At 39.5% G+C, this 87,012-nt stretch carries 75 protein-coding genes, 4 tRNA genes, 1 other RNA gene and 2 riboswitches; of the genes, 2 read left to right on the top strand and 78 right to left on the bottom strand.

Annotated elements, in window-relative coordinates; genetic code table 11:
* Nucleotides 1–97 precede the first annotated feature (97 nt).
* The 58 genes from csn2 to BUA02_RS04135 form a co-directional block, all read right to left on the bottom strand.
* Nucleotides 98–772 (bottom strand): type II-A CRISPR-associated protein Csn2, encoded by a 675-nt coding sequence (csn2, locus tag BUA02_RS04430; protein ID WP_072701379.1) that lies wholly within the window; start codon nt 770–772, stop codon nt 98–100.
* Nucleotides 769–1,074 (bottom strand): CRISPR-associated endonuclease Cas2, encoded by a 306-nt coding sequence (cas2, locus tag BUA02_RS04425; protein ID WP_072701377.1) that lies wholly within the window; start codon nt 1,072–1,074, stop codon nt 769–771. The genes csn2 and cas2 overlap by 4 nt, the downstream gene beginning before the upstream one ends.
* A gap of 11 nt (nt 1,075–1,085) precedes the next feature.
* Entirely contained in the window at nt 1,086–1,955 is an 870-nt protein-coding gene (gene cas1 / locus BUA02_RS04420; protein ID WP_072701375.1) for a type II CRISPR-associated endonuclease Cas1, read from the bottom strand.
* Complete coding sequence (gene cas9, locus BUA02_RS04415; RefSeq protein WP_072701373.1) at nt 1,952–6,100, bottom strand: type II CRISPR RNA-guided endonuclease Cas9; 4,149 nt, start codon at nt 6,098–6,100, stop codon at nt 1,952–1,954. Before cas9 ends, cas1 begins: the two co-directional genes overlap by 4 nt.
* 260 nt (nt 6,101–6,360) lie before the next feature.
* Entirely contained in the window at nt 6,361–6,648 is a 288-nt protein-coding gene (locus tag BUA02_RS04410; RefSeq protein ID WP_072701372.1) for an acylphosphatase, read from the bottom strand.
* Nucleotides 6,649–6,710: 62 nt separating this feature from the next.
* On the bottom strand, nt 6,711–7,454 hold the full coding sequence (locus BUA02_RS04405) for an aminoglycoside adenylyltransferase domain-containing protein (protein WP_072701370.1): 744 nt from the start codon (nt 7,452–7,454) through the stop codon (nt 6,711–6,713).
* Between the two features lie 444 nt (nt 7,455–7,898).
* Complete coding sequence (locus tag BUA02_RS04400; RefSeq protein ID WP_083572651.1) at nt 7,899–8,231, bottom strand: PBECR3 domain-containing polyvalent protein; 333 nt, start codon at nt 8,229–8,231, stop codon at nt 7,899–7,901.
* A gap of 365 nt (nt 8,232–8,596) precedes the next feature.
* On the bottom strand, nt 8,597–9,901 hold the full coding sequence (gene rlmD, locus BUA02_RS04390; RefSeq protein ID WP_072701364.1) for a 23S rRNA (uracil(1939)-C(5))-methyltransferase RlmD: 1,305 nt from the start codon (nt 9,899–9,901) through the stop codon (nt 8,597–8,599).
* A gap of 61 nt (nt 9,902–9,962) precedes the next feature.
* Nucleotides 9,963–10,361, bottom strand: a complete 399-nt coding sequence (locus tag BUA02_RS04385) for a hypothetical protein (RefSeq protein WP_072701362.1) — start codon at nt 10,359–10,361, stop codon at nt 9,963–9,965.
* Nucleotides 10,362–10,518: 157 nt separating this feature from the next.
* A complete protein-coding gene (locus BUA02_RS04380) occupies nt 10,519–12,663 on the bottom strand; it encodes a glycoside hydrolase family 2 (protein WP_072701360.1) in 2,145 nt (714 codons plus the stop codon).
* Nucleotides 12,664–12,712: 49 nt separating this feature from the next.
* Nucleotides 12,713–14,581 carry a glycoside hydrolase family 35 protein gene (locus tag BUA02_RS04375; RefSeq protein WP_072701358.1) on the bottom strand — a complete coding sequence of 623 codons (1,869 nt, stop codon included), beginning with the start codon at nt 14,579–14,581 and terminating at the stop codon, nt 12,713–12,715.
* 266 nt (nt 14,582–14,847) lie between these two features.
* On the bottom strand, nt 14,848–16,461 hold the full coding sequence (locus tag BUA02_RS04370) for an ABC transporter substrate-binding protein (protein WP_072701356.1): 1,614 nt from the start codon (nt 16,459–16,461) through the stop codon (nt 14,848–14,850).
* Between the two features lie 250 nt (nt 16,462–16,711).
* Nucleotides 16,712–17,635: a carbohydrate ABC transporter permease gene (locus BUA02_RS04365; protein ID WP_083572650.1), complete on the bottom strand. Its 924-nt coding sequence runs from the start codon at nt 17,633–17,635 to the stop codon at nt 16,712–16,714.
* Between the two features lie 21 nt (nt 17,636–17,656).
* Nucleotides 17,657–18,613 carry an ABC transporter permease gene (locus BUA02_RS04360; RefSeq protein ID WP_072701354.1) on the bottom strand — a complete coding sequence of 319 codons (957 nt, stop codon included), beginning with the start codon at nt 18,611–18,613 and terminating at the stop codon, nt 17,657–17,659.
* Between the two features lie 234 nt (nt 18,614–18,847).
* Nucleotides 18,848–19,897, bottom strand: a complete 1,050-nt coding sequence (locus BUA02_RS04355; RefSeq protein WP_072701352.1) for a LacI family DNA-binding transcriptional regulator — start codon at nt 19,895–19,897, stop codon at nt 18,848–18,850.
* Between the two features lie 90 nt (nt 19,898–19,987).
* Entirely contained in the window at nt 19,988–21,253 is a 1,266-nt protein-coding gene (locus BUA02_RS04350; protein WP_072701350.1) for an HD domain-containing phosphohydrolase, read from the bottom strand.
* 3 nt (nt 21,254–21,256) lie between these two features.
* Nucleotides 21,257–22,405, bottom strand: a complete 1,149-nt coding sequence (locus tag BUA02_RS04345; protein WP_072701348.1) for a GGDEF domain-containing protein — start codon at nt 22,403–22,405, stop codon at nt 21,257–21,259.
* Between the two features lie 190 nt (nt 22,406–22,595).
* Nucleotides 22,596–23,621, bottom strand: a complete 1,026-nt coding sequence (locus BUA02_RS04340) for a sugar kinase (protein ID WP_071175588.1) — start codon at nt 23,619–23,621, stop codon at nt 22,596–22,598.
* A 40-nt stretch (nt 23,622–23,661) separates the two neighbouring features.
* On the bottom strand, nt 23,662–24,624 hold the full coding sequence (locus BUA02_RS04335; protein ID WP_072701346.1) for a bifunctional 4-hydroxy-2-oxoglutarate aldolase/2-dehydro-3-deoxy-phosphogluconate aldolase: 963 nt from the start codon (nt 24,622–24,624) through the stop codon (nt 23,662–23,664).
* 24 nt (nt 24,625–24,648) lie between these two features.
* Nucleotides 24,649–25,494 (bottom strand): gluconate 5-dehydrogenase, encoded by an 846-nt coding sequence (locus BUA02_RS04330; protein ID WP_071175586.1) that lies wholly within the window; start codon nt 25,492–25,494, stop codon nt 24,649–24,651.
* Nucleotides 25,495–25,603: 109 nt separating this feature from the next.
* Nucleotides 25,604–26,467, bottom strand: coding sequence for a 5-dehydro-4-deoxy-D-glucuronate isomerase (gene kduI / locus BUA02_RS04325; protein WP_071175585.1), 864 nt, complete (start codon nt 26,465–26,467; stop codon nt 25,604–25,606).
* A 241-nt stretch (nt 26,468–26,708) separates the two neighbouring features.
* Nucleotides 26,709–27,061, bottom strand: an RNA gene (gene rnpB, locus BUA02_RS04320) — RNase P RNA component class A.
* Nucleotides 27,062–27,104: 43 nt separating this feature from the next.
* Nucleotides 27,105–27,641 carry a hypothetical protein gene (locus tag BUA02_RS04315; RefSeq protein WP_072701344.1) on the bottom strand — a complete coding sequence of 179 codons (537 nt, stop codon included), beginning with the start codon at nt 27,639–27,641 and terminating at the stop codon, nt 27,105–27,107.
* On the bottom strand, nt 27,634–28,107 hold the full coding sequence (locus tag BUA02_RS04310) for an RNA polymerase sigma factor (RefSeq protein WP_071175583.1): 474 nt from the start codon (nt 28,105–28,107) through the stop codon (nt 27,634–27,636). Before BUA02_RS04310 ends, BUA02_RS04315 begins: the two co-directional genes overlap by 8 nt.
* Before the next feature lie 60 nt (nt 28,108–28,167).
* Complete coding sequence (locus tag BUA02_RS04305; protein ID WP_072701343.1) at nt 28,168–29,742, bottom strand: vWA domain-containing protein; 1,575 nt, start codon at nt 29,740–29,742, stop codon at nt 28,168–28,170.
* Nucleotides 29,743–29,838: 96 nt separating this feature from the next.
* Complete coding sequence (locus tag BUA02_RS04300) at nt 29,839–30,141, bottom strand: hypothetical protein (protein ID WP_072701341.1); 303 nt, start codon at nt 30,139–30,141, stop codon at nt 29,839–29,841.
* A 122-nt stretch (nt 30,142–30,263) separates the two neighbouring features.
* The gene (locus BUA02_RS04295) at nt 30,264–30,908 is read right to left on the bottom strand and encodes a S1 family peptidase (protein ID WP_072701339.1); all 645 of its coding nucleotides are present in this window, start codon (nt 30,906–30,908) and stop codon (nt 30,264–30,266) included.
* Nucleotides 30,901–31,944 carry an NAD-dependent epimerase/dehydratase family protein gene (locus BUA02_RS04290; RefSeq protein WP_072701337.1) on the bottom strand — a complete coding sequence of 348 codons (1,044 nt, stop codon included), beginning with the start codon at nt 31,942–31,944 and terminating at the stop codon, nt 30,901–30,903. Before BUA02_RS04290 ends, BUA02_RS04295 begins: the two co-directional genes overlap by 8 nt.
* 2 nt (nt 31,945–31,946) lie before the next feature.
* The gene (locus tag BUA02_RS04285) at nt 31,947–33,602 is read right to left on the bottom strand and encodes a nucleoside kinase (RefSeq protein ID WP_072701335.1); all 1,656 of its coding nucleotides are present in this window, start codon (nt 33,600–33,602) and stop codon (nt 31,947–31,949) included.
* 9 nt (nt 33,603–33,611) lie between these two features.
* On the bottom strand, nt 33,612–34,409 hold the full coding sequence (locus BUA02_RS04280) for a class I SAM-dependent methyltransferase (RefSeq protein ID WP_083572649.1): 798 nt from the start codon (nt 34,407–34,409) through the stop codon (nt 33,612–33,614).
* A gap of 1 nt (nt 34,410) precedes the next feature.
* Nucleotides 34,411–35,589 carry an RNA polymerase sigma factor RpoD gene (gene rpoD, locus BUA02_RS04275; protein ID WP_236845985.1) on the bottom strand — a complete coding sequence of 393 codons (1,179 nt, stop codon included), beginning with the start codon at nt 35,587–35,589 and terminating at the stop codon, nt 34,411–34,413.
* A 580-nt stretch (nt 35,590–36,169) separates the two neighbouring features.
* Complete coding sequence (gene dnaG / locus BUA02_RS04270; RefSeq protein ID WP_072701333.1) at nt 36,170–37,948, bottom strand: DNA primase; 1,779 nt, start codon at nt 37,946–37,948, stop codon at nt 36,170–36,172.
* 3 nt (nt 37,949–37,951) lie between these two features.
* Nucleotides 37,952–38,959: a deoxyguanosinetriphosphate triphosphohydrolase gene (locus BUA02_RS04265; protein WP_072701331.1), complete on the bottom strand. Its 1,008-nt coding sequence runs from the start codon at nt 38,957–38,959 to the stop codon at nt 37,952–37,954.
* A gap of 104 nt (nt 38,960–39,063) precedes the next feature.
* Nucleotides 39,064–39,375 carry a hypothetical protein gene (locus BUA02_RS04260; protein ID WP_071175575.1) on the bottom strand — a complete coding sequence of 104 codons (312 nt, stop codon included), beginning with the start codon at nt 39,373–39,375 and terminating at the stop codon, nt 39,064–39,066.
* Between the two features lie 38 nt (nt 39,376–39,413).
* Nucleotides 39,414–40,004 carry a DUF6465 family protein gene (locus BUA02_RS04255; RefSeq protein WP_072701329.1) on the bottom strand — a complete coding sequence of 197 codons (591 nt, stop codon included), beginning with the start codon at nt 40,002–40,004 and terminating at the stop codon, nt 39,414–39,416.
* A 32-nt stretch (nt 40,005–40,036) separates the two neighbouring features.
* On the bottom strand, nt 40,037–40,480 hold the full coding sequence (locus BUA02_RS04250) for a hypothetical protein (RefSeq protein WP_072701326.1): 444 nt from the start codon (nt 40,478–40,480) through the stop codon (nt 40,037–40,039).
* 147 nt (nt 40,481–40,627) lie between these two features.
* Nucleotides 40,628–40,711: transfer RNA gene (locus BUA02_RS04245), tRNA-Leu, on the bottom strand.
* Nucleotides 40,712–40,806: 95 nt separating this feature from the next.
* A complete protein-coding gene (locus BUA02_RS04240; RefSeq protein WP_072701324.1) occupies nt 40,807–42,468 on the bottom strand; it encodes a type 2 periplasmic-binding domain-containing protein in 1,662 nt (553 codons plus the stop codon).
* A gap of 43 nt (nt 42,469–42,511) precedes the next feature.
* On the bottom strand, nt 42,512–43,165 hold the full coding sequence (locus tag BUA02_RS04235) for an HAD family hydrolase (protein WP_071175571.1): 654 nt from the start codon (nt 43,163–43,165) through the stop codon (nt 42,512–42,514).
* Nucleotides 43,166–43,247: 82 nt separating this feature from the next.
* Nucleotides 43,248–43,718 carry an LURP-one-related/scramblase family protein gene (locus BUA02_RS04230; protein ID WP_072701322.1) on the bottom strand — a complete coding sequence of 157 codons (471 nt, stop codon included), beginning with the start codon at nt 43,716–43,718 and terminating at the stop codon, nt 43,248–43,250.
* Nucleotides 43,719–43,776: 58 nt separating this feature from the next.
* Nucleotides 43,777–44,436, bottom strand: a complete 660-nt coding sequence (locus tag BUA02_RS04225; RefSeq protein ID WP_083572648.1) for a flavin reductase family protein — start codon at nt 44,434–44,436, stop codon at nt 43,777–43,779.
* 9 nt (nt 44,437–44,445) lie between these two features.
* Nucleotides 44,446–45,306: a DNA damage-inducible protein D gene (gene dinD / locus BUA02_RS04220; protein ID WP_072701320.1), complete on the bottom strand. Its 861-nt coding sequence runs from the start codon at nt 45,304–45,306 to the stop codon at nt 44,446–44,448.
* A gap of 221 nt (nt 45,307–45,527) precedes the next feature.
* Nucleotides 45,528–45,611, bottom strand: a tRNA-Leu gene (locus BUA02_RS04210).
* Between the two features lie 49 nt (nt 45,612–45,660).
* Nucleotides 45,661–45,743: transfer RNA gene (locus tag BUA02_RS04205), tRNA-Leu, on the bottom strand.
* Between the two features lie 55 nt (nt 45,744–45,798).
* Nucleotides 45,799–46,596 (bottom strand): ABC transporter ATP-binding protein, encoded by a 798-nt coding sequence (locus tag BUA02_RS04200; RefSeq protein WP_072701315.1) that lies wholly within the window; start codon nt 46,594–46,596, stop codon nt 45,799–45,801.
* Nucleotides 46,597–46,601: 5 nt separating this feature from the next.
* Nucleotides 46,602–47,627, bottom strand: coding sequence for a FecCD family ABC transporter permease (locus BUA02_RS04195; protein WP_072701313.1), 1,026 nt, complete (start codon nt 47,625–47,627; stop codon nt 46,602–46,604).
* Nucleotides 47,628–47,641: 14 nt separating this feature from the next.
* Nucleotides 47,642–48,685, bottom strand: coding sequence for an ABC transporter substrate-binding protein (locus BUA02_RS04190; RefSeq protein ID WP_083572646.1), 1,044 nt, complete (start codon nt 48,683–48,685; stop codon nt 47,642–47,644).
* 31 nt (nt 48,686–48,716) lie between these two features.
* Nucleotides 48,717–48,858: riboswitch (cobalamin riboswitch) on the bottom strand.
* Nucleotides 48,859–48,886: 28 nt separating this feature from the next.
* Nucleotides 48,887–49,219 carry a hypothetical protein gene (locus BUA02_RS04185; RefSeq protein WP_071175567.1) on the bottom strand — a complete coding sequence of 111 codons (333 nt, stop codon included), beginning with the start codon at nt 49,217–49,219 and terminating at the stop codon, nt 48,887–48,889.
* Between the two features lie 64 nt (nt 49,220–49,283).
* On the bottom strand, nt 49,284–50,081 hold the full coding sequence (locus BUA02_RS04180) for a hypothetical protein (protein WP_072701311.1): 798 nt from the start codon (nt 50,079–50,081) through the stop codon (nt 49,284–49,286).
* Nucleotides 50,082–50,096: 15 nt separating this feature from the next.
* Nucleotides 50,097–50,870, bottom strand: a complete 774-nt coding sequence (locus BUA02_RS04175) for an adaptor protein MecA (RefSeq protein ID WP_143147378.1) — start codon at nt 50,868–50,870, stop codon at nt 50,097–50,099.
* Between the two features lie 218 nt (nt 50,871–51,088).
* Nucleotides 51,089–51,736, bottom strand: a complete 648-nt coding sequence (locus BUA02_RS04170; RefSeq protein WP_071175564.1) for a sortase — start codon at nt 51,734–51,736, stop codon at nt 51,089–51,091.
* A 65-nt stretch (nt 51,737–51,801) separates the two neighbouring features.
* The gene (locus tag BUA02_RS04165; RefSeq protein WP_072701307.1) at nt 51,802–52,941 is read right to left on the bottom strand and encodes a Cna B-type domain-containing protein; all 1,140 of its coding nucleotides are present in this window, start codon (nt 52,939–52,941) and stop codon (nt 51,802–51,804) included.
* Between the two features lie 10 nt (nt 52,942–52,951).
* The gene (locus BUA02_RS04160) at nt 52,952–53,806 is read right to left on the bottom strand and encodes a class C sortase (protein ID WP_072701305.1); all 855 of its coding nucleotides are present in this window, start codon (nt 53,804–53,806) and stop codon (nt 52,952–52,954) included.
* A gap of 139 nt (nt 53,807–53,945) precedes the next feature.
* The gene (locus BUA02_RS04155; protein WP_072701302.1) at nt 53,946–55,403 is read right to left on the bottom strand and encodes a SpaA isopeptide-forming pilin-related protein; all 1,458 of its coding nucleotides are present in this window, start codon (nt 55,401–55,403) and stop codon (nt 53,946–53,948) included.
* A gap of 75 nt (nt 55,404–55,478) precedes the next feature.
* Nucleotides 55,479–60,368, bottom strand: a complete 4,890-nt coding sequence (locus BUA02_RS04150; RefSeq protein WP_072701300.1) for a Cna B-type domain-containing protein — start codon at nt 60,366–60,368, stop codon at nt 55,479–55,481.
* Between the two features lie 12 nt (nt 60,369–60,380).
* Complete coding sequence (lepB, locus tag BUA02_RS04145; protein ID WP_072701298.1) at nt 60,381–60,962, bottom strand: signal peptidase I; 582 nt, start codon at nt 60,960–60,962, stop codon at nt 60,381–60,383.
* Between the two features lie 7 nt (nt 60,963–60,969).
* Nucleotides 60,970–61,557, bottom strand: coding sequence for a hypothetical protein (locus BUA02_RS04140; protein WP_072701296.1), 588 nt, complete (start codon nt 61,555–61,557; stop codon nt 60,970–60,972).
* 269 nt (nt 61,558–61,826) lie between these two features.
* Nucleotides 61,827–61,916, bottom strand: a riboswitch (cyclic di-GMP riboswitch).
* A 228-nt stretch (nt 61,917–62,144) separates the two neighbouring features.
* A complete protein-coding gene (locus BUA02_RS04135) occupies nt 62,145–63,473 on the bottom strand; it encodes a flagellar hook protein FlgE (RefSeq protein ID WP_083572643.1) in 1,329 nt (442 codons plus the stop codon).
* Nucleotides 63,474–63,711: 238 nt separating this feature from the next.
* On the opposite strand from BUA02_RS04135, the gene epsC reads away from it, so the two are divergent.
* On the top strand, nt 63,712–64,620 hold the full coding sequence (gene epsC / locus BUA02_RS04130; RefSeq protein ID WP_072701292.1) for a serine O-acetyltransferase EpsC: 909 nt from the start codon (nt 63,712–63,714) through the stop codon (nt 64,618–64,620).
* Nucleotides 64,621–64,694: 74 nt separating this feature from the next.
* Here epsC and BUA02_RS04125 read toward each other — a convergent pair whose 3' ends face one another.
* From BUA02_RS04125 to BUA02_RS04100, 6 genes are all read right to left on the bottom strand, one after another.
* A complete protein-coding gene (locus BUA02_RS04125) occupies nt 64,695–65,063 on the bottom strand; it encodes a hypothetical protein (protein ID WP_072701290.1) in 369 nt (122 codons plus the stop codon).
* An 81-nt stretch (nt 65,064–65,144) separates the two neighbouring features.
* Nucleotides 65,145–66,143 carry a tRNA dihydrouridine synthase gene (locus BUA02_RS04120; protein WP_072701288.1) on the bottom strand — a complete coding sequence of 333 codons (999 nt, stop codon included), beginning with the start codon at nt 66,141–66,143 and terminating at the stop codon, nt 65,145–65,147.
* 14 nt (nt 66,144–66,157) lie between these two features.
* Nucleotides 66,158–66,976 (bottom strand): energy-coupling factor transporter transmembrane component T family protein, encoded by an 819-nt coding sequence (locus BUA02_RS04115; RefSeq protein ID WP_330393319.1) that lies wholly within the window; start codon nt 66,974–66,976, stop codon nt 66,158–66,160.
* Between the two features lie 33 nt (nt 66,977–67,009).
* The gene (locus BUA02_RS04110) at nt 67,010–68,716 is read right to left on the bottom strand and encodes an ABC transporter ATP-binding protein (protein ID WP_072701284.1); all 1,707 of its coding nucleotides are present in this window, start codon (nt 68,714–68,716) and stop codon (nt 67,010–67,012) included.
* 4 nt (nt 68,717–68,720) lie between these two features.
* Complete coding sequence (locus tag BUA02_RS04105; RefSeq protein ID WP_072701282.1) at nt 68,721–69,275, bottom strand: ECF-type riboflavin transporter substrate-binding protein; 555 nt, start codon at nt 69,273–69,275, stop codon at nt 68,721–68,723.
* Between the two features lie 46 nt (nt 69,276–69,321).
* On the bottom strand, nt 69,322–70,986 hold the full coding sequence (locus BUA02_RS04100; protein WP_072701280.1) for a putative bifunctional diguanylate cyclase/phosphodiesterase: 1,665 nt from the start codon (nt 70,984–70,986) through the stop codon (nt 69,322–69,324).
* 190 nt (nt 70,987–71,176) lie between these two features.
* Here BUA02_RS04100 and BUA02_RS04095 point away from each other — a divergent pair, with 190 nt between their 5' ends.
* Entirely contained in the window at nt 71,177–71,830 is a 654-nt protein-coding gene (locus BUA02_RS04095; protein ID WP_072701278.1) for a hypothetical protein, read from the top strand.
* A gap of 56 nt (nt 71,831–71,886) precedes the next feature.
* Here BUA02_RS04095 and BUA02_RS04090 read toward each other — a convergent pair whose 3' ends face one another.
* From BUA02_RS04090 to BUA02_RS04025, 14 genes are all read right to left on the bottom strand, one after another.
* Complete coding sequence (locus BUA02_RS04090) at nt 71,887–72,723, bottom strand: CPBP family intramembrane glutamic endopeptidase (protein WP_072701276.1); 837 nt, start codon at nt 72,721–72,723, stop codon at nt 71,887–71,889.
* A 24-nt stretch (nt 72,724–72,747) separates the two neighbouring features.
* On the bottom strand, nt 72,748–73,491 hold the full coding sequence (locus tag BUA02_RS04085) for an ABC transporter permease (protein ID WP_072701274.1): 744 nt from the start codon (nt 73,489–73,491) through the stop codon (nt 72,748–72,750).
* Entirely contained in the window at nt 73,488–74,219 is a 732-nt protein-coding gene (locus BUA02_RS04080) for an ABC transporter permease subunit (RefSeq protein WP_071175546.1), read from the bottom strand. Before BUA02_RS04080 ends, BUA02_RS04085 begins: the two co-directional genes overlap by 4 nt.
* Nucleotides 74,216–75,061 (bottom strand): ABC transporter ATP-binding protein, encoded by an 846-nt coding sequence (locus BUA02_RS04075; RefSeq protein WP_072701272.1) that lies wholly within the window; start codon nt 75,059–75,061, stop codon nt 74,216–74,218. The genes BUA02_RS04080 and BUA02_RS04075 overlap by 4 nt, the downstream gene beginning before the upstream one ends.
* Nucleotides 75,062–75,116: 55 nt before the next feature.
* Nucleotides 75,117–77,249 (bottom strand): M13 family metallopeptidase, encoded by a 2,133-nt coding sequence (locus BUA02_RS04070; RefSeq protein WP_072701270.1) that lies wholly within the window; start codon nt 77,247–77,249, stop codon nt 75,117–75,119.
* 22 nt (nt 77,250–77,271) lie between these two features.
* Nucleotides 77,272–78,354, bottom strand: coding sequence for a DUF6765 family protein (locus tag BUA02_RS04065; protein ID WP_072701268.1), 1,083 nt, complete (start codon nt 78,352–78,354; stop codon nt 77,272–77,274).
* 12 nt (nt 78,355–78,366) lie between these two features.
* Nucleotides 78,367–78,897, bottom strand: a complete 531-nt coding sequence (locus BUA02_RS04060) for a DUF308 domain-containing protein (protein ID WP_071175542.1) — start codon at nt 78,895–78,897, stop codon at nt 78,367–78,369.
* Entirely contained in the window at nt 78,894–79,466 is a 573-nt protein-coding gene (locus BUA02_RS04055) for a hypothetical protein (protein ID WP_072701266.1), read from the bottom strand. Before BUA02_RS04055 ends, BUA02_RS04060 begins: the two co-directional genes overlap by 4 nt.
* Nucleotides 79,463–80,278, bottom strand: coding sequence for a CPBP family intramembrane glutamic endopeptidase (locus tag BUA02_RS04050; RefSeq protein ID WP_072701264.1), 816 nt, complete (start codon nt 80,276–80,278; stop codon nt 79,463–79,465). Before BUA02_RS04050 ends, BUA02_RS04055 begins: the two co-directional genes overlap by 4 nt.
* Nucleotides 80,279–81,234: 956 nt before the next feature.
* Complete coding sequence (locus BUA02_RS04045; protein ID WP_072701262.1) at nt 81,235–82,278, bottom strand: hypothetical protein; 1,044 nt, start codon at nt 82,276–82,278, stop codon at nt 81,235–81,237.
* A 455-nt stretch (nt 82,279–82,733) separates the two neighbouring features.
* A complete protein-coding gene (locus BUA02_RS04040; protein WP_072701260.1) occupies nt 82,734–83,573 on the bottom strand; it encodes a hypothetical protein in 840 nt (279 codons plus the stop codon).
* Nucleotides 83,574–84,035: 462 nt separating this feature from the next.
* A tRNA-Pro gene (locus tag BUA02_RS04035) sits at nt 84,036–84,108 on the bottom strand.
* Nucleotides 84,109–84,213: 105 nt separating this feature from the next.
* Entirely contained in the window at nt 84,214–85,779 is a 1,566-nt protein-coding gene (locus tag BUA02_RS04030; RefSeq protein WP_178297603.1) for a glycosyltransferase family 39 protein, read from the bottom strand.
* A gap of 2 nt (nt 85,780–85,781) precedes the next feature.
* Nucleotides 85,782–86,834 (bottom strand): substrate-binding domain-containing protein, encoded by a 1,053-nt coding sequence (locus BUA02_RS04025; RefSeq protein ID WP_072701256.1) that lies wholly within the window; start codon nt 86,832–86,834, stop codon nt 85,782–85,784.
* Between the last annotated feature and the right edge of the window lie 178 nt (nt 86,835–87,012).

Genomic DNA, 87,012 nt, shown 5'->3' with positions numbered 1-87,012 from the left:
GTTTAGTACCTTTCTTATCTAACAAGGTTCTCAAACCTCAAATTATAATTCTCACCGAACCGTCCCATTAGGTAAATGGTGTTAGATAACGCATTTCTTATGCTTTCCAAAAGCATAACTCTTCATCTAAAATAAATAAATTTGTTTGCTCTGGAATATCTTTTATAGGAGACGAATTAATAAGAACAATATTTATCTTATTATATCTAGCGTCAACTAAAATCTCCGATAATTCTTTTTCACTAACAAATCTATTTATATCAGCAATAAAAATAGTATCTATTTTACACGCTGATTTCAACAACTTCATGTATATATTTATTTTTTCGCAAATATTGTCGCAAGGATAGTCCATCTGAATATTTTCTATCTTAAGTAAATCTTCAATACTTATATGATCTTGAAATGATATAGAATACTGTATATTTTCAGATATCTTTTCAATATACATTTGAATAGCGCCGCTAACATCTAAAAAATCTGAATAAAAATTTTCTCTAATTTCATCTTCTATTTCTTGATAAAGTCTTGCCTTAATCTTTCTACTATTTAAATCAATAGAGAAAGGCTCAATAATTAATTCTGCATATTTTTTGATATCAATGCTTTTCTCTTCATCATATATTGCAGATTCACCTTCACCATAATTAACCAACATATACAAATCTGCTAATATTGCACTAAATGCATTTCTGTTTTCAATTTGTATAATAGTACTTTTGTCTTCTTCTAAATTTATCGATATAGAATACGGATCATATGCGAATCTCATAAAATCACTAACCTCTCATCGGTTGTTAACGTATCAGACTTAAATTCACCTACTATATATTCCGATTTAGCAAATTGTTTTTCAGTGACTGTTAAAACCTGGACCAATCCTTCAGGTGGTCTATTCTTTCTAAGCGATTTTACTACTGAATCGGCAGCCACTGGATTTTGAACTATTTTACTGTAAATTGATTCTTGCAACATAAGAAAACCACTTTTAATTAAAAATTTTCTAAAAGTGGCATATTCTTTTCGTTGTTTTGCTGTTTCTACAGGCAAATCAAACATCACCAGCATTCTCATATATCTATAGCTCATAAGAAATCATAAAATTTAATCAAAGAAACATCTTCATCATTAAGTGCATCAAATATACTTTTACAATATATTTTTACTGCATTTGCTACATATTCTGTTCTGCTTCCTATTTTTACTTCACTATTAAGAATATTAACCAACTCCATTTTTTGTTCGTGCTCAAACGACGATAATTGCATATCATACACCACTTTATCTACCAGTATTCTAAATGGCTCCATTAGATCAGAAGCAAGATTAAATTGGTTAAACATATTATCATGAAACAATCCAAGTTGTGTAATATAACCATTAGAAACAACTTCTCTAGTAAAGGATGAAAGAACTATACTATATCCATAATTAAGCGCCGCATTTATAGGTATATCTGTTGTTCTGGTAAAATCCTTTCCAAAAAGAGCATTAAAATACACCTTTGCTGCATGACCTTCTCGATTAGACTCATCCGCAAATTGTATTTCGGAAATGTAACCATCTAATAGCTCTGACTCATTTTTGTCCAACTCTCTCAAAAAATCTCTCTGCTTTCTGATTTTCTCAGTTACTATCTCCGTCCAAACTGCTTTTTTGTTCTCTTCAGTCCATGCAATTTGTGATCTAATTTTTTCACTGGTATCATGTGAGCCATAATAAGGAATTAGTTCAGACGATGGATTCCTCCTTTCATCGCAAAAAATTACTTTGACTTTCTTTTTAGTTAATTCACACATGAGTGCAGCCGTAAAAGACACCGCTGTAGATTCAATAACAAGGGTGCCAATCTCATTTAAAAATATCTTTGTAGTTTCCATTCCTCTTACTACAAGATATCCCATCTGATAATCTAATTTTGCTCCACTCGATATTACTACTGTTCTCCAGCTCATACCTTTAACAAATCAACTTTTCTTTCATAAAGCCCAAGTGTGGATCTTTCTACCAAAAATACTTTTTCATAGTCGGATATCGCATTCTTTATTCTTAATACACCCGCATGCGCAACTCCCCCAACTTCCTTTAAGTCTATGAGATTAGCAGATTGCACAGCTGAATTAACCCACAAAACAATTTGCATTATCACATTACACTGTTGTTCAATGGATAATTTATCAAATATAGAAATGCCTTCATTTACTACAGTAAAAATACTAGACTTTTTATTCTTATAAATGGTATTCCCCAATTTATCGGTTAACTCCAAATACAATTTCTTATTGTTCTCAGAAGTAATAACCTTACTACCCTCGGCAATTTCATCAAAGTCAGAAATGTTACATGCCTTATCTACCTTTTTTAGATATGCTGTCGCCCATTTAGAAAGATACAATGGAACAAAATCTTTTAGATAGATATAATTACCTGTTGCACCGCCAACAAGGTATGTAAAACCATCCACACTAATTGTCGAATTAAACCTTATTGGATATAACCTTATTGAGAAGTCTTTTATTTCAGTTTTAGAATTATCCTCCTTTACTTTCTCATGCAAATATTCGGCTAATAAAGCACTATCCTTATTGCAGTCTCCCAAATAAATTGGAACACCAACTAGCTGTCTAATTTTCTTGTTTTCTTTAACTGAATATTGCACAAGCGCATAAGCAGTATTAGCGATAGAAGTTATTCCGCCATACTTAGAAACATCTTTTAATCTACTATCAGAAGTTTTGGTTGGATAATACGCGTTAGGGTTACTCTGTGCCTCTTTAGCAGAATAGATAGTTGCCTTATTAGATATTCCGCCATGAACCATATATGCTTTTGCTGTTAATAACACTGATGCCTTAGACATAGTAGCTCTAACTTTTTTAATTGTTCCTGAATCATCACCAACCTGCGGAACCCATGCAACTTCACCATTTCTTTCAACACGATAATTGAAAATCTTGTCCATGTGATAGTGATATGAAGGATCTTTCCACTTCTTGCCAGCTTCTTTTATAAAATTCAAAGGATTAGCTGTAAATTTTACATAATAAGTATTACCCACAACTATATTTAAATACGCGTCGTGAGCATGATGGCAAGAATTCATACATCTTACTTTCGGAATATCATATTTTTGTCTAAAAGAACTAACTACATTAGCCTTTGAAAATACTACCTTTGTACTAGGAAATACTTCCTTTAAAATTTGAGTGATAGCCTTAGTTCCTTGTCTGGTTTCAACAAGTTGTCTAGCAATAAAGTCAGCCTGCTCTTGCTCTGTAAATTCCGTAGTCCTTAATAATCGATCATACTTCTCTTTTGAGATAAACCCCTTTCTGAGAAGCCCTTTCCACATTGGAGCCATTCTAGCCTGTATAGAAGAATCTAATGGATAGTCTCCCCCTTTAATATCATTATTAATTTCTTTTTCAACCAAAACCAAATTATTATCTAAGCTATCATCTTTGATGTAATGTCTAGGGTATATGTGGTCAATATCATATCTACTATTGTTGCTCAAAAGATTTTCAAGATCAATTTCATTTCCTGTATACATGCTCTTACCATTCTGTAAGTAATATAGATACAGTTTCTTCTGCCTAAAATCATGTTCATCATATTTTCCAATGGCATCTAGAAATTCCTTTTGACCTTTATACAAACTTTCTAGCTTTTTCTTTCTAGATTCTGTTCTTTTACCCTTTTCGCTATCCTCTCGAGGCATTTCAACAAATATCTTTTCTGGCTCTTTATGAGTAACTTGATATATTTCTTTAAGTATTTTTATTGTTTGCCATACCATTCTTTTTACAGATGGTGATAAATATAATTCGCTTAAATCATCTTCATTCCATTCAAGCAATTCTTTTTGTTTTTTTAAATTTTTGCTCTCTAGTGCTTCCTTAAAAGAATACGAAGAGCTAAGTAATTCCATCAGGTTGTTATTAGTTTCCCACAGTAGAATAATTATAGATTTATCAGCCTCTGATGATCCTGATTTTCCAGGCATCTCTAAAAATTCCCTTGATAGATTTCCCCATCCTGAGAATTTAAAGCCAGATATACGCTTTATAACATTCGCATCTAAGCTATCTCCATATGCTTCAGTTATCTTTTCTTCTAACACCTTTCTGTCATCACCAAATACTGTCCCCCAGAAAATTATCTTTTCTATCATTTCCCTATTTGAGCCATATATATTCTCTCTTCCAAATATTGGTTCAAACTTATTCATAGACGATAGATAATTTTTAAAATCTCCATCGATTCCGCTTATAATCTCATCCTCAGAGTCATCTTTACTAATTATCCCTTTACCAACAAGATATTTACACAGAGTTTTTCGCGTTACTTTCTTGCCTCTCATGAATAAATCATTGAATATATCTTGCTTTTCTTCTACAGAAATCTTATTTCCGTACACACGTAAATTATTGAGTTCATTAAGTACCGTAAACTTTTCATATAGTAAAGATTGTTTTGGAAGCGCTTTTTGGTCATGTAAATAAGTGCAGTTCCTTAACATTCTAACTATAAATTTCTCTGCTGCTTCATTTACATCTATCTTTTCGTTTATATTCCATGGATAAATTGGGCCATTTGCAATTCTTTTTGCCCACACATTATATCCTGGCTGATCAAGATATTCTTGCCCCAGTGGTCCAACATAATAAGGAATATTGAACATAAACATTTTAAGTATACGTTCTGACGTAGTGAATCCAGATTCATCTTTTTCACAGAGAAAAGGTAAATAAGTAGATGCATTATCCAATATCTGTTTCATTTCTCGTGCATGAACTTGATTAGGAATAACTCCGTTAGAACCTGTAAGTTGCTTAGGCATAAATATTCCTTTTTCAATCCTATCAAGTATATAAGCAACTCTTTGGTCTTTATCCGCTTCTGCTGGAAATTTCTTGATTATATTTTTAATTGTCTTGTATACGTCTTCCTGACTTCTTCCCTTATTGCCATTCCTACGAGTTTTTTCATACTTGGAATTTACGCTACCAATGTACGCACTATAATTCCCTTCTTCCATCTTTCTAAAAAAGTCATCGTACGATTGAATATCATATTCTTTAAAAACCTGTTTAAGTATGATAAGGTCTTTATGATGTGCATCATAGTCCGCTACTCGTGCATCAGAAATATAGGTCTCACCTTTCATGATATTTGCTAGTAGACCAATGTCATATATTTCTTTAGCTGCCGCTACTATTTCAAAGTAATCATCCCCCACTAACTCTATTGCCTCAGTAGCTTCCTCTTCATAATTACTATCAGAAAAAGATAATGAAAAGTTTTTGTTATCCTCTTCAATCAGTTCTCCGAAAATGTTGCGCAATTTTCCTTTCATGCCGCAACATAGCTGCAATATTTCGTATGCTTCTGGATTAGTCTTTTTTGAGAATTCAAATAAGTTTGATAGTTTCTCTAACTTTTCCCTTTTTGATAAATTTTGACTACTCAATATATTTTGCAATTCTTCTGTACTTACTTCGTTAGGAAAAGCAATATCAAAATAACTAGCTACGTCAACTAAGGTCTTGTAAGCCTCTGAAATATTGGCGCCTTTGGAATCTATACTTAAAGAATTATTTAAAAAATTGCCTCTATGCTTAAACATATTCAACAATGCCAAATATACCAATCTAACATCGTGTGGAACGATTGGGTCTTTTTTCAACAATTCTGAACGTAAATGGTATATAGTCGGATATTTTTTAAAATATTCCCTATCTGTAAATTCCTTGTCATTGAATACAGAAAAACTCTGTTTGTTTTCCTCGCTCCTATCTTCATAAAAATATTTACTTTCATCCAATCTGAGCATAAACCCAGAATCAATCTTTTGAATTGCATCAGCGAAGCACATTTTTAGATAATTAATTCTTGCCACTTCTCTTTGGCGTCGCCGACGGCTTACTCTATAAGAACGGCGGTCTGCAGCTGTCTGTGCAGATGGGAACAGCCTAGCCCCCCACATATCTTTTCCTTTTGCTCGCAACAAAGCATAGTTTTCATCAGTAACAGCCCAACCAACTGATTCTGTTCCCATATCAAGTCCAACGTAATACTTTCCAGCATTATTACCCATATAATACCCTCCAAACTAGTTTAATTGACATTAGTATATTTAATGATATAATTTATTTATCTAACAAGGTGAGTGCAAATAAGGCTTAAGCCGACATCGTTTGCCCGCATTGTGCGGCATATATGTTAAGATTCTAAGACTTTGAGATATCTCAAAGTCTTTTTATATTCAAAATTATAATACTTTATATTCAATCTACTGTATTTTATCTATAAATAATCTATTAACTCTTCATCAATTATGTAAATAAATCATTTATGCTAGTCCCCATAAAATCCTCTCTCGTCCTCGATTACCGGAATCGACTTCACATCCATGCGCTCGATGTTAACGTAAGTTCCTTGCTCGATCATTTGGAATACTCTATCAATTTGCTGCTCCGTTCCTTGAATCTCCATGGAAACTGAACCGTCGGGGTTATTACGTACCCAGCCCGTTGCGCCAACAAGGTTGGCAGCGTGAACTGTTCTGTATCTAAAGCCTACGCCTTGAACAAAGCCATATACAGTTATGGCTTTTCGGATTATCTTTTCATCATAGTCTGACATACTATTTTTCCTATATTCATGTTTTCCCTCCAAAAATGAGCCATAGGGACGGGGTTTGTGGCTCATTTTATTTCATTAAGCATATATTCTGCGTAGCTCTTAGCTAGTTCAAAGTCGTATTTTTCTTTGCTATTCTCTGCATACTCACTCAGCGCAGATTTAATCAGTGTATGATACTCTGTGGGAACATTATCCAAAGCCCACTCTCCACCTTCCTTCTTGGAAAGGATCAGTTCTTCTTTCTTATAAGCTAGTACCCTAGCTAGATTGAGCGTGATGTACATGGTGTTATCCACAATATCTTCCCCAGCTTCTGCTATATCATCCCATATTGAAGCCATATAATCAGCCTTTGGAACTTCAGCAAAAACTTCCTCAATTGGAAATCCCCAGAGGCACTTACCTCTTTTAGTTATTATTGTAAAATGTGCCGCAATATCTGTGTCTTCGCCCTTCATCTTCTGAATGTAATCCTCTGGATTATCATTGTACCAGCCAAGATGTGCTACAGAGAAGTGTAGTTCAAATGGCGTTGGATATACAAAAGGTTTGCAAATAGCTTTTGTAACAATGCTCATTTCAATGCCCTTTGCTGGAGCCATCTTATTAAGCTCCACTATCATATCCATAAAACTGCGCTTAGTACCATCAGTCATTGGCTCATTTACTACAACTATCAGGTCTAGGTCGCTTTTTTCTGGATTAAAGCAACCCATAACGGCTGAACCGTGCAGGTAAATACCTGTCAGATTATCTTTTATTATTTCTTGGGATTTTATTATGAATTCTTGTAATAGTCTTTCCATGCTAGTATTCTCCCCATTTTCAACAAAATAAAAAGACATGCACTTCATTACGAAACACATGTCTATATCTTACCATAGTCAAGCCTTTGAGGCACTTCTCAATTGCAGATGGCTAAACATCTATCACAAGTCCATAGAGATATCTAATCTTCTAAACCAAACGGTTCATCCCTTCTAAAATGATAAAGAAAAAGAACGAGCAACCCGCACACTGTAACATGATCCGCGGTAAAAAACCCGTTCCCAAAGAATCTATTATTATTCAGCAGCATCTATCAGGATCTTGACATTATCCGCTGTATAAACACATATCTGTGTTTTATGAAAAACATTTGGATGGGCGGCGTATCCATCATATCAGGTTCCACTAAGGGAGCGCAGGGTGCCTTTCCTGCTCGTCAAATGTTCTTATGCCTGAAGTATATCATCGATATTTTCGTATAGTCAAGTAATTTTAATAAGCCTCCCAGATTCAACATAGGAGTCAAGTTTGCCTTTCTTTATGTCAAACATTGTCGCAACAAAATACTGATTTTTCTTAACATCAAGTTTTATTGTGATAAATATATTCTCCTTATAGCATTTTACCATTTCAAATGATGTTCCATTCAGTCCTATATAATCAGGATTAGTGATTATTTCCGGTAAATCATCTAAATATTTAGCTGCTTGAAAATGATTTTTCTTTATAAGATGAGCAAATAGTCCCTTTGAACGAAAAATAGTAAAAGCTTCATAATCAGTAGCTAGATACTGATTATGCTCTGTATTAAACAAAGCTACTGCAATTATTTTATTGAATGCTTAACCCATGGTCCAGGATTTAATTCTTCAGCTATATCTAGTTCTTTTAATGCTTCGTCAACTGATGGTAGCACTCCTTTTCTCCTTTTTTAATTAACATTTGTTCTATGCATTTTATATATTTACGCTTTCAAGTCAATAGCCGTAAACTCCCCAGGAAGCCTATCGCCTTCCCACGAAGGATGCTCATCAAACTGCTTTAAGCTAAATCCACTTTTTATCATCGAATTTATAATTTCGCTTATCGTATATTTTCTATAGCTACATTTTGGCATTTTCTTTCTTGTTTCTTCATCAAAGAAACGCGCATGAGCTACTAACCCCGTCCCCATGGCTCATCAGGTCGTTTTCGTTAAGAGAACGACCGTCTCAATGCTCCTAGTAAATGGGAACATATCAACCGGAACTGCCTTCTCAACCTTAAATCCTTTCTTGGTCATGATACCAAGGTCTCTTGCAAGAGAGTCTGGGCTACAGGAGATATATACTACCTTCTTTGGTCCAAGAATCCTTAGAGATTCAATGAACTCTGGTGTAGAGCCTGATCTTGGAGGATCCATGAATACGAGATCTACCTTATCTCCTGACTCAGCCATCTGCTGCATGAATCTTGTTGCATCATTCTCATAGAAAGTAATATTCTTTACTTCATTTATCTTGGCGTTGAGCTTGGCATCCTTAACGGCATCCTTGTTGAGCTCAACAGAAATAACCTCTTTTACATGAGGACTTGCGATGATACCGATGGTACCAACACCGCTATAGCAGTCAAGAGCTACTTCATCTCCCTTTAGATCTGCCATCTCAATTGCTGTATTGTAGAGAATCTCAGTCTGTATAGGATTTACCTGATAAAAAGACTTAGGACTGATCTTGAACTTCATGCCACAGCAAATGTCATAGATAAAGCCTGGTCCATACATAGGCTTTTCTCTATCTCCAAGAACCATGCTGGTCTGCTTGTCATTGATATTCTGAACGATCGTTGTGATCTCAGGATGCTCTTTTCTAAGCGCCTTAACAAAATTGTTCTTTGAAGGGAAAATAGGTGAAACTGTAACCAGAACAACCATGATTTCCCCTGTATGCTTGCCTATTCTGATAAGAACATGGCGAAGGAGTCCAAAGCCATTGTCTTCATCATATGTCTTGATCTTAAATGACTTGAGCATTCCACGGATAGAAGCAATAATGGCATCTGCCTTCTGATCTTCCAAAAGACATGAATCTATAGGCACAACTTCATGGGTGCCTTCTCTGTATATACCAGATAAAGGATTACCCTTCTTGTCATGGGTAAATACTGCATGAACTTTACATCTATAGTGCTCTGGCTCTTCCATTCCTACAAATGAAGCAACTCTTGTAAATGGTTCAAGAAGCTCCTGAACATGCGCATGCTTCTGACGAAGCTGCTTGTCATAAGGAGTATCGATCATCTGACAAGCCCCGCACTTCTTAAAGTATGGGCAACGGCTCTTCTTGCTATCAGCATTTGCTTCCTGCTTCTTAGCAAATCTTGAGCTCCCCTTTACTACTGCCTTAGATGCAACCTTAGACGGATACTTTTTTCCACCATTATTTTCTTTTTTAGGTCCTCTTTTTGTATCTTTCTTTGGACCATAATTTCTTTTCTCTGCCATAAATTCCTACCTCAAATAAAACGCAAAAATAGGGGATTTGTCTAAATCCCCTAGTGAAATCTTACTTCTTTTCTTCCTCATAATCATCAGTACTGTTTTCGAACTTAAGTGAAGGCATCTCCATATCTTCACTATCTTTGAACGCTGAATCGCTTCTCTTGCGGATGCGCTCTGTCTTGATCTCTTCACCGTAGTCCTTAAACTTGATACCTTCGATTCCCTGAGCAAGCGCCTTGGCTCTTGCAAGCTCACCCTTGTTGATCTTGAAGGTGCATACGATCTTGCTTCCACTTCTATCGAATAATCTCTGTAAAAAAGATCTGTCCTGCCACTCAATAAAATATGAAATACGATGAGCAAGGAAACGCTCTTCTAATTGCTTTTTGCTCTCAACACTATATACTCTGCAAAAAGGAACCTCGTTATTAAAAACCTGACTATTCTGGATAATTGATGACATAAAAACCTCACAAAACTTTTTTTCCTGCAGAAAGACCTGCTTCAATAATAAATTATAGCGTAGTAATAAAATTCTTTCAATGTGTTAAACTTACCATTCAAAGTTGTAAAAGAAACGCAGATGAAAATAATATCATCTGCGCACTGATTCAACAATATCAAATATTTACCTTTGAGATAATGCTGGATTTTTCGCCGTTTACTTCTCTGACTACAACGTTTATCTTGCCTGTAGCAAGTCTTCTGATGTAGACTACAAGCTCTCCATTGAGTGTCTTACGGTAATTGGCTGTATAAGGTGTAAGATCTGAAAGGTCTCCGTTATCGATTCCTGCAAGTTCTCCAGCACCAGTTACCTGAACCATGATATCCTTGTCTTCCATACCTTCAGGAACTTTTACGATCACCTGGAATAAATATCCGATTTCCTTGTGGTTTTCGATAAATTCATCCTTGAAGTTCATATCAAGGCACATTTCTGGTTTCCAGAGTTCTACCTTAACTTCGTCAGTCTTTTTCTCTTTAATCCTCGTTCCGCCCCAAAGCTCAGCTCTAACATTGAACTCTGGCTTAGGGAAACCAGCTGTTGTGATAAATCCTGAAGATGCACCTCTTACAGGCCATCCAAGGGCCTCGCCCAAATAATCTATTCCAGTCCAAAGGAACTGTCCACAGATATAATCATTGTCTTTTACAGCATTCCAAGCTTCCAGACTGTGACTATTCTCGCTTCCAAGGAATGTCTTCTTAGGGAAGCGCTTGTGGTCCTGCTCATAAAGATGTTCTTTATAGTTGTAACCAACAACATCCAGCTCATCGATAAAGCCAATCTTGGTTGAAAGCTCTGGAAAAGCAGCAGCCACAGTAACTGGTCTTGTGCTGTCTTCATCCTTGACTATATTTGCAAGCTCTTTTACAAGAATGGCAAGTCTCTCCATATTTGGCTTGTTTGGATCGTACTGTCTCTCCTTGGCTGGCTTATTATTGTCGTTATTGCCTGTCATCTCAGTGAACATTGGATGGCAATATGGATCATTTGGATAATCTATCTCGTTACCAACGCTGTAGATGATAACTGAAGGATGATTTCTATCTCTCCTTACCATTGTGCGAAGATCGATCTCATGCCACATTGGGAAGTCTTCGTAATAGCCTTGATGCTTTGGCGGGTAGACATTGTGGCCTGTTGACCATTTATTTTTGGGATTCTCCCACTCATCAAAGGCTTCATCCATCATCATAAAGCCCATCTCATCGCACAGGTCATAGAGTTCTGGCATATGAGGATTGTGACTGCATCTGATGGCATTACAGCCCGACTTTTTGAGAAGCTCTAGTCTCCTTCTCCATACCTCTTTTTTCATGGCAGCACCGAGACATCCGCCGTCGTGGTGTACACACACGCCCTTAAATTTCGTACTCTTCTCATTAAGGAAGAATCCCTTATTTGGGTCAAAAGAAAAAGTGCGGACACCGACTTTTCTGGTGTCAACGAGATAGCTCTTGCCATCAACAGAAAGTCTGGTTTCCAAAGTATAAAGATATGGTGAATCAGGTGACCATAGCTTTGGAGAATTAAGATTGCCCTCTAAAGTTACTGTCTCAGTGCTTCCCTCAAGAGCATTTAATTCTCCCTGCATTACAAGAACATTTTTGCCATTGTTATCAAGGAGAGTACTCTGTGATATGATCTTTGTCTTCTTTTTCTTGCCTGCTCCAGGTATTCCGCAGAAGATCTCATTCTTCACCATAACCTTGGCAACATTCTTTTTCCCCTGCTTCTCAACAGCTTTGCAGGAAAAGAAAATGCCATTATTAACAGGTGCAACCTTCTCGGATACAACAAGTGATACTTTTCTGGTAATACCACTTCCTGTAAACCATCTGGAATCTGCTATATCTGTGTGGATAACCTTGACACTTATCTCAGTAAGCTCATCGCCAAAGCTTGCCTGCTGAGAAATGTCATAGGAAATCTCTGAATAGCCGTAAGGTCTTTTACCCATGTAATAACTGTTGACCCACACCATGCTATTCTTGTAAATTCCATCAAAAACAAGAGTAAGTCTCTTGTCACGGTACTCTTCCGGAATACGTACAAATAGTCTATACCAGGCTATTCCCCCGCGCAGGTATCCCGTACCACTGGAGTATTCCTTAGAAAATGGTGCCGACACTGAAAAGTCATGAGGAATAGTAACATCCTCCCAGCTACTGTCATCATAGCCCTTGTACCATGCATCCTCGCATTCCCCATAGTGGAATTTCCAGTTATTAGTGAGTGTAATTCGTTTTGTATCCATGTTCCCTCATATTTTTTGCTAATATTATATTCACAAGGAATTACTGCTCTCAGCCTATATCGTGTGTATCTTTTAATTCGATAGTGTCACGAACCTTACCATCAGTCTCAAATACGATAATCTCGTTTGTACCCTCTTTGAGAAGTGGTCCAGGTATGTAAAGTCTCTTCTGAGGTCCGATCTCCCAGAATCTACCAAGATTAAAGCCGTTGATGAAGATCACACCCTTGCCCCATCCTTCAAAATCAAGGAAAGTATCACATTTTTCATCTGCTTCAAATGCGAATTTGTAGAAGGCAGGAGTATTCTCTTTGTATTCCTTCGCGAAATCTATTTTATCAGTATTGTCAAGTGGCAGTGTATAGATGTCCCAATCGTTATGAATGTGGCCGTTGATCTGCACACATCTGCCAATGCCCTTTCTCTGAGTCTCCATTCTAGGTCCGAAGTTAACTCTTCCCATATTTTCAACGAGAACATCAAACTTCTCATTAAGTCCAGCAAAAGAGCCTGTAGAAAGGCCTGCTTCACCTATAGCTTCTGCTGCGTTTTCAGGACTTAAGCCCTTCTCCATCATAAACTTGCCTGCGAGATTGCGTGCAGCCTCACTGCATGCAAGATACTTTTCCATAGGAATATTGTGTTCTTCCTCGAGTTCACGATCATAGAGTGTGATAAGTGGATTCTCATCCACAAATACATTTGCTCTATCTGCTGTCTCCCAAAGACGAAGCTTAGCAATTCCTGCTTCTGAATGAAGTCTGCTTCTATAAAGGATATATCCGTAGCTTTGGTCAAGTTCTTCCATGTTTACAGTGTATGGAAGATGTACAGGTGTGCTAAGGTCATCGATTACAGAGAATAAGCTGACTTTGTCTGTGCATGTAAGCTTACCATAGCTCTTTCTCTTGATCTGTGTACTGAACTTAACCTCAGGTATAGGAGCATACTTAGAGATAACCTCTTTGTATTTTAGATACTTTTCTGTGATCTGTCCATCCTCTGTGAGAATACCATCATAATCATAGCTTGTAACATCCGGAGTAAGTTCGTTGTAATAGTTTGAACCATTTGTAAATCCAAAGTTTGTGCCACCCTGGAACATATAAATACTCACGTTTCCAAGCTCAAGCATCTTATCAAGGTCTTCTGTACTCTGTACAAGATTGCCCTTCATATGTCCGCCATTGCCCCAGTGATCAAACCAGCCAACCCAGAATTCAGCGCACATAAGTGGGCCGCCATTTGCGTAATCCTTGATAACGTCAAATCTTTCTTCAGTCTTGGATCCGAAGTTTCCTGTAGGATGTACGTCTCCTACAGAACCACCGCGGAAGCTCTCATGGTATGGACCGTCTGAAGAAATAAGTGGTACTGTAACACCATTTTTCTTCATAAGATCTCTCATGAATTTCATGTATTCATGGTCATTTGCATAGTAGCCATATTCGTTCTCAACCTGCATGAGGATGATGTTTCCACCGTTGTCTACCTGATACTTTGTAAGCTTTGGCATAAGAACGTTGTAATACTCTTCTACTGCATCAAGGAACGGTTTGTAGCTTACACGAAGTCTCATATTTCTATCTTTTAAGAGCCATGCTGGAAGTCCACCAAATTCCCACTCTGCGCAGATATATGGAGAAGGTCTGATGATGATATAAAGTCCAAGCTCTGTAGCTGTCTGAATGAACTTCTCAATATCAAGCATTCCGTCAAATACGAATGTTCCTCTCTTTGGCTCGCAGAGATTCCATGGAATATAAGTTTCTACAGTATTGCAGCCAAGAGCCTTTAATTTCTCAAGTCTGTCTACCCAATATTCAGGTACTGTTCTGAAGTAGTGAAAAGAACCTGAGATTACCTTAAATGGCTTGCCATCTAAATAAAAAGTGTCTTTGATTTCAAATCTGCTCATAATAGATTTCCCCTTTATATATCCTCTTTAACGATTTGTTCTTATTTATTTGCTCCAGCATCCGTTGAAACCCATAGATAAAAACAAAATTTATGTAAACTATTTTGATGTCAAAAGTTTCCTTTTCATTAATAAAGGGAATACTGCTCCAATAGAAACAGTATTCCCTTTTTACCTTTATACTTATCCTTCTAAGGATGTTCTGATCTCGCTATGCTCGCCAGAACTAAGTAGTACACCAGGGTCGAAAGAACCTCGCCAGGTGATTACTTATAAAGTGCATCAAACTGTGCCTGAAGAGCTGCAGTTACATCATCAATACCAGCCTTCTTAAGAGCGTCCTGATATTCAGCAACGATCTCTTCTGCTGTTCCTGTGTACTTACCGAATGCAATCTGCTTCATGTAAGTTGTGTGGATATCATTGATGTTATCAATCTTTGACTGAATGTCATCTACATCAGGAACGAACTGTCCATATGGATAGTCGATCTTGATCTTGTCATACTCTGAATAGAGCTTCTCGATAGCATCCCAGTTAAGAGTTGCATCCTTAACTTCGAGATCATCGTTACGTCCCCACCAGTAGTTAACTGAGATTCCGTCTGTAGCTGAGTTGTATCCGTCTGGAGTCTTTCTCATGCCATCTTCTGTGATCTCGTATGATACGCCTTCAACACCATAGTTGAAAAGTCTGTAGCACTCTGGATCATTTCTGATAAGGTCATAAACCATAAGTGCTCTCTCAGGGTTCTTAGAAGCTGCTGATACAGCCATAGCACCGTGTGTGATTGAAAGAGCTACAAGGTTCTGAGACTCTTCACCAAAGTAGAAGAAGCCTGTCTCTGCCTTAGGATCATCATAGATTGTGTAACCATCTTTGTGTGAGCAAAGATCTGTCCAAGTCTGTGTGTGGTGCTGCTCAGCTGCTACACGACCAATCTTGTAATCTTCTCTGTTATCTGAAGTTGTGTTGTTAAGTACGTCTGTCTTCCAAACGCCGATCTCATCCCACTCCTTCATCATCTTAGCAAACTCAACAAGTGAATCTGTATCTGTTACATAAGGTGAATATACTGTGTAAAGGTCATCCTTTGTACCACCCCACATAGCGCCACTGTTGATACCATCGATAGGTACATAGTTAGAGTGAGATTGGATCCATCCACCAACCATTGTAGCGTACTGTGTTCCGTCTGAATCCCAAGGAATAACGTCTGGATATGTCTCTTTTACATACTTGAAGTATGTTGTAAGATCTTCCCAGCTCTTTACACCATCTGCAAGACCAGCTTCTTTAGCCCAGTCAAGACGATAAGCGAAACCGTGGTTAGTCCACTGTGCATAGTTATCTTCTGGTATAAGGTAGATGTTGCCATTGTATTTACAAAGATCCCAGTGCTCAGGTGATACTGATTCCCATGTCTTAGGAGCATATGTCTTAAGCATATCCTCTGAAAGCTCAAGGAAAGCACCATTCTTTGCATTTGGCCAAGCATCAAGCCAGTCAGAAGCTGTACCAACAAGGTCTACAGTTCCGTCCATACGTGCAAGTGTAAGGTTGTAGTTTGAAAGATAATCTGTCCAGTCGATGTAGTAAACTTCGAGCTCAGCGTTAACCTTCTCTGTAAGGATCTTGTTAAGCTGCTCAAGCATTGCATCTGTCTGGTTTCCTTCTGGAGCACCACCAGTTGTCATGTATGTGATTACTACATGCTCTGATGTGTCGATGTCAGCTGCTGATGCATCTGCTGATGTTGCAGTACCATCTGTTGCAGTCTGATTTGCTGCTGTCTCACTACCAGTGTTAGATGAGCCGCAAGCTGCGATTCCCATTACCATGCTTACGCTAAGTAATGCTGCTAATAACTTTTTCTTCATTTCTTTCCTCCTTTAGTAAGAAAATATCTGAACTCACATTGTGAGTTACATACATTATATTGTTTTTTGTATCCCGTTAAAATATTTGCCCCGTTGATGTATAAGAAAGTTCTGCTCTCGCTTGATAGAACAAGGAAGTTCTGCTCTCGCTTCGCTATATACTTGATAGAACAAGGAAGTTCTGCTCTCGCTTCGCTCGCCAGAACAAACTTCGTTTCTAGGCTCGTAAATACCTCGCCAAGAACTCAGTTTAGCCTTTTACTGCACCAACTGTAATACCACCAATAAAGTATTTCTGAACGAATGGGTAAAGGAATACGATAGGACCTGTAGCCATTACCGCTGTAGCCATCTTAAGTGACTCTGTAGGAACATCTGTAAGTGTGATGTACTGTCCTGCAATTGAGTTCTTAAGAGCCTGTGTTTCATTTACTACCTTGTAAAGCTGGAACTGAAGAGGCTTAACTGCAACTCTTGAGCTAAGGAAAAGTGATGACTGATACCACTCATTCCAGTAACCAAGTGCAAGGAAAAGACCTATTGTAGCAAGTGCAGGCTTAAGCATTGGAAGGATGAGCTTTACAAAAATTGTAAGGTCTCCAGCTCCATCGATCTTACCTGACTCTGTGATCTCATGAGGAATAGCTTTAACGAAGTTCTTCATAAGAATGATAAGCCATGGTGACATAAGAAGTGGGAAAAATACTGCTAAATAGCTGTCATTAAGCTTATATGTCTGTGTCATCAGAAGGTAATATGGTGCAAGACCTGCTGAAAACAGTGATGTAAAGTAAATATAGAAGGAAATTGCATTTCTGAGAGGGAAATCCTTTCTCTGAAGCGCATATCCTGTCATTGCAATAATAAGAAGTCCACATACTGTACCGAAAAGTGTAAGAGTAATTGTAAGACCATATGACTTCCAGATCATTCCTCCTCTTACAACCATCTCATAAGCCTTAAGTGTGAAATCCTTAGGAATGAGCTTAACACCTTCAGCTCTGATAACTGCTTCATTAGTAAAAGATGTACCAACAATAATTAGGAAAGGAAATACGCAGGCAAGTGCGTAAAAGGTGATCAGTACATATCCTACAGTTCTAATAATAATATCTGATGTTCCAAGTTTAACTTTTACACCAGTCATTTCTACTTGTTCATTCTTTTTAGACATTTCTTCTGACCTCCTTCTTTCTTAGAATAATGAATAATCTGGGTCAATCTTCTTAACAATGAAGTTAACAGCCATAACCATTACAAAACCAATGATTGACTGATAAAGTCCTACTGCTGAAGCCGTAGAGAAGTTGAAGTCTGTAACAGTAGCTCTATATACGAATGTCTCAATAATATCTGTTGTTGAATAAAGAAGTGAATTTGTTCCAATAATGTTGTAGAACAGACCAAAGTTACCTTTAACGATTCCACCAAGAGCAAACAAAAGAAGAATTACGATTGTTGGCTTAAGTCCTGGAAGAATGATGTATCTGATCTTCTGGAATGCATTAGCTCCGTCAACCTTGGCAGCCTCAATGATCTCTGCATCAATACCACAGATAGCTGCAAAATAAACAACTGAGTTGTAACCTGTCTGCTGCCATAAGTGAACGATTACAAGAATCACTGGCCAAACAGAAGCATCTGAGTATGGACCCCATTTTTCTCTTCCAAGTGCTGTAAGGATCTCATTTACAAAACCGTAGTCATAGTTCAAAAGGTTATAAACAAGAATTCCTACAAGAACCTGTGAAATGAAATATGGAAGGAACATCATTGTCTGTGATACTTTTTTGAAAAGCTTGCCCTGCATCTCATTAAGAAGAATAGCTACGAAGATAGCAAGGAAGTTACCCAAGATAATAAATGCGATATTATAAAGGATAGTATTCTTAGTAAGCTCAAACAATTTACCAGACTCAGCAAGGAATCTAAAATTGTCAATTCCTACGAACTTACTTCCGAAGATACCGTCACGATAGTTATATTTTACAAATGCTACCCAAATACCCGGCATTGGCATATAACTAAATAAAAAGAAAAATACTACTGCAGGCAAGCACATAAGCTCAAGTACTCTGTATCTCCAGAGTGTTTCCCAAACAGTGCGCTTTTTTACTCCTGTAGTAGAGGGTGTTTTGTTACTTTTACTCATAATTTCCTCCTACTTGCTATCAGTTGTGTACTAATCACAGTCCCCATATTGTGCATTATTACTTTTTGCAACCGATTTCATATTATTATTTAATCACAATTGCCTAGATATAGTCAATTGAATTTTTGAAACCGATTGCAAATTTGTCATTATGCAACAAAACAGGGGAAGTTCTTTATGAAACATCCCCTGTTTTTTGTGAATTATGCCAAAGATTGTATACAATAATCCAGTTCATCCTTTACATGGTCCGCTGCTCTCTCTCAAAACAAGCCTTGGATCTATCTTCTGTATCTTTTCTACCTCTTTTCCTTCAGCTGCTCTGATAGCAGTATCTATGAGCAATTTGCCATATGCAACATAATCATAGTCAACACTTGTAAGCTTTGGAACTGTAAGATCAGCAATATATGTGTTATCGAAACTCACAACCGAAATATCTTCTGGAATATGAAGCTTATGCTCTCTGATACTTCTAAGTGCTCCACTGGCTGCAAAGTCGTTGATAGCAATGATCGCAGTAGGTCTATCATCAAGAGAAAGGATCTTGTTAGTAGCATCATATCCCGTCTCTGGGTCATAGGTACCGTTTACAACGTACTCTCCACGTTCTTCTATGCCATATTTTCTAAGTATCTCCTGATACATCTTATACTTGTTAAAAGTTGAAGCAACTCTCATCTCACCGCCAACAAGTGCTATCTTCTTGTGGCCTAGTCCGATAAGATGCTCCATTACCAGATTCATAGCACGTGACTCATCAATAACCACACTATGAGCTGGTGTCTTATCAAGCTTACCTGTCACGATCACAGGCGTATTATCACAGATGCCTCTTACTTTTTCTGCATAAGAGTCATCTGTTATAAGATCATCAACACTTCCGCCCATCTGTATGATCGCATCAACTCTCTGCTGAAGCAGTACATCAAGCTCATTTTTTTCTCTCTCACTAAATCCAAGAGAGTTAACAAGACCTACGCTATATCCAGCCTTTTCAGCAGCAATCTCGCATGACACAAATAGCGCTGAATAATATGGGTTTCTCACATCTGCTGCAATGATGCCAATGTTCTTGGTTGCAGTATCTGACAAACCTTTAGCCAGCGCGTTAGGCTTAAAGTTGTATTTTTCAATTATTTTTTGGATTTTTTCTTTTTTCTCTTTACGAACAGACGCACTTCCAGTAAGTACTCGAGATACAGTGGACGCAGATACTCCTGCCTCCGCTGCTATATCATATATAGTGATTGTCCTGGCGGTGTTCAGTCTCTCTTTTTCCATAAAGGCTCCGTCTTGGGGACTGTCTGAAACCGATTTCAATTTAATATTACGCAATCAAAAAACTCTTGTCAATAAAAAAATCGTTTTTTATTAAAATCCCATATACACGCCAGGAATATCTTCTTCTGTAAGGTTGAACTTGCCATAGCTTTCGTCGTTATCTGCTGTCTCCATCTTAACAACGTTAACATAGCCATCGTTGATCATATCAACCATATAAGTAACAATCCTAGGGTCAAACTGAGTTCCTGCCCCCTTTTGAATCTCCTCTATTATCTCGTCCTTGTTAAGATGCCTTCTGTATACACGGTTACTTGACATAGCATCATAAGCATCAGCTACGCCAACAATTCTTGCAAAAAGAGGGATCATATCCCCTTTTAGTCCATCCGGATATCCTGAACCATCATATCTCTCATGATGGTAAAGAGCTGTCTCTCTTACCCCCTTAAGGGAAGAAAGCTGAACAAGCATCTTACCGCCTGCCACGGTATGGTTCTGGATCATAGTTCTCTCTTCTTTGGTAAGGACTCCAGGTTTATTGAGCACTGCGTCTGGAACACTGATCTTACCAGCATCATGTAAAAGACCTGCATAATAGATATTCTGAATGTCATCCTCAGGAAGTCTCATTCTCTTTGCAATCTCTGCTGCATACATGGCAACTCTCTTTGAATGACCCCTGGTATATGGATCCTTGGCATCAATGAAATTGATGAAGGTATTCATAGACTGAAGGATAATCTTGATGTCATTCTTTTGCTTTTCACGGTAATTTCTGAAATTAAGTCTTGTAACCAAAAAGCCAATGAATACAATAGCCCAGATACCAATGAATACCTCTACTATTCTTCTTGCCAGGCTAGTGTTATTATTTAGAATCTTGTAGCCCTGTAAGTGAAGGCTTGTTGGAGAAAATGCCTCTTTTGCTGAAACAATGATACCAAAAGTAATATTGCCATCAGATAAAATGGTATTGTTATAGCTTGTAGGTTTGATAACTAAAAGACCAGTGCTCTTATCAAGCTCTGCTTCTGATCCCCAGTAATTATCAAGAACTGATCCTGCAGGAACCTGAATACTAATAGTCCAGTTAGCAAGATCATACTTATCAGCATTAAAGATAGTAAAATCGAACTGATTGGCTACACCAACTGCTGAATCCCATGTACCAGATACCACCATCTTGGCGTAAGTACTGTCTGAAAGTTTGGCACCAGTGAGGCTTAGATCTGTTTCTTCTACTGAAGCCACATTATTTTTGGAAATTATGTCCTGAACAAAATATGAAGATATAAGTATAACAAGTATTATAAATAGAACTATGACAGTTCTAAAAGTTCTATCAAATTTCATAAATCATGCCCTTCTGTTATCAGCTAAGTGATGCTTTCTTTTTTCCTTATACATGAGCTCGTCAATAGCAATCTGGAACTGCTTGGTTGTCATGTTATTAGCTGGATCATATATCATAGATCCAATACTAGCCTGAAGCTTATAAGGCTTCTCACTCTTATAATTCCAAAGATCAAGTTCATCTTCGATCATATCGACTTTGGCCCTGAGTTCCTCTAAGGCGTCAATATCACAAACCACGCAGAACTCATCGCCTCCAAATCTTCCTATGGAAGACTTTGGAGGAAAGACCTTAAACAATATATTAGAAACAACCATAAGAGCATAGTCCCCCTCATGGTGTCCATAATTGTCGTTTATTTCTTTAAATCTATCAAGATCCATCATAATAGCGGCGAATTTCTGACCTGTCGCTAATGAATACTGTATCTTTTCTTCTACACTAATGTCAATTCCACGCCTGTTAAGTGCGCCCGTAAGATAATCCACATCCAGGTTCTTGGTCTGCAGGTAGAAAAAGACAATAAGAAGACCTATAGATATAGATGCATACGTCATGTTCAGATCAGATATAAAGATCTGCAAAAATGCTCCAAAGAGCGAAATTATAGGCAAAATAAAAATAGGCAAAACATATCCTGGTGCTATGCTCTTTCTGTTAATAAGCGCATATACAGACATTAAAAGGCAGAATAAAAGGATCAAAGCTCCTCTGTAATAGAACAGAGATCCTCTATGATACTCAAATCCTTCGAAATAATAAAACCATTTCAAATTAAACAGTACAGAAATTGTGACCAGAATGAAGTTGGTTGCCATAAAACCGCGATATAAAGCCGAAAAGAGCTTTTGACATTTTGCTTTTTCAGGGATCAACCAGCAATTGATATAGACCAAAGCAAACAAATAGTCTGCCGGATCAAGAGCATAGATAACATAGTAGCCAAATTTCATCCAGATCATGAATCGATCAGGATAAAGTTCGCCTATATGTCCTACAGTTTCAGCTAATACCAGCACTAACGTCATGCCCAAAATGCAAACAAAGTTAGTTCCTGCTTTGGTACGGACAGTCTTACTCTGAAAGATCATAAGCAAGATAAGAAGTAGCGCTGTATAAAAATTTACTATAACCCACCCCGAAATAGCCAAAACTCTCGCTCCCTAAGTTTAGATTTCACAGAATATACACAAATATTCTATTTCATTATACATTAGTGTCATCAATTTTAAACAACGTTTTATGCCTTTTTTGGGTTAGTTTTAAACAAAAATTTCAAAAAATAGACCCATAAAAGAAATTTTCTTTTACAGGTCTACATGAATAATTATAAGATTTTGATTATCTCTGGATACGGCCTGATCCGTCGCCGCCTGCAAGCTTGTTTACTTCATCAACAGTAACAAGGTTGAAGTCTCCTTCGATCGTGTGCTTGAGAGCTGATGCTGCAACAGCAAACTCAATAGTAGCCTGTGGATCAAAGCCATTTACACAGCTATAGATAAGTCCACCGCCAAATGAATCTCCGCCGCCAACACGGTCAACGATACGAAGCGCATACTTCTTGGAGAAGTAAGCCTGTCCGTCTGTGTAGAGCATCGCACTCCAGTTATTATCATTAGCAGAGATAGATTCACGAAGTGTAATAGCAACTTTCTTGAAACCAAATCTCTCTGTAAGCTTCTGAGCAACCTCGATGTAGCCTTCTCTGTTGAGCTTACCTGTTGTAACGTCTGTAGAAGAAGCTGCAATTCCAAATACGTCAGAAGCATCCTCTTCGTTTGCGATACAAACATCTACGTACTGGCAGATCTCAGCCATTACCTTACCAGCCTTTTCCTTGCTCCAGAGCTTTCCTCTGTAGTTAAGGTCACATGATACCATAAGTCCATGCTCCTTAGCCTTCTTAGCAGCCTCAAGTGTGATCTCTGCAAGGCTATCGCTTACAGCTGGAGTAATACCTGTGAAGTGGAACCATTCAGCTCCCTCAAAGATCTCGTCCCAGTTGAAATCAGCTGGAACAGCCTCTGCGATTGCAGAATGTGCACGGTCATAGATACACTTTGAACCTCTCTGAGAAGCACCCTTCTCATTGAAGTAGATACCAACTCTATCTCCACCTCTTGTGATCTTAGAAGTGTCAACGCCATACTTTCTAAGAGAGTTAACAGCTGCCTGTCCGATCTCATGCTTAGGAAGCTTTGTAACGTAAACTGAATCAAGTCCATAGTTTGCAAGTGAAACAGAAACGTTAGCCTCTCCGCCACCAAATGTAGCCTCAAGGTGATCAACCTGAACGAATCTTAAGTAATTGTCTGGCTGCAGACGCAGCATGATCTCACCAAATGTAACAACTTTCTTTGCCATTTATCTAGTCCTCCAAAACTCTAAAATATTTAACTGTCTATCAGTTCTTTACTAAATGTACAGCGAATCCGCCGAAGTCATCAGCAAGATAAGCAACTTTGAGATGATTATCAGCATCATAGGCAAATGATGTCTCATCAAACTTAACGCCCTGCTTACCAAGGTGATAAACAGCTCTATCTACGTTGTTTGTTCCGATAGCGATATGACCACATGTTCCACGGCCCTGAGCTTTCATAACTTCTACAACGTTTCCAGCAAATACTGAAGAGTTACCAACCTTCTTGGCAAAGCCAAAGAGTGAATCAAACTTATCAGCAACAGCCTCTGCAGAAGAAGCGTCTGTCTGGTTGATTCCAACATGCTTCATTGTGAAACCAAGCATTGCATTAACTGCCTCTCTTGTCATTGCTTCGATCTCATCAAACTTGCCTGCTGAAATAAGGTCTTTTTTAACCATCCAGCTACCACCGCAGCAGAAAACCTTATTAAATCCAAGGTAATCATTTAAGTTGTTCTTATTTACACCACCTGTAGGCATGAAGTGCATCTTGGTGTATGGTGCAGCCATAGCTTTGATCTTGGCAATGCCACCATTCTGCTCTGCTGGGAAGAATTTTACGCAATCAAGACCAAGTTCAATTGCCTGCTCAACTTCGCCGGGAGTTGCTGTTCCAGGTACTACTGGTACTCCGATTGACTGAATGTACTCAACGTTTGATCTGTTGAATCCTGGGCTTACGATAAACTTAGCTCCAGCAGCCTTAGCACGATCTGCCTGCTCTGCATTGAGAACAGTTCCGGCACCAACGATCATCTCAGGGAATTTCTGAGAAATAATTCTGATAGCTTCTTCAGCAGCTTCTGTACGGAAAGTAACTTCTGCAGCTGGAAGACCGCCTTTAATAAGTGCCTCTGCAAGTGGCTCTGCGTCCTTGGCGTCGTCAATTGCAATTACTGGTACAATACCAATTTTGTAAAGTTCTTCACAAATCTTATCCATTTCTATTTCCTTTCAAGTAATAAATTAATCTTCCTCTACATCCTGGAATTTTGAAGGATCGAGGTTATTAGGATCCTGACCAATATAAGCGGAGATACCACCATCAATGTAAACTACCTGACCATTGATGAAATCAGAAGCTGGAGAAGCGAGGAATACTGCAAGTCCCATAAGGTCTTCTGTCTTGCCCCATCTCTGAGCTGGTGTCTTAGAACGAATGAATCTGTCGAATGGATGCATTGATCCATCAGCCTGCTTCTCACGAAGAGGTGCTGTCTGAGGAGTAGCAATGTAACCAGGTCCAATAGCATTACACTGGATATTGTACTGACCATACTCTGAACAGATATTTCTTGTAAGCATCTTAAGTCCGCCCTTAGCAGCAGCGTAAGCAGATACTGTCTCACGTCCGAACTCTGACATCATTGAGCAAGCGTTAATGATCTTACCGCTTCCCTTCTTGATCATAGCTGGAAGAACAGCCTTTGAGCAGATGAATGGACCTGTAAGGTCTACATCGATAACCTGCTGCCACTGATCTACAGTCATCTCAATCATAGGGATTCTCTTGATGATACCAGCATTGTTAACAAGGATGTCGATTGTTCCAACATTCTTCTCAACTTCAGATACAAAGTTAAGTACCTGATCTTCCTTAGTAACGTCGCATACTCTACCGAATGCTTCGATACCAAGCTTTTTGTACTCAGCCATTCCCTTATCTACAAGTTCCTGGTTGATATCGTTAAATACAACTTTTGCTCCGCTCTGTGCAAAAGCTACTGCATAAGCAAGTCCAAGTCCGTAAGAAGCACCTGTAACCCAAGCGATCTTACCTTCAAGTGAAAAATTCTTTAAAAAATCCTGCATGATTATATCCTCCTTAATTTGAACATAAAACAAAATGAAGTTCTGCTCTCGTACCATGTACTCGCCAGAACTAAGTGATCACTAAGCTCGAAAAAACCTCGCTAAGTGATTACTTAAGATCAGTCATAGCACAATCGTCCATATCATCGAAATCCTGATTTTCACCAACCATTCCCCAGATAAATGTATAAGCCTGTGTGCCACATCCTGAGTGAATTGACCAGCTAGGACTGATAACAGCCTGCTCATTTCTCATGATGATATGTCTTGTCTCTGTAGGTTCACCCATAAAGTGCATAACAAGTGCATCTTCTGGAATATCAAAGTAAAGATATACTTCCATTCTGCGGTCGTGTGTATGACAAGGCATTGTATTCCATACGCTGCCTGGCTTAAGTTCTGTCATACCCATCTCGAGCTGACAAGTCTCAACCTGTCCTGGAAGAATGTACTTGTTGATAACTCTGTGATTAGCCTGTTCAAGGCTTCCGAGTTCTTTTTTGTTTTCATCTTTGATGATGACTACATCTTCTGATGGTGTACCTTCTCTCTTAATGAGAACTGTAGGATATGTCTTGTGAGCTGGTGCGCTGTTGATGTAGAACTTTGCAGGCTTAGATGCATCGCAGCTTGCAAAAGAAACATCTTTTGCTCCCATTCCGATATACATACCCTGCTTGTAATCCACGTCATACTTCTTGCCATCAATTGTGATGACACCGGCGCCACCGATGTTGATAACCCCCATCTCTCGTCTCTGCAAGAAATACTCTGCTCTAAGTTCATCTCCTGCTGTAAGTTTGAGCTCCTCTTTGACAGGAACTGCTGAACCAGTAATGATTCTGTCGATATGGCTATAAACGAGCTTGATAGTATCAGGCTGGAAAAGATCGTCTATAAGAAACTCTTCTCTCAGTCTAGCAGTATCATAATGCTTCTCGTCTCTAGGTGAACATGCTGTTCTAAGTTCCATATGCCCTCCAATCTGAATATCCATAATGATATTATTCGTATTTAATTATCATCATAGAGTATTACTTATTCTTTGTCAGTTCATATTTAAGTCAAAAAGTTGCAAATCTTGAACTTATGAAAGAGCTTTCAATTTGCCTAAATTGTACCACGTTCATAAATGATTGACATTGCAAAAGTTGTTCTTAAAGGCAAAAAAATAAGTCCTTGGAATATCCAAGGACTTACATATGTTTTAGTCTAAAATGAGCAGGACTATAAGCCGGGTTATGTCTTCTAAGATGATCATCTATCTAGAACTGCCGTCACCGACAGTTTCAAGCGACCCACCTGAAAGCGAACCGGGCCGGTTCATTGCTCTCTATTCGGTCTTGCTTCGGATGGGGTTTACATGGCTACTGATGTTACCACCAGCACGGTAGTCTCTTACACTGCCTTTCCACCCTTACCTGACATAAGTCAGGCGGTATCTCTCTGTTGCACTATCCTGGGAGTCACCTCCACCAGACGTTATCTGGCATCCTGCCCTGCGAAGCCCGGACTTTCCTCTCCCATGCCCTTTCGTTTGCATGGCAGCGATCATCCATCCTGCTCTTTCTGTCTACAGTAAAATAACTTTAACATGAAATAAATATTTGTCAATTGTTTTTGACTTTTTCCATGTTCTTGGTAACAAGATCTCTCATTTCTTCCAAGCTGATTCCATCTACATTGTCTGATACAGCACTGTAGGATTCTCCGTCAATCTCCCATTCTGCTGCATAGTATAGTCCTTCGCTACCATAAAACTTAACATCTACGCCGTCAATATTAACAGTCTTGCACTCATCTACAGGAGCATATGCACCTTCAGATCCTGCTGCCTCAAAAGAAGCTTCTGTCTTATCTACTGCAAACATTTCAGCCTCTGAAACCTGAGCTGAATAGCTTGAACTATCTGTAGTGTTTCTAAGCATCACATTTGAAAGAATAACAGCGCCCACAATAACTGCTGCCGCAGTAGAAGCTATTCTGGTGATTCTTTTAAAATCTACTACTTTAGCCTTCTTAACAGGTTCTGTTACTGTTTCCTCTGAGCTATCTTTTCCAATCTCTGCTTCAATATTTTGAAGGATTCTGCTACGCATATCTTCTGTTACTTTTATATTGTCCATTACTTCATTATATTTATTCAAAGTCGTATTCCTCCTTCAAGATTTGTTTAAGCCGCTTTCTGGCTCTTAATAGATCAGAACGCACAGTGGATTCATTTCTTTCAAGCATATTTGCAATGTCTCTAGTAGAATATCCTTCCTGGTAAAACAAGTGGACCACTTCTCTTTGAGTAACAGGAAGGCCTTTAACAGCTTCCCAGACAAAAGAAAGATCCTCTTCCTTCTTGGCTACAAGCCCCTCATCAAGCTCGTCGGCTTCTCTAATCTTGTTATATCTGATCTTGTTTTTACTAAGGTTTGATGCAACAGTTATAAGCCACGCCTTTTCATGGTTCTCATTTTCAAATTCAGGTGCGGACTTAATATATTTGATCACAGTATCCTGCAATATATCTTCAGCGTCGCTCATATTCTGCAAATATGAGTAAGCAACCCTCAAGATCATATTTCCGTATTTATCTAAAACCATTTCAGGCTGAGCCTTCATAATATAAATCTCCAATTCTTGTAATCATTGGAAAAATTATATCATATCGGCCAAATATTATTAACTATTCTTTGAAACCATACGCACCAGCTGGTTGAACTCTTCTTTGTACTCATCTTTATTTTCTAATGTCTTGTATGTATCCATGATGTATTCAAAAGAAGAATTGCCCTTGTGTTCACTGTCACTAAGGATCATAGCAAACTCAGCAACCATTCCAGCAAACTTAAGGTTCTCACTTGGCTCTTCAGATACAGCCTCGTCATTTACTACAACACTGATGAGCTCAGAAGTATCAGCATCAGGCTCTTTGTAACGGATATTTACTGTAGCAAATTCATCTGCGTACTGGCTATCATCCTTCTTTTCAGACTCATCATTATTCTGATACTTGAGTTCAACTGCTGACTCAGCGCCATCTTCAATGATCTCATAAAGAGCTATTACAGTATGGCCAGATCCAATCTCACCACCGTCCTTGGTATCATCATTAAAGTCTGTTGCGTCCATGATCCTGTTCTCATATCCAATAAGTCTGTAAGCATTGACCTTGTTTGGATTAAACTCTACCTGGAACTTAGCATCCTTTGCAACTGTATATAATGTAGAATTCATCTCCTCCACGAGAACCTTCTTGGCCTCAAGCATTGAATCTATATATGAATAATTACCATTACCACAGTCAGCAAGTCTTTCCATTCTGTCGTCCTTGTAGTTACCTGTGCCAAATCCAAGAACTGAAAGGAATACCCCACTTTCTTTCTTTTCCTCGATGAGGTTTTCAAGTTCATCAGGGCTTGAGATACCAACATTCATATCGCCATCAGATGCAATGATAACTCTGTTATTACCTTCCTTTACAAAGTTAGCTTCTGCGATCTGATAAGCCTTCTTGATTCCAGCTTCTCCGTTTGTTGAACCACCTGCTTCAAGGTCGTTTATAGCTTTGATGATTTCCTTTTTATTTGCAAGACTTTCTCCCTCAAGGATCACTCTGTCGTCACCAGCGTAAGTTACGATAGATACTGTTCCTTCATCAGGAAGATTTTTTACAAGTTCAGTAAATGCCTTCTGTAAAAGAGGAAGCTTATCATCGTCAAACATTGAACCTGATACATCAATGAGAAATACAAGATTATTTACGATTTCTTCGTCAGATTCAAGTTCCTGCGCCTTAACTCCCACGAACATAAGCTTGTGATCATCGTTCCATGGGCAAGGAGCAATTTCTGTAGTTACTCCAAATTTGTCATTTCCTTCAGGTGAGTTAAGATCATAGTTGAAATAATTGATGAATTCTTCTGGTCTTACAGCATCTGCGTTAATATCAGATAAGCTGTATTTGCTTTCGATCATTCTACGGATATTTGCATAGGATGCTGTATCCACATCAGCTGCAAAAGTTGAAAGCGGCTGAACCTGAGTTACAAAGAAACCATTTTCATCAGGCTTTTCATAAGACTCAGTGTTTTCAGGCACGGTGTAGTATTCGTATTCTGCCGTTTCGTAGGCTGCTTCCGTATACGTGTCAGATGATGTAGCTTCGTATACTCTGGATCCTCCACATCCAGTGATCGCCCCGGCAAATACAGACATGCCTAACAATAGTGACAATACCTTTCTTTGCTTTTTCATAATTTTTCCCTCCAATTGGCAGATTACACTGTCCTAATATATATACATTGGGAAAAATGTATTTGTTGCACAAAAAAAGTAACTAGTAAAAACTAGTTACTTAATATTACCCATTTCTTCAACTCGCTTATCCTGAAGCTCTTTGAGCGCTGATACTGCGACTTCACAATATGCAACGATCATCTCTGAATTGGCTGCAAGAGAGCTACGAGCTTTGCTCCTCATAGTCTCAAAATAAGCAATAGCTTGACTCAAAAGCTCTGGACTATACTGCGTACCATTGCAGTAAATAGTACCTGTTGCTGTATTATATTTGTTCTTTTTGTAATCTAACACCGGCTTAACCCCCATCGCCATAGCTAGTGAATTAATTGTATCCGCTCTATTATAACTTGCCATTACTTTTATCTCTTCTCCCAATCTTTTTTACCAAGAGATATTGTAATGTAAACTTCATAAAAAAAAATGGTTTTTATTAGAATATTTTTTGAAAAAAATGTGTTCAAATTGTGTAGTCGAAATTATTTGATATAGATAGTTGAAAGACAGACTGCTTCTGCGCTATCTGAGCCACCAAGAAGGATTCCTATAAAGTTACCTTTCTTGTCGTAAAGCCCACTTCCAGACATTCCTTCATTAACTTCAATGCGGCAATAGATCATGTTATGGTCAAAATCCTCAACGTAAATATCAGGCTCAGCCACAACTCCTATAGAAGCATCAAGAGACGTAGCATCAACTATGAATACACCCTCCGATTCCTCAGGAAGTTCATCTTTACGCTTAACAATTTTGTATGGTCCGCGGCCAGTAGCCTCAACATAGGCAATATCAAGCTCTTCATCCATTTCAAGCAGCCGTGCCTTTTCTACTGTCTGAGAATTATAGATTATATCAATATCCTCAGGGTCATCTATCACGTGTGCCGCAGTAACTATGGTAAGCTTCCCGCCATCGTCATCCAGGATACACCCAACTCCGCGAAGATTCCCGCTTTCTACCAGAACTTCCGATAGTCGCGCATCCTCGATAGCTTCACCATAACTAATATCATAGCTTTTAAAAGGGCCCGTTGTACCTATCATCATAATAACAAAGAGTACCCATACCATGATTCCTATAGGTATAGCCCTTTTGTAATATGTCTTTTTCCAGTAGTTATACATATTTCAGAGTAGCCTCCGCCCCTCTTTCAGATTCAAAGCAAGCTCTCCAGCCAAGTCCCTCGAGCTTCGTAGCATCAAGAGCTGAGCTATTCATCATGTTATAGCTCCTAAGCTCAGCATCTGAAGGATTTTCAAATACAACCTTCACTCCGCCAGCCCTGGCCAAGGCATCTGCCATGTCTCTTATAGTCACTACGCTGTCTTTATTAGAGATGTTGTAGGCATTTGCAGACGCACCCTTTATCAGTATTGTCAAAAGAGCTGAAGCACAGTCTAAGGTATAGCAATAGGATCTAAGCTGATTTCCTTTACTCTTCATAACTATATCTTTTCCTGCCGCAGCATCTCTTGTAAAAGAAGCTGTAGCTCTTGAGTCAGACGATGTGATACTTGGTCCGTAGATATGACAAGACCTTGCAATAACTGTATCCACGCCATACTCTTTGTTATAAGAAATGCAGAGGTTTTCTGCAGCTCTTTTACTCATAGGATAGCAGGCTCTGGGATTAAGGATATCAACATAGCCGTAATCCTCTTCGCTAAATCTGTTCTTGCCATCTTCAAAGTCCTTATTACCGTAGATCTCGCCGCTGGACAAAAAGAGCAGTCTGCTGCCCTTGTTATTCCTTGCAAGCTCTAAAAGGCTCATAAGTCCCTCTATATTGCCCTTAACAGTCTCAACAGGAAAGCCTGTGATCTTGGCAGGATCTGCATTTCCAGCGCCATGGATTATATATTCAGCATCAGCTGCGATACCCATGGTCTTAGTCATGTCATACTCACAAAACTCAAAGTCGTCCTCTTCAAGAAGCCCCTTGAATCTCTCAGCAATTCTTTCTTTATTTCTGCCTGCAAGGATAATCTTTATACCGGCATTTCTTTCTTTATTCAAAAGTGCTAAGATCTCTACCACTGCTGAACAGATCATACCTGTAGAGCCTGTTATAAATATCTTTTTATTAAATAACGCTGTGATGTCAGGCACAGCCTCAATAGCCAGCCTGACATCATCAAAATAATCTTTATTATATTTCATGATCATACCTTAAAGCAGCTTCCACCAACGAACTCTCTGCAGATTGAATTATGTGGAAGGAAGGAACTATCTACACTTACAAAATAATCAAGGAACTTAAGAAGTCTCTTTGCTTCGTAATACTCTGGCTCATCCTTGCCAATAGAGAAAAGAAGCGGTTCTGCGTACTGCTTGATAACTGCAAGCTCATAGATCTGAGCTGAGTTGAACATCTCATCAGCCTCTTCCTGGAATGGGAAGATATTAGCCTCTTCACCAGCACGAACCGAAGGCCACATACTGATGGTATTCTTGGCAGATGCTCCCCTTGTTCTGGCGTCTCTTACGATTCTCCTTAAAAGTCTTGAATCCGTAGTAGGGATTCTGTTGTGAGAATCGATATTAAGAGTTGTAAGAGCACTTATATAGATCTTGAACTTGGATGAAGCTGGAAGTGAATAACTCATTTCCTCATTAAGTCCGTGGATACCCTCGATTACGAGAACATCATTTGGTCCAAGCTGAAGGAAATCTCCATTCATTTCTCTTTTACCAGTAACGAAGTTAAACTCCGGCATCTCAACTCTCTCGCCATTTAAGAGTTTTGTCATGTCAGTGTTGAACTGCTCTACATCCATCGCACCAAGACATTCAAAGTCATAACTTCCATCTAAATGCTTTGGAGTCATCTCTCTATTAACAAAGTAATTATCAAGACTTATAGGATGTGGAACCATTCCATAGGTCCGAAGCTGGATAGAAAGTCTGTTGGCAAAGCTTGTCTTACCTGATGAACTTGGTCCTGCGATCATAACAAACTTGATATCTTTGCGGTCGTGGATCTTTTTAGCAATCTCACCGATCCTGCGCTCCTGAAGAGCTTCCTGCACAAGTATCATCTCATTGATAAGTCCGCCACAGATCTTATTGTTCAGGTCGCCGACATTATCAATTCCCATCATTGAGCCCCAATCACTTGACAGTCTCATGGTCTCAAAAAGCTTCTCTCTTGGCTCTGAAACCTTTAAGAGATTTGGATCGATCTTCATAGGAAGTGTCAGAAGCATTCCATCATGATACTTATCAAGCTGAAAATGCTCAATATAAGAGGTATTTGGAAGCATGTAGCCATAGAAATAGTCGAACACGTCCTCCAATTTATAAATGTTTATCTGAGAGCTTCTGCGGTACTTTAAAAGTGCCACTTTATCAGTCATTCCCTGCTTTCTAAAAAGCTCTACCGCCTCATCAAGTGGATAAACCTTCTTGATGATAGGAAGCTTTTCATCAATAAGCTGCTGGAATCTGTCAGAAATCTTTTTTACAAGTTCATCTGTGATCTCTGCTCCGCCTCGCATTGTCACATAATATCCGTTACCTATTGTAAATTCTACCTTGGTCTTTGCCTGATCTTTTGCACCACAAACGTCCTTAATAGCCTTTATCAGCATCATGATAGCTGTTCTGCGCATGGTCTTGTGACCAATATCATCAGCGTAGGTTACAAAAGATAGTTCTCCGTCCTTTTTGACAGTCTTCATGAGCTCACGGATCTTGCCATTGAATATAACTGCAGCGATCCTATACTTATGCTCTGGCTGGTACTCTTTGGCAATGTCTTCAAAAGATGTTCCCTTGGGATATTCCTTCGATACTCCATTAATAGTAATTACAGGCATGTTATTCTCCTATTCGTCCATATATTTTAGGGCAAAAGAAATATCAGAAAGCTCTTCTTTTATTTCTGTGATCCGCCCTAAATGACTATCATCCAAACTCTTTAATATGCTCTCGCAGACTTCTTTACCATGTTCTAAAAAGCTCTTTAAAAGAGGATCTTTTCTAAGAAGATTATGTACTCCATATCGGTCAAAGAGTCTTATTACATCTTCCCTGGATAAAGAGTTATCCAAATCCAGAAAGCTCTTTATATTCTTGTTTAATGTATCCTCTTTTTCATCCTGAGACATGTCGGTCACTACTTTCATCGGGAAGTAGTACTTGCCATCTTCCAGGATCATCTTTTCATCTGTAATAAAAAAGCCTTCCTCTCGCAAAAATGCCCTGAACTCAGATATGTCTGACTGAGGCTGAAGTACTGCTGTCCTGATACCAAGCTCTTTCAGATTCCCTTCTTTTACAAGTCTCATCATGAGCTTGCCGCCCATTCCTGCGATGATAAGAGAATCTGCTTCGCCTTTTTTCAGCTCTTTTAACCCGTCTGAAAGTCTGGTGGTAATAACATCTAAAAGCCCATATTCTCTGATGTTATCACTGGCTCCTGAAAGCGGCCCCTGTCTAACATCCATGGCTACTGCACTTGACGCGATGCCGCTCTGAATAAGATAGATAGAAACATAGCCGTGATCACAGCCAACATCAGCTACTGCGAGCTTTTTGCCACTATCATCCCTGAGCATTTCGGCAACGGTCACGAGCCTTTGGGACATTTTCGATAAAATAGGTGCATTTCCCATATCTGTCATATTAGTCTAAGTAATCCTTGAGCTTGCGGCTACGGCTAGGATGACGAAGCTTTCTAAGGGCCTTTGCTTCGATCTGACGAATACGCTCACGAGTTACGTTAAACTCCTTACCTACTTCTTCAAGAGTTCTAGCTCTTCCATCATCAAGACCAAAACGAAGTCTAAGAACCTTCTGCTCACGCTCTGTAAGAGTTCCAAGAACCTCAACAAGCTGTTCCTTTAACAGTGTGAATGCTGCAGCATCTGCAGGTACAGGAACGTTATCATCCTGAATGAAATCGCCAAGATGTGAATCTTCCTCTTCACCGATAGGTGTTTCAAGTGATACCGGCTCCTGAGAGATCTTAAGGATCTCGCGTACACGCTCAACAGGCATGTTCATTTCCTTTGCGACCTCTTCTGGAAGTGGCTCACGTCCAAGTTCCTGAAGGAGCTGACGACTTACACGGATGAGCTTGTTAATAGTCTCAACCATGTGAACAGGGATACGGATTGTTCTAGCCTGGTCAGCGATAGCTCTTGTGATAGCCTGTCTGATCCACCATGTAGCATATGTTGAGAACTTGAATCCCTTACGGAAATCAAACTTCTCTACCGCTTTGATAAGACCAAGGTTACCCTCCTGGATAAGATCAAGGAAGAGCATACCTCTACCTACATATCTCTTGGCAATACTTACAACAAGTCGAAGGTTAGCTTCTGCAAGGCGCTTCTTTGCCTCTTCACCTTCGTAAATGATGGCATTAAGTTCTTTCTTCTTAGCATCTGAAAGCTTGTTCTTGTCTTTATCCTCATCAAGCTGAGCCTGAGCATCAATACCAGCTTCCATAGCTTTTGCAAACTCGATTTCCTGGTCAGCTGTAAGAAGTGGAACCTTACCGATCTCTTTTAAGTACATTCTGACAGGGTCCTCAATGCTGATTCCATCAGGCACTGAAAGGTCGATATTTTCCATATCCACCTCATCCTCATCAGAAAGGATCATATCGTCATCTTCAACTTCAAGAAGGTCTTCATCATTATCTGTTGCTCTAAGAACGTCGATTCCTGAATTCTCAAGAACATCTAAAACATTGCCAAGTTGTTCTTCAGAAAGATTGATATCAGCAAAGAAATCACTAACTTCTGCATATTCAAGAGTATTCTTTTTCTTCTTGGCAATAACAAGAAGCTCTTTCATCTTCTGTGTAAAGAGCTCTTTTGTAGCCTCATCAAGCTCTTCATCATCTGAACCATTTGTTTCTGACTCAGATTTAGCAGACTTCTTACTCTTTGTAGCCTTGGTTGCCTTAGCAGGCATTGGTGCCTCTTCTTTAACTTCTGCAGCCTTCTTTGCAGCTGTCTTCTTTGCTGGCTTTTCCTCTGCTACCTCTTCCTTTTTCTTGGATGTCTTAGCAGTCTTAGCAGCCTTTGGAGCTTCTTCCTTAGCTTCTGCTGTCTTCTTTGCAGCTATCTTCTTTGCTGGCTTTTCCTCTGCTACCTCTTCCTTTTTCTTGGATGTCTTAGCAGTCTTAGCAGCCTTTGGAGCTTCTTCCTTAACTTCTGCTGTCTTCTTTGCAGCTATCTTCTTTGCTGGCTTTTCTTCCTTCTCAGCCTTTGTTGCCTTAGCTGGCTTCTTTTCCTCTGCCTTCTTTGCAGTAGTCTTCTTAGCGGTTTCCTTCTTGGAAACTTCGGCTTTAGCAGCCTTTGTAGCCTTCTTTGTCTCTTTTGTTTCTATCTCTTTCTTTGCCATTTTAAGTTCCATTCCTTCTTTTTATTTTTTAATCGTCTGGCGATATCTCTGCATGTGCTAGTTTCTCAAGTTCTTTTTTGCCTTGAATAGTCTTGGTCAAAAAATCCGGATCATCCGGCTTTAGTTCACTCTTTTGCCTCTCATATCCTGCAAGCTTAACTCCGTAGATGATATCATGAAAGGCCTTACGCCTCTGATCCTTGGTCTCTATCTCAACCAGGTTGGTATTGAACATCTCAGCAACCTGCCTGTGCTCCTCTTCCTCAGTGAATCTGTCCAGGATCGCAGCCGGTGAAAAGTTGCCATTTTGCATTCCCATAAACAGCTCTCTTGCGACACTCCTATAGAGTTCATCTGAGAAATCCTCTGGCGTTACATACCTGCTGACTTTGGAAAAGAGCTTCGGCTCATCTGTAAGCCATGTCAGGAGTAGCCTTTGGTTCTTTCTTGCTCCATCCTCTGGAGTATTCTTCTTTTGAATACCTGACTTTGGTCTCTCTGCAGGTTTGACCAGTCCGCCTTTTGCAGCAAAGGATGCTACAAGTCTTCTAAGGTCATCAACTGCTATATTATATTTGGCCGCAACAGCCTCAATATAGTTCTCTCTTTCAAGGGCCTCTTCGAATTCACATAGCTTTTTAGCAAGCTCTCTGTGGAATTCTGTCTTGGACTCCGGATCTGACATGTCGTGCCTTGATTCCATGATCCTTACTTCAAAGAAGAAAGTATTCTCTGCATTTCTGATTCTTTCTTCAAAGGCCTCTTTTCCAAGGTTCTTGATAAACTCATCTGGATCCTTGTATGGTCTAAGGTCTAAGACTTTGCCTTTAATTCCAGCCTCTTTTAATATGCCGATTCCTCTAAGAGCTGCCTTGGTTCCCGCTTCATCACTATCGTAGGACAAGATGACTTCGTCAGTGTATCTCTTAAGGATCATAGCCTGTCCCGTCGTAAAAGCTGTACCAAGGGAAGCTACTGCCATATCAAAGCCTGCCTGATGCATAGCTATGACATCCATGTAGCCCTCGCAGATGATCATGTATCCTGCTCTGGAATTCTTGGCATAATTAAGGCCAAACAGATTTCTGCTCTTGTCAAATATCGGTGTTTCAGGAGAATTAAGGTATTTGGGCCTGCCATCTCCCATAACTCGTCCGCCAAAGCCTATAACCTTTTGGGATGCATCCTGAATCGGGAACATTACCCTGTTCCAGAACTTATCATGGGTTCCCATCTTCTCATCATGAGAAGCAAGACCTGCTTCAATGATCTGAGCATCAGTGTACCCCTTGTCCTTAAGGTATTTGACAAGATCATTACTTGAAATATTGGCATATCCAAGTCCAAAGTGCTGCATGGTCTCATCAGAAAGCTTTCTTTCTCTGAAATATTCCATGCCCTTTTGCCCACTCTTACTTCTAAGCTGGTAGTAGTAATACTTGGCTGCCTCTTTATTGATGTCGTAGAGGATCTGTTTTTTGTCTCGCAGAGCCTTGGCCTGCGGAGAATTGTCCTCATCAGGAAGCTTGATACCGGCTCTGTCAGCCAGCTGTTTGACCGCTTCCTGGAATGTTAAATTGTCATATTTCATCAAGAAAGTAATAACGTTGCCTCCGGCCCCGCAACCAAAGCAGTGATAAAGCTGCTTGCTTGGCGATACTGAAAAAGAACCGGACTTTTCATTGTGGAAAGGACAAAGTCCCATGTAATTGGAACCCTTCTTTTGAATGTGGACATACTGCCCAATCACATCCACAATGTCATTACTAGAGCGAACTTCCTCGATGAGCTCCTCCGAATAACGCATAAATTATAAAACTCCCCATGTATGAGGTATATAAACCTCTTCAAAAACTGCGATTGAATATCTGTCTGTCATAGAACTTACATAGTCACAGACAATCCTCTCCCTGGTCTCTCCTTCTTCTAGCATATTCTGAAGATAATCAGGAAGCTTCTCAATATGTTCAAGATAATACTGGTAAAGGATCTTGATCATCTCCTCTACCTTACCCTCCTGTCCCTTGGCTATAGGATTGGTGTAGACTCTGTCAAACATAAATGTTCTCAGCTTAAAGAAAGCATCATTAACTTCTGGTGACATCTTGATATCATCCTGGTCAAGGCTGTTGGCTACGATATCATGAATAAAGGTATCAAGCCACTCTCCACTGGTATGGCCAAGAACTCTGCTGATGTCGTCAGGAACTTCCTCTTCTGTGATGATCCCGCCTCGTACTGCATCATCCATATCATGGTGCATATAGGCGATCTTGTCAGAAAGTCTCACAACTTTGCCCTCAAGAGTGCTAGGTGTCAGATTCATCTCATGATTGAGGATACCGTCTCTGACTTCCCAAGTAAGATTCATGCCCTGTCCATAGTTTTCAAGCTTCTCAACTATTCTAAGACTCTGCTCATTGTGTCTGAATCCATCAGGGCACACAGCATTAAGTGCCCTCTCTCCCGCATGTCCAAAAGGAGTATGACCAAGATCATGTCCAAGAGCAATGGCCTCTGTTAGATCCTCATTTAACATAAGAGCCTTGGCAATAGTCCTTGCATTCTGTGATACCTCAAGGGTATGAGTCATTCGAGTCCTATAATGATCTCCTTCCGGAGACAAAAAGACCTGAGTCTTGTCCTTCAGACGCCTAAAGGATTTGGAATACAAGATCCTATCGCGGTCTCTCTGAAAGCAAGGCCTGATATCACACTGCTTTTCTTCTTTTTCTCTTCCTTTGGAATTCATGCTAAGAGTTGCATGCTTACTTAAGATCCGTGTTTCTCTTTCTTCTAACTGAGTACGAATTATCAAATGTTTTATCTTCCTTCTGTGGTTTTCATTTGTATAAGCTAAAAAAAGAACCCACACTTAAATATTCTGTGTGAGTTCTCAAAATCCTTTTTTTATTTTTAAAATTATTTAGTCCATTCTGACTCTCTTGAAGTATATTGATCGTTTATCCACTGAACTGCCTGTTCAAGGCCTTCCTGGGACACTTCAAAATTTTCTGATGTCATGAGAGACTTATCTGTATGAGCATATGAATTAGGCTCAGGCCACACTGTAGCCATAAGTGTTGCAGGGCCTCTCTGGTCCACAGGAACGAACTTGACATTCTCAAGGGGCTCTCTTGCAAGCCTGTAACGCATTCCCTTGTAGCTTCCAAAATATGCCTCTCCATACTCATAATGCATCAGGTTAAAAAAACTGCTTACTTCTATTGCCATTTAATATAAAAACCATCCTTAACAAAAAATTATAGGTATTAGAAGGTTACCTTACCTGTATCCTCATGATTAACAACATAATATGCTGCATTATCAGATGGCTTGATATATACCTGGATCTCCTTGATGCTTGTAAGCTTATGACCATTATTTACGTAGTCCTTCTTGGCTCTTTCAATAATATCAGCTGCTCTAAGCTCATGGTGACTGTACTGAATGAACACTTCCTCTTTGCAGGTATACTTGGCAGCCTTAAGAGAAAGATCATTACCAACAGACTTGGCAACCTTTGCTGCCTTCTCTGACTGCTTCTTTACAGCCTTTGCGGCAGGAGCAGTCTTTTCTTTTGCCTTGTTCAGATAAGGAACTGCCTTATTCTTAATATCATTGACTACTGGCTCTGCTTTTCCCAAAACATCCTCATAAACAGGTTCTGCCTTTGTCTTAAGGTCATTCATAACAGGCTCTGCCTTGCTCTTTATATCCTTAACTACAGGCTCTGCCTTACTCTTTATCTCATTTATATAGGGTTCAGCCTTGTCTGTAACAGGCTTCGCAGCGACCTTAACATCTCTGATGATAGGCTCTGCAACCTTTTTTATCTCATCTACTGGTGATTTTTTTCCCATATCTGCGTCCTCCTGTCTACTCTACGTGATAATTATTTAAATCTGTTCATAAACTGAGCCATAGGTCCAATGGCGTCCTGTAAGTCCTTGATCGCAGTATTAAGTCCCTCAAAGTCAATCTCTGACAGGTTCTTGACTGCACTTGTAAGACCTTCGCCATTTTCCTTAACAAGCTCATTCATGCCACTGCTGGCTTCTGTGATGTTAGATATCATCTCATCCATGTCTTCAAGAGATGTCTGGGCCTTGATGGCAACCTGATTCACGTTATGAATGGTGCCCACCGCCTTTGGAACCACAGCTATCGCTACGATGACTACTGTTGCCGCCATAACTGCAATGCAGCATGTGGATATCTTTTGCCAAAAGAGCTGTTTTTTGTGGAGATCTCGCATCTGCGTTAAAAGAGCTGTCTCCGAAGGTACACTAGTTTCACTAACAACAGGCTGTTCATTCTCTGTACGATTTTCTTCCATATTCTGCCCCCCTAACAATGATTTATGAATCATAAAAGCACTAAGAACAGTATACACCCAGTAATGAATTTAAAAAAGTGAGATTAGAGAGTCCTCTTCCACACGACAAAAAAGGACTAGTTCTTTCGAACTAGTCCTTTTCAATCGTGCGGAAGATGGGACTTGAACCCACACGATGTAAGCATCACAAGATCCTTAGTCTTGCTCGTCTGCCAATTCCGACACTTCCGCATTTCCCGTCGCCGCTCTCTCGTGGCGACTTGATTATAATAGCATTGTAATTCCAAAACGTCAACAGAAAATTTCAATTTTTTTTAAGTTTTTTTCTACTTGTTGATTCTCCGATCAAGTTCTATCTGCATTTCATTAATGAAGTCCTCGGGCTTGCAGTAGGAATAAGCCTCCAGATATTTATTCCAAGCCATTTCGAAGTTATCTGCCATTACGACACGAGGAAGATATTGATGCTTACAATTTTCCATAAGCCTCCACGCTTTTCCACCTTTAGTTGCATTTGTCATGGTCTGAGAGTAGGTATACATAGGATACCATGGGCCTGGAGCATCGTTTACACCCAGCATATCAACATAGGTCTTAGCTCCATAAGCATCAAAACATTCTTTAAGATCATCAGAAAGAGTATCATAGAATTCGCTCTCCTGATCCTCTGGCTGCATAGCATTTCTGCCATCTCTGCTTGTTCCATTCCAGCGAGGGAAATATGAGTAATCGCAGAAATGTGCTTTTTTGTAAGATGCATCATATGCATTTACTCTCATCTCCGGTGTTCTATAGAACATGCCCTTATTATCAACCTTGTAGTCCACTCCTTCGATTCCCCAGAACCTGAGATTGTGAACCTCCTGGCCAAGAAGATCGTTAACAAATTTCATAGCACCATCAATATCTTTGCAGCTCTTTGTAATGGCAAGTCCACTACTGCTATGAAGAACATGTGCAGAACAGTGCCACTGATTCTTGACATCTTCACTGATAGTAACAGGAAGAGGCACATACTGGCATCCCTCTTTATCAAGTCCCTTAGCCTTGAATGCGTCTTCAGCAACGTAGGCAAAATCCCACCACTGATCGATCATTCCAAGCACTCGTCCAGATGATAATTTTTCTATGTACTGATCATAGGACTGTGTAAAAGAATCAGGATCCACAATACCTTTTTTGTACTCCTCGTTAAGTCTCTTAAAGTATTTCTTGGCTGTTTCCGTGGTATTGTAATCTATTATGGTATTGGTTGTAGGATCAACTATGACTGAGCCATCATTTGGATAACCATCAAGAAAAGCTGGCGCATTCTCCAAACAGTAATACTTCCAGTCAGCACAAAGAATAGTATAGGGAATAACAGGAGTACCATCTGAAAGCGTTGGGTTAGCGTTGTAATAATCATCTATAAGGTCAAAATACTGGTCCATTGTCCTGATCTGCGGATAACCAGCCCATTTAAGGACCTTAGTCTGTATCCAAAAAGCTTCATCCGTATGAACACAGCCTTTTTCCTCACCATAGAAACTAGAAAACTGTGGAATCCAGTAAATATGCCCATCAGACTGTCTTAGCTCATTCCACTGATCTTCACTAAGATAGTTTTTGATATTAGGATATTTTTCGATGTATTCATCAAGCGGCATCAATGCCCCTTTTTCATACAAAACAGAGCTCATCTCACCCGCATCAATAAAGTCAGGATACTCATCATCTTCTATCATACTGCCTATAGCTCTTTCAACGCTCTCACCCTGAAGCCAGGTCTCTTTTACCTTACAATTAGTCTTCTCTGCTATGACCTTGCTGATATCATTGTGATCATCTATCTCTGTTCCATGAACAGCAAAAAAAGCAGTGAATTCCTTAACCTGTTCTTCACCGCTTTTATTTGTTCTCTTTGGATCAAACCATAAGACTAGCGTCAAAATCAAACCTATACCAACACATATCAAAATAAAAATGTTAAATAAGCTCTTTCTCATGGATTTGCCTCATCTATATGCCAGTCTTATCATTCAAAATTGTCTATTTCAATATTTCCAGTATTTCAAGAGGATCATTTACAAAGTAATTATCTCCAGCGCCGACTTTTAAAAGTTCCTCTTTTGTTCTAAATCCCCAAAGGCATGATATACATTTAAGTCCTGTATTAACTGCAGTCAGATGATCAATCTCTGAGTCTCCAACATAAATGCATTCCTCCTTGCTAACTCCAAGCTGCTTTATAGCTTCTAAGCACTCATCAGGAGCTGGCTTTCTCTCAAGGCCTTCAGCTACACCAATTGCAACATCTACATAGTCTTTAAAATACAGATCACGAAGCTCTTTTACTGCACCCATAGACTTATTAGATACGATAGCCATCTTGTAGCCGCGCTTCTTGAGCTCTGCAAGAAGCTCTGGGATATGCTTATAAGGACCAGTCTTAATATTGCAATGGTCAAAATAATAAGCTTTGTATGCCTCTAATATCTCATTAAATCTTTCTTTGTCCATTCCCTCAGGAAGAATTCTCTCCATCAGGACTGCCGCTCCACTTCCTACACTGTGCTTAACTTTATCCAGTGTTTTCTCAGGAAGATCAAACTTTCTCATAATATAGTTTACGGAATCTGTCAGGTCCTCAATTGTATTAAGAACCGTTCCGTCCATGTCAAAAATTACTGCCTTGTAGTTCATTAAAATACCGCCTTTTCCACATAAATATAGCACAAAAAAATATTATCCGCAAAAAAGAAAAACATCTTCAGGAAGCAATCGCCTAATTTCTGGAACATTTCTCAGCATCAATAGCCAGTACAAACATAAGCACATCTAATGCATCTTGAGGATTATTAATGTCTAACACATAAGTATCAGTAAAGTTAAAAAGCTCCTTGTTCACGCTTGCTATATGATTTCCGTTACTATCAAGGATTTGATAATCCCATTCCATAATGGAACCGTCAATGTGCCAGCCGTTGTAATCAAGATTGTAATGAGGCACAAACAAAGACAACTCCTTGTTCAAGCATCCTATATATTGTCCATTTTTGTGAATTTCAAATTTGGGTAGAAATGTAAAGATCTTTTGAACAACCATTCCCAGCTCGTTTCCATTAGCATCATATATTACAAGCTTGTGTCCCCAGGATAATTGTCCCTTAACAACATAGACCACTCTTTCAGATTCATCATAAATATCATAACTGTCAAACCATGAGAAAAATCTCTGCTTAAACAATAGTTTCATATAACTCCTCCTTCTATGCTCACGGCCTAAATCCTCCATTTTCAGGTTTATTCATTTCTTAATACTCCATAACATCAATTTTCTTTTGCAGTACTCCAGCGTAATCATGTGCGGTTTTGCCTACATTTTCGGGATTGACCTGATAGTGGATGTTATATAGGATCCCGCTTTCTCCAGTTCTGTCAGGTAAATGGTTTTCATCAATATGAAAGCCAATCACCTCAAGGCAAAGCATTGCATGGTCATCACCGGGAACTATTTCCTTTTCCCATTTGAGCTTACATTCAAGATTCATGAAGCATTCCTGTACCAGTGGTGCATTAACCCAAGATGCCTTTTCTGCAGTAAGCCCGGATGCTGTGATCTCGTCTTCCTCATACTGATTGTTCTTGATGGTGCTCATACAAGCGGCATGATATTCTGCCGACATGAAATTGATAACGGCTTCTTTGGTTTCAGAGATACTCGTGTATAAGTGGCCATTTTTATTGACGCTGGCAAGGATAGCATAAAACCCATTACCATGATCTGCGCTTGTAAATGTAGCCCAGGACTGCATGCAGGCATTAGGCTGACCGTTTGCCTTATATGTTGTTACAAGAAATAACGGAGATGGTACTGTAACAACAAATTCTTTCCACGAAAATCCGAAGTTACGGGAAAAATCCCCAAATGTTCCTTTCATCTGTTCCGGCATTTCTTTGTATGAATATTTCATCTTCGTACCTCACTCATCTAACATCAGTTTGCCAGCTTTAGCTTTTTTCTGAAGCCGTTCCATCTGTTCCTTTTCAATTTGCTGAATACTTTTCTCCGGTGTCGGCAAATCCTCGGGCATAGTTCCACCAATCTTTTCTATTGCCTTTCGAACCTCTCGCCCAACTGTGTAATGGGTTTGCGTAGCCTTATCTGCACCTTGAATGTTGTCTTTTCGCAGCTTTTCTTCTGTTTGGGATATACGGAAGAGATTTGCTATCAGTTCGGTGCTTCCCATGTAGTCAAGGATTTTCTGGTTAATCGTCAATCCCTTTTTGTTATGGATATCGTCGACATCCAGTCCACCATAAAGCCCAATGTATCCGGCATTCTGAAAGATAGCAAATTCTTCATTGGTGATAACTCCAGCATCATGAGCAGTTTCAGCAAGAAGCTGATTCCATTGTTTAATATCTCCACGGACAACGAGCCTTCTGCGGTCCTCGTCCAATTGATTAAAGTGATCTGCCAGTTCTTGCCTGTATGTCTGGATTGCAAAATATGTCTGCCCCAAGGCAATCACTTCCTTACGGGGATCACCGTTCTGAACAATAAGGTAACAAGCATATCTTGTGAGTTCATAATCAACCTTTTCTCGTGGAGCCACACCGCCTACTACCAAATTCCCGACCTCAGGAAATTGGTCTAAAATACTGTGTCCGGCGTTTTCACACGCAATCATTGCTCGCTTTATCACATTATGAAAATTATCCCATTTTGCGTATTCCAAAACAGGTGCAAGCTCTCTGGCACTCCAGTATTCACTACCATCATTGCGAATATGTTTTATATCTTCAAATCTTTTATATTCTTTTCCTTTAAGAGACGGCATATTCTTGTCCACCTTTCAGAACTGATGTTCGAAATTATTCTATCATACTTTTGGGATTATTGCACTAGGAAATATATTTATGAGCTATCGGTGCAAAGATATATAGATATAATAGGCGCAAAGCGGAGACCTTGAACCACTTGCAAAGCTGCTGGGTGAGAGTCCCCTTCCGCACAAAACAAAAAAGGAACCGGTTCATAGAACCGATTCCTTTTGTTTCGTGCGGAAGATGGGACTTGAACCCACACGATGTAAGCATCACAAGATCCTTAGTCTTGCTCGTCTGCCAATTCCGACACTTCCGCATTTAAAAATATATAGAACCTCGTCGCTACACTACGAAAAGATTCATAGTGCAGGAGAAGGGACTTGAACCCTCATGTTGTTGCCAACACATGGACCTGAACCATGCGCGTCTGCCATTCCGCCACTCCTGCAAGCGACAAAATTTATAATACCGATTTTAACGCATCATGTCAAGAGTTTGCCGCATTATTTCCAATAATTAAGCTGTTTCTTCATGTAAGAGGAGACATCCATATCATAGGCAAGTTTAAGGTTTTCATCTGTCAAAACTTCCTCGACTGAGCCCTTAGCAAGTATCTCTCCCTCTCTTACAAATAAAACCTCATCTGCAATGCCAAGCGCAAGGTTTATATCGTGGAAAACACCTATAAGCGTGTTCTTTACCACAGTTCCATCTGATAATGTAGTGCTTTGCTTTTTCCATTCATTAAGAAAGCTCATAAGCTCATCCTGATACTTAAGATCTAGATGATTTGTTGGTTCATCAAGCATCAGAACAGGTGTCTCCTGGGCAAGAGTCCTTGCTAGGAACACCCTTTGAAGCTGTCCTCCGGAAAGTTCGCCTATCTGCTTGTCTTTTATCTGATACAATCCGTTCTGTTTAAGACACTTATCCACAATCTCTTTATCTTTTTCAGATAAAATCCCCATAAACCTGGTGGAATACAGGTATCGCCCCAGCATAACAGTTTCTTCTATAGTATATGAAAAGTACAATGTGGATAACTGAGAAAATGTGGCCTGCATAGCCGCAATCTCTTTTCTCTTAAGGTTTCCTATCTCACGCCCCAGCATAGAAATAGAGCCATCATATTCAATAACTCCTCCAATGGCACGAAGCAGCGTAGTTTTTCCACTACCGTTTGCCCCGAGGATTGCCAGGCTCTTTCCCTCATCCAGGGAAAAAGAAATATTCTTAACGACAGGATTATCCAGAGGTGTTTTACCATATCCACAACTTAAATTTTTGACTTCTAATAGCACCCTTGTCACCTCCTGTCCCTAAAGTAAACCCACATAAAGAATGGAGCTCCAACAAGTGCTGTTACTGCGCCAACAGGGATCTCTCTTGGAGATAAAAGAGTTCTTGCTGCAAGATCAGCTATTGCCATAAACGCGCCGCCAAGGACCATAGACATAGGAAGTACGATCTTGTGTCTTGAGCCAAAGACTCTGCGTACCATGTGTGGAACTGCAAGATCCACAAAGCCAATGATACCTGAAAAGCATACAGCAGCTCCTGTCAAAAATGACGCAAGTGCAAGAAGAATGATCTTTACTTTTCTGGTATCTACGCCAATACTAAGAGCCTGTTCCTCACCAAAAGTCATAATATCGAGCTCTCTATGATAAAACATAACAGCAAATGAACCGATCACAGTGCAACCAAGAAGAATACCAACATGTATCCATCTTCTGCCGGAAAATGATCCCATTTGCCACAAAATAAGTCTCTGCATATGTTCGCCAGCCATTGAGCTAAGAAACGTCAAAATAGCATTAACAAAAAGCGAAAACACCATGCCAAACAGGATAATGGTATGGTTATGCATATTTTTGTCAAGGCGAGATGCAAATGCAATAACCAAAAAAACTGTCAGAAGACCAGACGCAAATCCTGTGACAGGTAAAAGGAAAAATCCTAATACCGAACTTGTAACTCCTGTTATTATGACGATGGCTGCACCAAGAGATGCTCCAGCAGAAACTCCCATTGTATAGGAAGAAGCTAAAGGATTCTGAAGTATAGCCTGCATAATAGCGCCGCTGACCGACAGAGCTGCTCCTACAATAAATGCAGTGAGTGCTCTTGGCATCCTTATTTCCCATAATATAGAAACAAGGGATGGATCGATATTATCCGGCACAGGAATTCCAACTATCTTGTGCCAGATAATGGACAAAGTGTCCATTACAGGCACATAGACGCTGCCAACTCCAATACTCAGCACAATAGCGACAACAGCTACAATACAAGATGCGATTATTCTTACTGACAGTTTTTTATTATTCATTCTTTAAGATTTATTTATGCAGCAGGCTGTTCTGCATCGAAATCAGCATAGTACTCAGGATAGATATCCTGCGCCATCTCGATCATAGCATCAACTACATGATGATTTGGACGGTTAACAGTATCTCCATCGATCTGGTAAATAGCCTGATCCTTTACAGCAGCAACATTCTCCCAGCCCTTCATTGTAAGAAGAACGTTGATAACATCATCTGTGTACATATCAGCTGTAAGAATAACCTGAGGATCCATAGCTACTGCAGCTTCTTCTGTAAGAGCTGGCCACTGATCAGCTTCCTGTCCTGCAACGTTTGTAGCACCTACAAGTGTGATCATCTCATCGATGTATGTGTTAGCACCGCATGTATAGATAACTGGTGAATCACCTGATGGTGTGAAGAGCTCGAAAAGAACTGTCTTCTTCTCATCTTCTGGGATTGTTGCAGCGATAGTCTTAATAGCCTCGATATCAGCTACCATATCATCAACGATTGCCTGAGCCTCTGTAGCCTTACCAGTTGCATTACCAATTGCAACGATATCATCCTGAATATCAGCAAGGCTAGAACTACTTGGAATATCAAATACACAAACACCAGCTTCTTTTACAGATGCAAAAACATCCTCACCATGGCTAGCGCTCATGCCTGTTGTGAATACGATATCAGCATTAAGAGCTACGATCTGCTCCTGATCTGGTGTCATCATATCAAACTGTGGGATATCTGCATTAAGAGAATCAGCATAGCTAGCATATGAATATGTATCGCATGCTACGATCTTGTCTGCAAGACCAAGGTCGATAAGAACCTGTGTTGTTGATGGTGCCATTGAAATGATTGAATTTACTTCTGTTGGAAGTGTGATCTCGTTACCACTTCTGTCGGTAACTACATCAGATGTGCTCTCCTGTGTTGTAGCAGCTTCTACAGCTTCTGAGCTAGCTTCTACTGAAGCCTCCTGTGTTGCAACGCTCTGATCTTCATTTGCGCCACATCCGCAGGCAAAACAAGACATCATGGCTACAGCCATGACCATAGATAAAAACTTTTTCTTCATAATATTCCTCACTTTCTTTGACCCGAAGAAAATTGGTTACTAGCTAAAGGCAGGTATCTGGCTGGGACACTATGTCCATCACAGTAGCGGCACTGCTGAAGAATCGCACTTCATTCCCTATTAAGTGGCACCGGAGAATCAATCCTGGTCACACCTTTTCGCCTCAAAAACATTAACACTAATACAAATATGTGTCAAATGTTATAGTCTGGATAACTTATCCACAAATGTGTAGAGAGTATTCATAACAAATGCTGCGCTCTTAAACCTCATGCCAAAGCACACTGCGCAGATTGTAAAGACTGCTGCAAGCACGTAGCTCACAACAAAGAAATGAACAAAACCAGCAGCAAGAAAAATGCATGCACAAACAAGCATACCAATAGCTGCAACAAGGCTTCTAAGCATATCCTGATGAAGAACAGTTATCTGAAGAAGGATTCCTTCTCTTTCTGTAATGATCTCTTCATCGGAAAGAACTTCAAAATCAAGCTTTTCAAGATGTCTGATATAATCCCTAAATCTCTTTTCCATATTTCCTCCATTTGTGCTACCAACCCGTCTAACATTTTATATTATACGCTATAACGACAACATTTTACATATAAATATACTCAAGGATATCTTTGTTAAACTCGTCATTGCCCTCAGTCTCTAGAGCCACATCGCAGTCTTCCTGGTCAGGTGCACATTCCCCGCAGATATCTACACCTATTACTTTCCTATCAGATAATATCTTTCTGGTAAAAGAGGTGACATCTTCCCAGCAGGCCTGTCCCTGATCCCAGTTAGTCACAAGTTCATCCCTTGCAATAACATCCTTATCAATTGAAAGATAAATAGGATGCTCAGTTTCTGGAAGCTTTATATCTCCTGTTTCAGCATCAAATACATTCTCAAGGTCATAGAACTTAGCCTTACTCTGAATCTCTTTATCCAGCTTACTGATAAGCTCCCTGTCTGCGCCAATTACATGCACATCCCTTACATATGGATTATTTTCCAGAACATTAAGCACCCATCCGCCGCAGGATAAGATATCTCCGAACATTGGAGGCTGCATATCAGGATGATGATCAAGTACAACCAGTGAAAACGGCTCTTTTACCATATCCAGCAAAAGAGCTGACATATAATGATAGTTGCCAGAGTCAATAAAATGCACAGACCTTGCAAAATCCTCAAGATTTGTAAAAGGCACTTCTTCTTGATTTATAAAGCTTTCAAATCTTAGCTTTATTTCCTTTTTGGCTTCATCGTCGCACATGCAATTTGTTCCTGAAATATCCTTAAGATCCAAGACCTCACCACAAAATGAAGAGCCTTTATCTAATTGATAAAAGCTCTCCTTCTCATAGATTCCTGAAAAATTAACAACTGTAAAAAATGGCTTCATATATAGTCCTCTTTATCATCTAGCAAGATCAGCCAAATGCACGATGGCATCTTCCTTAATAAGAGCATCTCCGTGCTCTTCAATAAACATAGCCTCAGGTGAATTGATAGTCATCATCTCTGAATACTCAACACCTGCTCTTCTCATATCGTATATAATGCTCTCTTCAGCAGACATAAGGCCTGCAATGAGGTAATATCTGTCTTCATACTTGTACAGATGAGAATCCACAATAGGGAGCCTTTGGATAACTTTTGCAAAACGCTTGGCCTCATCCATACCCGCAAATTCCATCATATACTTGGCATACTCTGTAAGCGGCTGATAGCTAGCGTTGTTCTGATCATGTACCGGAGTATCATCAAGACTCCTTCCATATATCCTATTGATCGTATCCGTAACATTGGTAATAACTTCGTTTAAAGCTATACCCTTATCTCTACCTGTCTTGTCCTTTATTTCCTGAACCTTTTCCTGAGTCAGAGTCTTCAAAATAGTCTCTGCTGCTCCGCGGATACGGTCTGTAGCCTTCTGAATATCTTCATTGGTCATCTTCACAGCGAAGATGCGCACACTACCATCCATCATCATATTCTTGCTCATCATCATGACCTCTGTCTCAGGGTCATAGTCGAGCTGAGCTCCTACTTCCTTGTTGAGCTGGGCAAAAAATGATGTAGTATTTTCTGCACCACTTATTACTGCTTCTGGAGTAAGACCTATCTCATGAAGTTCTGATGCTGCTATGTTGCATTCTACAGTTGTGTCATTCATTTTTACAATAATCACTAAGCATCAACTCCTCTCCTTGGATCATTCGCCAAATAATGGCGAATAGCCTGCTCCTATTGTACTGTTATTATATATCTGCCAATTAGCACTGTCTATGAAAGAGTGCTAAAAATTCTATTAAAAGTCTTAAATCTTATCTTTTGTATATACATATATATCGGATGTTTAAAGACATTTAAAAAGCCCCTGTGATCATTTGTCACAAGGGCAATAGATTACTGCTGCTTTCTGATATGTTTACTCTTTTCAGCTGCTTCTAATACATCAGGTGTAGAACCTGTAGCACTCATCTCTCCTGTAGCTTCGCAGCGAACTGTAACTCTATTAGCTCCGCCAATAGTACATGTAAAAAGAGTCAGATCCCACTCGCCAGCTACCATATCTATAACATCGTAGGCTCCTAAAGTCTCGATATTGGCTACTTCATACTTGTAACTCTTACCATTCATATCAGTTACAATAACTTCATCACCGGTTGTTAGCTGGTTGAGATTTCCAAAATGCTCTACATAGTTGTGTCCAGCAATGATAAGATCATTGGATGCTATAGAACCTCTGTATCTACAAACTGCGTACTTGGCATCTTCCTTGCTCCATCTGCTCTGAACTGGTAAAAGAAGTCCAAGTGAAGGAATCTCAACGGTTCCAACAAAGCTATGTCCATCAACATCAACTACTGGCATATCTGTAGAAGTATCTTCAAGTACAGTGTCAGGCATCTGATTGATAACTCCGCTAAGGAATGCATCTGATGCGCTTCCAGCCTGAGCAGACTCTATGAAATTGTTTCTGATTATCACAACCGCCAGCAGTATACAAAGTACGCCAAGGGCGATGTAGATATAACCTGATATCTTCTTCATATATTATCCTCTAGTAATATTATACCCCGCGAAGTAGCTTCGCAGGGTATTTTTTCAAAAGAATTTTATGCTTTGCTGTTCTTCCTGATTCCCTTTACTATAAGGACTACTCCTACAATAACAAGGATAGGAATTGGCCACCACAAAAGACCTGTCTGAGGAAGTCTTCTGGCACCAAGTACCTCTGGAAGATTTCTGATAGCACCAAGTACTTCTGGAAGACTTGGGAATCCAGGTGTCTCAGGATTCTCAGGTGGATTGTCCGGAGGATTATCAGGTGGGTTATCTGGTGGGTTATCTGGTGGCGGATTGTCTGGTGGTGGTGGATTATCAGGTGGATTGTATGTATTAGTAAGTACATATGTGATCTTCACCTTACCGTTGGCATTTGATCTGGTATCTGAAAGAGATACTGAATAATTGATATCTCCGCCAACTCTCTCTTCGAAAGTCCACATATATCCAGATTTATCACTCCAAGAATAATGCCAGCTGTTCTCTTCATTAAGAGTAACTGTAGCATACTCCTCACCATCTCTCTTGATAACTACTTCGATTGATGAAGGACGAAGATTCTCATATCCTGCGTCATTCCATCTCTTTAATAACTCAAACTCTTCATTAAGTGATTCTTTTTCACATTTACATGTAGCACTTGCTGAGTAAACGCCGCCTTCATAGATCCAGTTATCTGATGAATCAAGCTGTGGAACTGAGATAAGGAATGATGAAAATACATATGTACATTCCTCTGACTCATCAACTACTGTGCTACTTCTAACAAGGTAAATTCCAAGGTCAAGACCTGTGAACTTAGCATATCCGCCATTGCTTGTGGTAGTAGTTGTAGGTCCAACTGTATTTACTGCATATGGCTCAACAGCATCCAAGATCTTCTTCCACTGTTCATCAACTGTTGCCTTATCTGTAATACTCTTAAGGTCTGTTACAGGTGATATCGCTTTATACTGACTATCAAGCTCAAAGAAACTTCCATCTGAGCTTACACTTCCGATCTTATAAATATTAACCTCAACACCATCAAAATGTCTGTCACCATATTTGTACTCTATGGTAAGTGAGCCTTTTTTGCTAGTATCAATAAGGCCTCTGGCCTGCGTGGTCATTGTCTTACCTGAAAACATAAGAGAAATAACGCATGCAGCCATCGTTATTCTTTTTAGAATCTTACTAAATCTCTTCATGAATGATTCCTCATTTAGCTTTAGCATTTTTCTTCTTTGGCTTTCTGGTCCTAAACAGGAAACCAATAAATGCTATAAGTAAAACTGGCGCCCCAACAAAAGGAGCAATTATCATAGTGCCATATCTCGTTGCATCCGCAGGCACGATTAATTTTGTTTCTTCATTATAATCAACACGCTTTGCCCTTACAAGGAGCCTGTGAGTATTGACACCATAAGGTGTACAAGTCACCAGCGTGACATATTCTTCGTCATCAAAAATTGAAAGACCAGTTGTTTCTTCTGGCAATACAATGCTTATCTGATCTACCTGATAAGCGAAGGTCTGATCCATGATGTGTAAAAGAAATGTGTCTCCCACGATCATCTGATCAAGATCCGAAAAAAGTTTAGAGGATGGAAGTCCTCTGTGTCCGGAAAGAACCGCATGTGTTGACTTTGTTCCTGTAGGAAAAGAGGTTCCTTCTAAGTGTCCGATTCCTGTCTGTAAAACTGATTCTGATGTTCCGTGATATATTGGAAGATTTACTCCAATATTCTCTATCTCTATGTAACCGATGATACCTGTTCCTGTTGGATCAAGTATTTTGTTGTATTCTGCAAGCTCTTCTTCTGTAAGGTCAAAGCTCATAGGCTTTTCTGCAAGAGCTTCATTGTAGGCGTAAGCCTCTTCCCAAAACTTTGTATAATCTTCTTCTGAAATATTTGCCATGGCATCTTCGTAATTGGAGATCGCACGGCTCTGATGCTTGGAGTTAATGTAATTACTAACAGAAGGGTATAAAAATATACATATTCCTGCTATAAATATAGCTGCAAATATGAAATTAGGTAACTGCTTCTTGATGCCTTTTTTAGTTGCCATTTAATTATTTCCTAAACCAAGATGAATCTTTAGTATTCTCTGGGGAATCCCCTGATTCCCCAAAGAATACGTATCTTTTACAAGATTCAAATAATTATATAATGAACTTTTTCATACCCCAAATTTAATACCAAACTAATTATTCAGCGTCTGCTTTTCTGCGAACGATGAAGTATGCAATACCTGCTACAATAAGGATTCCACCAAGGATGTAGAAGATTGTTGTACCAATTCCACCTGTTGAAGGAAGAAGTGATCCTGAGTTGTTAAGTACAGGAATCTCTGCTGTGTTTTCACCGTTAACTGTAGCTGGTGTACGAGTCTCAAGACGGTTGTAACCTGCTGGAGCCTTTGTCTCTTCGAAGTAGTATGTGCCGTTAGCAAATCCCTTAACTTCGATAATACCTGTTGTACCTGTTACCATAGTCTTTACAGTCTCGCCCTTTGTGATCTCGTCAGCTGTAGCTACGCGATATACATTGTTCTTTGTTGATGTAGCATCGCCTGTTCCTGAAACAAGAACTACAGGGATCTCAACATCACCTGTCTCTGTTGTGAAGAGCTTGAACTCTGCACCTGCAAGCTCTTTTCCAGTCTTAGCATCCTTCTTTACAAGGAAGATGTTGTAGTTAACTACTTCTGTTCTATCTGTTCCGATTGTGTTTCCATTGTTATCTGTAAGCTTTACTTCGTTGTTCTGAACCTTATCAACAGCCTTCTCATTTACTGTAGCTGTGTATGTGATCACATACTGAGCATTTGAAGGATAGAGTGGCTTTAAGTTTGCATCAGCTGTTACAAGCTTGATTGTTGTTGTCTGTCCGTTATAGTTAACTTCAGCATTAACTTTAGTTCCATCAACTGTTACTTCAACGTCCTCATTAGCTGTAAGACCTTCTGATAATGTATCAGTGAAAAGAAGGAATGTAACCTGGTCCTTACCAATGTACTGTGTAACTGTACCTGTAACCTTGTAGTTGACCTTCATACCAACCATCTGTGTAGGAACTGGGGTCTCTACTTTGCCCATTCCTTCATAGAGCCAGTGAACTTCATCAACTGATTCCTGCTTATCAACTGTTGTCTCCTGGTTCTTATCGATTACAGTTGCATTTGGAGTTGCGCTATCGATTGTAACAGCTGTTCCAAGAGTTGATGTGATGTAGTAGTAACCATAGCCAAGACCTTCGAATTTGATCTCTGCTCCGTTACCTGTAAGTGTCTGAAGAGGTGAACCATAGTTAGCGTTGTTTTTCTTTATGAAATCGATAATAACCTGGTCATCTGTGACTGTGTCTTTTCTAACAACACTGTATACACCATTGTACTCATTTACTGTGAATGGGCTAGATGCATCCTTAAGTGCTGCAAGGAAAGTAGTGTTTGATCCATCATATGTATATGCTACCTTGTCTCCCTCGTATGTTGCATCAAACACCTTGTAAAGAGCATATGACTCACCCTGTGTTGTGTTGCTTACTGTGATGCTTCCGCTTCCAGCTGCCTTAACGTCTAAGGCATTTCCTGCTGAGAATACCATTGAAAGTGCCATAGCACCGGCAATGATACCAGTTAAGATTTTCTTAATACCTTTCATTGTCTTCTCCTTTTTGAATCTTGTTTTTTGATTGTGTATGTTCAAAATCATTTCAGATTTTAAAACCGTTAATAGTTACATGTTTACGTTTTTCTTGCGTGAAATATACATTCCAGCAAAAGCGATAAGCATAAATGCGATTCCAGCTACAGCAAATGGAGCTGTTCCATTTCCACCAGTACGTGGAAGCTTGTTTGAATATACTGTCTTGTTGGTGATTTCTACTGATCCGAAGTTTCTGCCATCACTTCCAAGAGTGATTACATAACCTGTATCATATACATCTTTGCCATCAACCTTAGTCTTACTCTGACCATTTCCGGTCACTGCCTCAGAAAGACCTGAGTATTTATAAGTTACTGTATAAGTTGCAAGATATTCCTCAGCTTCTTTTACAGTATATTCAACCTTGTTACCGTTCACATCGACTATTGGAAGATCGTAGATCTCTACTCTCCATCCATTAGTACTTGAAAGAACTTCTGACCTGTAAAGTGTCCAATCTGATGTTCCAACTGGTCTCTGCCAGATATCTACATTAAGTGTGGTGTGATTCTTAGCATCATCACTTCCGTCAGAAGCAATCCACTTCTTAGTGATCTCAAGATATCCTGTCTTAGCATTGTTGAAAGCTACATCAGCAACTGACTGGCCTTCATCATACTGTACAAGATATGTGTTATCCTCTGGCTTTTTAGTATTTGGATTGATTCCAAGATACAACTTACATCTAGCAAGAGTTGTCTTGTATTCAGGATCAGCACAGTATCTTACAGTAGCACCAAGATAATAAAAATCTTCCTCATCCTGAGTGTAAACCCCATCTTTCTTAGGGTATTTATTATAGTCAGGATGTGTCATTTTCTTGGAGGTATAGCTCTTAGAGAATGTTGTATAATCCTTTTCAACAACCATCTCTACATAATATGTAGTAGAGTCATACTTTACCCCTGCAAGTCTTGTATTAGTCTCTGTAATCTTATAGTAATATGTTCCTTCAAATCTAAATGGTATTGGCTCAAACTTAGCAACTGCTGAGTAAGTTCCATTCTCATTCAAAGTAGCATCAGCACCAGAAAGTATCACTTTTGCTTTATTATCTTGTGAACCTAAAGGCATTGGCTGAGCCATTCCATCTGTTGAAAGGATTTCACCTTCTGACGTCTTAATCGTGTACCCCAATGGTTCAAGCACAAACTCAAACTGCATATCCTGAGTCCACTCTGCTCCAGCAAAGTTCTTTGTAACCTGGATTGGTCCAATTGGATTACTATAGTAGTTACATACCTGAACTGTCTGAGTATGTGAATTATTATTTACATCAGGACTTCCAACCTTAACATTGCTTGGTCCCTTGTCACTAAGATTACTCATATCACATGAGTAAACCTGTCTATAATTTCCTCCACCTATTCCAAAACCTTTTTCATTTGGATCTTCGGCGTCTACTGTAAGGTCGTACTTTGTAACACGAGAATATGGTGAATCGTATATTGGTCTGCTTGTGTTAGATTTCTCATCATATTCAAATGTAAATCCGTCGGCAACCTCGTCTACAGTATAGGTTCCTGCTGGAAGGCCAACAACTGTCCACTGAGCACTTTGGTTATATACAACCTTGTAGGTCTTTCCTGTTGGATATTCTGTAGCCACTCCTTCGGTTCCTGCATTACCAACAAATCCCTGAAATACAATATAGTTTCCATTAGATTTATTTGTAATTCGGAATTTAACCTGTTGCAAAAGAGAATCATCTTTATCCAGACCATCTCTTACAAATGCAGAACCGAAAGCATTTATGACCATCTTATGGATTCTAAGGTATCCATTTCCTTCGTTATAAAAAGCTGGTTCTTCTCCCTTATCAGTAGAAATACGGTAATCAAATCCCTTGGCAATAGCCGTTACATATGTAAACTTATTAGCATAAGAACTATTTTCTAATCTGTCTTTTATGTTTACATTTTCATATGGAGCCTTGAAATATAATGTGTTTTCTTTTTCAGTACCAAGGTCATCTATTCTGACAAAGATATAATCCGTATCTTTTTGTATACACTGGTCATCTTTGATATCATTTTCGTTAATGATCAGATATATCTTTTTATCAACGAAATAATCAGGATAAACATCAAATGTATAGCTGATATCCTTACCTACATTTGTTAGTTCTTTGGTAAGTGTCTCTAATGTTCCATCTTTTTTCAGAACTCTTACAGTAAATGAAAACTGCAAGTCACCAGGGTCTTCATTATTGAGGTACTTATAAAGATGGAAGTTAGCCACTGTTCCCTCTACAGTATTAGTAACTGTAGCCTGTGCATTTTCATTAAGGAAACGTCTAACTGTTATCTTATGGATTTCACATCCCTTATATACAGAATCAGCAATGATCGTTCCTGCATATGATCCAGCAAGACTTACCTCTGCATCTGGAGCAACTAAAAGTCCTGATGCAATGTTACAGTTAATCTTTCCAGTATAAGGAACAAAGTCGCCATTGGCATCCTTCTGAACAAAGTTAACAACTATCTGGTTGGCAATGTCATGCCAATCTCCAGTACCTTCATTATTAAGAAGGAACTTATCATAGGTATAAGACTCGGCACCTGTAAGATCAACGTTTATTACAAGAAGAGTATCCTTATCTAAATATAATCCTTTATTTACAGCGTAATTGTCCTGCTGACCTGTAAAGTAATACTTTGTAAGATCTGTCTGTAAGTAACCATTTTCTGTTGTACCAATAATATTGATAACCTTTACATTATTAGAATCCTTTGCATAAGCAAGTCTGCTTGAAGCTGTCTCAGCCTGTGAACGCATATTGCTGACACTTACAGGGAACTGACCATCATAAGTCTTAACGTTGTATCCCTGAGAATTCTTGGTAGTGTACTGAACTCCTACATAAGTAGAATCTGAAGTCTTATAATAAACTGTAGCGCCTTCAACCTTCTGTAAGATTCCATCATCACCAGTTATCATGTAACCATTAAGGTTCTCAATATAGTTATCAGAGAAGTAGCTTACGATATCGCTATCGCCTTCAATAAGATCTCCCTTGTATGTAACAGTATAGCTACCGCATGTTCCTTCATTTAATACCGGCTTACCATTTGGTCCATCAAGCTCATATACATAAAGGCTGGCATGTCCCTTAATATACTGAGCAACATCAACTGTGTATGAACCTTCTCCATCAGCACCAGTTGTTATGGTGAAATCTGAGCCTTCTACTTTGTCTGTTCCATTTACATCATAGAAAAGAGCAAAGTTAAATGTTCCTGCCTTTGGTGAGCCCTGAACCATCTTGTTGACAGTTACGTTGTAACTGTTAAGATGCTCATAAACTACTGTTGAATTACCAATTGTGTACTGCTGGATATTCTTGATAGTACCAACAGCTATATTCGCTTCACTATGGCAGTTGCCACCATCATAGTCATTGGCAACTACACCAAAGTAAGTTGCATCCCCGAACATACCTACAATCTCAGCTGCTGAATATGATTCGCTTCCTTCCCAAGTATGCTCACCAGTCTTAGTAATAGCACCATAAATTGAAAACGAATCTGTAGCGAATGAAATTGTATCTGCCTCTTCTTCAAGAGTAACTTTACTATTAGACAATACTTCTACTGAAATATCATCAGCTGTAATATCTGTAGCTTCGCTTGTAGCATCTACATTTTCAAGAACATCCCCACTAACAGGAAGATGTACTACTGTAACTTCCTCTGCCTCAGTTGCACCAAGTCCATCAGAGATTGGCTTTTCAGGGAATGTGATAGAAACTTCTGCTGTTCCATCTGCTAACTGATACTCTTTTTCCTCAAAGAAGAAACCAATATCGAAGAGAACAACGTTTGTCTTATCATATACTTCAGCTTCTTCTGCACCATTAGCTGCTGCAATTGTATCTGAATTCTTGTTAAGAGCATCGATATATGCGCTGTAGTTATAACCTTCTGTCTCAGAATCAAGTTTAGCTACCTTAAGCTCTACACCAGCTGGAAGAACCTCTGGATTAGAAAGCTTAACTGATACCTTGATTCCATCAGCTTCATACTCAAATTCTTCCTGAGTATTTACTTCATTATAATAAAGCTCTAAATCTGTATCTTCCTTGATCTCTATTACATCACCGGAAACTGTTGTTGCTTCATAATATGAATACTCTACATTTTCATCTTTGTCTTCATAAAGATACGAAGCTACGGCATCATCTTCTTCATCAGCTTTGGTCTTCTTTGATTTAACCTTTGCTTCGCCGTTCTTTTTTTCAATCTTGGTTACTTCTTTTCCATCAATTTCGCCCTTATGGAAAATGTACCCCTCAAAGTTCTTTGCTTCATCCTTAAGAACAAATGCATTTTCTATTGCAAGTTCTTTTGACTCTTCAAACTCTTCGCCTTCAGCATTGAGGTAAAGAACTGTAATAGTAACATCTTTTACCTCGTCAGGTGACTTAGCTGTTGAAGCTTCATCTGCCGCATCACTGCTCTTGCTTGATGATGCATCGCTTGCACCTTCTTCAGCTTCTTCTGAATCTTCTGAAGTAGCCTCATCTGCTGCATCGTCGTCATCACCATTAGCATCATCATTATCGTCATCATCATTCTGATCATCGTCGCCATCTGATGGATCACCCTGATCATCATTCTGGTCATCACCGTCCTGATCATCATCGTTCTGAACATCACCACTCTGATCACCGCCGTTGTTCTCGTTATTGTTCATCTCATTAATAAGTCCCTGCTCGAATTCACTGTCAGCAGTTTCAAGAACAAGACCAACCTGCTTGGCTCCATCCTCTGTCATAGCCGTAGCTGGCTTGTTGAGAATGTATAATGTGATAGTTCCAGTAAGAATGGAAACACACAGTGCAAAAGCGAGCCACTTCTTGTAGTTCTCATGGTTCTTTATGTACTTTTCTGCGCGATTCTCTGCATTACCTCGCATGTTTTTACCTCATTACTTAATGGTTCCAAACGAATCAAATGGGAACACTCTAAAAATAACTTTACCTATTAACTGCTCCTTAGTTACGCAGCCTACAACGCTTGATCTTGAATCAATCGATGCACTTCTGTGATCCCCAAGAACAAAGTACCTGTTTTCTGGAACCTGATAAGGAAATGAAATATCTGTAGGTTCCAAGCTCTTTTCTGATGCATAAGGTTCATCAAGAGCTATTCCATTTACTGTCACATTACCATCGCTGTCGATATTGATCTTGTCTCCAGGTGAACCAAGCACCCTTTTGACCAAAACCTTATTATTATAATAGAAAGCTATCAGTTCACCTGGTTCAAATGATGAACTATTTTGAGCTATTACAATCTGCCCAGTTTCCAGAGTTGGAGTCATGCTGTCTCCGGTAACTTTAAGTACTGTGATAAAAAAGCTGGAAACTAAAACTGCAAAGGCTGCCACAACAACCACTACTATCAATGTGTTCCTGAGAACTCTACGGTATTCTTTTTTGTTATTTTCTCTCTTGAGCTCTTTTCTTAGCTGTTCAAGAGTTGGCTTTTCATATACCTTTTCACCCATCAGTTTCTCAATCCGTTTCCTTCTTGGTGGACCTATGCTTTCTTGTTGTCTTAGGCTTTACTTCCGCAGTCTCTTCGGTTTTCATTGCCTCTTCATCCTGAAGCTTTTCCCTTTTTTCTTGAATTTCCTGCATTAAGTCCTGATATTCTTTTTGAGCATTCTTTTTAATTGTTTCAATATAGATATCTGCTGCCTTTTGAGCCGATTCCATGATACCGCCAAGTTTTATAGAAGCTTCCGCAAGTGACTGTGAGTTTTCAATCTTCATAAGTGCATCGTCAACCTGCTGTTTCATTTCTTCTTTTTCTCTTGTAAGTCTGGCCTTAAGTCCTTCGATATCTTTGTCAAACTTAGCTTTCTGTTCAGCCTTCTGTTCAGCAAACTTTGCTCTCATCTGAGCCTTTTCTTCATCAAAGGCTGCCAGCATTCTGGCTCTTTCTTCGGCCATCTCATGTTGCATCTGAGCCTTTTCTTTTTCCAGCTCTTCCTTGTATAACCTTTCGTGTTCCTTGGCAGCTTCAGCCTCTTCGGAGTATTGAATCATCATCTCCAATAACTCAGCCCTTGAAAGCTTCTTTAAATTGATCTCAGCCATAATACCTCACCTAAACTCCAGTTAATCGATTTCGTAACACAAAAATAAGGTATTTCGCAATGCCCCTGCAAAATACCTCACTAAAAACAATCGAAACGAAAGGCATTTGCAAAGCTGAATTATCCAACTGCTAAAAAATAACTCTCCCTGTACACGAAAGCACCACCTGTGCTTCCCGTTCATCCATGAACTCTAGCGTACGTATTTTTGCAAATAAAAAGACCGACTGCGTGTCACAGCTCGGCCATCTTATGATGCCACGAACTGGCACCAGCAGCTGGCTATCTGTCACATACCTATGTGAGTGAGACCCTCTAGCTTTGCGTCACCGTCTTTCAACGGCTTTGCCTTTCAATACTACTCAGTTTCTTTGTAATGTCCATTTAAGTAATACATTAAGTTGTCTTTTATGTAATTGAATATAAACCAAAGCCAAAACAAAATCAACATTTTTTTCATAAATTTTTCACAGTTTCTTCACGAAAAATAGCCGAGACTTAGTCTCGGCCTGATAAAAATCTTTTTTCAAAAAAGTCTAAAAAAAGATACAGTTTCCATTTTATGAATGAAAAAACGTTATTTTTTAATTATCTTTTTAAACCTCTGAGCACCTGTAACATCTCATCAGATGTAGTGATAACCCTACTGTTTGCCTGAAAACCACGCTGTGTAGTGATCATATCAGTAAACTCTTTTGCAAGATCTACGTTACTGGATTCCAATACTCCAGATGACATGTAACCGCCATCCTCTGTGATGTCCATATAGATCGGGTTTCCTGAATTGAGAGAAGCTGAGTAAAGATTATCTCCAACCTTCTCAAGTCCCATAGCATTATTAAACTCTGCTACTACGATCTGTCCTTTCTTTATGGTCTGTCCATTTGAATACTTACCATAGATAGATCCATCTGTTCCAAAGGAAATGCCTGTAAGAACGCCATTTGCAAAGCCCTGCTGAAGGCCTTCTGTATTTCCTTTATATCCGTACATTGTAGAAGAATGAGTTGCTGATGATCCAGCATAGTTTGTTACGTATGAAAGGTCAAGATTAAGAGCTCCGACTACGCCACCTTCTGTTGATGCTGTGAAATTAACTGATGTTGGTGAGATCAATGTTCCATCATGCTTATCAAAGAGAAGATCCCATGATTCCTGATCACCAGTGCTAACTGTATTTCCCTTGGTATCAAGCACAGATTCTACTGAAAGCTTGTATGTATTGTCCTGAGTATCACCGGCATCTGTGAGCTTGAACTTGATAGTATAGTTCTTGCCATCTGTACCAAAGACTTCTATTCTCATTGTCTTGCCTTCTTTGAGCGAAGGATCGAACTTATCAATATTTCCTTTGAAATATCCGGCGCTTGTAGCCTGGCCTGGGAGATAGTCTACAGAATCAACCTGACCATCCTCGTTGTAGTCGATGTTGGTCCTATTAATGACATTTAAAGGAGCCTGGACAGTTCCGCCAACCTGGCCCTCTCCCATCTGTCCCATTACATAGTAACCATTATTCTGTGTAACAAGGTTACCTTCGGCATCTATAGTAAAAGAACCGTCTCTTGTGAAATTTACAATTCCTTCTCTGACATCAGGTGTAACGCAGAAGAATGAATCACCTGTGATCATGAGGTCCATTACATTGCCTGTTGTCTGCATTGATCCAGACTTTGTAACGTTGGTATAGATCGAGCTGACCTTTGAGCCAAGACCCACCTGAGAAACATTTGTAGTTGCTGTATTGTCACCTGCGCCTGTTCCATTTTTTACAGTCTGATATAAGACATCAGCGAAACCTGTTGCCTGTGATTTATATGAAGTTGTATTTACATTGGCAATGTTATTACCAATTACATCCATTTCAAGCTGGTGAGTTTTAAGACCGGCAACGCCAGACCACAATGATCTCATCATAGAGCACTTCCTCCAAAAATTATCACTATCGCACGTCCTTGTTCTCTGTGATAAGCGGCAGTCCTTTGCCAAAAGAATACAATGATATTACTTGTCATATCATTTATCGGTCGCACCTTAAGATTTATTTAGTGTTTTTTGAAAAAAAATTTCTTTATCACTTTAAACATGCATATTCTTTATATATAATGAGAGTCAGAAGTTCCTTATATTCATGGAAAAATGGAGATAATGCCTTATGGACTTTAATACAGATAACAGTAAAGATACTTTAAAAGATGAGATCAAAAGTATTGTTGACATGATCCTTGCTGACTATGAAAATGGCAGAGACATAGATCAGATGGACGTCTTCAATCAGCCAGACAGGGATGCAGTAAAAGATATTGTGATAAAGCTTATCCGCATTATCTACCCTGGATACTACAGAGACAAGGTCTACAAAAGTTACAATGACAACAACAGGATTGCTGTTGTTATCGAAGATGTCATCTACAATATGCAAAAGCAGATAGCAATAGCATTCCACCACAGTCCTGATTACAAGAATGCTACTGATGAGACTTTAGATTGCGGAGCAAGATGCATCACCCACGAGTTCTTTAAGCAACTTCCTAAGATCCGTGAATACTTAGATACAGACCTTCAGGCATGCTACGATGGAGACCCTGCAGCATACAGCAAAGGAGAGATCATCCTTTCTTATCCAGGTCTTTTGGCAACAACGATCAATAGAATCGCACATGAGCTCTATCTCCTCAAGGTGCCGCTTATTCCTAGAATGATGACTGAGTATGCGCATTCCAAGACCGGAATCGATATTCACCCAGGTGCGACTATTGGAAAATACTTTATGATAGACCATGGTACAGGCATTGTTATCGGCGAAACTTCTATTATCGGAGAACACGTCAAGATCTATCAGGGTGTTACTATCGGTGGTCTTTCAACTCGTGGAGGTCAGGCTCTTAAAGGTGTAAAAAGACATCCTACTATCGAGGATAACGTTACGATCTATTCCGGTGCATCAATTCTTGGTGGTGAAACAGTTATCGGCGCAGACACAGTTATTGGCGCTAACGCATTCATCACTTCATCTGTTGAGCCCGGAAGCCGCATCAGCATGAAGAATCCATGTGACAAATAAAACCTTAAATATAACAAACAAGCGCATCTGCATAAAGCAGATGCGCTTTTATATACTTCTCATATTTCACATGATCACTGTGCAGATGTTTCTGATGTTGCTTCTACAGACTCAGATACTGATGCTTCTGATGTTGCCTCAGCTGCTGTATCAACAGATGCCTCAGAAGATGCGGTAGCTGCTGTATCAACAGATGCCTCTGAAGATGCGGTGACTGCTGCATCAACAGATGCTTCAGAAGATGCAGCTACTGCTGCATCGACAGACTCTGGTGTATCCCCACTTTTTTTCCAGATTGCCTTACCTGCAAATGCTGCGATCAGTGCCACTACGACAAGTGCACAAACAACCTTTGCAATCTTTCTTCTAATCTTCTGCTTGGCAAGTCTCTGTTTTCTGCCAGCTTTCTCTTTTTTGTATGCATCAATCTTTTCCTGACTCATGCCTCTTTCCTCACTCCTGTTCATATATTTATGCCATACCACATAGAACTGAACATAGAAAATTTTAATACACAAGGTCCATTATGTAAACTCACAGCTAGAAAAAATATTATTGACTGCAGCCAGATATTCTCCTTTGCTACGAGCCTTGCGAATAGCCTTAAGCTGCTTATCACAATCCTTAAAGTGAACATGCAAAAATGCCCAGTGTTCAAGCATCTTAAAGATCACATTTCTCTCTTCCGGAATATAGCCTTCATATCCAGCGTACAGCTTGTCCAAATAATCTTTTAATTCCTTAGCACCTAGAGGTTCTCCTCCACAAATTTCTCTTACAAGAGCAGGGTTTTCCACAAGACCTCTGCCTATCATGTAGGAAATATCCACATCAGGTAGTTCTTTATCCAGATACTCTTTTATCCTGGTGTAATCTGAAACTGTAGAAATACTGCCATTGTAGCAGATATCAGCCTTACCACCATTTTCTCTGTAGATCCTGACCGCCTGACAAAATGTATCAAGTCTTGGCTCGCCTTTATAAAAGTCGCTTCTAACTCTTGCATGAATAGTAAGTTCGCTTGCTGGGTAAGAAGCCAACACCTCCATAAGTCTTGGTGTTTCAGATACATCCATAAGTCCAAGTCTTGTCTTTAGCGATACCTTAAATCCTAGATTTTCTTTATCCACAGTATCAAAGATATCATAGAGCATCCTGTCCAAAATATCAGGATCTTCTAAAAGTCCTGAGCCTTTATGTCTGTTAACAACAGTAGCTGCAGGGCATCCCATATTGAGGTTTATCTCATTGTACCCAAGAGCACTGATCTTCTTGGCAGCCCATATGAAGATTTCTGCCTGATTAGCCATAAGCTGAGGCACTATCTCATTTGATACATCACAAAAAGACGTGCTGTACTCAGGAAGCACGTCTCTTTGTTCACGTTTTTTGAAATGATAATTCTTGGCAGCTGTAAGAAATGGTGTAAAATACTTGTCCATTTCTTTGCCAAACATGTCTTTATGAATATTTCGAAGAGGATAAAGAGTTATACCCTCCATTGGCGCATAATAAAAAGCCATGTTCCTCCTAAAACTCAAGCGAATGGATTATAGAAACGATTTCCATCATGGAAAGTAATGATCATAGTTACCGCAAAGAAAACTATGACAAATGCGATAACAACATAATCAGGTGTCATGAGCTTTCTACGTGAATACCAGCTTCTCTTTTTCTTTTTGCCAAAGCCTCTTAGCTCCATGGCGTTGCTGACAACGTCAATTCTCTCCATTGTTGAAAAAAGAAGTGGAAAGATGATAACAGCTGTATTCTTGATCCTTGACAACATCTTGCCCTTGGAACTCATCTCAATGCCTCTTGCTTCCTGGGCATTTCTGATCCTGTGGAATTCATCCTGAACATCAGGAATATACCTAAGGGCAATCTCAAGAGAATACGCGATCATATATGGAACGCCAACTCCATTAAGAGATGATGCCAGCTCACTTGGATCTGTAGTAACAAGGAAAATGAACACAGCAGGTATTACTGTGAAGTACTTGATAAATACATTGAACTCATAAAAGAGCTGTTCCTTGGTAAGTGTATATGGTCCAAAGAGGTGCGCTATCTCATGTCTTGTGCCATATATCTCGCATCCCTGGTATGGTGCAAAGAAAAAGATACATGTGAGATTTATCACCATAAAGAACATGATAGCAATAAAAACGCCGCTTACCTGTTTCCACTTAGTTCCAGATATCACATAGATGATACCTCCCATCAGGATCATCAAAAGAAGTATTCTGGTATCAAAAGTAAGTGCACTGGTAAGGCACCACAGCAAAAAGAACACAAGCTTGGTAAAGCCACTTAGCTTATGTATCGGCGTATCCTTTTTTTCGTACGAAATCATTCTACTCATAAAACAAAACCAATCTATAAATAATTATTTGGATTTCTCACTGTCAATAAAGCGCGCCACAAATTCTCCAGCATCGCTGATATCACATTTCTGCGCAAGGTCATAAAGAGATGTTCTCTTAAGATATGCTCTGTTGCAAACCTCATCATTGGTAAGCACTTCTTCTGGAGCAGCATCCATAATGAGCTGACCATCTGTAAGCACAAGAGCTCTGTCTGTGTACTCCAGCATCAGATGCATATCGTGAGTGATCATCATAATAGTGATCCCAAGCTTTTCTTTTAACTCATGTAAAAATTCCATGATCTCAGTATAGTGTTCATAGTCCTGACCGGCAGTAGGCTCATCAAGGATAATGAGCTGTGGATCAAGCACAAGTATCGAAGCAATAGACACTCTCTTTTTCTGTCCGAAAGAAAGAGCTGATACAGGCCAGTTTCTGAATGGGTAAAGACCGCAGATCTTAAGGATCTCGTTTACCTTTTCTTTGACCTTGTCTTCTGGAACACCGCGCACTGTAAGTCCCAAAGCCACTTCGTCATAGATCATAGGCTTAGAGATCATCTGATTTGGACTCTGGAGGCAATAGCCTATCTTCTCTCCTCTTTCCTTGATGGAATACTGAGAGAGATCCTCGCCATCAAAATAAATATGACCTTCATCAGGATCAACAAATCCGCAGATAAGAGAAGCAAGTGTTGATTTACCTGCACCATTTTTGCCCACAAGAGAAACCATCTCGCCCCGCTTTATCTCAAAGCTGACGTCATTTATGATAGTCCTTGCTTCATCATATCTGAACTTAAGTCCATCTACTTTCAAAAGCACATCAGAAGTAGTCTCTTTTCTGTCCATAGAAATACTGTGGAACCAGTCTTTGACTATCTTCTTGTATGGCTCAATATTCATAGTCTCAATATGCTGAGGATGATCAGCTGGATCTATCTTGGCTCCTGCTGCCTTCAGAGCTGCCACATACAATGGCTCTCTGATACCATTCTCCAGCAAAAGATTCGATGAAAGGAGTTCATCCGGATGCATATCTGCAACTATCTGTCCGCCTCCCATCAATATTACTCTGTCTATATCCTTGTAGAGTACATCTTCAAGTCTATGCTCAATGATGATAACAGTCAGATCTTCCTGTTTAAGAATATCGTCAATAAGTGCGATAGTTCTTTTTCCAGTGGCTGGATCAAGGTTTGCAAGCGGTTCATCAAAAAGCAAAACCTTAACATCACATGCCATAACGCCGCCAAGGGATACTCTCTGCTTCTGACCGCCGGAAAGAGCTCCTGGGGCATTTCCTAAAAAGTTTGTAAGTTCAAGTTGCTGTGCTACATTTGCTACTTTTTCAAACATCTGCTCCTGAGGCATATTGTCATTTTCAAGAGCAAATGCTATATCTTCTGCAACGCTTAAGGCAATAAACTGTCCGTCTGTGTCCTGAAGAACAGTACCAACAATTTGGGACATGCCAAAAACTCCGAGCTTCTTGGGCTCCCGCCCATCAACTCGGAGTGTTCCGCTCATATCCCCTGCATAAGAACAAGGGATAAGAGCGTTTAAGCAATGTGCCAATGTAGATTTACCTGAACCAGACTGTCCTGCAATCAGGATCTTCTCGCCTGGGTAAATTTTTAAATTGATATTTTTCAGCGTAGGTTCCTGCTGGGACCTATACTTGAATGTAACGTCTGAAAACTCAATGATTGGAGCACTACTAACCAACCTATTAATCCTCCGCCTTCAGATCAGATGATTTTCCAGCTACCTTTGAGTAAACTGTAAGAAGAATTGATCCGAGAATACCAATTATAACAATATTGCAAACGAATGCAACTGCACCCTGTGCAAATACCTTGTTGGCTGGCTCTGAATAAACAAGAATATCAAGAACTGGCGCAACAATCATCCAAGCTACTGCATTTGCAACAATCTGAACGACATTGAAAAGAATACAGCTCTTTGTGTTGAAGCCGCCTTCTTTAACAGCGTACTTAGCTGCAAAGAAACCAACAGCAATTCCTACAACACCTTCTGGGAATACCCAGCTCCACCATACTCCGCCATAAAATAGAGCATCGCCAAGTGCGTGACCAAGAAGACCAACTACACCACCAACGATAGGGCCAAATACAGCTGCGAAGAATGCAAGAACTGCCATTCTAGGCTGAAGAGATGTGTTAGGAACGAAAAAAACAGGAATCTGAACGTTTGTAAGTACTACAAACAGAGCAGTTCCTATACCCATAGCAACAACTTCTTTAATCCCAAACTTTTTATCCATCACTTTTCCTCCACGTGAATATATTGTTAGCAACGTACTTATAGTACTATCTTTTATATTTCTTTTCAAACATTTCTACAGGCATTGGCTCATCAAAATAAAAGCCCTGAAACATCTCGCATCCCATCTCGATAAGCTTCTCAAACTGTTCCTTAGTTTCTACGCCTTCTGTGATGACTCCCATGCCAAGTTCATAGGCCATATCTATAGTATATCTGAGTATGACCATAGCTCTCTCATGGTTGTCAGTCCTTCTTAAGAATCCCATATCGATCTTGAGGACATCTGCATTTATATCTTTTAACATATTAAGAGATGAATATCCGCTTCCGAAATCATCGATCTCAACAATAAAGCCGCTCTGTCTAAGTTCTGCTATAAGCTTTGCACACTTGTTGACATCAGATGTTACAGCTGTCTCTGTAAGCTCGATGTTAAGATGTAGTGGATCTATCTTGTATTTCTCAATGAGACTTGTAAATTCTTTTTTGATATCCAGATAATAAAGATCCTTTGGAGAGACATTAACTGAAAGAGACATCTTACTCCATTTAGTTCCCTTCCAGGCCGCAAGCTGCCTTGCCGCAAGTTCCCATACATACTTATCAAGCTTATAGATAAGATCTGCCTTTTCAAGAACCTTGATAAAGACTTCCGGCTCTATTACTCCATTTTCTGGGTGAAGCCACCTTGCAAGGGCCTCTGCTCCATACACTTCCCCATTTGCTCTTATCTGAGGCTGCAGGTATATTCCAAACTGCTGATCAAAGAGTGCAAAATCAAAGCTTGAAAGGATCTCTTTTTCCAAAAGAGCATTAACAAGCATATCATCGCTATACCACGCAATCTCGCATGCGTTATCTCTTTTGATAGACTTACATGCCATGTAGGCTCTGTCGCACATAAAAGAAATATCCATCCCCGGATCAACAATCTCATAGATACCGATCTGAATGTGAATAGAATAAGATGTACTGATGATTCGCCCAGCAAGCTCATTTACAGCCAGCGAAAACTCTTTATCACTGAACCTTTCCTTTGGCATAACAAGCGCAAAGTGATCTCCATTGATCCTGCCATAGACGTCATCGTCCATAACTCGCTGTGCAAGAAGTTCACCAATGTGCATCAGGATGGCATTACCTTTTTCAAGGCCAAAAAGCTGATTGATGAGCTTGAAATCCTTGATATTGGAATAGATAAGAAGGAAGTCTTTGTCAGGATTAGCATTAAGTAGCTTTCTGGTCTCCTGGAAAAATCCCTCTTTGTTGTAAAGATGGGTAAGCTCATCATGAGTGAGTCTGTACTGTTCGCCCATTCCATTTTCTATAACATCAGAAAGATTCTGGATTATATAAACATGACCTGCAGGTATACTCTCTTCGTCCAAGAGCTGACGATATCTGACTCTAAAGAGTCTCTCCTTGTCATCAACCTTATAGATCCTGCTCCACGTGGGAGTATCCCAGGCAACGCCAATATCTTTCATCCAATCCAAAAAAATCTTGTAAAGCATATCAAGATCATCTTCTGAATGTAACATTGAAAATGCACGTTTATTGGCATAGACACAGTGCTTGTCCTGAGTCAGAATGATAAGCCCATTGTCTTCATACTGGGCTCCATAGTTGATGAGGCGTAAGATATTTTCTGCCTCTACCTCTCGATTGTAATAATATGCGTTTTTACCAAAGATAAAGTCGGGATTCATGTTGTATTCCTATTTTCTAGTCTATTGGTTACGTTATACTACCACACTAATCTTATTGTACACTAAATCACCAAATTATAAAAAGAAAACTTATTTTTTCTTTACACTTTTTTAAGCAAAGAAAATGAGCTTTTATAGTATCATTAATTTACAAAAAAGAGCGTCTTACTCAGTATTTTCGGGAGGTCTCATGCACGAGTCTACTCAGATCTCACGCGGTGAAGGTACCGTTACAGTCATCTTTAACACCGCAAGCACAACCGAAATTTCTCCCCCAGCCATACGAGCTGGCGACTATAAACAATTAGTTGACTCCTGTTTCACGGCAAAAGAGCTTTCTTACATCGATGAAGGTTCAAACGCAGAAGTCAGCTTTACTTTTGTTATGTCTGATGAGATTCCATCCGCTGAAGTTTCTTCTCAATTTGAAGTTGCAATTGCAAATATAGAAAAAGAGATTGGAAAGGTAAGTGAAGGAGTTTTCTTTGATGCCCGTTCCACCAAGGCTATTGGAGACTCAGACAGCAGCGTTGATTCGTTAAAAGAACCAGTGGAGTTCCAGTTTGATGTTCCATTATATCTCAGAAAAGAAAACAGAGAGTACTACGTACTTGCCAATAACAAAGGAGTTTGTACACTACTTAATGACATAGATAAAGAAGCTGACACCATAACCATTGAAGCCAATTCCATCGCAAATTGCCTCATCCTCTACCAGGACGGTGTTCCAAAATCTGAATCTACCTCCAAATTCCAGATAACCTCGTCTCATCTCTTCATAGTATCGATCTTGATACTAGTGGGAATATGGTTCTTCGTGGACAGAGTACATAGTAGGATATAAAAAAGACCGCATAACTGCGGTCTTATTCTTTAAAAGACATTATCTTTGGATATTCCCTACCACTCTCGCCTTATTTTTTCAAAGTCGATAGTCTTACCAACCTTCTTCCATACAATAAACGTCAGGACTGTATTTATTGCAGCGATCACAAAGTATGTAATAAGGATCTGTACTCCGTCTTCACCGGTATTGATATACGATGAACCTGAATTATTCACCGGAACAAATAATCCTTCTGTATAACCAGCCAAAAAGTCAAATAATCCATGTGTCACACCGCAGGCCCATATATTTCTGGTCTTCCAATACAGTATAAGAAGGGCCAGTCCAAAAACGCCTGATTCCAAGGTTTTGGCTACAGCCTGTCCCCATGCGATAGAGGACGTGGCATCGAATTCTCCCACAATATGTGCTGCTCCGAATACTACTGAAGATACTACAGCACTTAGGGCAAAGACATATTTCTTTTCCCTGAACTTATAGATTATCGCATCGTTTATAACTGCCCTGAAAGCAAGTTCTTCAAAAAGGCCCACAGACATGAACATAAGAAACACGATGATAATTTCCAATACCGGGTTATCTTTCAGTGGAACCTGATCTTCTATACCAGAGATCAGCAAAACTGAACCCATGATCAGGGACATCACCAGAAATCCTATGGAATTCACAATGACATATCCAGTGGAAACATAGCAGGATGTCAGTGTCTTATCTCCTGATATCTGGTACAAGAAAAAGCACACTGCTCCGCAAAGCATGGTCCTTATTATAAAGAACTGAAAATTCGACTCTCCAGGCACCGCTTTAAAGCACACAACCACATATACTATGCAGAGCGCAGCAGTTATCAGCGGAGATCTTTTCATGAATTCAATATACTTTTTTAACATTGGTATTCTCCTGAATGAATCATATCAGAAATCCAGCTCTTTTTTCCTAAAGAGCAGATATGCCAAAATAATGGAAATAGTGCAGATCTTTGCGACATGCCAAAGCAGTGTAAAGATTGCCGTGCCACCGGTAAGCAGCAAGTCTACCTTTGCACACTCCAGGGCATGTGCAAAAATATGCCTGTCTATATGCAAAAGGTTGATCACTGGAATAACATTCAGGCCGCTCAACAGCGTATCTCCTGCAAAAAGCAGGAATGCATCCACCAGTGTTGCATAGGCAACATTCTTGCTCCAGAAAAGAATGATCATGGATATTGTTGCATAGCCCAGAACTGTAAAGGCATTGACCAGTATTGAACTATATAAAAAGCTACTTTCTGAGGCATTCATCTTCGCGCCCATTCCCAGACCTACAATGGTGATGAAAAGAGTATAGATTCCATATGAAATAAAGGTTACGATCACACAATTAATGAACTTGGCAATCAAAAGCCTCCTTCTGGAAATTCCTCTTCCAATGAGGCACTGCATAGAATTTGACGTGAACTCATCAGCATATACACTCACATATATGGCAATTCCAATAAACAGATTCATTGTTTTTATAGCTGTTCCCTGATTAGAAGCAAATGAAAGTCCGCTGAGCCCATCGCCCTTTGATTGAATAGTCCATAAGAGTGAAATAAGGAGGCAAATTCCAAGCACGATCCAATATGACGGTTTTCTCAGGATTCTTTTCACATCTGCAAAAATTAGATTTTTCAAAAGTCAAACTCCTTTCTCCGGAAAAAATAAGTGGTGATTGCCAGGGCTGCCAAAAGATAACAGGCTGCAGGCAGAAGCTGCCAGGGGGCTGCTCCCACTTCTATTCCGGTATATGCCCAATCAAGCATACCGTCAAAGGTATAGTCATATAACGAAAGTGAAGAAAAAAATTCTACTATGTTAAACACCAGTTTAAACACAACCGTAAATGCAATACATGCAATGATACCAAGGACTGTCGAGCCAGAGATGTACATGATCATTGCAGAAAAGACAATGTATCCAAAATGTCTAAGCCACCTCAGAAGGATAAATATAATAAGATTCACCTGTTGCTGCGGGCTTAGTACGATTGCTGATCCTGTATTTATTACAATAAGAGCCACTGTAATTATGACCAGATACAGGCAAAGAAGTACGATGGCGGCATCAAGGAGCTTGGCAATTATGAGTTTATCCCTGGTTATACCATGACCAAGCACAGTCTGCATGGATTTTGAAGACAACTCATGTGCAAAAACAGCATAGAATGTGGGAAAGACTATAAAAAGAGCCATAGGCGCTCCGCTAAGTGATTTTTGCACACCATTTATCAGTCCGATCGAGCCATCATTTACAACGCCTTCAAGTACTGTATATGAGATATAGATCAGCGCAAGCAAAAGACCTGCATAGATAAGGCCAACTCGAAAGATACGTTTCAAATCTGCTCTTAACAAATTTCTCATTCTGCTGATCCTCCAATGAGTTCAAAGTAATAGTCTTCCAAAGTAACTTTTTCTTTTCCTTCTTTCAGGATATCAATACCATTTTCTTTAAGAATACTTTTGGCTCTTTCCAGATTACCTGCAGAAACTGTCAGTTCTACTTCAGGGCGCTTTGCAGAAAGGTCATCCTGTGTTATCTCTTTTGCTATAACTCCGTTGTGTACTATACCGAAACGATCCGCAGTATTCTCCAGTTCACCAAGAATATGGCTTGACACTATGACTGTCATACCAAACTCATCCCTGAACCTGCGTATCATATGCCGGATATCAGCTATACCCTGAGGATCCAGGCCGTTGGTCGGTTCGTCAAGAATTAGAATGTCAGGATTTCCAAGGATCGCATTTCCTATTCCAAGACGCTGTTTCATTCCAAGGGAATATCCCTTGGCTTTCTGATTCTCCTTGCCGTCTGTAAGACCTACAACCTTGAGAACACGGTCCACTTCCTGCTTTAGAGCTTTTCCTTTGAGCCCCTTTGCAGCTGCATAGTATTCAAGATTTGCTCGTCCTGAAAGGTATCCGTAGAAATTGGATCCCACAAAAAATCCAACCTTTGACCTGCCTTCAAACAGCTCTTTTCGATTCTTTGAGCCATCTATGGAAACAGTGCCGGAAGTGTATTCCGACAATCCAAGAATCATCTTGAATATGGTGGTTTTTCCTGCGCCATTTTTACCTATCAGGCCGTAGATATCGCCTTTATTAACCTGCATGGTGACACCTTTTAGTACATCATGCTTACCATAGCTTTTGATTATGTTATCAAGCCTTATTGCTGCATTTGAAATCTCTGATCCCATAATTAGTCTCCTTTAAAAACGAAAGTTTATTATCTGGATATATCTGGATAAGCCATCACCAGACATTGACTCTTTTTTCCGGGTTTAAGTACATTCCATCTCCCGGCTTAATATCATAGGTTTCAATGAATTCATCATATTGTTGGAGCATAATGTTTATTCTGAGGAAAGGAAGAGGATGTACGTCACCTCTCATTGTGCCAAGCTCGCTTTCCTTAGTTGTCTGCTGTGCATATTGCCTTGCAAAGGCCCTGAAAAACTCGTCATAATCAAAATCAGGTAAATCCCTTGCCACATATAGAACTGACTTGATGCCTCCCATATCAGCTATGGCTTCATCTTTTATATTGTTTCCATTTACTTTCTGCATCCCAGGAATAGGTCTTGCCAGTGAAAAATAACCGGCAAGCTTTGATGCTTTTTCATCCATCTTTGACCTGTCCTGTACCGCCATCCAGTCGATAGGGATTATATTTTCATCGAACTGACGTCCGTACAGATCAAACTTTGTTCCGTTAGAATCAAATCCATGAGTTATCTCATGGCCAATAGTAGTTCCTACGATTCCAGCAAACTGCTCAAGTGATGCATCTTCTCCGAATGCCGCATCACACATGGCTAAGTAACCTGCCATTATATAGATGCCGTTTTCTCCTGTATAATATACGCAGTTAACCTCGGTAGTAGTTTTACCTGTATCATAGATATCCCACTTAAATCTGTCCCAGTCTGGATTCTTACTTATAGCAGCCCTGTGAGCTTCCAACATGCGCCTGCCCTCAGCTGCAGCCTCAACAAGGTTGCCTCCTTCCTCGTAGGATCTTATCTCCGCTGCCGAATAATCAGCAACATTATCAGGCTTTACAAGGTGCAGAGCCATATTTTGCAATTTTTCTTTTGCAGCAGTTTTGGTATCCTCTGACATCCAGTCTTCTTCATCAAGTATTTGTGAATAAACCTTTATCAGCGCGCCAGTAAATTCCTCTACCCGATCTGTCTTTTCGCTGTCCTTAAAATATTTTTCCAGGTATAAAGTATCTAACAATGGAAGAAATCCGCAGATTTTCATATCATTTCTAAAGAGGACGCTGCACTGGCCATCTGATAATCCCTCCTGGCTGCCGGTGCTTGGGTTATAAAGGGCAACCATCTTTTCATATGATTCGCGATCAAGAAGATACTTGATCGAATCAATGGTATGTACTATAAGAAATGCCTTAATATCCTTAAGATTCTTTTCGCTATAAATCCCGGATAGAGACTTAAGATATGTATAATCCACGTAAAAACTATTGCATCTGGAGTAGCCTCTGCTATCTAATATCTGTAAGAGCGGATAGCCCCCTTGTAAGGCATCTATCCCTTCTCTGTTATTTTGAGCCTGTGTAAACATTTCTCTTACGCCGAAATAATCCATATTACTGTTTCTGGCGATATATGTCTCTATTCTGTAATTGCCTTTTATGATGTCTTTGATCTCTTTTTCAGAAAAACCAAGTCGTCCAAGATAATAGCCAATTACATCATCGCATCTTTCCTTGGCTGCTAATGTGCTACTTGTATATTCCACGTAAGAAGAGGCAGATCCGAGAGAAAGAGCTGGTGCCTTGAGGTTTAGTGTACTCTTGTCCGGAAACTGCAGTTGCGGTCCTATGGAATCCGGTATCAATAGCCCAAGGCCAAAGGGATTTTTCTCAAGACTTCCCTGATAATCTGTAAGTTCACTTATAGAAGATATGCTTTGTATGTCTGAAATATATTTTTTAAGCGGTTCTACTCCAAGCTTATTTCTCTCATCCCAATCAGAGTATAGCTTTACCAAAGACTTGTACTTTTCTGCATTGGTACCTGTCATAGTATCATCAGAGGCAATCGCCATACATCTTTCGTATATCAGCTTGGATGCATCAAGAACTATACTGGCCTCTTCATAAGCTGGATCTATAACTGCAGACAAAATATAGTCTTTATTTGCAGCCGCAGCAAAGTCGTCCTGAAGCCGTATGTTGTCTTCCGCCCCAACCACGCCGATCACATCGGAATCAACCCACTTTCCTCCTCCAGGTGTTCCAGAAACATCTTCTGTCTCGTCACTGCCATCTCCACATCCTACAGACACGAGTATCAGAGCGGTCATAAGAAACACTGATGTAGTTCTTCTGAATATATTCCATTTGTTTTCTCTCATTGACTACCTTCTCCTATCTCATCTATAAAACACCCACAAGCTTATTGCCTGATTCCATTATCTTTCCAGCTATCATCTTTTTATGTGAAAGAGCTGCTTCAAAGAAACGACCAAGATATGTGTCTGACTTATCCCCGGCTAGCAGATACAGATCGACATATCCGTCCATATCAAAATCCGGAATTTTTTCCCCGGAAATGCTTTCCCCCAGGGCCTTCCAGTCAGCTGAAGCATAAACCTGTCTTTTTGCAATTATCCCGCGAATCCTATCAAGATGTGGCTGAATATTGTCCCAGGCATAAGTATCTTTTTCAAACACATCTATCTCCCCATTGAGGTAACTCAGAGCATATACCATCTGAGCAAAAGCATGCTCATAATCATGTGGATTATCCTTGATAATTTCTTTGTAGTCTCCCCATGCCGGCAGATAAACATATCTGATGTAACTATAATCGGGCAAATGTCCGGCACGTCCATGCCCCAGATTCATAATTGAATTCTCATATGACTGATATACACTACTAACGTATACTGGTTTATCCACGTCCTCCGATGCAGTTGGATTATGAGAAAACTCGATCCGTCTACGTTCTGGCTCTGAGCCATTCTCTGGAAAAAGTTCATAAAAGTACCAGTTTGTGTTATTTATTACCAATGAAGGAGTTCCTGCAAAAAATGTATGAGCCCAGGTATCAGCTAGAACATGCATGGCAATTCCAGCAGCTTCCAAGCCCCTGCCCTTTGCATTTTTCACTGTATCCACCAATAGATTGCCATTCGGCCCGCATATCAATCGGTATTTATCTTTATAATTCTTTGAGCCCTTATCTACATCTGCATATAGATCTTTAGGCAAAAAATGAAAAGCTGACCAGATTCTTGTTATATCGCACAAACCTATCTGGTCTGTTCTTGCCTGTAATAGCTCTGCCTGTAACTGGGTGGTGGCTGCCGCTGATGGTCCCCCTGTCTTTTTCAGCCAAGTCCTTGAACAGTGATCAACTAACTGGGCCCCATAACATATATCAAGGCTGCTTTTATGATCGTATCCAGCCAGCAATGCAGCGCAGTATGTAGCATAATAATGAAAATCTCCCTGCATTTTTTCTCCTGTTTAACCAATAGTTATAACCTGTTGACGGCGGAAAGTATTAGCTATACTTATGACTGCTGAAAGAATGAAGCCTATTGCACAAATACTCACAACTCTCGCTCCACTTCTCATAAAGATCAGGCAGCTAGCAGCAACCAGGATCTTAACCAGCCCCTGGAAAGTCTTAATTTTCCAAGAGCTTTGTATTCTTCTGGCCTCATTTGCACCAATGAGGTTCACTATGCCTGAAAACGCAAGTGTTCCTGCTAAGTACATAAGGACATATACTTTTGGTACCCACACAAGAGATCCGGTTAATACTCCAAAATCAAAGTATAAGATCCCAAGAAACAGAATATTCCGTCCACCTACCATGTAACGAGCCATGCTGAAATAATACCAAAGCTTACGAATGCCCCTTATCTCCAAGCTTAAAGAAAACACCCCAATAATAGCCATATATGCTTTTTCGCCAAAAACAAGCAATGCAATGCCTATGAGGATCATTGAAACAGCCGAAATGATGTTTTCTATTTTTTTCCAGATCGTCATCTAGTTCCCCACTCTATCTTTTCAAGTTTTCTGATTTTATAAGCCGCATACAAAATCAATATGTAATTAACAAACGCTGTAACTTCCATAATAAAAAAGGCCAAGTCTATATTTCCGCTTGAATCTGTGGAATTAAAAAAATAGAAAATATTCGATATTATCAACATTCCAGTAAATATTGCGCTAAGGAAAGAAAGCACAAGATAAAGCCTGTTACACTTTTTGGCAGTCTGTCGTCCCACTCTATAGGCATTTAAACCAATGTACAGATGGTACAAAAAAGCTATAGCACAAAAAAGAAAAAGTATCAGAAGAACTACTATCCACGAAATGATCTTCACAAACTTCTCAAATTCAGTGCCAATAGTCATGATGCCGCCTTGATTCATTGCTATTTCAATATGTTTTGCAATTGTATCTTCCCCCAGGAAAAAAACAATAAATAGCTTGATGATATCCCATATTGACATGATGATCACCATCCCGCCACTTATAGCCAAACTATCCCTATAACGACGAAGCTGAATCTGTATTCCCTGATTTTGGGGCTTGTATAATGTATCATTCATACTTGGTTCCACTTCTTATCCCATATTTCACAAGCTTTTGCCATCTTGTTTTTGCTCAACAAATAAAGTGCGAATATACCAATGATTGCAGCCACTATAATGTCATACACCAGTCGTCCCGTGTTATACTGCTGTGTAAGTATGCCTTCCGCGGAAAGGTATGGATCCGTTACAAAACAAATATAGTCGAACAAACCGTGTGCAAATATTGGAAATATTACGCTACCAGTCATTAAGAACAATTCAGAAAACAAAAGCCCCAAAAAAGTTGCATGAATCACCTGTATCAGGCTCATAAGCATATCCGCCCCCTCTAAGATGTTACCTAAATGCATCAAGCCGAAGATCACAGATAATAAGATCACTGCAACAAGTCTTTTTGATCTCTTAACATATCTCATGATAAGTGCCAGAGCCAATAATCTGAACATTGTCTCTTCTCCGAATCCAGCAGAAAGCCCCATAGTGATTGCTTTAAATGATGGATTGAAATAAAATGGTACTCCCATACACAAAGGCGTGATCAATGTAAATATAAGAAGAGCAATGAACGGAAGTATTATTATGCAAATGTCTTTTGCCGAAGTTTCCGCTTTCACGAATCCTTTAAATTCTGGAGAAAACCAAACCTTAAAGATGATCATCATTATTGCCGCAGCAATGCAAATTCCTATATTTCCGCCTTCTTCAGAAATCTTTTGACCTAATGATCCTCCTACAGCTATAAAAGCCGACGGAATAATGATGCTGAGTACAACTGCGATATAGGGCTTCTTTTCGCATAATAAATGGTTCTTTGCTCTTTTATTCATATAATTCCTCCTGTAATGATATATACGGAAGGCCTGCAATTATCATTTTTTATCACTTTTATATTACCATTTATAGTTAAGTAATTATCTTAAATAAGTATAAACATTAAGACAATGACCTATGCTCTTTTCCGTCCATCAATTGTTTTCCTTTCTTCATTGACTTGTATTTTTTCTTGTAGTCTCTGCTTGGGGGTGGGATTATGCTGGATTTGTGCTTATATTTAGGCTTGTGTTACGCACAAATACGCAAATTTATATATACTGACGTAGTGTAATAACTCAAATTTACTTCTCTTATCCAATACTTGCTTAATAGACGTAAAATTATCCCACCGTGTTACGTCTGCTGGCAATTGCTTCTTAACTAGACGTAATCTCTGTCTCTACATTACGTCCATCATGTAAATCCACTTATTTAGACGTAATTTTCAGCCTCTACATTACGTCCACAACACAAATTTCACATCTTTCGGCGTAATCTACTATATAGCCATTACGTCAATAAAGTGCAAACCGTCCATCAAGACGTACCTGCTTTCAAGAAGCTACTTCTAACACCAAAAACTTGGATTTCCGACGTAAATGCTAGACTCAGCTTACGTCTGTTTAGAAAAAACAAGAAAATAAAACAGGCCCACATAAAAGCAGGCCTAAATCAATCGGAGTGACGTGATTCGAACACGATTGAAAAATCTCAAAGTCCGCATGGAAAGGAGGTTTGACAACACCGACTGACCTCTTGGTCAAACAACTGGTCAAACAGTTTCTATTGACTTCCCCATACCATTCTCACATCAATGTCTTAGGTATGAATAACTCCATTTATAGAACACAAAATATTTTTTTCTTTTGCAAGTTTAATATAATTCCGAGCATTATTGTCATCCAACAATAAATTGCAATTATTTCTACATAATCATCTACCTCCTTGTACATGATCAACAACTAGCTTTTTAAATCTGACTGTCTACAGTGCTTCCCTTTACATCACTTGAAAGCAGGCTCAACTTATTGAGAATATTAGTAATCTCAGTATTAACAGCATTCTGCGTATCTTCCATAGATGCACCTTCAGAAATAATAGTTCTCTGGGCTTCCTCTGCTCCCATACTGTCAGCTTCTGCACGTTCTCTTCTGGCAATGGCTCGTTTGGTATCAGCACTGGTCCTATTACTCTCTGCAGCGTGTTCCTTGATATTCTCTATCATTTCCTGCTGCATAGCTTCTTTTTCGAGCTTCTTTGCTTCTTCCTTCTTCTCTTCTTTCTTCTTTTCGGCAGCCTCTTTGGCCTCTTCCTCGCGCTCTTTCTGCTCTTCATCTACATGCTCAACTGCTTCCTGCGTCAAAAGAGCTATAGCCTCTTCGCCCGCTGTTTCCATAATATCTTCAGCTTCATCCTGAGCTTTCAACATATCCTGTGACTTGGCTCGTTCTCTTTTCATATCTGCATAGCCCTGAACATTTCCCATCTGCTGAGCTTTTGCTCTATCTATATCAAGAGAGTTCTGCTGATTTGCAGCCACATAGTAAAGTGCTTTCTGCTGATACTCCGACATTTTACTGATTTCTTCATCCGATAATCCATCTTTGGAATTATTCATCTTAAACGCCAATTTTGAGAGTTCCTTGCTCTCTTCGCCATCAGGATCAATACCATATTCTTCCTGAAGTTCTTTTAACTTGGCGTCATTCTCCATCGTGTTCGCAGTCTTCTCGTTGATCTCGTCCTGAAGGCGCTTTATCTCATCTTTAATAGACTGCATCTGTGCATCCAGCTTCTTTTCTCCACCAAATGCATCGGAAACCACCTTCAGTGCCTGCTTTCTGGCCAGGCCCTGCCTCTGCTGAACAAGGCTTTTACCCTTCAGATTGGCACCGGATACTGAGGACATATTACCACTCTTATGTGCAGTCTTCGCTGCCCCAGCGGTCGACTCAGCATTATTCTGATTTGGGAAAGGATTAATTTGTACATCCGTGTTCTGTTGTATCCTCATAAAGCACCTCCACTTATGGCAAAACTGATAAAATCTTGTATCAGGCATAGTTATGGTCTTCTCTCTATATATCGGCAATAATGATACTTTATTAAAGTCTGACTAGCTCACTTTTTTTATCGATATTTGAAGGCAAAATTGATGACAGCACATCTGAATAATTTTCAGTGCTCGTATGCTTCTATCCATAAATTCCTAAAAAAAATATTTATCATTACATCTCATTTATCAGATAACAATTGTTAATGGTCAATAGTTGTTATCAAACTTTTCAAGAAAACTTGGATTTTAAACGTAAATACTAGAATCAGTTTACGTCTATTTTGAACAAACAAGAAAAAAGAGCCCGCTTAAATGAGCTGCTTAAATTATTTACACTATTGAAGTGCATATAAATCACATTTTTGTTCATTGTTATTTAGATAATTTCCCCCTAACTATCAAATAGAATGCTATTACTCAAGAAAACCTTTTATCTTTATTTTCACAAGCCTGACATCTAGCGGTTTTTCTCTTGTTTCCATTGTTATGATCAGGTTATCTCCTAGTATTATCCCATGCTTTTCATATTCAATAATCTTGCTAAAATTCTTTGTCGCATAACTTTCATCATCAACCAGCCCTAAGTGTTCCCAATATACTGTTTTTCCATTTTTGACATTCAAGATGGCAAAATCAGGATAAATCTTTTTGGAATACTTCATGCTATATTCTCCAGTATATCTCGTATTATCTATATTCAATTCAATGCACGGTTCATACTGATAAGGAATTTGATAGTCATAGAACATATCTGCAATTATCTTTTCTGACTTGGATCTTACTAGTTCTCCTCTTTTAGTTGTAACAGTAGCATCCTTCTGAAACGGATTCTTATCTCCTGGATGATCAGCGTACCATTTTTCAATTATCATTTCCTTTGTTGGAATTATCGGATCTATTAGATTTTTGCGACCCACATGAAGTTTCTCATAGATAGCCTCGATGTTATTCACATCATAGCTTGTTAGGAATTTCTGAAGTTTCTTACTTGATTGCTCTAGTTCTCTTTTAATCTTTTGATCATACTCTCTTTGCACTAATGCTTTAATCTTGTCTTTTTCACTTGCTGGAATATATATCTCCTTCTCATCTCCTACTGCCCGGAAATGGTATTGCGGATAGCCATGACTAGAACAAACTCTAAGTTTTCCCTCTTCTAGGTCTTTCGATTTTTTGAGTCTTTTATCCACCTCTTTTGCTAAGTGATTAATTTCAGCCAATTGTTTCGTTAGTTCTTTTCTGTAGTCTACCAAATGTTTCCCTCGATTCTTTTTTATTTCTTATATGCTTCAAATTACGCAAGAATATGAATATCTCTATATACAGGCGTAATTTCTGTTCCTTCCTTACGTCTACTATTTCAAATTTGTATTTTAGACGTAATTCCTATTCCTCCCTTACGTCTGATATTTCTAACTTGCATTATAGACGTAATATCTCATTTTTATTTACGCCTATTCCCCACACTCTAAGCATAATGACGTAAAAGTACCTACAAACACTACGTCTTCAATCCAAGACTGCCTCAACAGACGTAATCACATATATATGCACTACGTCAATAACATCAAAACGCCATTAGAGACGTAACATCTCTTAAGAAGCTACTTCAAATACTCAAAACATGGATTTCCGACGTAATTACTAGAATCAGTTTACGTCTGTTTTGAACAAACAAGAAAAAGTGAGCCCGCATAAAGCGGACTCTTCTCTAATCGGAGTGACGTGATTCGAACACGCGGCCCCTACCTCCCTAAGATAGTGCTCTACCAACTGAGCCACACCCCGACGACGTTCTCCATTATATAACGCAGGCGTTATAAAATCAATAAGTATTACTGGCCGAGGCAGAAAATCTCCTACTAAAATAAAAACTTTATGCCCTGTATATTCTTAGTGCAGATCCCAGAACATGTACACAATCATGGAACAACCAAGCGTCATGGCCATAGCGAAGTTTGTGATATATTTTACCCAGCGGGTAAACATTCCATCAAAGCCTTCGTTCACTGCCACAAATCCAAGTGATGTAAATACCAGTGAAGCAGTCATGTACCTAAAATCACTGCTGCAGGTATATGGGTACTTGAACACATACAGGCTAAAGCTAACAAGCATAAAGATATATGTAAAAAGTAAAAATGTCGTCTTAAGTCTCATGCTCTGATTCTGCCTGAGCTTAATGAAGTAGCTAACAATAAAGACTACAGTTGTAACTGTAGCAAGCAGAATTGATGCTACATAAGCTATCTGAGCAAATGAAAGAAGATAGTCATTTATCTCAGTTGGAAATGCTTCAGCAAAAAGACCTGTCTGGAAAAGGATTACCCATGTATTGTGGATAGCCTTGGCACTTAATGGGTGGAATGGGAATTCTACGTGGAGATCCCAGATAGATGGGATTCCGATAATTGACCAAACTGAGTAATCACCTGTAAACATCACAGACTCATTAGGAATAAGAGCTGGTGATGGGATTCCAGGCTTCTCGCCAAAAAGCAGAATATTTCTAACAATATAAGCAAGTCCAATAGGGATTGCGATTACTGCAAATACCACATACTGAATGAGACAATCTCTAAGCTCTATAAGGTTTCCATCCTTGATACAGTAGATAAGGTAGCACAAGAAAACAAGCGCTATCGAAAAAGCACAGATAGCTGTATTAAGCTTACTGAGCATTCCAAAGCCAAGAGAAAGTGCGATCAATATAATGTTTAAGTAGCTCTTTTTCCTGATCCATGCAAGAGTTCTCCAGATAGTTGTAAGGAGAAGCAAAAGAGCCAGGATATCGTTGTTGACTGATCCAGCAAGTACCATCATTCTAGGATGGAAAGCAAAGAGCATAAGTCCATATAAAAGATACTTTTCTTTGACGCCGCTTTCTTCAAGGATATGGAGCATAACGACCATGCAAAGAGCTGAATAGATAAGTGTTGGAACCTGAAGATTTTCAAAAGCAAGTGCTTCAGGAACTCCGATAACTCTCTGAATAGTAAGCCACACAGCTTCTATGATGTGGTGAAGCGGTGGATGATAGTATCCAAAGTGCTCGTATGGATCCATGTCTGGCAAATGGAAGAACTTATAAATGTATTCGATATAACCAATATGCCCATTATTAATGTCAGGAGTTCCAAATCCGGTAAATACTCCTCCGTCATTCTGAAGGGTCCATATATTCATAAAAAGAACATAGAACATCCTTACAAGTGTACCAAAGGACACGATCCAAACAATCTTCTTTTCAGTAGTAAGGATTCCTGCAAGGTACTCTCTATAACAAAGTCCAACTGACCCGAGTGCAAGGGCAAAAAACAAAACTATCTGAAGCTGTCTGTCCGCTCCTGCCTCTACTGATGTGTAGGGATTTCCCTGTAATATAGCAGTTATGATAGCCATTATGAAAATGGCAATAACTGACTTGATATATACGCTTTTGTTTAAACTATTTTCCATGATCATTCCTTTATTTCTTCTAAGATCTTATCAGCATTTTCTGCTGTAACTTTTATATAACGGCAGGCAATATAGTGATCATTACTTTCACCAGACACAAACTTCTTAGCCGCCTCAGCTGTAGATATAGCCTGCTGAGCATAATCATTAAAGACTGTTCCTGCAAGTCCGCCATCAATGATTCTCTGCAATGCTTCCTCGAGGCCATCTACACCAACAATAAAAATGTCCTTGCCAGCCTTTTTGTCAGAGTTCCCCAGTGCATCCATTACTCCAAGGGCCATAGCATCATTATTACAAAAAACAACTTCCAGATGACTTCCTTCTGCAAGAGCTTTTCCCATTATCTGATTAGCTGTATCTCTATGAAAATAGCCAATCTCATCACTGACACATTCCATTTTGAATCCTGCATCTGAGAGCATCTCAACTGAATACTTCGTGCGGAACTGTGAATCTATGTTTTCCGGATCGCCCTCAATCATCATATACTGGATCACACCGTCGCCATTTGTATCAACTATACTCATCCCAAGGTCAGAAATGATCTCACCCTGATACATTCCAGACTGTCTGGCATCACATCCGATATAGGTCACATCCCATTCATTCTCTTCCCACCTGGCTTCATCTGTTGCAGCTGGTTCACGGTTGATATAGATCAGTGGTACATCAGCCTCAACAGCTATATCAGTAATAGCCTCTGCTGATGCACTGCTGACAGGATTAACTATCAGCACATCTACCCCTTCATCTATCATCCTTCGAACCTGGGATATCTGAAGATCAGGATCATTGAAGCCATCAAAAAACATTATGTTATCCTTTGAAAAACCTGAATCCACCAGCGCCTTTCCAAGTTCTTCACGGTAAAGACTCATGAACAAATCTGAAAACTGATATATACACACGCCAACTTTTTTATCAGCTATATTTCCGCTTTCTTCTGTGTCTGATCTTTCAACCCCATTCTGATCGTATCCTTTATCACAACCAGCTAGTACCGTGGCCGACAAAACAAATACAGCCAGTAAACTAACTAATGATCTTTTCATAATTTTCCTCCCACATTTGAACACCGGAAATATTATATCATAAATCGTCAACAGATCATTGAATTTGAAATTCTCAGTAGTTACCATTCACAGTTTGGGGATAGCCGCTGGCTGGTTCACTGAGGCCGCGCCCTGCCTCTGCCTAGTCTAGCTAAGTGGGGCCGCCAGCCTAAAGTTT

The sequence above is a fragment of the Butyrivibrio hungatei DSM 14810 genome (genome assembly GCF_900143205.1).
Classification (GTDB): domain Bacteria; phylum Bacillota; class Clostridia; order Lachnospirales; family Lachnospiraceae; genus Butyrivibrio; species Butyrivibrio hungatei.
This window is presented reverse-complemented; position numbering and strand designations above follow the sequence as displayed.

Coding starts and splice junctions, on each gene's coding strand:
- csn2 (WP_072701379.1), bottom strand. CDS start 772: ATGAGATTCGCATATGATCCGTATTCTATATCGATAAATTTAGAAGAA.
- cas2 (WP_072701377.1), bottom strand. CDS start 1,074: ATGAGAATGCTGGTGATGTTTGATTTGCCTGTAGAAACAGCAAAACAA.
- cas1 (WP_072701375.1), bottom strand. CDS start 1,955: ATGAGCTGGAGAACAGTAGTAATATCGAGTGGAGCAAAATTAGATTAT.
- cas9 (WP_072701373.1), bottom strand. CDS start 6,100: ATGGGTAATAATGCTGGAAAGTATTACGTTGGACTTGATATGGGAACA.
- BUA02_RS04410 (WP_072701372.1), bottom strand. CDS start 6,648: ATGTCAGACTATGATGAAAAGATAATCCGAAAAGCCATAACTGTATAT.
- BUA02_RS04405 (WP_072701370.1), bottom strand. CDS start 7,454: ATGGAAAGACTATTACAAGAATTCATAATAAAATCCCAAGAAATAATA.
- rlmD (WP_072701364.1), bottom strand. CDS start 9,901: ATGGCAGAGAAAAGAAATTATGGTCCAAAGAAAGATACAAAAAGAGGA.
- BUA02_RS04385 (WP_072701362.1), bottom strand. CDS start 10,361: ATGTCATCAATTATCCAGAATAGTCAGGTTTTTAATAACGAGGTTCCT.
- BUA02_RS04380 (WP_072701360.1), bottom strand. CDS start 12,663: ATGGATACAAAACGAATTACACTCACTAATAACTGGAAATTCCACTAT.
- BUA02_RS04375 (WP_072701358.1), bottom strand. CDS start 14,581: ATGAGCAGATTTGAAATCAAAGACACTTTTTATTTAGATGGCAAGCCA.
- BUA02_RS04370 (WP_072701356.1), bottom strand. CDS start 16,461: ATGAAGAAAAAGTTATTAGCAGCATTACTTAGCGTAAGCATGGTAATG.
- BUA02_RS04365 (WP_083572650.1), bottom strand. CDS start 17,635: ATGTCTAAAAAGAATGAACAAGTAGAAATGACTGGTGTAAAAGTTAAA.
- BUA02_RS04360 (WP_072701354.1), bottom strand. CDS start 18,613: ATGAGTAAAAGTAACAAAACACCCTCTACTACAGGAGTAAAAAAGCGC.
- BUA02_RS04355 (WP_072701352.1), bottom strand. CDS start 19,897: ATGGAAAAAGAGAGACTGAACACCGCCAGGACAATCACTATATATGAT.
- BUA02_RS04350 (WP_072701350.1), bottom strand. CDS start 21,253: ATGAAATTTGATAGAACTTTTAGAACTGTCATAGTTCTATTTATAATA.
- BUA02_RS04340 (WP_071175588.1), bottom strand. CDS start 23,621: ATGGCAAAGAAAGTTGTTACATTTGGTGAGATCATGCTGCGTCTGCAG.
- BUA02_RS04335 (WP_072701346.1), bottom strand. CDS start 24,624: ATGGATAAGATTTGTGAAGAACTTTACAAAATTGGTATTGTACCAGTA.
- BUA02_RS04330 (WP_071175586.1), bottom strand. CDS start 25,494: ATGCAGGATTTTTTAAAGAATTTTTCACTTGAAGGTAAGATCGCTTGG.
- kduI (WP_071175585.1), bottom strand. CDS start 26,467: ATGGAACTTAGAACAGCATGTTCACCTAGAGACGAGAAGCATTATGAT.
- BUA02_RS04310 (WP_071175583.1), bottom strand. CDS start 28,107: ATGAAGGCTCAGCCTGAAATGGTTTTAGATAAATACGGAAATATGATC.
- BUA02_RS04305 (WP_072701343.1), bottom strand. CDS start 29,742: ATGAAAAAGCAAAGAAAGGTATTGTCACTATTGTTAGGCATGTCTGTA.
- BUA02_RS04300 (WP_072701341.1), bottom strand. CDS start 30,141: ATGGCAAGTTATAATAGAGCGGATACAATTAATTCACTAGCTATGGCG.
- BUA02_RS04295 (WP_072701339.1), bottom strand. CDS start 30,908: ATGTATAACTACTGGAAAAAGACATATTACAAAAGGGCTATACCTATA.
- BUA02_RS04290 (WP_072701337.1), bottom strand. CDS start 31,944: ATGAAATATAATAAAGATTATTTTGATGATGTCAGGCTGGCTATTGAG.
- BUA02_RS04285 (WP_072701335.1), bottom strand. CDS start 33,602: ATGCCTGTAATTACTATTAATGGAGTATCGAAGGAATATCCCAAGGGA.
- BUA02_RS04280 (WP_083572649.1), bottom strand. CDS start 34,409: ATGACAGATATGGGAAATGCACCTATTTTATCGAAAATGTCCCAAAGG.
- rpoD (WP_236845985.1), bottom strand. CDS start 35,589: ATGAAAGAGCTTCTTGTTATTGCCAAGAAGAAAAAGAATACTCTTGAA.
- dnaG (WP_072701333.1), bottom strand. CDS start 37,948: ATGCGTTATTCGGAGGAGCTCATCGAGGAAGTTCGCTCTAGTAATGAC.
- BUA02_RS04260 (WP_071175575.1), bottom strand. CDS start 39,375: ATGGCAATAGAAGTAAGCAGTTTTTTTAACCTGATGCATTATGAGTAT.
- BUA02_RS04255 (WP_072701329.1), bottom strand. CDS start 40,004: ATGGGAAAAAAATCACCAGTAGATGAGATAAAAAAGGTTGCAGAGCCT.
- BUA02_RS04250 (WP_072701326.1), bottom strand. CDS start 40,480: ATGGAAGAAAATCGTACAGAGAATGAACAGCCTGTTGTTAGTGAAACT.
- BUA02_RS04240 (WP_072701324.1), bottom strand. CDS start 42,468: ATGAGAAAGAGCTTATTTAACATTTTTATTTTGATATGTGTTGGTATA.
- BUA02_RS04235 (WP_071175571.1), bottom strand. CDS start 43,165: ATGAACTACAAGGCAGTAATTTTTGACATGGACGGAACGGTTCTTAAT.
- BUA02_RS04230 (WP_072701322.1), bottom strand. CDS start 43,718: ATGAAACTATTGTTTAAGCAGAGATTTTTCTCATGGTTTGACAGTTAT.
- BUA02_RS04225 (WP_083572648.1), bottom strand. CDS start 44,436: ATGAAATATTCATACAAAGAAATGCCGGAACAGATGAAAGGAACATTT.
- dinD (WP_072701320.1), bottom strand. CDS start 45,306: ATGCCGTCTCTTAAAGGAAAAGAATATAAAAGATTTGAAGATATAAAA.
- BUA02_RS04195 (WP_072701313.1), bottom strand. CDS start 47,627: ATGAATAATAAAAAACTGTCAGTAAGAATAATCGCATCTTGTATTGTA.
- BUA02_RS04190 (WP_083572646.1), bottom strand. CDS start 48,685: ATGAAGAAAAAGTTTTTATCTATGGTCATGGCTGTAGCCATGATGTCT.
- BUA02_RS04185 (WP_071175567.1), bottom strand. CDS start 49,219: ATGGAAAAGAGATTTAGGGATTATATCAGACATCTTGAAAAGCTTGAT.
- BUA02_RS04180 (WP_072701311.1), bottom strand. CDS start 50,081: ATGAAGCCATTTTTTACAGTTGTTAATTTTTCAGGAATCTATGAGAAG.
- BUA02_RS04170 (WP_071175564.1), bottom strand. CDS start 51,736: ATGAAGAAGATATCAGGTTATATCTACATCGCCCTTGGCGTACTTTGT.
- BUA02_RS04165 (WP_072701307.1), bottom strand. CDS start 52,941: ATGAAGAGATTTAGTAAGATTCTAAAAAGAATAACGATGGCTGCATGC.
- BUA02_RS04160 (WP_072701305.1), bottom strand. CDS start 53,806: ATGGCAACTAAAAAAGGCATCAAGAAGCAGTTACCTAATTTCATATTT.
- BUA02_RS04155 (WP_072701302.1), bottom strand. CDS start 55,403: ATGAAAGGTATTAAGAAAATCTTAACTGGTATCATTGCCGGTGCTATG.
- BUA02_RS04150 (WP_072701300.1), bottom strand. CDS start 60,368: ATGCGAGGTAATGCAGAGAATCGCGCAGAAAAGTACATAAAGAACCAT.
- lepB (WP_072701298.1), bottom strand. CDS start 60,962: ATGGGTGAAAAGGTATATGAAAAGCCAACTCTTGAACAGCTAAGAAAA.
- BUA02_RS04140 (WP_072701296.1), bottom strand. CDS start 61,557: ATGGCTGAGATCAATTTAAAGAAGCTTTCAAGGGCTGAGTTATTGGAG.
- BUA02_RS04135 (WP_083572643.1), bottom strand. CDS start 63,473: ATGATGAGATCATTGTGGTCTGGCGTTGCCGGTCTTAAAACTCACCAG.
- epsC (WP_072701292.1), top strand. CDS start 63,712: ATGGACTTTAATACAGATAACAGTAAAGATACTTTAAAAGATGAGATC.
- BUA02_RS04125 (WP_072701290.1), bottom strand. CDS start 65,063: ATGAGTCAGGAAAAGATTGATGCATACAAAAAAGAGAAAGCTGGCAGA.
- BUA02_RS04120 (WP_072701288.1), bottom strand. CDS start 66,143: ATGGCTTTTTATTATGCGCCAATGGAGGGTATAACTCTTTATCCTCTT.
- BUA02_RS04115 (WP_330393319.1), bottom strand. CDS start 66,976: ATGATTTCGTACGAAAAAAAGGATACGCCGATACATAAGCTAAGTGGC.
- BUA02_RS04105 (WP_072701282.1), bottom strand. CDS start 69,275: ATGGATAAAAAGTTTGGGATTAAAGAAGTTGTTGCTATGGGTATAGGA.
- BUA02_RS04100 (WP_072701280.1), bottom strand. CDS start 70,986: ATGAATCCCGACTTTATCTTTGGTAAAAACGCATATTATTACAATCGA.
- BUA02_RS04095 (WP_072701278.1), top strand. CDS start 71,177: ATGCACGAGTCTACTCAGATCTCACGCGGTGAAGGTACCGTTACAGTC.
- BUA02_RS04090 (WP_072701276.1), bottom strand. CDS start 72,723: ATGTTAAAAAAGTATATTGAATTCATGAAAAGATCTCCGCTGATAACT.
- BUA02_RS04080 (WP_071175546.1), bottom strand. CDS start 74,219: ATGAGAAATTTGTTAAGAGCAGATTTGAAACGTATCTTTCGAGTTGGC.
- BUA02_RS04075 (WP_072701272.1), bottom strand. CDS start 75,061: ATGGGATCAGAGATTTCAAATGCAGCAATAAGGCTTGATAACATAATC.
- BUA02_RS04070 (WP_072701270.1), bottom strand. CDS start 77,249: ATGAGAGAAAACAAATGGAATATATTCAGAAGAACTACATCAGTGTTT.
- BUA02_RS04065 (WP_072701268.1), bottom strand. CDS start 78,354: ATGCAGGGAGATTTTCATTATTATGCTACATACTGCGCTGCATTGCTG.
- BUA02_RS04060 (WP_071175542.1), bottom strand. CDS start 78,897: ATGACGATCTGGAAAAAAATAGAAAACATCATTTCGGCTGTTTCAATG.
- BUA02_RS04055 (WP_072701266.1), bottom strand. CDS start 79,466: ATGAATGATACATTATACAAGCCCCAAAATCAGGGAATACAGATTCAG.
- BUA02_RS04050 (WP_072701264.1), bottom strand. CDS start 80,278: ATGAATAAAAGAGCAAAGAACCATTTATTATGCGAAAAGAAGCCCTAT.
- BUA02_RS04045 (WP_072701262.1), bottom strand. CDS start 82,278: ATGAGGATACAACAGAACACGGATGTACAAATTAATCCTTTCCCAAAT.
- BUA02_RS04030 (WP_178297603.1), bottom strand. CDS start 85,779: ATGGAAAATAGTTTAAACAAAAGCGTATATATCAAGTCAGTTATTGCC.
- BUA02_RS04025 (WP_072701256.1), bottom strand. CDS start 86,834: ATGAAAAGATCATTAGTTAGTTTACTGGCTGTATTTGTTTTGTCGGCC.